Genomic DNA, 115,343 nt, shown 5'->3' with positions numbered 1-115,343 from the left:
CGGCCGCTTCGGCGCCGACGCGGTGACGCTCAACCCGTACATGGGCCGCGACTCGATCGCGCCGTTCCTGGAGCGCGCCGACAAGGGCGTGATCCTGCTCTGTCGCACCTCCAACCCGGGCGGCGCGGATTTCCAGGCGCTGGACTGCGGCGGTGCGCCGCTCTACCTGCGCGTGGCCGAGACGGTCGCGCGCGACTGGAACGGCAACGGCAACTGCGCCCTGGTCTGCGGCGCCACGTGGCCGGAGGAACTGGGCCAGGTCCGCGCCCGCGTCGGTGACATGCCGCTGCTGGTGCCCGGCATCGGCGCCCAGGGCGGCGACGTGGCCGCTGTGCTCCGCCACGGCCTCACCGCCGATCGCACCGGCCTGATGATCAACTCCTCGCGCGGCATCCTCTATGCCGGCAGCGGCGAGGATTTCGCCACCACCGCCCGCACCGCGGCATTGGAACTGCACGACACGATCAACCAGCTGCGCCGCTGATCCGGTCGTATCGCTCGGCAGCTCAAGCAAATCTCACAGCGGTACTGGATCGCGACTGTTGCGTCGATCCGCAAATGCACCCATTCTTCGACGCCACCGCGCAATACATGGCCACTTTCTCGATGGGTGGAACAGCGCGCGGGCGAGGCGGACATGAAGCATGCGCCGCAGGAAGCCGGTGGAGGAAATGCGTCCGGCCCACTGCGACGGAGCGCACGCCCGCCGGTTCAGCGCACGTGGATCCAGTACACGCGGATGCCGTTGACGCGATCCTCCGCGCGGTTGCCCTCGCGCCCTTCCGCCACGGTGCCCCAGGTGGAGCGCAGCGTGCCGGCCCGCATGCGATCGATGCGCACCTGCTCACCCAGGGGAATGAGGAAACCCGCTTCCACCACCATCACGCCATCGCGCTCGAACACCAGCATCGCCGGCTTGCCGGTGCCGGCACCCCAGCCCACGTGCAGCTCGCACGGAACGGGCGAGAACACGCCGCGATTGTCCAGGCTCCAGCCCTCGGTCTTGCTCAGCAGCGACTGCAGCTTGGGATCGGTCCAATCCACGTTGTTGCCGGACGGTCTGCCGCGTGGTTTATCGAAATGACTCATGCCCGCCACGATCCTGCATCTCCCGTAAACTTGATGTGGTCGGGGGGCGTCGGGCATCAGCAGGATGATACGCCGGATATTCCACCACGCCGACCCCGCCGGGCAGGCGCAGCGGGACGGGACAACGATTTGGACGGATTGCCATGCCTGGCCTATCGGCCGGATGGCAGGTTCCTTTAATCGCCGCGCAATGCAGTGGCTTTCGCAAGAATTTCCGGTGCATCGAGCCGTCTGACCCACGCCAGCGATGGCGCACCGACTCGTGCCGGCGGGTCAAGGCGGCGTCTGCGATAGGGCGCCGGACAGATGCACCCCCGGCCTTGCGCCCCGCAGCCAGCGCTCGCACGGCTGCGAAAAGCCGCGCGCGAGAAGCCAGCCCAACGCCCATGACACGACCAGCGTCGGCAGATACCACCAGAGCCCCGCCTGCGGGTCGCCACCGTGTGCGCACCACAGGCGCACCGCGCCGAACACCACGAACATGTGGGTGAGGTAGATCTCGTAGCTCAGGCGCCCCCAGCTTTCGAGCCAGCCGAAGCCGCGGACGTGCCGCGAGGTGGACGACGGCGCCGCCATGCCCACCAGCAGGCAAAGCGTGGCGAGCGTGAGCATCAGCATCACCCCATCGTGCAGGGCGCGCCACAGCCACGGCGCCGTGAACAGCATCATGGCAAGCATGGCCGCTGCGCCGAAACCGCGCAGTACCCGCGCGTCACGCGCCGACGGCGGCCACGCGCGCAACCACAGCGCACCGAGCACGCCAGTGGCGATCGATCACGTAGTCCGGCACCGCCAGCGCATGCAGCAGGGCCAGCACACCCACCAGCGCCAGCAGGCACGGCAGGATGCGCGCGGCGCGGCGCCGGTAGAACGTCCCCAGATCGATGCGCGACAGGTCGCCCCAGCGATCCAGCGCGTTGCCTGCAATGAGGAAGCCGCTGATAACGAAGAACACGAATACGGCCTCGTAGCCGTTGTAGTTCAACGCATTCAACAACCGCCGCGGCAACCACTCGCCCAGCACGGTGTCACGCAGTGGCATGCGCAGGCCGATGTGGTGCAGCACCACCAGCACGATGGCCAGGCCACGCAGCCGGTCGATGCCGGGATGGCGCATGGAGCGCGGGGCAGCCGAATTCATTGGACGGGCCGCAATTCGCCTTCGTCCTTCAGGCTGAAGGGGTTGAAGTGCGTGCCCTCGTCGAAGGTGTCCACGCCTTCATGGCGCTTGAGGAAGCCCACCACGGCGTAGGTCAGCGGCGTAAACACCACCTCCACCGTCACCTTCATCAGCCAGTTGAAGGCGATCACCTTGAGGATGGTCTGGCCTTCCCAGATGCCGATGAAGGCGATCGGGTAGAAGGTGAGGCTGTCCACGCCCTGCCCGACGACCGTGGAGCCGACGGTGCGCGTCCACAGCCAGCGGCCGCGGGTGAGCAGCTTCATCCTGGCCATCACGAAGGAGTTGGCGAAGTCGCCGATCCAGTAGGCCACCAGCGAGGCCAGCGCGATCCGCCAGGTGCCGCCGAACACCACCTCCAGCGCCGGCTGCAACTGCGCGTTGAACGGCTCGGACGGGCTCGCCGGCATGCGCAGGATCACCTGGGTCATGAAGGTGGCGAACAGCATCGCGCCGAAGCCCGCCCAGATCGCGCGGCGCGCCCGCGCGTAGCCGTACACCTCGGTCAGCACGTCGCCGAAGATGTAGCTGATCGGGAAGAACAGGTTGCCCGCGCCGAAGGTGAGTGCGCCCAGCAGCGGCAGATCGAGCGTGCAGACCTTGGCCGGGCCGATCAGGTTGGAGCACAGCAGCACGGCGACCATGCCGCCGACCAGCAGGTCGTAGTAACGAAACCCGCGCAGCGGCACGGTGGGCGGTGCGGAGGCGGCCATCGGATCCCCTTGAGCTTGGCGACGGCGCAGCATACCCGGGCATCGCCTCCGCGGGGACGCCCCGCGGGCACTCGCCACGGCGGCCTCAGGGGATAACCCGCACGCCCTTCCAGAACGCGACACGGCCGGCGATCTGCTTGGCGGCGTCCTTCGGCGCAGGGTAGAACCACGCTGCGCCGGGATTCACCTTCTCGCCCACCACCACGTCGTAGTAGCTCGCGGTGCCCTTCCACGGACACACGGTATGGGCGTCGCTGTCGCGAAAGTGCTCGCGTCGCAACGCCTCGGCAGGGAAGTAGTGGTTGCCCTCGACCACCACGGTGTCGTCGCTTTCGGCGAGCACGGTGTCGTTCCAGATCGCACGCATGTCAGTCGTCTCCAAGGTCTTGTCCGGGAAACAGCACGTCGGTGAAGCCGAAGCGGCTGAAGTCGGTGATGCGCGAGGGGTACAGCCGACCGATCAGGTGATCGCACTCGTGCTGCACCACGCGGGCGTGGAAGCCCTCGGCGCGGCGGTCGATCGGCGCGCCCTGCGGGTCCACGCCCCGGTAGCGGATCAGGCTGTAGCGACTGACCGCGCCGCGCAGGCCGGGTACCGAAAGGCAACCTTCCCAGCCTTCTTCCATATCCTGGGAGAGGGGGGTGATCACCGGGTTGAGCAGGATGGTGCGCGGTACCTCCGGCGCCTCCGGATAGCGCTCGGAGTGTTCGAAGCCGAAGATCACCAGCTGCAGGTCCACGCCGATCTGTGGCGCGGCCAGGCCGACGCCGCCGGCGTCGCGCATGGTCTCGAACATGTCGGCGATCAGCGTGTCCAGCTCGGTGCTGCCGATCATCGTGTCGGGCACGGGAGGCGCCACGCGCAGCAGGCGCGGATCGCCCATCTTCAGGATCTCGTGGATCATGCTCATTCTCGGAGAGGGGGAATACGATTGGACTGCGGGTCACCCCGATGAATGCAAGGGGGCCGGGCGACCCAGCCGTTCGGCCGCCGAACACCATCTTCCGCAACAGCCATTCGACCAATGGCTAATGGGACAAAGCCCCTGCGGCCATTGACCGCTCCGGTCGCGAGGGTGACCCTTGGGCATCTTCGCCAGAGGGGGTCCGTCCATGCAAGCTACAGCCTCACCCACCACCGGGCCTGCAGGAAAATTCCTGTGGGCTCTGATTGCCGTGATCGGCGCCAGTTGCCTCGGTGTCGTGGCGCTGCGGCGCGGCGAGCCGATCAACGCGATCTGGCTGGTCGCCGCGGCGATCTCGGTCTTTGTGATCGGCTACCGCTTCTACGGCACGTTCATCAACAACAAGGTGCTCCAGCTCGATCCCAGTCGCGCCACGCCGTCGGTGCTGCGCAACGACGGCCTGGATTACGTGCCGACCGACAAATGGGTGGTGTTCGGCCATCACTTCGCCGCGATCGCCGGCGCCGGCCCGCTGGTGGGACCGGTGCTCGCCGCGCAGATGGGCTACCTGCCCGGCACGCTGTGGATCCTGTTCGGCGTGGTGTTCGCCGGCGCGGTGCAGGATTTCATGGTGCTGGGCCTGTCGCTGCGCCGCGATGGTCGCTCGCTCGGCAACATGCTGCGTGACGAGCTGGGCCCATTGCCCGGCATCGTGGCGATGATTGGCGTGCTGGTGCTGATGATGATCGTGCTGGCGGTGCTGGCGCTGGTGGTAGTCAAGGCGCTCACGCACAGCCCATGGGGTACCTTCACGGTGGCCTGCACGATCCCGATCGCGCTGCTGATGGGCGCCTACCTGCGCTGGTTTCGCCCGGGGCGCATCCTGGAAGTGTCGGTGATCGGCCTGGTGCTGCTGCTCGTGTCGATCTGGCTGGGCAAGGCGATATTCGACTCGCCGACCTGGGGTCCGATGTTCGACTTCGACGCCAGGCATCTGGCCTGGATGCTGATCGGCTACGGCTTCTTCGCCTCGGTATTGCCGGTGTGGCTGCTGCTGGCGCCGCGCGATTACCTGTCCACCTTCCTCAAGATCGGCACCATCGCGCTGCTGGCGATCGCCATCTTCATCGCCGCGCCCACGCTGCAGCTGCCGGCGGTGACCAAGTTCATCGACGGCACCGGCCCGGTATTCGCCGGCAACCTGTTCCCGTTCCTGTTCATCACTATTGCCTGCGGCGCGGTGTCGGGCTGGCACTCGATTATTGCCTCGGGCACCACGCCCAAGCTGCTGGCCAATGAAGGCCAAGCGCAGATGGTCGGCTACGGCGGCATGCTGATGGAGGCCTTCGTGGCGATCATGGCGCTGGTGGCCGCCGCCTCGCTGCACCCGGGCGTGTACTTCGCCATGAACTCGCCGGCCGCCCTGCTGGGCACCACCGCGGAAAGCGCGGCGCAGGCGGTGAGCCAGATGGGCTTCGTGGTAACGCCTGACCAGCTGCTGCAGACGGCCAAGGATATCGGCGAGAACTCGATCCTCAGCCGCGCCGGCGGCGCGCCCACACTGGCCGTAGGCATGGCCCAGCTGCTGCACGGGATCATGCCGGGCGAGAGCATGATGGCGTTCTGGTACCACTACGCGATCCTGTTCGAAGCGCTGTTCATTCTGACCACGGTCGATGCCGGCACCCGCGTGGGCCGCTTCATGATCCAGGAGATCGCCGGCCTCATTCATAAGCCGCTGCAGCACACCGAATCGTGGACCGGCAACTTGCTGGCGACGGTCCTGTGCGTGGCCTTGTGGGGCTACTTCCTCTACCAGGGCGCGGTCGACCCGCTGGGCGGCATCAACACGCTGTGGCCGCTGTTCGGCATCGCCAACCAGATGCTCGCCGCGATCGCCCTGATGCTGTGCACCGTGGTGGTGGTGAAGCTCAAGCGCGAGCGCTACATGTGGGCGCCAGGCATTCCGGCGCTGTGGCTGATCGTGTGCACGCTGACCGCGGGTTACGAGAAGCTGGTCGGCCCGATCAGCTTCACCGCGGCGGCCAACAAGTACGCCCAGGGCATTGCCGACGGCAAGCTGATGGCCCCGGCCAAGTCCGCCGCGGAGATGCAGCGCATCGTCACCAACAACTACGTGGACATGGTGCTCACCGGGCTGTTCATGGCACTGGTGGTGGCCATGGCGCTGTTTGTGCTCAATGCCATCAGCAAGGCGCTCAAGGCCAACCGCCCCACTGCCCACGAGGAGCCTTACGTGGCATTGAGCAGCGTGGCGCAATCGTGAGCATGACCAACGCCCCACGCCAGGTACGCGCTCCGTTGCCGGCCGCGGCGCGGGCGGTGTGGAAGTGGGCGGTGCAGACGGCGCGGCTATGCTGCGGTGTGCCGGACTACGACGTCTATGTGGCGCATCTGAAGCGTGCTCACCCCAACCGCCGGATTCCCTCCTACGAGGAGTTCTTCCGTGAGCGACAGGAGGCGCGCTACAAAGGCACCGGCGGCCGCTGCTGCTGAAGGCGCTTGATTCTCCACTGGGCCACGCCGGCAACGGCGTGGCCTTTTTCTTGGCGCACGTACCGGGCGCTGCGACCATTCGCGGATGGCACCGTCACACGCGGTCCGCGACAATGCTTGATTACCCGGCCACTCCCCGACATGACCGATCACCCGCGTCACCGACAAGCCGACGACGACACGCCCGAAGCACAACACCGCTTCGGGCTGCGCCTGATCGCGCTGTACAAGATGGTGCAGGCGCTTGGATTGCTGCTTGCCGCCGCGGCCGCTTTCCATCTCGAGCGCCAGCGCAACGTCGATCGGCTGATCGACTGGCTGGAACACCTCTCGCTCAGTGGCACCGGCGCCCTGCGCCGGCATGTGGTCGATGCGCTGGCCGGGCTGGGGCCGCAGCGCTTCGTGGTGATCGGCCTGATCGCCATCGCCTACATGGCGCTGTTCATCACCGAAGGAGTCGGCCTGTGGCTGCGCAGGCACTGGGCCGAATGGTTCACCGTCATCGCCACCGGCTCGCTGATTCCGCTGGAAGCCTACGAGCTGATCGAGCACGCCAGCTGGCTCAAGCTCGGCATCCTGGTCGGCAACGTGGTGATCGTGGTCTACCTGGCGCGCATTGCGATGCAGCCGCATCGCAGACGCTGAGCCGCAGGCCGCACCCGCTCACGAGCCGCGGGCCGCTCGCCACGCGCGGGCGAAAAAAAAACCGCCGGGGGAAACAACCCGGCAGTTCGTCGATGGTGGGCCGTCCGAGACTCGAACTCGGGACCAATAGATTAAAAGTCTACTGCTCTACCAACTGAGCTAACGGCCCGCGTGACGCGGCTGCGTTTGCAAACGCAAGCCGGCAATTTTAGGGAGCTTGCGCCACCGGCACAAGCAAGAACGCTCAGGCGTAGCGGGTGGGGTCGGGCAGGCCGGCCTCGCGGAACCCCTGCGCGCGCAGGCGACAGGCATCGCAATGACCGCAGGCACGTCCCTGCGCATCGGCCTGGTAGCAGCTGACGGTGGCGGAGAAATCGACCCCCAGCCGCCCGCCCTCGCGGACAATGTCGGCCTTGCTCATGCGCATCAGCGGCGCATGGATGCGCAGCCCCTGCCCTTCCACGCCGGCCCTGGTCGCTACGTTGGCCAACTGCTTGAAGGCGTCGATGAAGGCGGGACGGCAATCGGGGTAGCCGGAGTAATCCACCGCGTTGACGCCGCACCAGATGTCGCGGCTGCCGAGCACCTCGGCCCAGCCGAGCGCGATCGACAACATGATGGTGTTGCGGGCGGGCACATAGGTGACCGGAATGCCGGCGCTCTCGGTGTCCAGCGGCACGTCGATGTCGGCGGTGAGCGCCGAGCCGCCGATGCTGCGCAGGTCCACCTGCACGATCTTGTGCTCCACCGCACCGAGCATGCGCGCCACGTGTGCCGACGCCTCCAGCTCGGAGCCGTGGCGCTGGCCGTAGGCGACGCTCAGCGCGTGCACCCGGAAGCCCTGCTCGCGCGCGATCGCGATGGTGACGGCGGAATCCATGCCGCCGGAGACGAGCACGACAGCCCTGGGGGGAGAGGTTTCGGACATGGGTCTTCATCCATAACGATGCGGCCGGTCACCGGCCGGGAAGCGCACGCGGCGACACAGGCCGGCACGCACAAACAGGGGTGACACGCACCTCGTCTTACCTTCCGGGGGCGTCGTTCCACAGCAGCTTGTGCAGTTGCAGCTGGAAGCGCACCGGCAGCCGGTCGGCGATGATCCATTCGGCCAGGTCGCGCGGCTGCACCGCGCCATGCACGGGCGAAAACAGCACCATGCAGCGGCGGTCGATAGCGTGCTCGACCAGCGTACTGCGCGCCCACTCGTAGTCGGCCCGGCTGGCGATGACGATCTTCACCTGGTCGTGCGGCAACAGGTGGTCGAGGTTGGTCCACAGGTTGCGGGCGCTCTCGCCGGAATCGGGCGCCTTGAGGTCCACCACCTTGCGCACGCGCGGGTCGACCGGGGCCACGTCGAGCGCGCCGGAGGTTTCCAGCGACACGTCATAGCCAGCGTCGCACAGGCGCGTCAGCAGGGTCAGGCAGCGCTTCTGCGCCAGCGGCTCGCCGCCGGTGACGCAGACATGGCGCACCTCGTGCCGGGCGACCTCGGCGAGGATGTCGTCGACCGCCCGCCAGCCGCCGCCGTGGAAGGAATACTCGGTATCGCACCACACGCAGCGCAGCGGGCAGCCGGTAAGCCGGATGAACACGGTGCGCCAGCCGATCGCATCGGCCTCGCCCTGGATGGAGTGGAAGATCTCGGTGATGCGCAGCCGCTCGGCTGCCACCCCGGCCGGGTGGATCCCGGCCACGCCGGTGTCGATGCCACTCACCGCGGCGGCCTCAGTTGGTCGACTGCAGCTGGATCCGGTTCAGGCGCTCCTGCGCCAGGCTGGCCGCCTTGGAGCCGGGATACTTGCGGATCACGTCCTGCAGCGTGGCCCGCGCCTGGTCGATCTGCTTCAGCTCGAACTGGGTGTAACCCACCTTGAGCAGCGCATCGGGGGCCTTGTCGCTCTGCGGAAACTGGCTGAGCAGGCGCTGGAACGCCTCCAGCGCAACCGCGTAATTGGTGGTCACGTAGTACGACTCGCCCAGCCAGTACCAGGCATTGGGCGCGAGCGAGCTGTCCGGATGCTGCTGGATGAAATCGCGAAAGCCGCGCGAGGCATTGGCGTAATCGCCGGCGCGCAACGCCTTGAATGCGGTGTCGTAGGCTGCCTGCTCGTCCGCGCCGGCGGGGGCGGGGCTACCCTGGGGCGCGCTGGCGCTGCTGGCGGATGACGCCGGCGTGGAAGCCGCCGGACTGCCGGTGGCGTTGGCAGCCGGCGCGCCGGTGGACGCCGCCGCTGCCGGGGTTCCCGCAGCAGATGCGCCCTCGAGGCGACCGATGCGTGAATCCAGATCGATGTATTGGGCCTTGTTCTTGTCGTCGAGCTGCTGCAGCTGGTGCTGCAGTTCCTCGATCTGGCCCTGCAGTTGCTGCACCTGCGACTGCAGCTGCTGCATCTGGTTGACCATGCCGATGCCGCCCTTGTCCTGGTTCTGCGCCTGCTGTTCGAGGCGCGCGACGCGCTCGGCCAGGCTGAGGCGCGAATCCTGCGCGGACGCGGGAAAGGCCACCAGCATGGCGGACGCGATCGCGCCCGCCATGCGGATGCTGGCTGCATGACGAGTAGCCAGACGGATCATCATTACTTCGCCGTGTAGACGATCTCGACGCGGCGGTTCTTGCTCCAGCAATCCTCGTTGTGCTCACGGCACACCGGCTTTTCCTTGCCGTAGGAGATCACTTCGAGCTGGCCAGCCGAACCACCGGCCGCCTGCAGGGCGTCGGAGACGGCATTGCCACGACGCTCGCCCAGGCCGAGGTTGTACTCACGCGTGCCGCGCTCGTCGGTGTTGCCCTCGAGACGGACGTGGGCTTCCGGTCGATCCTGCAGGTACTTGGCGTGGCACGCCACGATCTGCTGGAACTCCGGCTTGATCTCGGTCTTGTCGAAATCGAAATACACGACGCGCTGGCGCAGGCAGGCATCGGTGTCCAGATCGGCCGGCGTGTACTTGCCGTCGTTCTGGGCCGGCTGGGTGACGGGGGCCGGCTCCGGCTGCGGGGCAGGCGGCTGTTTCACTTCCTGCTTCTTGGAGCAGGCGGCCGCGCCAACGCAAAGCAGGGCGACCAGGGCGACGCGAACGGTCTTATTCATGGTGACGTTCCTTCAAACGGGTTTGAGTTCCGACAGTCAATGACGATTGCGGTTACGGGACAGCATGCGCCGGTGGTCCGGCTGTTCTTTTGACTTCAAGAAGTCGGCATGGCGGGTTGCCTCGCCATCGACTGACGAGCCGCGGTCGACCACCCCGCGACTCTTGACCGAAAGGACGCCCGAAGGCGCCTCGCGGACCCACTCCGTGGGATGCCGGGCCGGCGATGAGTTGCCGCCCCGGGGAATTTCAACGCTGTCGGAACGGTCCCCAGCTGGGCTCGCGGACATCGCCATCGGAAAGCACGAGGCGCTGCCGGACCAAGCCATCGGCCGACACGGCGTAAAGCACGCCGCGACGACCTTCGGTAGCGGCGTACATGAGCATGCTGGCATTCGGGGCAAAGCTGGGCGATTCGTCGATGGGACCCGGAGACAGAAACCGCACCTGTCCGCCCAGACTGTTGTCCATGACAGCAATACGATACACGTTACCGTTGCCCTGCACCATGGCGATCTGCTTGCCGTCGTAGCTCACGTCAGCCTCGGCATTGTTCTGCCCCTGGAAGCTCACGCGCTCCGGGACGCCACCGGTGGATGGCATCTTGTAGATCTGCGGCCGACCGGAGCGGTCGGAGGTGAAATAGATGCTCTGCCCGTCCGGCGACCAGTCCGGCTCGGTGTCGATCGACAGGTTGTTGGTCAGCCGGGTTTCCTTCCGCGTGGCCAGGTCGAGCACGAAGATTTCCGGATTGCCCACGTAGGACAGGGACACGGCCAGCTTGCTGCCGTCCGGCGACCAGGCCGGGGCACCGTTGATGCCACGGCTGTGCGCCTCCACCAGTTGCCGCGCGCCGGTGGTGATGTCCTGCACGTAGATGTTGGAATTGCCGCTTTCGAAGGAGACGTAGGCGATCTTGCGGCCGTCCGGCGACCAGGCCGGCGACAGCAGCGACTCGCGCGAGCGCGCGACCACCTGCGGGTTGTAGCCGTCCGAATCGGCCACGATCAGCGAATAGGTGGTGTTGTTGCCCAGGCCGACCGCCGTGATGTACGCGATGCGGGTCCAGAAGGCACCGCGCACGCCGGTGATCTTTTCGTAGATCTGGTCGGCGATCTGGTGTGCCACCCCGCGCAGGTCGCCGGCCGGAGCGGTAAGCGACTGCGCCAGCAGGCTCTGCTGCTTGTTCACGTCCCACAGCTCGTAGTCGACCTTGAGCATGCCGCCGCCAGCGTCGCTGATGCGGCCCACGGTGATGTAGTCCTGCTTGAGCAGACGCCAGGTCGGGAACTTGATCTCCGAGCCCCTGGACGGAAACTCGACGATCTCGCTCTTGGCCAGCGAGCGGAACTTGCCGGAGCGGTTGAAATCGTTGCGCATCACGTCGGCGATATCGGTCGGCAGCGGCGCACCGCCGTCCTGGGCGAAGGTCACCACGGCGATCGGGATCGCCGTCTTGACGCCACCGACGATGTCGACATTGAGCGACTGTGCCCCGACGGGCGAGGCGCGGAACGTGCCGAACAGCAGGAAGGCCAGGACCAGCAGCAGATGGGGTTTACGCATGGGCTTGATCATTGCGGCCTGAAGGTGAAGGTGAGATCGCGCCGGAACACGCTTTCGAAACCCTTGTAGGGCAACGGCTGCGCCCGCAGCACCGCATTTTCGACCGAGCGGCGCCCGGCATCGTCATACGGACAGCTGCTGTCGACCCGCGCGCTCATCACCTCGCCGCCGGGCAACTGGGTGATGTGCACGACGCACGGCAAAGCCGGCATGTTATCCGGGCGCAGCCAGTTCTGTGTGACCGCGTTCTGAATCGCCGCCTGATACTTGGCCAGCAGGCTGTCGTCCTGGCCGTTGGTGCCGGTCTGGCGCTGGTCGGCCGCAGGAAGATCGGCAGAGCCGTCGTTCCTGGCGTTCTTGAGGTCCGCCAGCTGCTTTTCCGCCTCCCGCTTCTTGCGGTCGGCGTTGCGGGTGGCCGCGGAGGCCTGGTCCAGCTTGGCAAACAGCTGGTCGATCTTCTTCTTTTCCTCTTCCTTTTTCCTGGCCGCCTGGGCGTCCAGTTCGGCCTGGCGCTGGCGCTGCTTCTCTTCCTGCTCGCGCTTGGCGTCCTCGGCCTTCTGCAGCGCCTCGGCGACCACCTTCTCCTGGTCGACCACGTCCGGGTGCTCCGGCGGCGGTGGCAGCGTCTTGACCTGTGGCGCCTGTACCGTCGGGGTGGGCGGCGGCACGGCTGGGGGGGGTGGCTGCGAATCAGGTACCGGACGCGCCTTGGTGGGCTTGGGTGGCGGCGCGCCGGTGGGGCCGATCAGCACCGCCTCGATCGGCTGGCCCGGGAGCTCCAGCGGTTTGGCACAGGCGATCGGGTTCCACCCGGCCGGCAGGTGCAGCAGCTCGAACCACTTCTCGTAGGCCGAGCACGGCAGGATCGCCAGGTAGAGAAATGCCAGGATGCCCAGGTGCAGGACGGCCGCCAGCACCACGGCCATGGGCGTGCGCTTACTTTCGTCCATCGGACGCGCTCGTCCCCTGTGACGGCTGGCTCATCAGGCCGACCTTGGCCACGCCGGCCTGCTGCAGGTCGGCCAGCACTCGATAGACGCCGTCGTACTTGCCGTCACGGTCGCCGGCCACCAGCACGCTGATGTCCGGATTGGCCTTCACGAAGGCGCCGACCTTGACCTTGAGCCCCTCCTCGTCGATCGGTTCCTTCCTGGCGTTGCCGAGGGTGAGGAACAGGCTGCCGTCGGAGCCCACCGACACGATCACCGGATCCTTCTTGTCCTTCAGCGCGCGGGCGTTGGCCTGGGGCAGGTTCACGTCGACGTTCGCATTGAGCATCGGCGTGGTGACCATGAAGATGATCAGCAGCACGAGCATCACGTCGATGTAGGGCACGACGTTGATCTCGGACTTGAGCTTGTGCCGCTTGCGGTGACTGGGACGCATGGTGGCAGGCCTCAGCGGACGTCGTCGGACTGGATCTGCCGCTGCAGCACCGAGGAGAACTCCTCCTGGAACACCTCGTAGCGCGAGGCGATGCGCTCGACCCGGTTGGCGTAGCGGTTGTAGGCCCACACCGCCGGGATCGCGGCGAACAGGCCCATGGCGGTGGCGATCAGCGCCTCGGAAATGTGCGGCGCCACCGCGGCGATGGTCACGTCCTTCATCTCGCCCAGGCCCTGGAACGCGCCCATGATGCCCCACACCGTGCCAAACAGGCCGACGTAGGGGCTGATCGAACCGACGTTGGCGAGGAACTCCAGGTTGCGCTCCAGCAGCCCGATCTCGCGGGTGCCGGCCACGCGCATGGCGCGCTCGGAGCTCTCCATCACCACGCGCATGTCGCTGAGCTTGCGTTGGCGCTGGCGGGCGAACTCGCGGAAGCCGGACGCGAAGATGGTTTCCATGCCGCTGTTCTCGGCGCCCCCGTTGCTCACCTCGCGGAACAACTGGGCCAGATCGCCGCCGGACCAGAAGCGCTCCTCGAACGCCTCGACGCTCTCCATCGCCGCCTTCATCTGCGAGTACTTGCGGATGATGATGACCCACGACATGAAGGAGAACACCAGCAGCACGAGCATCACCAGCTGCACGGGCAGGCTCGCTTCCGCGATCAGCTTGAAAACGTTCAGTCCACCATTCATGGCTTGGGAATTCTCCGCGGGAATAAGGTCAGGGGGTGAGACCGGGAATGGCGTCGTCGGGTATCCGCACCGGCACCATGCGCTCGACGTCGACGCACGCCACGCGCACCTGGGCCTGGATGAGCCCGGTACCGTCGCGGCGCTGGATGGTCTGGCCGAAAAGGATACTGGCAGCGCGACGTTCTTTGACTTCGACCGTCACGAGCAGTTCATCGTCCAGCAGGGCGGCCTTGAGGAAATCGATGTGCATCGAGCGCACCAGGAAGGCCAGCCCGGTACGCGCCTTGAACGCCGACTGCTCCACGCCCAGGCTGCGCAGCCACTCGCTGCGGGCACGCTCCATGAAACGCAGGTAGCTGGCGTGGTAGACCACGCCGCCGGCATCGGTGTCTTCCCAGTAGACGCGCACGGGCCAGTGGAACGGTGGCATGGTCGTGATCTCCTGCGACGGATGAGGTGGCGCAGCCGCCGGGCAATGCCGGTTCCGCTGGCCGATCAGGGCTCGCCCGGCCCGGCGGCGAACAGGTCCGGCGCCAGCGCCTGGCGCGGCGGCGGGCTGAGTCCGAGGTGGCGCCAGCCCTTGGCGCTGACCATGCGGCCACGCGCCGTGCGCACCAGGTAGCCCTGCTGGATCAGGTACGGCTCGACCACGTCCTCCAGCGTGCCGCGGTCCTCGCTGAGCGCGGCGGCCAGCGACTCCACACCCACCGGGCCGCCGTCGAAGTTCTCCACGATCAGCGCGAGCAGGCGGCGATCCAGTTCGTCGAAGCCCTGCGGGTCGACCTTCAGCATGCCCAGCGCGGCCTGTGCCGCCGCCAGCGTGATGGCGCCCTCGGCGCGCACCTCGGCGTAGTCGCGCACGCGGCGCAGCAAGCGGTTGGCGATGCGCGGGGTACCGCGGGCGCGCCGTGCAATTTCCTGCGCCCCCTCCAGCTCGCAGGCGATGCCGAGGATCTTCGCCGCGCGACGGACGATCTCGGTCAGTTCGTCGGCAGAGTAGAACTCCAGCCGCTGCACGATGCCGAAGCGGTCGCGCAAGGGGGCCGTAAGCATCCCGGCCCGTGTGGTGGCGCCGATCAGGGTGAACGGCGGCAGGTCCAGCTTGATCGAACGGGCGGCCGGTCCCTCGCCGATCATGATGTCGATCTGGAAGTCCTCCATCGCCGGATACAGCACCTCCTCGACCACCGGCGACAGGCGATGGATCTCGTCGACGAAGAGCACGTCGTGCGGTTCGAGGTTGGTCAGCAGCGCGGCCAGGTCGCCGGCGCGCTCCAGCACCGGGCCGGAGGTGGAGCGCACGTTGACGCCCAGCTCGTTGGCGATGACATGGCTGAGCGTGGTCTTGCCCAGCCCGGGCGGCCCGAAGATCAGCACGTGGTCCAGCGCCCCGCCGCGCTTCCTGGCCGCCTCGATGTAGATCGACAGCTGCTCGCGCACCGCCTGCTGGCCGAGGTATTCAGCCAGCCGCCGGGGCCGGATGGTGGCTTCCAGCGCGTTGTCGTCGAGCTGGGCGGCGGCGGTGATGATGCGGTCGGTCATGCCGGCATTATGGCAGGCCGCGGCACACCCGTAGGAGCGCACCCTGTGCGCGAATGCTCTTGGCTTTGCTGTCGATCAGGAGCAAGAGCATTCGCGCACAGGGTGCGCCCCTACCACCGCGATCGCGCCGGCCCAGGCCGGCCTCTCAGATCTCCACCTGCGCGCCCAGCTCAATCAGCCGGTTGCCGGGGATCTGGAAGAACGCGGTGGCCGGCAGCGCGTTGCGCGCCATGAAGACGAACAGCTTGTCGCGCCACAGCGCCATGCCCGGCCGATGCACATCGGCCACGATGTTCTCGCGCGACAGGAAGAACGTGGTGTCCATCAGGTCGAACGGCAGGCCGCTGCGCGAGCACTGCGCCAGCGCCAGCGGGATGTTCGGGTCCTCGGCGAAACCGAAGCGCAGGGTGAGGCTGTAGAAGCCACCGCCCAGTTCTTCCAGCTGGATGCGTTCCTCCGCCTCGGCCACCGGGGTCTCCAGCGTCTCGGCAGTGAGCAGCACGTTGCGCTCGTGCAGCACCTTGTTGTGCTTGAGGTTGTGCAGCAGCGCGTGCGGCACCGCCTCCTGATTGGCGGTGAGGAACACCGCCGTGCCCGGCACGCGCAGCGGCGGATGCTCGGCGATGTTGGCGATGAACGGCTTCAGCGCCAGGCCGCCCTGCTTGATCTCGCGCACCACCAGGTCGCGGCCACGGCGCCAGGTGGTCATCACCACGAACATGATCAGGCCGAGCACCAGCGGGAACCAGCCGCCCTGCAGGATCTTCAGCGTGTTCGCGCCGAAGTAGCTCAGGTCGATCACCAGCAGCATGACGGCGACAACGATCACCGCGGCGCGGCTCCACTTCCACATGCGCCGCGCCACGATCATCACCAGCACGGTATCGATCGCCATGGTGCCGGTCACCGCGATGCCGTAGGCGCCGGCCAGCGCGTTGGACGAGCCGAAGCTCACCACCGTGGCGATCACCGCCACCATTAGCGCGCGGTTCACCCACGGCAGGAAGATCTGTCCGATCGCCTCGCGCGAGGTGTGCACCACCTGCATGCGCGGCACGAAGCCGAGCTGGATCGCCTGCCGCGTCACGGTGAACGCGCCGGAGATCACCGCCTGCGAGGCGATCACCGTGGAGGCCGTCGCCAGCGCGATCATCGGATAGAGCGCCCAGTCCGGCACGGAGTGATAGAACGGGTTGTCGATCGCGGTCGGGTCGACCAGCAGCAGGCCGCCCTGGCCGTAATAGTTGAGCAGCAGCGCCGGCATCACGAAGAAGAACCAGGCCGCCCGGATCGGAAAGCGGCCGAAGTGGCCCATGTCGGTGTACAGCGCCTCGGCGCCGGTCACACACAGCACCACCGAGCCCAGCGCCAGCGCCGAGGCCGCGCCGTGAGTCATGAAGAACTGCACCGCGTACCAGGGATTGAGCGCATACAGCACGCCCGGCGCCTGAATGATGTTCCACACGCCGATCACGCCCAGGCTGAGGAACCACAGCACCATGATCGGGCCGAATACCGCGCCGACCCTGGCCGTGCCGTGGCGCTGCAGCCAGAACAGGCCCAGCAGCACCGCCACAGTGATCGGCACCACCCAGTGCGCCAGCGCCGGCGCCGCCACCTCCAGGCCCTCCACCGCCGACAGCACCGAAATCGACGGCGTGATCACGCCGTCGCCGAAGAACAGCGCCGCACCGAGCAGCGCCATCAGCACCACCAGCTTGCGCATGCGGGTGGACTGGCCCACCGCGCGCTGGGCCAGCGTCATCAAGGCCATGATGCCGCCCTCGCCCTTGTTGTCGGCGCGCATCACCAGGCTCACGTACTTCACCGCCACCACCATGATCAGCGACCAGGTGATCAGCGAGAGGATGCCCAGCACCGTTGCCGGGCGCGGATGCAGGCCGTGCTCGGGCAGGAAGGTCTCGTGCATGGTGTACAGCGGGCTGGTGCCGATGTCGCCGAACACCACGCCGATGGCGCCGAGGATCAGCGTCGAGCGGCTGCCGTGGGTGGCGTCGGTGTCGCCGCCGGCGGTCGATGGCGAAGTTTGCGTCGGTTGGTTCATGGCGTTCCCCACTGCCCTAGCCGCCGAGCGCGGCGCGCAGTGCCTTGCGAATGATGGCCTCGGCGCTGTCGCCGTCGGCGGCGACCTTCTGCACCAGGCGCGTGACTTCGGCCGGCTTGTAGCCGAGCTGCTGCAGTGCCACCGTCGCCTCGCCGGGCGCGTCGAGCGGCCCGGCCGCGCTCGCCGGCATGCCGGGCAGGCTCACCGTGAGCCCGCCCACGCGGTCGCGCAGCTCCACCACGATGCGCTCCGCGGTCTTCTTGCCGATGCCGGGAATCCTGGTGAGCGCCACCACGTCGCCGGCATGCACCAGCCGCGCGAAGTCGCTGGTGGACACGCCCGACAGTACCGCCAGCGCGATCTTCGCGCCGATGCCGCTGACCTTGAGCAGGTTGCGGAACAGCGTGCGCTCGGCGTCGTGCATGAAGCCGTACAGCGCCACGCTGTCTTCCTTCACCGCGTGGTGAGTGAGCAGGATCACCTCCTTGCCGATGGCCGGCAGGTCGTAGATGGTCGACATCGGCGCTTCCAGCTCGTAGCCCACGCCACCGACGTCGATCAGCAGCCACGGCGGCTGCCTGGAAACGAGCGTGCCGCGCAGGCGACCGATCATCGCCCGCGCCTCCACGCCGTGCGCGGAATGCCGACGCGGGCCAGGCTGGCGCGCGTGTGCGCGTGGGTGACGGCGACCGCCAGCGCGTCGGCCGCATCGGCCTGCAGCGGCCCCTTCAGGCCGAGCAGGATGCCGATCATGTGCTGTACCTGGGTCTTGTCGCCGCGGCCGCTGCCGACCACCGACTGCTTCACTTCGGTTGCTGCGTACTCGTGCACCGCGATCCCCTGACTGACCACCGCACAGATCGCGGCGCCCCTGGCCTGCCCCAGCTTCAGCGCGGAATCGGGATTGCGCGCCATGAACACGCGCTCGATCGCGCACTCGGCCGGTTGATGGGCGGCGATGATGTCACACAGGCCGTCGAAGATGCATTTCAGCCGCAGCGGGAAGGTGGCCTCGCCGGCCACGGCCAGCGCGCCGTGGAACACATGCGACAACCGGCCCTGCCCGTCGACATCGATGATGCCCACGCCGGTGCGCTGGCTGCCGGGGTCGATGCCGAGGATGCGGGTGGCACGGGACTCGGAACCCGGGACTCGGGACACGGCAGAGCCGCCCTTTGAGAAAGCGGGAGCGCATGAGGCCAGTGGAACCGATGACTTCGGTGCTGCCGAGGGAACGCCTTTCCGAGTCCCGAGTCCCGAGTCCCGCGTCCCGGCCTTCACGGCAACACAGCGTTGTGGTAGACCTCGCTGACGTCGTCGAGTGCGTCGAGACGCTCGAGCAGATCCTGCAGCGTTTCCTGCGCCTCCTCGGGCACCGCCACGCGGTTGTTCGGGCGCATCACCACGCCGGCATGCGACGACTCCAGCCCCGCGGCGATCAGCGCCTGCTGCACGGCCTCGAAATGCTCCGGCGCGCACAGCACGATGCTCTCGCCGTGCTCGTTGAGCACGTCGTCGGCACCGGCCTCGAGCGCGGCCTCCAGCACTTTTTCCTCGGCCGCTTCGTCACCGCCGGTGGCGAACACGATCTCGCCGCAGCGGGTGAACTGGAACACCACCGAGCCGCTGGTGCCGAGGTTGCCGCCATGGCGGGTGAGCGCATGGCGCACGTCGGCCACGGTGCGGGTGGGGTTGTCGGTGAAGCACTCGATGATCAGTGCGATGCCGGCCGGGCCATAGCCCTCGTAGCGCAGATCTTCCATGTTGGCGCCGCCGTCGGCGCCGGAGCCGCGCTTGATCGCGCGCTCGATGGTGTCCTTGGACATGTTGGCCGCCAGCGCCTTGTCCACCGCCGCGCGCAGGCGCGGATTGCCGGCCGGATCGGCCACGCCGGCGCGGGTGGCCACGGTGATCTCGCGGATGAGCTTGGTGAACACCTTGGCGCGCCTGGCGTCTTCGGCGTTCTTGCGACCTTCGATGGACGGGCCTCTACCCATGGCGCTGCACAACTCGATCTGGTGATGAAGCGCGGAATTTTACTCCATACGCCACGCAGCGGTGGCCCCTGTTCTCAGCCTGCGGCGGGTGGCTCGCCGGCCACGGCATCGGCAAAGCGGCCCTCGCGCAGGAAGCGCGCGGTGAGCCGCGCCACCTCGGCGGAAAACAGCAATCCCGTGTGGCTGGCATCGACCACGCAATGGTCGGCCAGCCCGGGCAGCCGCGTCTCGGACACTGCCACGGTGCCGTCGTGCTCGCCCTCGATGTGGGCCAGCACGGCGCCCAGGCCGATCGGCGAGCGGCCGGCGATCACGCCGACCTGACGCGGGCCGTCCCAGCGCTCGAAGCCCTTTTCGAGCAGGTCGCGGTTGTGGCCGAGCAGCGCCTCGCCGCTGCGGCCGAGCCCGGAAAACTCGCGCGCCGCGGCGCTGCCGCGCAGGGGCGCGCCCAGACACACCACGCGACCGGGCGGCAGGTCCACGGCGCCGTGGCATACCTGCAGTGCCAGCAGCCCCCCCAGGCTATGCCCCACCAGATGCACCGCGCTGCCGGACTCGGCCAGCTCGACCATCCGCCCGTGCAGCCGCTCCAGGATGCGCTCCTGCGTGTTGGCCACGCTGAGGTAGTCGAACCGATGGACGCGGAACCCGGCCTCCATCATCCGCCGGTGCAGCATAGCCAGCGCGAAACCGCGCATCCACAGGCCATGCAGCAGGATGACGTGCTCGATCATCGCGCCGACATCTGCGGCTCAACATGGCGACGCATCCGCGCATGGCGCGCCAACCATGACGTCGACCGCATCGGCGACATCAACCGTGCCCGGCCGGCTCCGGCGCCGCCACGGCCACGTGCAGTTCCTTGAGCTGGCTCGCGGCCACCGGCGAGGGCGCGTCGGTCATCAGGTCCTGCGCACTGGTGGTCTTGGGGAAGGCGATCACGTCGCGGATCGACTCGGTACCGGCCATCAGCGCGGCGATGCGGTCGATGCCGAACGCCAGGCCGCCGTGCGGCGGCGCTCCGAACTTCAGCGCCTTGAGCAGGAAGCCGAACTTGGCCTCGGCCTCGTCCGCGCCGATGCCGAGCAGCTCGAACACCGCGCTCTGCATCTCCGGGCGGTGGATGCGGATCGAGCCGCCGCCGATCTCGTTGCCGTTGAGCACCATGTCGTAGCCGCGGCTCACCGCGATCGCCGCATTCGCCTTGAGGTCGGCGATGTCGTCGACCTTGGGCGCGGTGAACGGGTGATGCAGCGCGACGAAGCGCTTTTCTTCCTCGTCGTATTCGAACATCGGGAAGTCGGTGACCCACAGCGGCTTCCAGCTGTTCTCGACCAGGCCGCGGTCCTTGCCGACCTTCAGGCGCAGCGCACCCATGAAGTCGGTGACCGTCTTCCACTTGCCGGCGCCGACGAACACGATGTCGCCGGTCTGCGCGCCGGTGGCCTGCAGCACGCCGTCCAGCGCCGCGTCGTCGAGGAACTTCGCCACCGGCGAATTGATACCCTCGCGCCCCTTGGCCAGGTCTTCGACCTTGAGCCAGGCCAGTCCCTTGGCGCCGTAGCGTCCGACATACTCGGTCAGCGTGTCGATCTCCTTGCGCGACAACGTGGCGGCCCCGGGCACGCGCAGCGCGGCGACGCGACCGGCCACGTCATTGGCCGGTTCGGCAAACACCTTGAACTCGACGTGCTTGAGCACGTCGGCCACGTCGACCAGTTCCAGCGCGATGCGCAGGTCCGGCTTGTCCGAGCCGAAGCGGCGCATCGCATCGATCCAGGTCATGCGCGGGAAGGCGGCGTCCAGCTCCACGCCCTGCACCTCGCGGAACACGTGGCGGACGAGTTCCTCCACGAAGTCCTGCACGTCCCGCTCTTCGACGAAGGCGAACTCCAGGTCGAGCTGGGTGAATTCCGGCTGCCGGTCGGCGCGCAGGTCCTCGTCGCGGAAGCAGCGGGCGATCTGGTAGTAGCGGTCGAAGCCGGCCATCATCAGGATCTGCTTGAACAGCTGCGGCGACTGCGGCAACGCATAGAACTGGCCCGGATGCACGCGGCTGGGCACCAGGTAGTCGCGCGCGCCCTCCGGTGTGGCCTTGGTCAGGATCGGCGTCTCGATGTCCTGGAAGCCGCGCTCGTCGAGGTAGCGGCGCAGCGCCTGCACCAGCTTGATGCGCTTGCGCATCATCGCCTGCATCTCGGGCCGGCGCAGGTCGAGGTAGCGGTAGGTCATCCGCAGGTCCTCGTTCGGGTTCTCGTGCAGCGCGAAGGGCAGGTCCTTCGCCGCGTTGAGGATCTCGACCTTCTCGGCCAGCAGCTCGACCGTGCCGGTCTTGAGCTTGTCGTTCACCGAGAGCCGCGCGCGGATCGTGCCGGTCACGCGCAGGCAGTACTCATAACCGACATCGCCAGCCACGGCGAAGGCATCGGCGTTCTCGCGCTCCGCCACCACCTGGGCCAGCCCCTCGTGATCGCGCAGGTCGATGAAGGCGACGTGGGACTGGAGGCGGGCCTTGTTGACCCAGCCGCACAGGGTGACGGTCTGGCCGACCAGGGACTCGTCGATGAGTCCGCAGTAATGCGTGCGCATGCGCTTGGAACTCCGGGCCGCGGCGGCGGCGTGGGGCGGGGAAAAGGCCGCCGATGGTATCACCGCAGGCGCTGGCGGGAGGCCTTGCGCATGGATGTTTTACGCATGGATGGCATCGGCGCAGTTCTCTGCGTGGTTCGTTCAGCCGGCGCTGGCGGCGGACGCCGCGGCAGGGGCGGGTGCCGGCGCTGCCGCGGGGGTGGCCGGTGCCGGCGCAGCCGCGGTGTCGCCGGCCAGATTGCGCTTCTTCTCGCCGTCCTTCTTGAAGTCGGTCTCATACCAGCCGCTGCCGGCAAGCCGGAATGACGGTGCGGTCACCTGCCGCTGCACCTGCTCGGCGTTGCAGACCGGGCAGAGGGTGGGGTCGGCGTCGGACAGCTTCTGCAAACGATCGAAGCGGTGGCCGCAGGCCTGACAGGCGAAGGCGTAGATGGGCATGGGCAAACTCCGGGAGAAATCGGGCAGGCGCCGACTATGGCGCCTGCCCGAAACATTTCAAGCATCCGGCCGATGGCCGGCATACGTTCGTATCACATTTTACTAACGTCTGGTTGACACAGGCCCGTCGCCTGCCTAGTTTGCGATTCAAGGGAACCATGTCGCATCGCAACAAATCACGATCGGCACTGCCTTGCTGCAGGAATTTTCATCGCGCACAGACGCGATTCGCCATTTGGGAGAACCATCCATGCCCGCACGACCGCTACTGACCCGCACCGCCCTGGCCGCCGCCACCCTGCTTGCGCTCTCGCAGGTGGCCAGCGCCCAGGACGCCGCCCCCAAGCAGGGTGGCAAGAAGACCACCGAACTGCAGACCGTGGTGGTTACCGGCACGCGTGCATTCGACCGCACCGAGTCCACTTCGCTGGCGCCGATCGACGTACTCACCCCGCAGGATCTGCAGAACACCGGCGCGCCGAACCTCGCCTCCGCACTGCGCACCCTGCTGCCGTCGTTCAACTTCCCGCAGCCCTCGGTCACCGACGCCACCGATGCCATCCAGCCCGCGCAGCTGCGCGGGCTGTCGCCGGACCAAACGCTGGTGCTGATCAACGGCAAGCGCCAGCACCCGACCGCCATCGTCAACGTCAACGGCTCGCTGGGCCGCGGCTCGTCGCCGGTGGACATCAATGCGATCCCGGTCAACGCGATCGACCACGTGGAAGTGCTGCGTGACGGCGCCGCTGCCCAGTACGGCTCCGACGCCATCGCCGGCGTGATCAACATCATCCTCAAGGGCGGCGCCGAGCACGGCTCGGCCAGCCTGACCGGCGGCCGCTATGACACCGGTGACGGCAAGACCTGGCAGGGCGGCGCCGACGGCGGCTTCAAGCTGGGCGACAAGGGCTGGGTGCACCTGAGCGCCAACGTCACCCACCAGGATCCGACCAACCGCGCCGGCCCCGACCAGCGCTACCCGGCCGACCCGACCTACAACACGGTCACCTTCCACTACGGCCTGCCGCTGACCCGCTCCAAGCAGGCGGCGATCAACGCGCAGTACGACCTGACGCCGAACGCGCAGCTGTACGCCTTCACCCTGTTCAACAAGCGCAACGTGAGTGCCGGCGGCTTCTTCCGCTCGCTGTCGCAGTACGCCAGCAATGGCTCCGGCGCGGTCGACGTGTATCCCAGCGGCTATCTGCCGATCGAGAACAGCGCGATCCGCGACGACTCCGAGGTGCTCGGCGTGCGCGGCAAGGTGGCCGGCTGGAACTACGACCTCAGCGCCAACACCGGCGGCAACCACTGGAAGCTCAACACCGCCGACACCTACAACTACTCGCTCGGCGCTGATTCGCCGACCGGCTTCTACATCGGCACGCTGACCAACCGGCAGGACGCGTTCAACAGCGACTTCAGCCGCGACTTCGACGTCAGCGGCCTGCAGAGCCCGCTGACCGTGGCCTGGGGTCTGGAATACCGCCACGAGAAGTTCACCATCAAGGAAGGTGACGGCGCCTCGTATGCCGGCGCTGGCGCCCAGGTGTTCCCGGGCTACCAGCCGGGTGATGCAGGCACGCACGGCCGCAACAGCCACGCGGTTTACGTCGATCTGGAAGGCGACGTGACCTACAAGTTCTCCGCGGGCCTGGCGGCGCGCTACGAGCACTACAGCGACTTCGGCAGCACCACCTCGGTGAAGGCCTCGGGCCGCTATGCGTTCAACGACACCGTGGCGTTGCGTGGCACGGTGTCCAATGGCTTCCGCGCGCCGTCGCTGCAGCAGGAGTACTACTCCTCGACCGCGATCAATTTCGTCAATACCGGCAACGGCACGCTGACTCCGTACACGATCCGCACCTTCCCGGTCAGCGATCCGGCGGCCCAGGCGCTGGGTGCACAGAATCTCAAGCCGGAGAAGTCGCGCAACTACAGCCTCGGCCTCGTGCTGACGCCGGTCAGCGGCCTGTACACCACGCTGGACCTGTACCAAATCGACATCGACCACCGCATCATCCTCAGCGGCAACCTGGTCGGCGGCGCGGTGCAGAACTATCTCACCTCGGTCGGCATCCCGTTCGTCAGCGGCGGCCGCTTCTTCACCAACGCCGTCGACACGCGCACCCGCGGCGTGGATCTGGTGTCCACCTACCCGATCGAGTTGCAGAACTCCTCGCTCAAGCTCACCGGCGGCATCAACTGGAACAAGACCACCATCCGCAACATCGCAGCGAACCCGCCGCAGTTGGGGCTGGCCGGGCTGACCCTGCCGATCATCGACCGCGCCGAGGAGGGTCGCATCACCAAGGGCACGCCCAAGACCAAGGCTTTCGTCGCCGCCGACTGGTCAGTGAGCAACTGGAGCTTCCATGGCCAGCTCACGCACTACGGCCAATGGACCACGTTCGCCACCGTGCCCAGCGGCGACCAGACCTTCGGCTCCTCGGTGCTGCTGGATCTCTCGGCCAGCTACAACTGGAATGACTGGAGCTTCACCGTCGGTGGTAACAACGTCACCAACCAATACCCCGACAAAAACCAGCCGCGCACCAGCGCCTTCAACATCATCCTGCCGTACCCGAACTCCTCGCCGTACGGCTTCAGCGGCTCCTACTACTACGCCACGGTGGCGTATCACTGGTAAGCCGCCCCGCTTGATGCAACAAGAAGAAGCCCGCCAATCGGCGGGCTTCTTCGTTCCGAAGCCGGCTGGTTCAAGCCCTGCGGAACACCAGGTGGCCGCCCTCGGCATCCACCGCCACGGTGGCACCGGCCGGGAAACGTCCCTCCAGGATTTCCCGCGACAGCGGGTTCTCCACCTGCTGCTGGATCGCACGCTTCAGCGGCCTGGCGCCATACACCGGATCGAAGCCGACGTTGCCCAGCAGGTCCAGCGCCTTCTCGCTGATGGTCAGCCCCAGTTGCCGCTCGGCCAGCCGCTTCTCCAGGCTGCGCAGCTGGATGCGCGCGATCTGCCGGATCTGCGGCTTGGTCAGCGGGTGGAAGACGACGATGTCGTCCAGCCGGTTGATGAACTCGGGCCGGAAGTGCGCCTGCACCACGCCCATCACCGCGGCCTTCATCTGCGTGTACGCCTCGGGCGAATCGTCGCCCGCAAGCTCCTGGATCTGGTGCGAACCGAGGTTCGAGGTCATCACGATGACCGTGTTGCGGAAGTCCACCGTGCGACCCTGGCCGTCGGTGAGGCGGCCGTCGTCGAGCACCTGCAGCAGGATGTTGAACACGTCCGGATGCGCCTTCTCCACCTCGTCCAGCAGGATCACGCTGTACGGCCGGCGGCGCACCGCCTCGGTAAGGTAGCCGCCCTCCTCGTAGCCGACGTAGCCCGGCGGCGCGCCGACCAGCCGCGACACCGCGTGCTTCTCCATGAACTCGCTCATGTCGATGCGCACCATCGCATCGGCCGAGTCGAACAGGAATTCGGCCAGTGCCTTGCACAGCTCGGTCTTGCCCACCCCGGTGGGGCCGAGGAACAGGAACGAGCCGCTGGGCCGGTTCGGATCGGACAGCCCGGCGCGCGAGCGGCGCACCGCATCGGCAACCACCTTGATCGCCTCGTCCTGGCCGACCACCCGCGCGTGCAGCGCGTCCTCCATCTTCAGCAGTTTCTCGCGCTCGCCCTCGAGCATCTTGCTGACCGGGATGCCGGTCCAGCGCGAGACCACCTCGGCGATCTCCTCGGCGGTGACGCGGTCCTGCACCAGCTTGAAGTCGCCCTGCTGCTCGGCGGCCTGCGCCGCGGCGAGCTGCTTTTCCAGTTCCGGCAGGCGGCCGTACTGGATCTCGCTCATCTTGGCGTAGTCCTGCCGGCGCTGCGCCGCCTCCAGCTCGACGCGCGCGGCCTCGATCTGCTCCTTCACCCTGGTCGCGCCCTGCAGCGCGGCCTTTTCGGATTTCCAGATCTCGTTGAGGTCGGAGAACTCGCGCTCCAGCTTGTCGATGTCGGCCTCCAGATCCGCGAGGCGCTTCTTCGATTCCTCGTCTTTCTCCTTCTTCAGCATCTCGCGCTGGATCTTCAGCTGGATCAGCCGGCGCTCCAGGCGGTCCAGTTCCTCCGGCTTGGAGTCGATCTCCATGCGGATGCGCGAGGCGGCCTCGTCCATCAGGTCGATCGCCTTGTCCGGCAGCTGGCGATCGGGGATGTAGCGGTTGGACAGCGTGGCCGCGGCGACGATCGCCGGGTCGGTGATCTCCACGCCGTGATGCACCGCATAGCGCTCCTTCAGGCCGCGCAGGATGGCGATGGTGTCCTCCACCGTGGGCTCGCCCACGAACACCTTCTGGAAGCGCCGCTCCAGCGCGGCGTCCTTCTCGATGTACTTGCGGTACTCGTCCAGCGTGGTGGCGCCGATGCAGTGCAGCTCGCCGCGCGCCAGCGCCGGCTTGAGCATGTTGCCGGCGTCCATCGAACCCTCGGCCTTGCCCGCGCCGACCATGGTGTGCAGTTCGTCGATGAACAGGATGATCTGGCCCTCGTTCTTCGCCAGGTCGTTGAGCACGGCCTTGAGGCGCTCCTCGAACTCGCCGCGGAACTTGGCGCCGGCGATCAGCGCGCCCATGTCCAGCGACAGCACGCGGCGATCGCGCAGGCCCTCGGGCACCTCGCCCTTGACGATGCGCTGGGCCAGGCCCTCGACGATCGCGGTCTTGCCCACGCCCGGTTCGCCGATCAGCACCGGGTTGTTCTTGGTGCGCCGCTGCAGCACCTGGATGGTGCGGCGGATCTCCTCGTCGCGGCCGATCACCGGATCGAGCTTGCCGCTCTCGGCGCGCGCGGTGAGATCGATGCAGTATTTCTCCAGCGCCTGGCGCTGTTCCTCGGCGTTCTCGCTCTGCACCTTCTCGCCGCCGCGCAGCTTCTCGATCGCCGCCTCCAGATTGGCCCGAGTGGCACCGGCTTCCTTGAGGGCGGCGCCGAGCTCACCCTTGTCCTCCAGCGCCGCGAGCACGAACAGTTCGCTGGCGATGAACTGGTCGCCGCGCTGCTGCGCCAGCTTATCGGTCAGGTTGAGCAGGCGATTGAGGTCGTTGCCGAGGTTGATGTTGCCTTCCTGCCCGCGCACCTGCGGCAGACGCCCGAGCAGTTCGCCCACGCGCTGGCGCAGCGCCGGCACGTTGACCTGCGCCTGGGTCAGCAGCGGACCGGTGGAACCGCCCTGCTGGTCGAGCAGCGCGGCCATCACGTGCACCGGTTCGAGCATGTTGTGGTCGCGGCCCACGGCCAGCGATTGCGCGTCGGCCAGCGCCTGCTGGAAACGCGAGGTGAGTTTGTCCATCCGCATGGGGGATTCCCTCTGGAGAAGTATGGGCAGCGCCGCTGCCACTGAGCCGCAAGATGCGGACGGGCGTGGACGATTCAAGCCGATGCGCCCGGCCTTCACATGCGCCTTACTAGTGTGCTGCGTCGATGACCGCCTCCGATGACACTGCCCCCTCCGACCTGCCCGCGCCGCCGCTGCCTGCGCCGGGCGCGCGCTGGGCGCTATTCCTGGACGTCGACGGCACCCTGCTGGATTTCCACGACGATCCCGCCGCCGTCGCCGTCCCGCCCGCCCGGCTTGCCCTGCTCCACGATCTGCACGCATTGCTGGACGGCGCGCTGGCGCTGGTGAGCGGTCGCGCGCTGGCCGACCTCGACCGGCTGTTCGGCCCGCCCTGGGCGATGGCCGGCCTTCACGGCCTGCAGCTTCGCCACGCGGACGGCTGCCGCCGCGAGCATCGGCTCGACAGCTCCGCACACGCACAACTCAAGCAACGTGCCGAAGCCCTGCTCGGGACGCTCGGCGGCATCGACCTGGAAGACAAGGGCATCGCCATCGCCCTGCACTGCCGCCGTGCGCCCGAGCGCTTCGAGGCCATGCGCGCCGCCGCGAACGCTCTTGCCGATGCGATGCCAGGCTACGAGCTTCAGGCCGGCAACCTCGTGATGGAGATCAAGCCGGCCGGCATGGACAAGGGGCGGGCCGTGCGTGAGCTGCTGCGGCGACCACCGTTCGCCGGCCGCCAGCCGGTCTACATCGGCGACGATCTCACCGATGAGCACGCCTTCGACACGGTAGCCCGCGCTGGCGGCTGCGGCATCCGCGTGGGCTATCGACGCCCCACGGCAGCGCAATTCACGCTGTCTAGTCCGGCTGCCGTGCAGCATTGGCTGTTCCGCGTGCAACGCGCGCTGATGCAAGGAGCCTCGCCGCATGACACCAGAGCGCACGGAGACCCTGCCGAACGATCTTGAGCTGGGCGTGGTCGGCAACGGCAGCGTGGCCGCGCTGATCGACCGGCGCGCACGCATCGTGTGGGCCTGCCTGCCCACCTTCGACAGCGATGCCAGCTTCTGCGTCCTGCTCTCGCCCCGGCACGAGGGCGGCGACTGGAGCATCGAGCTGCAGGATCTGGAGCGCAGCGAGCAGTGGTACGAGACCAACACCGCCGTGCTCGTCACGCGGCTGCACGACCGCCACGGCGGCGCCGTCGAGATCACCGACTTCGCGCCGCGCTACCGCGCGCGTGGTCGCCTGTTTCACCCGGTGATGCTCACCCGACGCGTGCGCCCGCTGGCCGGCTCGCCGCGCATCCGCGTGCTGATGCGGCCGCTGTGCGGCTACGGCGCGGCGCCGGCCGCCACCACCTCCGGCAGCAATCATCTGCGCTTCCGGCTGGGCGACGCCACGCTGCGGCTGACCGGCGACGTGCCCGTGCCGATGATCGAGCGCGCGCTGCCGTTCGGGCTGGATCGGCCGGCGCACTTCGTGTTCGGCCCCGACGAGACCCTCGATGAAAGCCTGGCCGACTTCATCGCACTGGCACTGCACCGCACGCAGGAATACTGGCGCGACTGGGTGCGCTACCTGTCGATCCCGTACGAGTGGCAGGACGCGGTGATCCGCGCCGCCATCACGCTCAAGCTGTGCCAGTACGAGGCCACCGGCGCGATCGTCGCGGCGCTCACCACCTCGATCCCCGAGGCGGCCGACACCGGGCGCAACTGGGATTACCGCTATTGCTGGCTGCGCGACGCCGCCTTCACCGTGCGCGCGCTCAACCGGCTCGGCGCCACCCGCACCATGGAGAACTACATCCGCTACGTGTTCAACCTCGTCGCCGAGGACGACGACGCGGAGATCGGCCCGGTGTTCGGCATCACCTTCGAGCGCGAACTGCACGAGCGCACTGCCGATGCACTCGCCGGCTATCGCGGCATGGGTCCGGTGCGGATGGGCAACGACGCCTGGCGGCAGCGGCAGAACGACGTCTACGGCTCGGTAGTGCTGGCCTCGGCGCAGCTGTTCTTCGACCATCGCCTCGAGCATCGCGGCGACGCGCGCATGTTCGAGCGGCTGGAGCGGATGGGGCGGCTGGCCGTGCGCACGGCCGAGCAGCCCGATGCCGGTCTGTGGGAATTCCGCGGCCGCGCCGCCGTACACACCTATTCGGCCGCGATGTGCTGGGCCGCCTGCGACCGCCTGGCGCACATCGCCACCGAGCTGGGCCTGGACGAGCGCGCGCGGCACTGGCACGACGAGGCCACCGCGCTGCACGCACGCATCCTGGCGCGGAGCTGGAACGCGGAGCTTGGCCACTTCGTCGATGCCTACGGCGGCGAACGCCTGGACGCCAGCCTGCTGCTGCTGGCCGACATCGGCTTCATCGAGGCGATGGATCCGCGCTTCGTCGCCACGGTCGACGCTGTCGGCAAGGCCCTCGGCCGCGGCGATCATCTGTTCCGCTACATCGCACCGGACGATTTCGGCGCGCCGGAGACCAGCTTCACCATCTGCACCTTCTGGTACATCGAGGCGCTGGCCGCCACCGGAAGGCGCGAGCGGGCGCGAGCGATGTTTGAGCGCATGTTGGAGCAGCGCAACGCGCTGGGCCTGCTGTCCGAGGACATCGCGCCGACGACCGGCGAGCACTGGGGCAACTTCCCGCAGACCTACTCGATGGTGGGGCTGATCCAGGCGGCCATGCGGCTCTCGCGCCGCTGGGAGGACGCACTATGAGCGGCACGAAGGAGCAAGGCAGGCTGGTGGTGGTGTCCAACCGCGTGGCACTGCCGCAGCAGACCGCCACCGGTGGACTGGCCTCGGCGATGCGGGCGGCGATGCGCGAACGCGGCGGCCTGTGGTTCGGCTGGAGCGGCAAGGTCGGGGCGGACAGCGCCCAGGTCCACTGCACGCGGGACGGATCGATCGACTACGCCACCATCGACCTCACCCGCACCGACCACGACGAGTTCTACGCCGGCTTTGCCAACCGCGCGCTGTGGCCGCTGCTGCATTACCGCCCGGATCTGGTCGACTACCAGCGCGACCATCTGGACGGCTATCTGCGGGTCAACGCGCTGTTCGCCGATCGCCTGGTCGAGCTGCTCAAGCCCGACGACGTGATCTGGGTGCACGACTACCACCTGATTCCGCTGGCCGCGCGCCTGCGCGAGCGCGGCGTGAAGAGCCGCATCGGCTTCTTCCTGCACACGCCGCTGCCGGCCGCCGGTCTGCTGATCGGGTTGCCGCGGCACCGCGCGCTGTTCGAGACGCTGGCCTCCTACGACCTGATCGGCGTGCACACCGCACGAGACCTGCGCGCGCTGGAGGAATATTTTCTGCACGAGATCGGCGGGGCGATGCGCCCCGGCGGGCGTATCCGCGCGGCTGACGGGCGCAGCTTCCGCGCCGGCGTGTTTCCGATCAGCATCGAGACCGCGCTGGTCGCGCAGACCGCCCGCGAAGCGGCCGGGCTGGAGGAAACCGCCCGGCTGCGCGACAGCCTGCAGGGCCGCGCGCTGATCATCGGCGTGGACCGGCTGGACTATTCCAAGGGATTGCCGGAGCGCTTCCGCGCCTACGACCACCTGCTGGAGCGCGCCCCGGCGCTGCATCGGAAGATCACCTTCCTGCAGATCGCGCCGCCCTCGCGCGGATCGGTACCGGAATACCGCCAGATCCGCCGCGAGCTGGAGCGCTTGGCCGGACATATCAACGGCAAATATGCCGCGCCGGACTGGGTGCCGATCCGCTACGTCAACCAGTCCTTTCCGCACCGCCTGCTGTCCGGCTACTACCGCACCGCCCGCGTAGCGCTGATCACCCCGCTGCGCGATGGCATGAACCTGGTGGCGAAGGAATACGTGGCCTGCCAGGACCCGAAGAATCCCGGCGTGCTGGTGCTCTCGCGGTTTGCCGGCGCCGCCGCCGAGCTTGCCGAGGCCCTGCTGGTGAATCCCGCCGACCCGGCCGAGGTGGCCAACGCGCTGGAGCGCGCCCTGCAGATGCCGCTGCGCGAACGCCGCCAGCGCTGGCGCGCGATGATGGACGTGCTGGAGAAGCAGGACATCACCGTGTGGTGCCAGTCGTTCCTGCAGCGACTGACCGGCTGACGGACGCGGCGGCCTCTCCCGCATTGCACGGCACGCACCGACCGGCGTGCCCATCGCTCAGCGCGCGTGCGCCGCATCCTCCAGCCAGATCAGGCTGGCGAAGCGGCCGCTGCGCACACCGTCACGGCGGTAGGAATAAAAGCGCGCATCGGTGAAGGTGTCGAAACCGCCGCCGGCCACCTGCGTCACGCCGATCGTCGCCAGCCGGCGACGCGCCAGGGCCGCCAGATCGCAACGCCAGTGCCCCGGACGCGTCGGCACGAGGCGCGATGCCGCGCCAGGGTCGGTATCCACGAACGCCGCGCGCACCTCCTCGCCCACCTCGTAGCTGGGCAGGCCAATGCACGGACCCAACCAGGCCCGCACCCGCGCGGGATCGACCGCCATCGCCGCCACCGTGCGCTCGATCACGCCCGCCGCCAGCCCGCGCCACCCGGCGTGGGCGGCGCCGACGACGGAACCGGCGGCATCACACAGCAGCACCGGCAGGCAATCGGCGGTGAGGATCGCCAGCGGCTGGCTGCATTCGCGGGTGATGGCCGCATCGGCGATCGGCTCCTCCCGCCCGGCGGCATCGCGCACCACGCAGACTCCGGTGCCGTGTACCTGCTGCAGCCAGTGCGGCGGGTGAGGCAGGTCCAGTGCCGCCTGCAGCGCCGCGCGATTGGCCGCGACCGCTGCCGGATCGTCGCCGCTGCGCATGCCGAGATTGAAGCGGTCGAACGGCGCCACGGACACCCCCGGGCCCTGCCGCGTGCTCACCGCCGCGCAAACGCCCGGTGGCGCCGGCCATCCCGGCACGACCCAGGCCGGATCATCGCGGCAAAGAGGCATGCGCTAATCCTGCACCGGCCCGCGTTCGGCAAGATCCGTGCGCAGCGCGGCGATCAGCGATTCCATGTCCGCCGGGCGCGGCGAGCTGAACGCGAGTGCCTCGCCGGTCGCGGGATGGACGAAGGCCAGTCGTTCGGCGTGCAGCGCCTGGCGGCGGAAGGCGCGCAAGGTGGCCGCGAGCGCCTCGCTGGCGCCCCTGGGCAGGCGCAGGCCGCCGCCGTACAGCGGATCGCCGACCAGCGCGTGGTGGATGTGCGCCAGGTGCACGCGGATCTGGTGGGTGCGGCCGGTTTCCAGGTTGCACTGGATCACGGTGTGCGCGCGCAAGCGCTCGCGCAGGCGGTAATGGGTGACGGCGCGCTTGCCGTCCTCCTCATCGCGCACGGCCTGGCGCAGGCGGTCGCCCATGTGTCGGCCGATCGGCGCATCGACGGTGCCGCCGGCGACCAGGGTGCCCAGCACCACCGCCTCGTACTGCCGCTCCACGTCGTGGCGCGAGAGCATGTCCACCAGCGCGGTGTGGGTGGCCAGCGTCCTGGCCACCACCATCAGGCCCGAGGTGTCCTTGTCGAGCCGGTGCACGATGCCGCCGCGCGGCAGTTCGGCCAGCCGCGGATCGTGGTGCAGCAGGGCGTTGAGCACGGTACCGCCGGGGTTGCCCGCACCCGGATGCACCACCAGCCCGGCCGGCTTGTCGAGCACCAGCAGATGCTCGTCCTCGTACACGATGTCCAGCGCGATCGGCTCGGCGGTGCTGGTCACCTCGGTGGCCAGTTCGGTTTCCAGCCTTACCTGCTCGCCGCCGCGCAGCAGCTGCCGCGGCGGCGCCTGCGCACCGTCCAGGGTGATCGCCCCGGCCTTGATCCAGCCGGCCAGCCGGGAGCGCGAATAATCCGGGAACATCTCGGCCACGGTCTGGTCGAACCTGCGACCCGCGGCAGCCAGCGGCACCACGGCCTCGTGGCGAATGGTGGTCATGCCCCGCTCCGCGGAGTCCGGCCGGTTTCGGCTATCATGCCTTTTCGATCAAACATCTGAATTCCTTGCCCATGCGTATTTCCAAACTGCTCGTCGTGCTCGGCCTGGCCCTGACGATGAGCGCGTGCTCGATGTTCAAAGGCAAACGCGACACCATCGACACGATGCCGGTGGCCCAGCTTTACAGCAAGGCCCACAACGACCTGGAAAACGGCGACTACGCCGCCGCCGCAAAAGCTTATCAGCGTCTGATCGCGCGCTTTCCCTCCGGGGACTACAACCAGCAGGCGCAGCTGGAACTGGCCTACGCGCAGTACAAGGACAACCAGCCGGACGACGCGTATTCCACGATCAACCGCTTCATCAAGACGTATCCGACCAACCGCCACGTCGACTACGCCTACTACCTGCGCGGCCTGATCAACTTCGGTCGCACCTCGGGCATCATCGAGCGCTACATCTCCCGCTCCGGTGCGGAGAGCCGCCGCGACCAGGGCTACAACCTGAAGTCGTTCGACGACTTCACCGTGTTGACCCGCCGCTTCCCGGACAGCGCCTACGCGGCGGACGCACGCCAGCGCATGATCTACCTGCGCAACGTGCTGGCGCAGTACGAGATCAACGTGGCCGAGTTCTACCTGCGCAACAAGGCCTTCGTCGCTTCGGCGGACCGCGCGCAGTACGTGATCGAACACTACCAGCAGTCGCCGCAGACGGCCGATGCGCTGGCCATCCTCGCCCGCAGCTACGCCGCGCTGGACCGCAAGAATCAGGCCGAGCAGGTGCGCAAAGTGCTGGCGCTGAACTATCCCGACCACCCGTACCTGACCGATCCGAAGTGGCCGCACCCGCCCTCCACGCTGCGCAAGCTGGTGCCGTTCTCCGGCCATCACTGATCCTGGCGGGGTGATTCGGGAGTCGGCATTCGGGATTCGATGATGAGCAGCCGACCCGACGGCAACGCCGCAGCGAATCCCGAATCCCGCACATCGAATCCCGGACAAAACAAAAGGCCGCGCATTGCGCGGCCTTTTGTTTTGCGTGGTGCCCTGAGGCACCACCACCGGCTTACTTCATCAGCCTGGCCAGCGTCCGGCCGAGATCGGCCGGCGACTTCACCGTGGTGACGCCGGCCTTCTCCAGCGCGGCGAACTTGGCCGCCGCGGTGCCCTTGCCGCCGGAGATGATCGCGCCGGCATGGCCCATGCGCTTGCCCGGAGGGGCCGAGGCGCCGGCGATGAACGACACCACCGGCTTGGTCACGTATTCGCCGATGAACTCGGCGGCGTCTTCCTCGGCGCTGCCGCCGATCTCGCCGACCATGATGATGCCCTCGGTGGCGGGATCGTCCTGGAACAGCTTCAGGCAGTCGATGAAGCTCAGGCCGTTGATCGGGTCGCCGCCGATGCCGATGCAGGTGGACTGGCCCAGGCCTTCGTTGGTGGTCTGGAACACCGCCTCATAGGTGAGCGTGCCCGAGCGCGACACGATGCCGACCTTGCCCGGCTGGTGGATGTGACCCGGCATGATGCCGATCTTGCACTCGCCCGGGGTGATGATGCCGGGGCAGTTCGGGCCGATCAGCACGGTTTCCGGATGCTGCGCCAGCACGTTCTTCACGCGCAGCATGTCGAGTACCGGAATGCCTTCGGTAATCGCCACGATCACGCGGATGCCCGCGTCGATCGCTTCGAGGATCGAGTCGGCCGCAAACGGCGGTGGCACGAAGATCACCGACGCGTCGGCGCCGGTCTCGGCGACGGCTTCGTCCATCGAGTTGAACACGGGCAGGCCGATGTGCTCGCTGCCGCCCTTGCCCGGGGTCACGCCGCCGACGATCTGGGTGCCGTAGTCCAGCGCCTGCTGCGCGTGGAAAGTGCCCTGCTGGCCGGTGAAGCCCTGCACCAGCACCTTGGTGTTCTTGTTGACGAGAACGCTCATGAATTATGTCCTGTGCTCGTGTAGGAGCGCACCCTGTGCGCGAATGCTCTTCGCTACGTGACGAAGATCATTCGCGCACAGGGTGCGCTCCTACGGGTTATTTGGCGGCGGCCACGGCTTTCTGCGCCGCGTCGTTGAGGTCGTCGGCCGGCGTTACGCCCACGCCGGAGTTGGCCAGCAGTTCGCGCCCCTGCTCCACGTTGGTGCCCTGCAGGCGCACCACCACCGGAATGGTCAGGCCCACTTCCTTCACCGCGGCGATGATGCCCTCGGCGATCAGGTCGCAGCGCACGATGCCGCCGAAGATGTTGACCAGGATCGCCTTCACCTTGTCCGAGGAGAGGATCAGCTTGAACGCCTCGGTGACGCGCTCCTTGGTGGCGCCGCCGCCGACGTCGAGGAAGTTGGCCGGCTCGCCGCCGGCCAGCTTGATCACGTCCATGGTGGCCATCGCCAGGCCAGCGCCGTTGACCATGCAGCCGATGGTGCCGTCCATCGTCACGTAGTTGAGGTTGTGCTGCACGGCCGCCGCCTCGGCGGCGTCCTCCTGGGTCAGGTCGCGCATGGCGGCCAGATCGGGATGACGGAACTCGGCGTTGTCGTCGGAGTTGACCTTGCCGTCCAGCGCGGCGAGGTTGCCATCGGCGAGGACCGCCAGCGGGTTCAGTTCGACCAGCGCCAGATCCTTCTCGTTGAACAGCTTGTACAGGCCCAGCATGATCCTGGTCAGCTGGTTGACCTGCTTGGCAGTCAGGTCCATCGCGAAACCGAGCTGGCGGCACTGGTACGGCTGCAGCCCCTCGACGAAGTCCACCACGATGGTGTGGATGTCCTCGGGCGTCTCACGCGCCACCTGCTCGATGTCCACGCCGCCGTGCCTGGAGGCGATGAACGAGACGGCCTTGGAGTCGCGGTCGACCAGCACCGACAGGTACAGCTCCCTGGCGATGTCGGTGGCGTCGGTGACCAGCACCAGGTTCACCGGCAGCGCGCGGCCGGCCGACTGGTAGGTTTCCATGCGGGTGCCCAGCATCCCCTTGGCGGCGGCGCGGACCTCGTCGAGGCTCTTGCAGAACTTGACACCGCCGGCCTTGCCGCGGCCGCCGGCGTGGATCTGCGCCTTGACCATCCACTGCGAGCCGCCCAGGTGCTTGGCGGCATCGACGGCGGCGTCGGGGGAATTGGCAATCTTGCCCGGCGGAACGGCGATGCCGTACTGCGCGAACAGCTCTTTGGCCTGGTACTCGTGGAAATTCATTCGATACCTCGAGTGAATGGGGACGTGTCGAACGCCCGCACCGTGGCCGGGGCAGGTGTTCGGGAGGGACGGACGGCGGTGAGAAACGCTGCCGGCGTGCAAAGCGCTGTCTCGATGGCGTCGGCCGGGCGCGCCGGCGGCGCGGGGGGACGAGCACCGGAAAACGGCGCAGTACGGCCGCGCATTTTCGCAGCAGCGAGGCCGGATGGAAAGGGCGGCACCCGCCGGCAGCCCGCCGCACCATCCTGCGCGAGGCGCCACGGCGCGTCTATACTCGCCCGCAAGCCGTCCCGATTCCTGCCGCGGAGTGCGCATCGACGTGTCCAGCCCCGCCCTGCCGCCCGCCCCGGGCATCCGTCGGGCCACCACGGCCATCCGCCACGAGCTGTTCTTCCTGAACTACTTCCGGTTGGCGCAGGCGGCGGTATACGTCGTACTGGCCTACAGCCCGCTGGGCGTGCACTGGCTGAATCTGACCCACCCGGATTTCGCCCAGAGCGTGGTGGTGGCCTACCTGCTGGCGGCGCTGGCGATCCTGCTGCTGACGCGACGACTCACCGTGATCGCCCCGGCCACGGTGTCGATCACCCTGATCGTGGACATCGGCGTGGCGGTGATGGCGGTGATCGCCATGCACGACGCGCGCATCGGCATCGCCATGATGCTGGCGGTCAACCTCAGCGCCGCCGCGCTGGTGCTGCCGCTGCGGCTGTCGCTGTTCTTCGCCTCGCTGGCCACGCTGGGCATGCTCGGCCACACCGTCATCGAGACGCCAGCCGACGGCGCCATCAACAGCCACGAGCTGGTGGAAGCGGGCCTGTTCGGCCTGGCCTACTTCGCCAGCACCACACTGTGCAACGTGCTCGGCCGCCAGCTGCGCGCCACCGAGGCGCTGGCCGAGCAGCGCAGCATCGACCTGGCCAACCTGGCCCAGGTCAACGAGCTGATCATCCGCCGCATGAAGACCGGCGTGCTGCTGGTGGACGACGCCAACCATATCCACCAGCTCAACGAATCGGCCTGGATGCTGCTGGGCAATCCGCCGGCCGACCAGCGCGACCTGGGCAAGCTGGCGCCGGAGCTGTCGCGCCGGCTGTACCACTGGATGACCTCCGGCAAGCTGGACGAAACGGCCACCCAGCTGGCCGACGGCGTGCCCGAGGTGGTGCCGCGCTTCACCCGGCTGGCGCCGAACGACGACTCGCACGTGTTGATCTTCCTCGACGACACCTCGCTGGTGTCGCGCCGCGCCGAGGAGCTCACGCTCAGCTCGCTGGGCCGGCTGTCGGCCTCGATCGCCCACGAGATCCGCAACCCGCTGGCGGCGATCCGCTACTCCGCCCAGCTGCTGGCCGAGTCGCGCAACATGCCGCCGGCCGACCAGCGCATGGTGGAGATCATCAACAACCACTGCGTGCGGCTGAACGAGATCATCGAGAACATCCTGCAGTTGTCGCGGCGCGAGCGCTCGCGCCCGGAGACGCTGGACCTGGGCCACTGGGCCAACGCCTTCGTCGAGGAATACCGCCAGGGCAACGACCTGGGCGAGGACTCGCTGCGGGTGATCAACTCCAGTGCGCCGGTGGCCGCCGTGGCCGATCCGCAGCAACTGCAGCAGGTGGTGTGGAACCTGGTGCAGAACGCGCTGCGCTACGGCCGCCTGCCCGGCGAACCGGCCCGGGTGATGGTGGTCACGCGGCCGGGCGAGCACGGCGTGCCGATCCTGGAAGTGATCGACCGCGGCCCCGGCATCGCGCCCAAGGTGGCCGCGCAGATCTTCGAGCCGTTCTACACCACGCACGAATACGGCACGGGCCTGGGCCTGTACCTGGCCCGGCAGATGACCGAGGCCAACCAGGCTTCGCTGGAGTACGTGCGCGTGGCCGGCGGCGGCAGTTGCTTCCGCATCACGCTCACCCCCGCCCATGCACGCCAGACCGGCAGCGACGCCGCGACGGCGGACGAAAGCCTCAGAGGCTGAGAAAAATTCGACCGCCGTAGCGAGAGCGCCGCCAGGCGTTCGTGACAAGGTGCGCTGGGCGCAAATCCGGGGAGTTTGGTGAGCCAAATGACCCGGATTTGCGCCCAGCGCGCCGCCGGCACGGGCGTTTGGCGGCGGTCGCAGTAGGCGGTCGATTTTTTCTCAGCCGCTCAGGTAGCGCGCACCACCAGGGCAACCGGCAGCACCTGCGAGGCGACCTCCTCGCCGCGGATCATCGCCAGCATCTTCTGCGCGAGCAGGCTGCCGCCCTCCTGCCAGTCCTGCCGCACCGAGCTCAGTGCAGGCTGGAACGCGGCGGCCATCGGCATGTCGTCGTAGCCCACCACCGAGACGTCGTCGGGCACCTTGCGGCCAAGCTCCTGCACGGCGCGGATCGCGCCCATGGCGAGCAGGTCGCTGCAGGCGAACAGCGCGTCGAACGCCACCTTGCGCGTGGCCAGCGAATGCACCGCGTCGATGCCCGAGGCGAGCGTGAACTCGTCGCGGCGCAGCAGCAGGGGCTTCACCCCGTGCGTGGTGAGCGTGTCGACGAAGCCGTTCAGGCGCTCGAAGATCTCCGGGTGGCTGGGGTTGCCCACGAAGACCGGATGGCGGCGCCCCTGGCGCAGGAAGTGCTCGGCCACCAGCCGGCCGCCCATGCGGTTGTCCGAACCGACCACGGCATGTGCGTCATCCTCGCCGCGCGCACCCCACACCACCATCGGCAGGCCGAGCTTGTCGAATCGACGCACCGCGTCCTGGCGCACACCCTGGCCGAGCAGGATAAGGCCATCGGCCGCCTGCACCGCCGCGGCCGCCGCCCCCTGGCGAGTGGTCAGCAGCACGCTGTACCCAGCCGCGGTGAGCCCCTGTGCGATACCGCCGAGCAGGGTCAGCGGGTACGGGTCGAGCATGGTGCGGTCGCTGGAGGGCTTCATCTCCACAATCACCGCCACCGTGTGGCTGCGGCGCAGGCGCAGGTTGCGTGCGCTCACGTTGAGCTTGTAGCCGTGCTCGTGCGCCAGCTGCTGGATGCGTTCGCGGGTTTCCGGCGTCACCAGCGGACTGTCGGCGAGCGCGCGCGATACGGTGATCTTGGAAACGCCGGCGAGCTCCGCCAGGTCCGCCATGGTCAGGCTGCCGGCGGCGGACGGGTCTTTGCGGGAACGACTCAATGCATGGCCTCCGTACCTGGATAACGCCGGTGCAGCGGCGTCAGCATGCCCGGCATTCCTTCAGTGTGTCGATTTGTTCGCCTTTCGTCCAACCCATCGCAGCGCCGCAAAAACATCATCTGCAGCGAGACGTGGAGGCGACCCGGCAAGGCCTGCGCCGCCGTCCGCCGGAGTCCACCCACGCCCGGTTCGTTTGCTGCACCGCATCAATGATATCGATAACTTGATATCGATATCATTTCCTGCCATCTTCACGCCCCGTTGACCGGACACGCCTGACGGCGCGGACCCGATGACCGACCATGCAGGGGGATTCTTGGACAAGCTCGACGCCGCACCGACGCTTTCGCCGGCACCGGCCGCACACCCCACCGCTTCGACGCCGCCGGTGGTCGATGTCGATCCGTGGCGGATCGTGCGCCACGGCACCGACCCGGCCGACTTCGCCCAGGACGAGAGCCTGTTCGCGCTGGCCAACGGCGCGCTGGGCGTGCGCGGCGGCCTGGAGGAAGCGCCCGGCGGCTCGCACGGCAGTTTCCTGGCCGGCGCCTGGGAGCGCACCCCGATCGAATACCACGAGCGCTTCCCGGGCTTCGCCGCGCACACCGACACGCGCATCCCGGTAGCCGACGCCATCGGCATCCACCTGCGCCTGGGCGACATCCCGGTGCGCCTGGCCGAAGGCGAGTGGCTGGACTTCACCCGCGAGCTGGACCTGCGCAGCGGCTGCTATCGCCGCCGGCTGCGCTGGCGCTCGCCGGCGGGCCAGACCATCGAGATTCGCGCCGAGCGACTGGTCTCGCTGGACGAGTCGGGCCTGCTGGCGATCCGCTACAGCGTGCACTCGCACGACTACGCCGGCGCGATCACGCTGGAATCGTCGATCGATACCGCGCGCGACGCCATTGAACAGGGCCTTGACCCGCGGATCGGTGCACGCGTCGACGGCGGCTTCCACACCGGCTCGTCCGATGCCGACGAGACCCGCGCCTGGCTGATCCAGCGCACCACCCACAGCGACGTGCGCGTGGCCTGCATCCAGCAGCACCGGCTGGATGCCGCGCTGCACTGCCGCTACGGCGGCCATGCGCCCAATGGCGTGGCGCAGATCCACGAAGGCACGCTGGCGCCCGGCGAGACGGTGACGCTGGAGAAATATGTCGGCTACGCGTGGACGGCGCCGGGCGGCGCGGACACCGATGCCATGCTGCTGGCGCGTGCCGAACGGACCCTGCTGCACGCCCGTACCCAGGGCTTCGATGGCCTGCTGGAGATGCAGCAGCGCGTGCTGGCGCCGCTGTGGGAGCGGGTGGATCTGGTCATCGAGGGCGAACCGCGCATCGAGCAGTCGCTGCGCTTCAACCTGTTCCACGTGTTCCAGTCCAGCGGACGTGACGGCAACAGTTCCACCGCGGCCAAGGGCCTCACCGGCGAAGGCTACGAGGGCCACTACTTCTGGGACGCCGAGGCCTTCATGCTGCCGGCGCTGGTCAACGCGGCGCCGGAGCTGGCGCGCGGCATGCTGAGCTACCGTTACCGCACGCTGGACCGCGCGCGGGCGCATGCCCGCGAGATGAACCACGACCGCGGCGCGCTGTATGCCTGGCGCACCATCAGCGGCGACGAATGCTCGGCGTACTTCCCCAGTGGCTCGGCGCAGTACCACATCAACGCGGCGGTGGCCTGGGCGGTGCGCCTGTACGTCGACGCCAGCGGCGACCACGATTTCCTGCGCGGGCAGGGCGCGGAAATGCTGATCGAGACGGCGCGCCTGTGGCTGGACATCGGCCACTTCAACCCCCGCCGCGGCGGCGCGTTCTGCATCCACTCGGTCACCGGACCGGACGAATACTCGGCGCTGGTGGACAACAACCACTACACCAACCGCATGGCGCAGCGGCACCTGCGCGACGCTGCCGCCACCGCGCGCTGGCTGGCGGCCGAGCACCCGCAGGACTACGCCGTGCTGGCCACGCGGCTGGCCCTGGACGAGGACGAGATCGCCCGCTGGACGCTGGCCGCCGATGCGATGTACCTGCCGGTCGATGCCGCGCTGGGCATCTTTCCACAGGACGACGCCTTCCTCGACAAGCCGCGCCTGCGCGCGCGCCGCGGCGGCGACGGCAAACGCCCGCTGCTGCTGGAACTGCATCCGCTGACCATCTACCGCCACCAGGTGTGCAAGCAGGCCGACACCCTGCTCGCCCTGATGCTGGCCGGCAACGACGTGGACCGGGCCGCCAAGCGGCGCAACTTCGACTACTACGAAGGGGTCACCGTGCACGACTCCACCTTGTCGGCCTCCACCTTCAGCGTGCTCGCCGCCGAAGTGGGCTACCACGACAAGGCATACGCCTATTTCCTGGACACCCTGCGTGTCGACCTCGACGACCTGCACGGCAACGCCGCGCACGGCGTGCACATGGCGGCGATGGCCGGCAGCTGGCTCGCGCTTACCTGGGGTTTCGGCGGCTTGCGCGTGGTCGAGGGCCTGCCCAGCCTGGCGCCCACGCTGCCGGACGGCTGGACGCGCTACCGCTTCGGCCTGCACTGGCAGGCGGCGCAGTTGCGGGTGGAGGTCGAGCCGGGCGGCGTGCGCTACACCCTGGCCGGCGACGCGCCACTGCGCTTTCGCCACCACGGCACCATCCACACGCTGGCGCCGGGCGCAAGCATCGAGCTGCCGCTGCGTCCGGCGCGCCTGCCGCGTCCGCTCAAGGCGGTGATCTTCGACCTCGACGGCGTGATCGCCGACACCGCGGTGGTGCACCACGCGGCCTGGCAGCAACTGGCGGCGGAGATCGGCGTGCCGTTCGACGACGCCACCGGCGAGCGCATGAAGGGCGTCGATCGCCGCGGCTCGCTCGACATCCTGCTCGAGCGCGCCGCGCGCCCGTTCAGCGAGGAGGAAAAGCACACCCTCGCCGAGCGCAAGAACGCGTACTATCGTGAGCAGATCGCGCGGTTCGGCCCACAGCACCTGCTGCCCGGCGCGCGCGAGGCGATCGCCTCGGCCCGCTCCGCCGGCCTGAAGATCGCGCTCGCCTCGGCCAGTCGCAATGCGCCGCTGCTGCTCGATAGACTCGGCATCGCCGGCCTGTTCGACTACGTCGTCGACGCCGGACGTATCGCGCGCTCCAAGCCCGATCCGGAGATTTTCCTGGACGCCGCACGCGGACTTGGCCTGGCCCCGCACGACTGTCTCGGTGTGGAAGACGCGGCGGCCGGCGTGGACAGCATTCTCGCGGCCGGGATGGCCGCGGTGGCGGTGGGCGATTCGCCCGCCCTTGCACATGCGGATGTGCGTTTACCGAACGTCGCCGCGTTCGACATTGCTCAGTACACGACATAACGGCGAACCGGCGCGGCGCCGCGGGCGCTTCGCCATCATAAACAAGACTGGTGGGGAGTACACGTTGATGAAAACCAAGCATCTGACCCGATTGGCACTGTCCGCGGCGATCGCCGCCACTTTGTTGCCCGCGTTCGCGCTGGCGCAGGACGCCGGCGCGCCCGGCGGCAGCACGACGAGCAAGGCCAAGGCCAAGCCCGACGCAAGCAAGGCCCAGACCCTCGACCAGGTGGTCGTCACCGGCAACGCCGCCACCGGCGGCCTGCGCAAGATCGATACCAGTTATTCGGTGACCACGGCCACGGCCGAACAGATCAAGATGGCCAACCCGAAGAGCACCGCCGACCTGCTGAAGATCGCCCCGGGCCTGTGGCCGGAATCCACCGGCGGCCAGACCGGCGCCAACATCGAGATCGCCGGCTTCCCGGGCGGCGGCGACGCGCCGTTCAACACCGTGCAGCTGATGGGTTCGCCGCTGTACGGCATGCCCACGCTGTCGTTCTTCGAGCAGACCTCGATCTTCCGCCTCGACGACACCATCGATCGCGCCGAAATCGTGCTCGGCGGACCGTCGGTGGTGTTCGCCGACGGCCAGATCGGCGCCACCGAGAACTTCATCCTCAAAACCGGCACCGACACCCCCAGCGGCAGCATCGGGGTGACCTACGGCAACGAGAACCTGCGCCGCCTCGACGGCTTCTACAGTTTCCCGATCGCCAACAGCTGGTACGGCACCGTCGGTGGCTTCTACCGTGATTCGGATGGCGTGCGCGATCCGAAGTTCGCGTCGGACAAGGGCGGCCAGTTCACCGCCACGCTCACTCACGACAGCGACAACGGCACCATGACGCTGTACGCGCGCCGGCTCGACGACAAGAACCAGTTCATCACGCCGATCCCGCTGATCCAGAGCGGCACCGACCACTTCAGCGCCTATCCCGGCTTCGACCCGCTCACCGACACCTACAACGGGCCGGAAATCCAGCACGTGTACCTCCCGGGCTATCCGGGTGGCGGCACCCATGCCGACCTGGCCAACGGCCGCGGTGCGAAGTTCAACTTCTTCGGCGGCAACTTCGACTACGACCTGGGCAACGGCTGGAACGTGTCGGACAAGTTCCTGATCGACGGCGGCGACGCCGACACCAACGCGCTGTTCTCCGGCACCAACCCGGGCTCGCTCAACGACATGCTCTACACCGCCGGTTCGAGCATCGGCGCGTTCAACCTGCCGGCCGGCTCGGCCACCGCCACCTACGTCAACGGCGGCGGCGCGGTCAATCCAAACCAGAGCGTGATCCACCAGGGCTGGTGGTACATCCACAAGCACCTGAAGAACATGAGCAACGATTTCCGCCTGAGCAAGGAAATCTTCGAGGGCAACACCCTCACCGGCGGCCTCTACCTCGCCCACTACACGATGAACGACAAGTGGGCGCTGGGTAACCAGATGCTGATGACCAACACGCCGAACGCCCGGCCGATCCAGGTCAGCTACGTCGACGGCGGCGTCACCAAGCAACTTACCGACGGCCAGGGCTTCCTCGACTACGGCGGCTATAACATCGCCCAGCACGGCAGCGCCACCAACAAGGCGTTCTACCTGTCCGACGTGTGGCGCATCGGCAAGTGGCTGTTCGACCTGTCCGGTCGCATCGAGAACCAGAACGCGACGAACAACGTCTGCAACCTGACCAACCAGAACCTCGACGGCAACCTCAACACGCTGTACGACAACAGCGTCCCGGTGTGCAACGGCAGCTACGCGCGCACCAGCTACAACAAGACCCACCCGTCGTGGACCTTCGGCGTGAACTACGAGCTCACCGACAACATGAGCGTGTACTTCCGCGCCAACCGCGGTGCACACTTCGACGACTTCGACAACGGCATCCGTGGCAACACCACGGGCAACACCGCGCCGATGCAGAAGATCCAGAACTTCGAAGGCGGCTTCAAGTACCAGAGCGCACAGTGGTTCCTGGATCTGAGCGCCTACCATCGACAGTTCATCGGCCTGCTGTACCAGCCGACCGACTCCGGCGGCGTGCCGAACGGCCCGCAGAGCACCTACGGCTCCGATTCTAAGGGCGTCAACGTCAACGCGGCCTGGAGCCCGACCGAGGCGCTGAAGCTGCAGCTGGTCGGCAACTATCTGGACGGCCACTACTCGCACAACAACTCGTGCCTGCCGTACACCAACCCCGTCACCGGCAACGGGTGCGCCCTGATCAACGGGGTGCAGCTGCAGCGCCAGCCGAAGGTGCGCTATATGTTCACCCCCAGCTACAAGATCCCGTTCAGCTGGGGCGACGTGCTCGCCTTCGTGACCTATACCCACGTGGGTTCGCACACGCAGGACATCTCCGGACTGCAGCAGCTCGGCAGTTATCACACCTGGGATTTCGGCGTGGTGGCGAACATCGAGAAGAACTGGCAGCTGCGCCTGCAGGGCACCAACATGACCAACGAACTTGGACTGACCGAGAGCAACTCGCGTATCTTCGGCGCCGCCAGTGGCACCAATGGCGTGATCCTGGCCCGTCCGCTGGAAGGCCGCGAGGTCAACTTCCAGGTGAAGTACCTGTTCTGATGCTCTGAGCTGCCCGCAACAGTCCGGATCGCGGCAACCTCGCGATCCGGACCTTCTCTCGGCGCCACCAGGGAACCCCATGAACCGAATCCGCATGATCGTCGCGCTGGCGCTGATCTACATGGTCTTCGCGATCCTGCTCAACAGCGTCGGCACGGTGATCCTGCAGTCGATGGCCAGCTTCGGCATCGACAAGCCGCAGGCCAGTCTGCTGGAGCTGTTCAAGGATCTGCCGATCGCGGTCACCTCGTTCGTGGTGGCCTCGTTCCTGCCGCTGCTCGGCTACCGCCGGGCAATGATGGGCGCGCTCGCCATCGTCGGCGGCGCCTGCCTGCTGATGCCGATGTTTCCCGGCTTCCACACCACCGAATTCCTGTTCGCCTGCGTCGGCGTGTCGTTCGCGCTGGCGAAGGTCGCCGTGTACTCCTCGATCGGCCTGCTCACCGTCGATCGCGCCGAACACTCGCGCCTGACCAACACCATCGAGGGCCTGTTCATGGTCGGCGTGCTCGCCGGCGGCTGGCTGTTCAGCGCCTTCGTCGACCCCGCCGATCCTGGCGACACTGGCTGGCTGCGGGTGTACTGGCTGCTCGCGCTGATCTGCGCGGCGGTGATCGCGCTGCTGGCCGTTTCGCCGCTGGACGAATCCGCCGCGCGCGACGATACCCCGCGCTCGGCCGCCGCCTCGGTCGGACAGATGATCCAGCTGATGGCGCGTCCGCTGGTGTACGTGTTCCTGCTGTCGGCGTTCCTGTACGTGCTGATCGAGCAGAGCTTCAGCACCTGGCTGCCGACCTTCAACAACGAGATCCTCAAGCTGCCCAACGCGATGAGCATCCAGATGGCCAGCATCCTGGCCGGCGCCACCGCACTGGGCCGCATCACGGCCGGCCAGGCGCTGCGCCGGATCAGCTGGCATCGCCTGCTCAACGGCTGCGTGCTGGCGATGGCCGCGCTGGTGCTGCTGGTGCTGCCGCTGGCACGCGGCGTGACCGTGTCCCCGGACGTCGGCTGGTTCAGCGCACCGGCGGCGGCCTATCTGATTCCGCTGATCGGCCTGCTGATGGCGCCGATCTACCCGGTGATCAATTCGGTGGCGCTGAGCTCGCTGCCCAAGCCGCTGCACGCGTCGATGACCGGACTGATCGTGATCTTCTCCGCGCTGGGCGGCACGCTGGGCTCGCGCATCACCGCGATGGTGTTCGCCCGCTTCGGCGGTATCCATGCGTTCTATTTTTCGCTGGTCCCGATGACCCTGGTGCTGGTGACGCTGTTCTTCTTCCGCCGCGAGACCGAGCGCGCCGGCGTGCTGACGCCAGTGGCCGCGGGGCTGGGCGGCAAGTAGTTTTCCCGATGTCGGCGGGCGCCCCGCCCGCGATGGAGTTCCGCATGCGACGCCGCGTGTCTGCCTGCCTGCTCCTCCTGCTCGCCGCGGCCGGTGGCGCCCGGGCCGCGAGTGAAGACCGCGCCGGTTTCCGCCTCACCGCCACCGCCGCCGACTGGCCGACGTACTTCCCCGGCCTGCTCGCCAACGGTTACCTGTCCACCCTCACCGCGCCACGCGGTACGGAAGGCAATGCGGCCGAACTGGTTGCGCTGATGGACTATGCCAAGGACGACATCGCCCGCCCCGCCGGCGTGCCTGGCTGGACCGGGGTCGACTACAGCGCGGGCCCTTCGGTGGCCGGGCAGTTCTGGATGAACCAGGTGCCGCTGGATGCCGCGCACTTCCGCGACTACACGCAGACGCTGGACCTGCGCGAAGCGACCCTCAACACCCGCTATCGCTATGTGGACGGCGACGGCCAGCGCGCCACCGGCGTCGACGTCACCACCCTGGTCAGCCAGGCCGCACCGCATCTGGCCGCCACCCGCGTGGTGCTGACACCGGCGTTCGACGGCGAGGTGCAGCTTTCGCTCGCCTTCGATCTGTGGGCGCCGACCCAGCCGCGCCTGCCGCTGGCCCGGCTGACCGGCGAGCAGATGCAGGAGGCGGTGGCCGCACAGCGGCGCAGCCTGACGCCGGTACCGCCGGCCACGCCGGATCGCGCCGCATTGTGGTATCCGGGCGACGTGCAGGTGCGCCGTGCCGGAGGCGATGCCGGCGACGCCACGCTGTGGCTGGACGGTCGCGCCGAACAGGGCCTGGCGATGGCGATGGCCGCCGCGATCGCCCTGCCGCCGCAAGTGCAGGCGCAGGACGTGCACGTCTATCGCAGTGCCTATCGCCTTGCACTGAACGTGCGGCTGACGGTGCAGCGCGGTAGCTCCTACGCGTTCACCAAATACGTGGCGGCCTCGCGCGAAGGCTGGGGTGGCGACGGCCAGGCCGATCTCGCATTGGCCAAGGCCGCGCGCACGGCCGGCTTCGACGCCCTGCGACGCGCGCACGTCGCCGCCTGGAACCACCTGTGGCAGGCCGACATAAGCATCGATGGCGACGAGGCGGCGCAACGGCTGGTGCATGCCGATCTCTACTACCTGCTGTCGAACGTGGCACCGGGCACCGCCTGGCCGGTCGGCGCCTGCGCGATGACCACCGGCTACGCCGGTCACGCGTTCTGGGACAGTGACTCGTGGGTGTTCCCGGCGTTGCTGCTGCAGCATCCGGCGCGGGCGCATTCGCTGGTGAGCTTCCGCAGCCGCACCCTGCCCGCCGCGCAGGCGCGGGCGCGCGCCCACGGCCTGCCCGGCGCGATGTACCCGTGGGAGGCCGATCCGGAATACGGCACCGAGCAGGTGCCCTACTTCGCCCATGTCCTCGGCGACCGCGAGATCCACGTCACCGCCGACGTGGCGATCGCGCAATGGCAGTACTACCTGGCCACCGGCGACCGCGACTGGCTGCGCGCGCACGGCTGGCCGGTGCTGCGCGAGGTGGCGCGTTTCTGGGCCGCGCGAGCCGGCCGCGGCGCGGACGGGCGCTGGCACATCCGCCACGTCACCTCGGTCAGCGAGCCGTACACCGACGTGGACGACGATACCTACACCAACGCCTCGGCCAGCCGCGCACTGGAGTTCGCCGACGCCGCCGCGCGCGTACTGGGCCAGGCGCCCGACCCGCGCTGGAAAGAGGTTGCCGACCGCCTGGTGCTGCCGATGGCCGCCGATGGCCGCCATCACGTGGACTTCGACCCCGCCACGCCGCACCGCCCCGGTGACCGCGAGGCCGGCACGGTGCCGCTGCTGGCCTACCCCTCGCTCGACTGGCCGATGGACCCAGCGCTGCGCCGTGCCGACTTCGCCGCCGCCGTGCCGCCGCTGACCGATCCCGACCACGTGCCCAACAGCATGGGCCTGGCACCCACCTCGATCGCCGCCGCCGCCGCGGGCGAACCCGACGTGGCGGTGGCCTGGTTCCGCGCCAACCTCTCCGCCGACGTGATCAAGCCGCCGTTCAACGTGCGCACCGAGACCGCCACCAACAACACCGGTTATTTCCTCACCGCCGGCGGCGGATTGCTGCAGAACATCATCTTCGGCTTCACCGGGCTGCGGCTGCGCGATGACGGTCTGGTTGCGGCCTATGCGCCGGTGCTGCCATCGCACTGGCGCGCGTTCACCCTGCATCGGGTGCAGGTGCGCGGCCGGCTGCTCGACATCACCGTTCGCCGCGACGCGCAGGGCCGACCGACGCTCGACCGCCGCGATCTCGGCCCCGCGCCCCCATCTGCTGCCGCTGGAGAAGTCCCATGATCCGCATCGCCGCATCCCTCGCCGCGCTCGTCGGCCTGCTCGCGCTGCATCCCGCTTCGGCCCAGGAAGCACGCGCCGGCGTGCAGCCCGACGGCACCGTTACCGCGCCAGTGTCCCGCGTGCCGTACTCGGACCTGGCCTCGCCCGAAGCGCACGCATTCTTCCCCAGGATGCTCGCCGAAGGCGCCAAGGCGCCGCCGATCACCGCGCCCATCGCTGAGAGCCGCGCGTTCTACGACCGCATGAACAGCGACCGCGCGGCCCGCATGGAGAAGCTCTATCCGGTGACGATCCATGCCGAGACCATCGCCGGCGTTGGCACCGACGTGGTGCTGCCGGCCAACGGCGTCGCACCGGCCAATCGCCATCGCGTGCTGATCAACCTGCATGGCGGCGCATTCCTGTGGGGCGCGCACAGCGGCGGCCTGGTGGAGTCCATCCCGATCGCCAGCCTCGGCCGCGTCAAGGTGATCAGCGTGGACTACCGGCAGGGGCCGGAGCACACCTTCCCTGCGGCCAGCGACGACGTCGAAGCGGTCTACCGCGCCCTGCTCAAGCAGTACCGGCCGGCCGACATCGGCATCTACGGCTGCTCGGCCGGCGGCATCCTCACCGCCGAGGCGGTCGCGCGCTTCATCCACGACGGCGTACCGGTACCCGGGGCGATCGGCACGTTCTGCGGTTCGCTGCTGGACCTCTCCGGCGACTCGGCCTGGGTGGCGCCGCTGTTGAACGGCCAGGGGGTGCCAACGCATCACCTTGGCATGGGCGATCTGCCGTACTTCCGTGGGGCCGATCCGAACGATCCGCTAGTGCAGCCGGGCCGGTCACCCGCGCTGCTGGCGAGGTTCCCGCCGACCCTGCTGATCACCGGCACCCGCGACATGGCGCTGAGTTCGGAAGTGCGCAGCCAGGCGCTGCTGCAGGCGGCCGGCGTCGAGGCCGAGCTGCACGTGTGGGAAGGCATGTGGCACTCGTTCTTTTCCGATCCGGAGTTGCCCGAATCGCGCCAGGCCTATCGCACCATCGTGGAATTCTTCGATCGGCACCTCGGACACGTCACCCGCCCACGTCGCCTTCACGCAGACGCCGACGGCGGGCGCTGAGCGACCCGATCAGCTTTGCCGGCACGGGATGCGGCGAGTATCCTGTCCTGCATCCCACTGACGCCATCACCCATGAGCCTACAGACCGTCCTGGTCGTCGACGACGAACGCGACATCCGCGAACTGCTCACCATCACCCTCGGTCGCATGGACCTGCAGGTGGAAGCCGTGGGCACCGTTGCCGAGGCCCGACGCGCGCTGGGCGAACGCAGCTACGACCTGTGCTTCACCGACATGCGCCTGCCCGACGGCACCGGCCACGAGGTGATCGAGCTGATCGCCGACCGGCATCCGGACACTCCGGTGGCGATGATCACCGCCTACGGCAATGTCGACGCCGCGGTGAGCGCGCTCAAGGCCGGCGCGTTCGACTTCGTCTCCAAGCCGGTGGACATCCAGATGCTGCGCCGGCTGGTGCGCACCGCGCTGAAACTGGCCGAGGAAAAGCGCAGCGAGGCCGGCAACGGCGAGGCGGCCAGCTTCAGCGAACGGCTGATCGGCGACTCGCCCGCCATGCAGCAGGTGCGCGCCACCATCGGCAAGCTCGCGCGCAACCAGGCGCCGGTGTACATCGCCGGCGAGTCCGGCGTGGGCAAGGAACTGGTGGCGCGACTGATCCACGAGCAGGGGCCGCGCGCCGGCGGCCCGTTCATCCCGGTCAATTGCGGCGCGATTCCCACCGAGCTGATGGAGAGCGAGTTCTTCGGCCACCGCAAGGGCAGCTTCACCGGCGCCGGCAGCGACAAGGAAGGCCTGTTCCAGGCCGCCAACGGCGGCACGCTGTTCCTCGACGAGGTGGCCGAGCTGCCGCTGCACATGCAGGTGAAGCTGCTGCGCGCGATCCAGGAAAAGGCCGTGCGCCCGATCGGCGCGCGCGAGGAAGTGCTGGTGGACGTGCGCATCCTCTCGGCCACCCACAAGAATCTCGCCGCGCTGGTCGAACAGGGCCAGTTCCGCCAGGACCTGTTCTACCGCATCAACGTGATCGAGCTGCGCGTGCCGCCGCTGCGCGAGCGCCGCGGCGACGTGCCGCTGCTGGCCGCGCACATCCTGCGCCAGCTCGCCGGCAAGAGCGGCGGCGCCCCCGGCAGGCTGCTGCCCGCGGCGCAGCAGGCGCTGGACGACTACGACTTCCCCGGCAACGTGCGCGAGCTGGAGAACGTGCTGGAGCGCGCGATGGCGATGAGCGACGGCGAGTCGATCGACGCCTCCGACCTGATGCTGCCCCAGCGTGCGCCGCGACCGGCCTTTGATGCCGGCATCGCCTCGCCGCCCGCGGCGGCGGCCGCCGCGATGGCCGTGCCGCCGGGAGCACCGGGCAGCGGCGTGGCGCTGGAGGATTACATCAGCAACCTCGAGCGCACCGCGATCATGAAGGCGCTGGAGGAGTCGCGCTACAACAAGACCGCCGCGGCGAAGAAGCTCGGCATCACCTTCCGCGCGCTGCGCTACAAGCTGAAGAAACTCGGCATCGACTGAGAGGCTGAGAAAAAATCGCCCGCCTACTGCGACCGTCGATGCCGCTCCGGGAGAGGCCGTCACTCAGGCGGCCTAGTCGTCTCCGAGCGCCTTGCGCAGGGTGCGCAGCAGCGACCGGGTCGTCACCGGCTTGTCGACCACATGCAGGTGGTCCAACGCCGGCAGCTCGTCCAGGTTGGGCGGCGACTCGGGACGGGCCAGCAGCAGCACGGGCCCCTGATAGCCGTGGTCGACCAGCGCGGCCAGCGTGCGCACGCCGGTGAACAGGTTCATCTCCGCGTCCATCACCACCACGTCAGGCACGCCCTGGGCCTCGATCCACTGCAGCGCGGCCGTGCCGCTCTGGCTGGCATGCGCCTGGTAGCCGTAGGCGTCGAGCATGTCCGACAGCAGCGAGAGCTGGGCGGCCTCTTCCACCACCACCAGCACGCGTTCGGCATTGCCCTCGAGGCTGCCCTGGTCGCCCTCCGCCGCGCCCCCTTCCTCGCGCAACCCCGTCAGCGGGACGTACAGCCTGAATGTGGTCCCCTCGCCCGGCGCGCTGTCCACCCGCATTACGCCGCCGTGGCTGGCCACGATGCGCTTGCACGAGAGCAGGCCCAGACCGGTCCCCGACTCCTTGGTGGTGAAGAATGGTTCGAACAGACGATCCAGCGTGTCCTGCTCCATACCCACGCCGGTATCAACCACGGTCAGGCACAGGTACTCGCCGGTCCGGGGCTTTTCGCCCTCGTTGAAAAAACTCTCGGGAAGCGTCACGCGCGACGACTCGATGCGCAGGCGGCCACCGTCGGGCATCGCCTGGATCGCATTGAGGCACAGGTTGAGCAGGCACTGCTGCAGCTCGGTGTGGTTGCCCTCGAAGGACAGGTCGGGGTCGTCCAGCGCCACTTCCATCGTGATCGAGCGGGGCAGCGAACCCTGCAGCAGCAGGTCCAGCGCCTCCATCAGCCCGCCCAGCCGCACCTGCTCGGCGCGACGGGCGCCGCGGGCGAAGGACAGCATCGACTGCACCATGTCCAGCCCGCGCTTGCCGCAGTCGCGCACCAGCGCACCGAGCCGTGCCAGGCGGGGATCGTCGGCGTAGTCCTGCAGACTGTCGCCGGCCAGCAGCAGCGGCTGCAGCAGATTGCGCAGATCGTGGCTGAGGCCGCCGGCCAGCATCGCCAGCGCCTCGAAGCGCTGCGCACGGATCAGCTCCGATTCGGCCCGACGAGCGGCGCGCTGCGCCTCGGCCTCGCTCAGCGCGCGACGCACCGCACTGGCCAGCCGCGCGGGATTCTGCTTGAGGATATAGTCGGTGGCGCCGTTGCGCAGCGCCTCGATCGCCGCCTCCTCGCCCAGCTTGGCCGAGACGAAGATGAACGGCGTGTCCGCGTCCCGCACGCGCAACAGCTCCAGCGCGCGTTGGCCGGAGAAGCCCGGCATGCTCAGGTCGGACAGCACGATGTGGGGCCGGAAGGTTTCCAGCGCCTCGACATACAGCCGTTCGTCGTCGACCAGCCGCGCCTCGTAATCGATGCCGTCGGCGTCGAGCTCGCCCAGCACCAGTTCGGCATCGAGCGTGCTGTCCTCGACCTGCAGGATGCGGATGGTGGGCATCGCGCGATTCAGACTGTTCGGCATGGAGGCTTCCCAGGTATCCCGTTCCTGATTGCCGCACGTTAGCGCGCAGCGGTTTTCGTGTCCTGGACCGGCTCAATCCAGCCCGGGCGCCTGGTTGAGCACCGCCCAGAACTGACCCAGCGTGCGCACCGCCTCGAAGAACTGGTCCACGTCCACCGGCTTGATCACGTAGGCGTTCACGCCCAGGTCCCAGCTGCGCGCCAGGTCGCTCTCCTCGCGCGAGGAGGACAGGATCACCACCGGGATGCGGCGCATGCGCTCGTCCGCGCGCATCCGGGTGAGCACGTCCAGGCCGTTCATGCGCGGCATCTTGATGTCCAGCAGCACCACCGCCGGATCGATCCGTTCGCGATCGGCCCAGGCGCCACGGGCATAGAGGTAGTCCAGGCACTCGACGCCGTCTTCCAGGTGGACCACCGGGTTGGCGAGATGGGCCTCGCGCAGGGCGTCCATCGCCATCTCGGCGTCGGCCTGGCTGTCTTCCACCAGGAGAATGGTGCGGATGCATCGGTCGTTCATGAACGGTCCTGTCTGCGCGTGTCGCCGGCGTCGGAGGCTGGCAGGGTGAAATGGAAGCGCGCGCCCCGGCCCGGCTCGCCCTCGGCCCACACGCGCCCGCCGTGGCGGGCCACGATGCGCCTCACGTTGGCCAGGCCGATGCCGTTGCCCGGGAATTCGGACGCGCGGTGCAACCGCTGGAACACGCCGAACAGCTTGCCGGCGTATTCCATATCGAAGCCGGCGCCGTTGTCGGCGACGGTGAACTGGTAGTCGCCGCCGGGGGTGCGCGACATGTCGACGGTGATCTTCGCCAGCTCGCGCTGGCCGGTGTACTTCACGGCGTTGCCGATCAGGTTCTGCCACACGGTGCGCAGCATGTTTTCGTCGCCCACCACCACCGGCAGCGGAGCGATCTTCCACTCGATGCGGCGACCGGCGGTGTCCGACTCGGTGAGCGCGCGCGCCTCTTCCGCCAGCGACTGCATGTCCACCGGCTGCATGCGCATGGCGCCGCGACCTAGCCGCGAGAACACCAGCAGGTCGTCGATCAGCTGGGCCATTCGCTGGGCGGAGCCGGAGATCACATCCAGGTAGTGGTGGCCCTTCTCGTCGAGCTGTTCGCCGAGATGGCGCTCCAGCTTGCCGGCAAAGCCGGCGATGTGCCGCAGCGGCGCGCGCAGATCGTGCGAGACCGAATAACTGAAAGCCTCCAGTTCACGGTTGACATCGGAGATCTGCTCCACCTTGCCCTCGAGCTGGCGGTTGAGCTCCTTCACCTGCTTCTCGACCAGCGCGCGCACGGTGATGTCGCTCACTGTCATCAGCAGCGCCGGCGCGTCGGATTCCTGCTGCAGGCGGCGGGCGTTGATCACCACGCGGCGGTCGGTGCCGTCGGCGGTGCGCTGGTTGAGCTCGTAATCCCACAGCTCGCGGTCGCGCAGCATCACGTCGGCGAGGCGCTGCAGCAGCGGGCCATCGTTCCACGCGCCACCGCCCAGCTCGGCCAGCGGCCGCGAGCGTTGCTCCTCCGGATCGATGCCGTACAACTCGGCGAAGGCGGTGTTCACCAGCAGGGTGTTGAGCTCGGCATCCAGCAGCACGATGGGCTCGCGCACGGCCTGCACGATCTGCCGCGAGCGCCGCACGGCCAGGCTCTCGCGCTCCTCGGCGCGCAGGCGCTGGCCGATCTGCCGCTCGGACACCACCACGATGATCCCCAGCAGCAGCAGCTGCGCCAGCGCGCCGATGCCCAGCACCAGCTTGTATTTGAACGACCGCGCCGCCGCGGCCTGGCGCCGCCGGGCCAGCAACTGGTCTTCGGTGCTCACGACCCTGTCGAGCACGTCGCCGATCGCGAACAGCTTGCCGGCATCGGCCAACGCCTTTTCCGCGCCGGCACGATCGTCGTGCCGCGCCCGCCACAGCGCCTGCCACATCAGGGTGGCACGACCGTTGACGATGGTTTCCAGCGAGCCCACCAGGGCCTGCTGATCGGCGTTGTCGTGGGTGTAGCCGCGCAGTTGCCAGATCAGCCTGGAGATTGGCTTGGTCGCATCGTCCAGGCGCTGCTGCGCGTCCTTGCTCTCGCCGCTCATCACGATCTGATACGTCGCCGCCTCGGCATCCCGGCTGAGGAAGGCGATGCGGTAGGTGATCGACTTCACCTCGGACGAATGCGTCACCCATTCGGAGGCCTGCAGGGCCTCGGTGGAGGTGTTGCGGGTGATCGTGTACGGCAACGCCACGATCACCACGACCGACAACAGCAGGCCGGCCACGCGCCAGCGCATGAAGTTGATGCTTCTCATGGGCATGACGGGGCGGATCCTGGACAGACGCATGGAAGCATTCTGGCATGCCGCGGGGCCGTGTCCGGCGCCCGCCGATCCGCGCCTAACCGGCTGCAGCCGTCGGCGCCGTTGCCGACGGTCATCGGGCCGGCGCGCCCCGGGTGGCCGCGCCCGGGGGCACCGCGACCATGCGGAAATGCAGCTCGCCGCCGGCGACCAGGTCGCGGTGGTGCACAAAGGGCTGCTCGAGTGGCTGGCCGTTCAACGTGATCTCGCCGACGTAGGGATGCAAGGCGTCGAAAGGTGCCGCGGTGATGGTGAAAGTTTTGTTGCCGGCCAGGTGCAGCACCGCCTTCGCCACGAACGGACGGCCGATCGCGTAGACATCGCTGGCCGGCGGGGAAGGTGCAGCGGTGCCAGCCGCCGCGGCGGCCAGCGGTGAGCTCGGCACGCCACACCCGAGTCCGCCAGCGTCACCGCGTAGTAGCCGGCCTGCACCACTTCGCTGGCGTGACTGAAGCACGAGCGGTAGCCGCTGCCCGGCACGGCCGCGTCGCCGGGATCGAGCTTCACCGCGCCGGCCAGCGGCATCACCCGCAGCCAGAAGATGCGCCCAGGGCAGCACCGCGCAACGATGTTGCAGCGCGCGATGGTCGATCCCGTGAAAACGGTTACATTCGCCCGGCTGCTGGCCTTGGCCCGGCTCCGGCCGGAGCGTTCGGGGCTTGTGGCACGCTTGCACCTTCGCCACTCCGGAAACCACGCCATGGCCTTTGCCGCTCCGCCCGCCGCCGCCGCCGCCGCCGCATCGACCGCGCCCGGCAACACCCGCTACACCACCTACCCGCTCGCGCTGGGCGTGCTCACCACGATCTTCTTCATGTGGGGCTTCCTCACCTGCCTGAACGACATCCTGGTGCCGCACCTGAAGTCGACCTTCCAGCTCAACTACACCCAGGCGATCCTGGTGCAGTTCACCTTTTTCGGCGCGTATTTCGTGATGGCGATGCCGGCCGGCAAGCTGATCGCCGCGCTGGGCTACAAGAAGGGCATCGTGGCCGGCCTGGCGATCGCCGGCGTGGGCGCACTGGGCTTCTGGCCGGCGGCCGCACTGCATCTGTACCCGGCCTTCCTCGGCGCTCTGTTCGTGCTGGCCACCGGCATCACCGTGCTGCAGGTGGCGGCCAACCCGTACGTGGCACTGCTCGGGCCGGAGGCCACCAGTTCCAGCCGGCTCACCCTGGCGCAGGCGCTCAATTCGTTCGGCACCACCATCGCGCCGTACTTCGGCAGCGTGCTGATCCTCGCCAACGCGGTGAAGTCGCCCACCGAACTGGCCGCGCTGGCGCCGGCCGACCAGCTCGCCTACCAGGCGCAGCAGGCGCAGTCGGTGCAGTACCCGTACATCGGCCTGGCGGTGGTGCTGTTTCTGCTGGCGCTGTTCGTGTGGGCGTTCCGCCTGCCGGCGCTGACCGAGGCCACCGACAGGGGCGACCACGAGCGCCACGGCTTCGCCGAGGTGCTGCGCCATCGCCACGTGCTGTTCGGGGTGATCGGCATCTTCTGCTACGTGGGCGCCGAGGTGTCGCTGGGCAGCTACATGGTCAACTACCTGTCGATGCCCGAGATCGGCCACTTGAGCGAGGCCGACGCCGCCAAGTACGTCTCGCTGTACTGGGGCGGCGCGATGGTCGGCCGCTTCGCCGGCTCGTGGATCATGGCGTGGTTCTCGCCGCGCAAATTGCTGGCGCTGTTCGCCGCGATCAACGTGGTGCTGGTGGCCACCACCATGACGACCACGGGCAACCTGGCGATGGTCAGCGTGATCGCCGTGGGCCTGTTCAACTCGATCATGTTCCCGACCATCTTCGCGCTGGGCATCGAGCGGCTCGGGCCGATGACCAGCAAGGCGTCGAGCCTGCTGATCATGGCGATCGTCGGCGGCGCGCTGATCCCGCAGCTGCAGGGCATGCTGGCCGATCGCTTCGGCCTGCAGCACGCCTTCGTGCTGCCGCTGGCGTGCTATCTGTACATCGTGTTCTACGGCCTCAGCGGCTCGAAGGTGCGCAGCGTCGCCTGAGCCTGATCGCCCCTGTGCCATCCCCGCCCCGGCGGCGGGGATGTGCCGTTTTTTCCGCCCTGCCCCGTGGACCGCACGCGCATGACCCTCGCCGCTCCCATCCCCGCTCTGCCCGACGTGCGCAGCGAAGCGTTCCTGCGCAAGCACATCGCGCAGACGATGGCGTTCTACGACGCCCATGCGCACGACCCGGCCGGCGGCTTCTTCCACTACTTCCGCGACGACGGCACGGTGTACGAGCGCAGCCATCGCCACCTGGTGAGCAGCACGCGCTTCGTCTTCAATTACGCGATGGCGGCGATCGAATTCGATCGCGCCGATTATCTTGAGGAAGCCCGCCACGGCCTGCGCTACCTGCGCGAGGTGCATCGCGACGCCAGCGACGGCAGCTATGCCTGGACGGTGCGCGACGGCCGGCCCGAGGATGTCACCCGCCACGCCTACGGCATGGCCTTCGTGCTGCTGGCCTACGCCACCGCGGTGAAGGCCGGCATCGACGAAGCCCGCGCCTGGATGGACGAAGCCTGGCAACTGCTGGAACAGCGCTTCTGGGATGCCGACGCCGGCCTGTACCGCGACGAGGCCGACGCGCAGTGGCGTTTCAGCCCCTATCGCGGCCAGAACGCCAACATGCACCTGTGCGAGGCGATGATCGCTGCCCACCAGGCCACCGGCGACGTGCGCTACCTCGATCGCGCAACCACCCTCGCCGACCACATCACCCGCCGCCAGGCCCGGCTCGCCGGCGGCCTGGTGTGGGAGCACCACGACGCGCAGTGGAACGTGGACTGGGACTACCACCGCGACGACCCCAGGCACCTGTTCCGCCCGTGGGGTTTCCAGAGCGGCCACCTCACCGAGTGGGCCAAGCTGCTGCTCACGCTGGAGCCGCTGCTCGCCGCGCAAGGACATGCGCCCGACTGGCTGCTGCCCACCGCGCGCCACCTGTTCGACACCGCGCTGGCTCGCACCTGGGACGACGTCTACGGCGGCCTCGCCTACGGCTTCGCGCCGGACGGCCACGTGTGCGACGACGACAAGTATTTCTGGGTGCAGGCCGAGAGCCTGGCCGCCGCCGCAAGACTTCACGCGCGCACCGGCGAAGCGGTCTACGACCAATGGTACGGTCGACTGTGGGCGTACGCGTGGCACACTTTCGTCGATCACCGCCACGGCGCCTGGTACCGCATCCTCACCCGCGACAACCGCGCGATGAGCGACGAGAAGAGCCCCGCCGGCAAGACCGACTACCACACCATGGGCGCCTGCCACGACGTGCTCGCCGTGATCCGCGCGGGAGGCACGCCCTGACCCTCACGAGGTACGCATGACCGCACCGCTGCTCCGCCCGCTCGCCGCCGCCCTCCTGTTCGCCGGCGCGCTCGCCGCCGACGCCGCGCCGGCCACGCGCTTCGATCCGCTGGAAACCTTCGCGCCATTCGCCTTGCCGCAGCCGGTCAACGCCACGCGCGACGCCAGCGGCCATCCGGGTCCGGCGTTCTGGCAGAACCGCGCCGACTACGCGATCCGGGCCACGCTCGATCCGGCCACGCGCCAGCTCAGCGGCTCGGAAACCATCACCTACACCAACCACAGCCCCGACGCGCTGGACGTGATCTGGCTGCAGGTGGAGCAGAACCGCTACCGCAAGGACGCCCGCGGCGCGTTCGGCGCCGGCAGGTTCCCTACCCGGTTCACCGACGGCGAGCACATCCGCTCGGTCGAGGTGGAGGACGCCTCCGGTCACCGCCGGAAGGCCGCGTGGGTGATCAGCGACACGCGCATGCAGGTGACCCTGCCCACCGCGCTGAAGGCACGCGACGGCCGGCTCAAGCTGCACATCGTCTGGGACTACACCGTGCCCGGCGAATTCGGCGGCCGCACCGACTGGAACGCCAACCGGCAGGGCGACATCTTCGAGATGGCGCAGTGGTACCCGCGGGTGTGCGTCTACGACGACCTGCGTGGCTGGGACACCCAGCCCTTCCTCAACAGCGAGTTCTATCTCGAGTACGGCGACTTCGATTACCGCGTCACCGTGCCGTCGGACATGATCGTGGTCGGCTCGGGCGAGCTGCTCAATCCGCAGGACGTGCTGACCAGGACCGAGATCAAGCGCCTGGACCATGCCCGCCACAGCGACGCCACGGTGATGATCCGCAGTGCGGCGGAAGTCTCCGACCCGGCCTCGCGCCCCAGGCAGGGCGGCACGCTGACCTGGCACTTCGCCATGAAAAACACCCGCGACGTCGCCTTCGGCGCCTCCAGGGCGTACCTCTGGGACGCCGCGCGGATCAACCTGCCCGGCGGCAAGACCGCGCTGGCGATGTCGGCCTATCCGGTGGAAAGCGCCGGCGACACCGCCTGGGGCGTGGCCACGCAGAACCTGAAGAAATCGGTGGAGTTCTTCTCCAGGACCTATTTCCCGTATCCGTACCCGGTCGCCATCAACGAAGCGGGTACCGCCGGCGGCATGGAGTACCCGGGCATCACCTTCGATCACAAGAAGGCCGCCGGCGCGAACCTGCGCATGCTGATCGCGCACGAGATCGGCCACACCTGGTTCCCGATGATCGTGGGCTCCAACGAGCGCCGCGACGCGTGGATGGACGAGGGCTTCAACACCTTCGTCGACGTGTACGAAGCGGAGGCCTTCGATGGCGGCAGGTTCGCGCCCAAGCGCGACGCCGAATACGCGCCGGGCAAGGGCACGCCGGCCGAGCAGATCGCCGCGCTGCTGAAGGACCCGGACGCCCCGCCGCCGATGACCTACGCCGACGCGGTCCCGGAGAAGTACCGCCACCCGATCACCTACTTCAAGACCGCCTTCGGCCTGGTGCTGCTGCGCGAGCAGATCATCGGCCCGCAACGCTTCGACCCGGCCTTCCGCCGCTACATCGCCACCTGGGCGTACAAGCACCCGAGCCCGTCGGACTTCTTCCGCTTCATGGCCAGCGACACCGGCGAGGATCTCGACTGGTTCTGGCGCGGCTGGTTCGAGCACAACTGGCAATTCGACATGAGCGTGGACAAGGTCGCGCCAGCCGACGGCGGCTGGAAGCACGGCGCGGACGTCACCGTGGCCAACCACGACAAGCTGGTGCTGCCGAACACGCTGCAGGTGACCTACGCCGACGGCAGCACCCGCGACGTGCGGGTGCCGGTGGAGACCTGGATGCAGCACACCCGCTACGTGGTGCACGTGGACGGCGACCAGCCGGTGACCTCGGCGGTGCTCGACCCGAAGCACGATCTGCCCGATGCCGACCGCGGCAACGACCGCGCATCCGCTCTGTAGGAGCGCACCCTGTGCGCGACCGCCACCCGCTGCACAGCGCCACATCCCGTCGCCCACAGGGTGGGCTCCTACATAGGCGCGCCGCCCGTAGGAGCGCACCCTGTGCGCGATCGCCCCTCGCCCCTGGCGAGCCCGGGTCGCCCACAGAGCCTGCCCTCGACTCGATCGAGGGGTGGGCTCCTACAGCGAGAATCTCGACATGACCGCCCTGCATTCTCCCCTCCGCCTCGGCCTGATCGGCTACGGCTACGCCGGCAGGACCTTCCACGCGCCGCTGATCCGCGCCACGCCCGGCCTCGAGTTCGCCGCGGTCGCCTCGCGTGACGCCCGCAAGGTGCACGCCGACCTGCCCGGCATGTGCGTGCACGAAACACCCGCCGCGCTGATCGCCGACGACCGCCTCGACGTGGTGGTGATCGCCACGCCCAACGACATCCACGCGCCGCTGGCCGCCGATGCCCTGCGCGCCGGCCGGCACGTGGTGATCGACAAGCCGATGGCGCTGGACCTGGCCGAGGCGCGCATGCTGATCGCCATCGCCGACGCCTCACCCGGCCAGCTCTCGGTGTTCCACAACCGTCGCTGGGACAGCGACTACCTCGCGGTGAAGCGGGCGATCGAGGAGGGGGTGGTCGGCGAAGTGATGCACTTCGAATCGCACATCGACCGCTACCGCCCCGCCGTGCGCGACCGCTGGCGCGAGTCGGCCGGCCCCGGCGCCGGCATCTGGTACGACCTCGGCCCGCACCTGGTCGATCAGGCGCTGCAGCTGTTCGGCCTGCCCGCGCGCGTGCAGGCGGCGCTGGCGATCCAGCGCGCGGGCGGCCTGAGCGACGACTGGGCGCACGTGCGGCTGGACTACGGCGCGCAGCAGGTGATCGTGCACGCCAGCATGCTGGTCGCCGGCGGTGCGCGACGCTTCGTCGTCCACGGTACCCGCGGCAGCCTGGTCAAGACCGGCGCCGATCGCCAGGAAGCCCAACTGCTGGCCGGGCTCGCACCCGGCGCTGCCGGCTGGGGCGAAGATGCCGATCCGCTCAGCGTGATCGACGCGCACGGCGATGCGCACACGCGGCCGGCGGCAGCCGGCGACCAGCGCCGCTATTACGCCGCCCTGCGCGACGCCATTGTCGGCAAGTCAGCCTGGCCGGTGACGCCGATCGAGGCCTTGGCGGTGATGGCCGTGATCGACGCCGGCTTTGCTTCGCAGCGCGCCGGATGCGCGATGCCGCTGCCGCTGACCGGAGCCGAGCAGGCCGCGTTCGCCGCCGCGCGCCGTTGAGCCGCGTCGATCCGGCACCCTCGCGCCCGCGTACGCTGCCTCCCACGTAAGCGGAACGAAAGCCGCGGCACCTAGCGTCGCCGGTGCACCGGGCCCACGCCGCCCGTCGCACGGGGAGCCCGATCATGCGCCGTCTATTCGTCGTCCTGTTTTCTCTCGCCACCCTCGCCGACACAGGCGCTGCGTCCGCCTCCGGCGGCCCGTTCGGCATCGACCATCGCCTGCACTACGACAACAGCGGCATCTGGAACCGCAACAACCAGAAGGCGCTGATGGTCGGCAGCATCCTCACCGTGGGCGTGGGTGCGCTCGCGCTGGGCGACGACAGCAAGCTGGGCGACACGTTCTGGCGCTCGGTCGACTCGATGGCGATCACCGCCATCGCCACCACCGGCATGAAGTACGGCTTCCGCCGCGAGCGCCCCTCGCAGACCGCCAGCCCCAACCAATGGTTCAAGAGCTCCGGCGCGCAGAGCTTTCCCAGCGGCGAGGTGGCGGCGATCTCCGCCGCGGTGACGCCGTTCATCGCCAACTACGGCGACGATCACCCTGCGGTCTACGCGCTGGCGCTGCTGCCGGCCTACGACGCGGTGGCGCGCATGAAGGTGCGCGGCCACTGGCAGAGCGACGTGCTGGTGGGCGCCGCGCTGGGCACCGGCATCGGCATCTGGTCGGCGCGGCGGCACTCGCCGCTGATCCTCGGCTGGCTGCCCGGCGGCTTCCGGGTGGGTTTCGTGCACCGCTTCAAGTAGGCCGCCGCACGATGCCGGGGCTGCCGCCGGGACGCGGCCCTGCCGGCATGCACGTAAGTCATGCCTAAGCTGCACAGGGGATGCTTGCCGCCTGTTTCTGCGGGGTGTAACTCATGCGCAGCGGTCACGTTCATCGAATCAGCCTGCGCGGGCATGTCTTCCGCTGGGTCGCCGGCCCGATGGCGCTGCTGGTGCTGCTCGATCTGCTGGCCAGTGCCACATTGGCCGTACGCTATGCAAGCCAGCGCTACGATGCCGACCTGCTGAACACTGCACGGGCACTGGCGCAGCTGGTTTCGCGGCAGGACGATCCATCGCGCCTGCCGGCCGCGGCGCGTTATCTGCTCACGCACGAAGGGCATCGCCCGCTCTATTTCGAGGTGCTTGACCGCAGCGGACGCCGGATGGCCGGCAACGCCTCGCTCGTGCCGGACCCCGTGGCGGGACGTCCGCCCACCGCGCCTCTGTATGACGTGCATCTGCCCGCGGGCGCCGCGCGGGTCGCGCGACTGCCTGTATCTCACCCGAGCGCGGCTGTCGTGGCAGTGGGTGAACCGCTGGCGCCGCGCCGGCGACAGGCGATGCGGCTGGTGTGGCTGGCAACGATCGTGCAGCTTCCGCTGTTGCTGGCAACGGCCATGCTGGCGTGGCTTGCCGTGGGAAGGGCGCTTGGCGCAGTGACCGCGCTGACCGCTTCGCTCGATCCGGTCGCCGCCCGGCCCCGCCTGATCGACGACCGGACCGTGCCGACCGAGCTGGCCGCGCTGACCCATGCCTTCCACCGGCTGCTGGCCCGCATGGATGCGGCCAAGCGGTCGCAGGAACGCTTCGTGATGAACGCCAGTCGCCGCCTGCGCGCGCCGCTGGATCGGCTGCACGCTGCGGTCGCGCAGGCCCGTGGATGCGACGATGCGGCCGGCAGGAGGGCCGCCCTGGAGGAGGTGATGCGGCACAACGAGCAGGCTACCCGCATCACGGGGCAATTGCTGGCGCTGGCGCGGGTGCGACCGGGCCATGAGCGCATCGACCGGCGCGCAGACACCGACCTGGATGCGTTGCTGCAGTCGCTGGTGGCACGCTGGGCGATCGAACACCGCGGCGGACGCGCGGATATCGGCTACGAGGGTCCGGGCGGTCCGTTGATGGCGCATGTGGACGCATCCTCCATCGACGACGTGCTGCATGCCTGGATCGACGACAGTCTGCAGCACGTCTCCCACGAACGGCGTATCACGGTGAGACTGCAGCGCGGCGACGATGACAGCACGCAGATCACTTTCACCGATCTTGCCGGCACCGGTCGCGACGGGCGCAGCTTTGCGCTGATGCTGGCCCGGCGCGTGGCCGGGCTGCATGGCGGGCAACTGGCGATCGGGCGCGAAGGCGGCGCACGCAGCCTCACGCTCGTCTTTCCCTCGCGGACGCACGCGTTGTCCTGACTCCCGCCGGCATGTTGCGGCTGCTTGCCGGTGACGCCGATCCCGCCCGTGCCCCGGGTGGCGGTGACGTCGAAGGCAGCACAGCTCGCCGCCGCCGGACGGGGGATTTCCACGGCGGCCGCGGTGAACCCCGCGGATTCCGGCACGAGAGGATCACGCTGCGCGCCCGGGCAGTTACGCCGATGCGTCCGCCGTCGCACCGGCGTTGGTCCGCCCGACCGGCATGCGCACGCGCACGCACAGGCCCTGCCCGCCCGGCGCATCGTCCAGCTCGATCTGCGCGCGGTGCATCTGCGCCACCCGCTGCACGATGGAGAGGCCCAGGCCGTAGCCGTCGCCGCGGCCGCCGGGCTCGCGGTGGAAGCGGGCGAACACCTCGGCGCGGCGCTCCGGCGGAATGCCCGGACCGTTGTCGATCACTTCGATCACGGCCACGTCCGCCTGCTGTTGCATGCGCAGTTCCACCGCACCGCCCCGCGGCACGTGCCGCAGGGCGTTCTCCACCAGATTGCGCAACAGCGCGGCCAGCCCCGCCGCAAAACCCTCCACCACCAGCGGCTGTGCCGGCAGGGTCAGGGACAGCTCCACGTTCCAGTCGGCGATCGGCAGCGCGAGCTCGTCGATCACCTCCATCGCGATGTCGCGCAGGTCGTGCGAGGCAGGCACCGTGGCGGCGCCCGCCTCGATGCGGGCCAGCGCCAGCAACTGCTCCACGCGCCGCGCCAGCATGGTCAGCGCCTGCTGGGTCTGCGTCAGCGCGATGTCGATGCCGGCCGCGTCCTGGCTGCCGAGCGCCGTCTCCACGCTGATCAGACTGGTGGTGATGGGCGTGCGCAGCTCATGGGCGACATCGGCGCTGAAGCGGCGCTCGCGTTCGAGCGCGTTCTCCAGCCGGGCCAACTGGTCGTTCAGCGCGGTGATCACGGTGTGCAATTCGAGCGGCACCTGCGCCAGGTCGATCGGCTCGCGGCTGCCCGGCGCGCGGCGGCGCAGGGCTTCGGCCAGGCGATCGAGCGGACGCAGGCCGCGGCGCACCGCCCAGCCGACCAGCGCCGCCACCAGGGGCAGCCCCAGCAACAGCGGCAAGGCGTGATCGAGCCACAGCATGCGGGTGATGTCGTCGCGGCTGTCGAAGCGTTCGCCGGCCAGGATGGTGATGCCAAGTGCCGGATCGTGCAGCGTGTAGGTCCGCCACTGCATGCCGCCCAGCCACAGCTGGCCGAACCCTTCGCGCATGGCCGCGTCCTGCGGCATGGAAGCGAAGTTCGCCGATTCCATCCGCACCGCCCCGGTGGCATCGACGACGCGAAAACCCACTTCCGCCTCCACTTCATGGCCGCCGATCGGGATGACGGTGCGCTCGGGCAGCGTTTCGTCGTCGGTGCGGTTCGGGTCGTCGTGAAGCGCCTCGATGCCGGCCTCGCGTATCAGCAGTTCGATCGTGCGTGCCGATTGCGCAAGCCGCGCGTCCGACAGTTCGTTCACCTCCACCAGCGTGCCGCGGAAACTGATGATGCCCAGCGGCACCAGCACCGCCACGAGCGCGGCGATGACCAGCCACAGCAGCCGCCAGCGCAGGCTGCCGCGACTCACATCGGCTCCCGCGGCAGCATGTAGCCGAATCCGCGCACGGTGCGCACGGTATCCGCGCCCAGCTTGCGTCGCAGCGAGTGCACGAGCACCTCCAGCGCTCCGCGACCGACCACGTTGTCGAGCCCGTAGATGGAGTTCTCCAGCGCTTCGCGCCGGACGATGCGGCCGGCGCGCTCGATCAACTGCTGCAGCAGCGCAAACTCGCGTCGGGTCAGCTCCACCCGCTCGCCGCGAAAACTCACCTCGGCGCTGGCCAGGTCCATGCTGATCGCGCCGACTTCGATCCGGTTCACCGCGCGCCCGCTCCGGCGACGCATCAGCGAACGGATGCGCGCGGCCAGTTCGTCCAGATGGAACGGCTTGACCAGGTAATCGTCGGCGCCGGCATCGAGGCCATTGATCCGCGCATCGAGGCCATCGCGGGCCGTCATCACGATCACCGGCGTATCCACCTGCGCACGGCGCGCCTCGATCAGCACGTCCAGACCGTCGCGGCCGGGCAGGCCCAAATCCAGCAGCACCAGGTCGGCGGTACAGTCGCCCAGTGCGATCAGCGCCTCGCGGCCGTCGCGCAACCACGTGACGGTATAAGTCAGCCGCTGCAGCGCGCGCCGGATCGCCTCACCCAACTGCGCGTCGTCTTCAACCAGGATGATGTGCATGTCTCGCTGTCCAGATTCCGCAACCGCTGCGACAGGCTGCCGCCACGATGCCTGTCTACTATGCCGCCAGCGGCTTAGGCCACCCTTAAGGATGCCCTGATCAAGGACGCCGTCGCGGCGGATAAGCTCAACAAAAGCTCGCTGTCCGAAGCTTGCTACAGTCGCGCCGACCCCAGCGGTTCGCCGCGACTGCATCGACCCGTCCACCCGGCTACCCACCGGGGTGGTCATGAATCTCGCCTTGCGGCCGCCGTGCCGCGAGAGTTCTGCATCTGTCGGGAGATACGCGTCATCGCCATGCTGCCACATGCCCCACGGCTGTCGTCACGGGCCCTCCGCACCGTTTGCCCGCGTCTTGCCACCGTGCTGACCCTCGCACTGGCCGGCTGCGCCACCTACCATCCGCGACCGCTCGGCGAAGGCCGGGGGGCGGCCAGCGTGGCGCAACTCGCCGCGCCGGTGAAAGACTTCGCGGGAATTCCGCGCAACCACCGCTTCGACCCCTCCGACGGGCTGGACGTGACCGAGGTGGCGACGCTGGCCGTGGCCAACAGTCCGGCCCTGAAGGTGCAGCGCGATGCGCTCGGCATCGCGCGGGCGCAGGCGTTTGCCGCCGGCCTGCTGCCGGACCCGCAACTGAGCCTGGGGCAGGATTTCCCCACCCCAGCGGGTCCGGGGCTGACCAGCGCCTTCACGCTGGGACTGAGTACCGACCTCACCGCCCTGCTCACGCGCTCCTCCCGTGTCGCGGCGGCGCGCGGCCAGGCGCGGCAGGTCAACCTCGACCTGCTGTGGGCCGAATGGCAAACGGTGGCGCAGGCCCGGCTGCTGTTCGACCAGGTCGCCACCCTGCGGGCGCAGAGCACCCGGCTGGATGCCGAACTGGCGGCGCTGACGCCGGTGGCCGTCCACATCCGCACCGCGCTCGACCAGGGCAACCTCACCTACGACGCGGCCAGCATCGGACTCAATGCGCAGGCGGATGTGCGCAAACGGCTGGCCGACACCGAGGTTGCGCTGCATCAGGCCGACGCGGATCTCCATCGGCTACTGGGACTGGCGCCGGACGCGCCGCTGACGCTGGTCGGCCCCGCATACACGACCGCGCCGACCGCGGCGCAGGTGCAGCGCGCGCTGGCCGAACTGCCGCGCCGGCGCCCCGACCTGCTCGCCCTGCAGGCCGGCTATGCCTCGCAGGAGGCCAGCCTGCGTGCGGCCGTGCTGGCGCAGTTCCCCGCGCTGAACATCGGCTTCAACCGCGCCCGCGACACCGGCGGCATCTACACCAAGGGCTACAGCCTGGGCATCAGCCTGCCGCTGTTCGACCGCAATCGCGGCAACATCGCCATCGCCCGGGCCACCCGCCAGCAGTTGCGGGACGATTACGCCGCGCGCGTGCTCGCCACCCGTACCGACATCGAACGCCTGCGCTCGGACCTGATCACGCTGGACCGGCAGCGCGCCAGCCTGGCCGCCCATGCCAGACGCCTCGCACGCGCCAGCCTGGCCGCCCGGCACGCATGGCAGGCACGCGAGCTGGACTGGCCGACCTACCTGGCGATCCGCAACAACACGCTCACGGCCGAGCTGGATCTGCTGGCCGTCAGGCAGCAGCAGGCCACCGAGGCGATCGCGCTCCAGGCGCTGCTCGGCAACACCGATCTGGCCATCCCCCCTTCCGCCTCCGCCAAAGCATCCACACCATGACCTGCTCCTCCTCACTGCGATACCTGCGCGTGTCCCTGCTCGCCGGCCTGGGCGCCGCCCTGCTCGCCGGTTGCAGCGCGTCGACCGCGGACAGCAACGCCCACGGTCCGGACAGCCGGATCGCGGTCACCACGACCACGCCGAAGCGGCAGACCTTCCACGACGCGGTCAAGGCCTGGGGCAGCGCGGCGGGCGATCCGCGCCATGCGCGCTCGATCAGCCTCGCCCACGGCGGTCTGGTGGCCGCACTCAAAGTGACTGCCGGACAGACCGTGGTACGCGGGCAGGCGTTGTTGACGGTGACCCCCGATCCGACGGCGCGCAGCGCATTCGCACAGGCGCAAAGCGCGTTCAGGCTGGCCACCAGCGAGCTGCGGCGCGTCGAACAGCTTGCCGCACAACGCCTGGCCACCCAGTCGCAACTGGCCAGCGCACGCAAGAATCTCGCCGACGCGCGCGCCGCGCTCGATGCGCAGCGGGCGCTCGGCGGCGGCTCGGCACAGGAATCGCTCACCGCGCCGGCCGACGGGGTGGTGACCGCCCTGAAGGTGGGGCTGGGCGAGCGTTTCGCCGCCGGCGCGCCGTTGCTGACGTTCACCCCCGCGCATGCACTGGTGGCGCAACTGGGGGTACAGCCGCCGGACGGAGCCAGGCTGCACGTGGGCATGACCGTGCAACTGCACAGCGTCTACGGCGAGCAGACCCCGTTCGCAGGCAAGCTGGACATGATCGGACAGGCGATCGATCCGCAGACCCGGCTGCTGCCGGCGCAGGTCGAACTGCCGGCCGAAGCCAGCGCCAGCCTGGTGGCCGGCGCGCCGCTGGTCGCCGACATCCACACCGCCGCATTCACCGCCTGGGCGGTGCCGCGCGCCGCGGTGCTGCATGACCGGCGCGGCGACTACCTGTTCCAGATCGAGCACGGCCACGCCAAGCGCATCGACGTGACCCTGCGCAGTCCGCACGGCGATCCGGTCGGCGTGCTGGGGGCGCTGGATGCCAAGGCGCCGGTGATCGTACTGGGCGTCTACGAGCTCAAGGACGGCGATGCGGTCAAGGAGTCCGCCCAGTGAATGTCACGATATGGATGCAGCGGCACCGCCGCTCGCTGCTGTTCCTGGCATTGATGCTCACCCTCGGCGGTATCGCCAGTGCACTGGTGATGCCGGTGGCGCTGTTCCCCAACGTGGCGTTTCCACGTGTGCAGGTGACCCTGGATGCGGGCGACCGCCCGGCCGACCAGATGGCGATCGAGGTGACCACGCCGGTGGAAGAGGCGGTGCGCCGCGTGCGTGGCGTGCGTGGCGTGCGCTCGACCACCAGCCGGGGCAGCGCCGATATTGCGGTCACCTTCGACTGGGGCGCGAACATGGCCTCCGCGTTGCAGCAGGTCAACGCGGCGGCCGGCCAGGTGTTGCCGCAGTTGCCCAGGGGCACCCGGTTGAGCACGCGGCGGATGGATCCGACCACGTTTCCGATGCTGGCCTACAGCCTGCGCTCGCACACCGTCTCGCCCAGTGCGCTGCACGACCTGGCCGAATACCAGCTGCGTCCGCTGCTCAGCGGCATCAACGGGGTCGGTCAGGTCAAGGTGCAGGGCGGCGAGGTGGCCGAATTCCACGCCGACGTCGATCCGGACAAGCTGCGCGCACTCAACCTCAGCCTGACCGAGGTGACGGCCGCGGTGACCCGCGCGGCGACCATCCAGGCGATGGGACGGGTATCGGACCACTACAAGCTGTACCTGCTGCTGGCCAACAACCAGCCCACCACCCTGGCCGCGCTGCGCGACATCGTGCTGCGCGCCGACGCCCGGGGCGTCGTGCGCCTGGGCGACGTGGCACGGGTGAGCCTGGACCACGTGCCACAGTGGATCCGGGTCAACGCCGACGGCCAGAACGCGGTGCTGCTGCAGGTATACCAACAGCCCAACGGCAACAGCGTGCAGATCGCCAAGGATGTGCGCAAGCGGCTGGCCGACTTCGCCCCGCAGATGCCCGACGGCGTGCGGATCGCCAGCTGGTACGACCAGACCCAGCTGGTCACCGGCGCGGCCGGCAGCGTGCGCGACGCGATCCTGATCGGCATCGTGCTGGCAGGGCTGGTGCTGTTCGTGTTCCTGCGCAACACGCGGGTGATCCTGATCGCGATGATCGTGGTGCCGGCGGTGCTGGCGATCACCGTGCTGCTGCTGTACGTGCTCGGGATGAGCTTCAACATGATGACGCTGGGCGGCATGGCCGCGGCGGTGGGGCTGATCATCGACGACGTCATCGTCATGCTCGAGCACATCATGCGCCGGCTTGGCGGCGACGACGAGAGCCGCATCCACGAGCGCATCGCCGGCGCCGCGTGGGAGTTCACCCGCCCGTTGACCGGCTCCAGCGCAGCCACGGTGATCATCTTCCTGCCGCTGGCGTTCCTTTCCGGGGTCACCGGCGCGTTCTTTAAGGCGCTGTCGCTGACCATGGCCAGCGCGCTGATCATTTCCTACCTGCTGACCTGGATCGCGGTGCCGCTGCTGGCCGAACGCTTCCTCGACAAGCGCCACCGCACCGAGCATCCGCCCGGCCGCTTCACCCAGCGCATGATGGCCGGCTATCAGCGCACCCTGCAGGCCTGGCTGAAGCGCCCGCTGCTGGTGCTGCTGCTGGTGCTGCCGCTGCTGGCGCTGGGTGGTTTTGCCTATACCCGGGTGGGCACCGGCTTCATGCCGAAGATGGACGAGGGCGGCTTCATCCTCGATTACCTGTCCCGTCCCGGCACCTCGCTGGAAGAGACCGACCGCCTGCTGCGCCAGGCGGAAGTGATCATCCGCGCCAACCCCTACGTGGACACCTATTCCCGCCGCACCGGCCTGCAGCTGGGCGGCGGCCTCACCGAGGCCAACCAGGGCGACTTCTTCGTGCGCCTGAAGAACGGTTCCCGCCCCTCAACCGAGCAGGTGATGGAGCAGATTCGCACCCAGGTCGAACAGAAGGTGCCGGGGCTGGATATCGAACTGTCGCAGTTGATGGAGGATCTGATCGGCGATCTGGTGGCCGTGCCGCAGCCGATCGAGGTGAAGCTGTTCAGCGACAACGCCAAACAACTCGATGCCACTGCTGCCAAGGTGGCCAGCGCGGTCGGCAAGATCCACGGGGTGGTCGGGGTGCGCAACGGCATCAACCCGGCCGGCGATGCACTGACCGTGCAGGTGGATTCGGCCAAGGCGGCGCTGCAGGGGCTCGATCCGGTCAGCGTGACCGACCAGGTGGCGGCCGCCATCGACGGCACCGTGGCGGCACGCCTGCCCGAGGGCAGCAAGGTGGTGGGCGTGCGCGTACGCCTGCCGGAAGGTTCGCACCAGCAGCTGGAGCAGGTCGCGGCACTGCCGATCCGCGCGGCCGATGGCCACCTGCTGCCACTGTCGCAGGTGGCCACGCTCAGGCAGGTGCAGGGCCAGCCCGAGATCAACCGCGAAAATCTCAAGCGCATGGTCGCGGTGACCGGGCGCATCAGCGGGCGCAGCCTGGGCTCGGCGATTGCCGACGTGAAAAAGGTGATGTCCCGCAAGGGCCTGCTGCCCAAGGGCATGTATTACGAGCTTGGCGGCGTGTACAAGCAGCAGCAGCAGGCGTTCCGCGACCTCACCATCGTGATGCTGGCGGCGATCGCGCTGGTATTCACCCTGCTGCTGTTCCTGTACGAAAGCTTCCGCGTGGCGCTGGCGATCATGGCGATGCCGCTGCTGGCGTTGCCGGCGGTGTTCATCGGGCTGTGGGTCACCGGCATCGAGCTCAACATTTCCTCGATGATGGGCATGACGATGATCGTGGGCATCGTCACCGAAGTGGCGGTGTTCTACTTCTCCGAACTGCAGCAGGCAGAGACCGGGCAGGCCGCCGACATGACCCTGCACGATGCCCTGCACGAAGCCGGCCGCCATCGCACCCGGCCCATCCTGATGTCGACGATCGCCGCCATGCTCACCCTGCTGCCGCTGGCGCTGGCCATCGGCCAGGGCTCGCAGATGCAGCAGCCGCTGGCAGTGGCGATCATCGCCGGCCTGCTGGTGCAGGTGCCGCTGGTACTGCTGGTGATGCCGGTGCTGTACGCGCGCCTGCGCCGGCGCGACCACGACAAGGCGGCACAAGCATGAACGGTTCCCCAGCAGGCCGCCGCATCGCGCACGAGCATAAGGGCCAACTAAGCGCCTGCGCACACGCTGGCGTTGCCGAACGCCGACCGGCGCCCGGTCTACCGTCATCAAATGTCTGGAGACACTCATGCGTAAATTGCTGTTAGTTGCCTCGTCGCTTGCCCTGTCCGTCGCCGCGTTTTCGGCCATGGCCGGCAACACCGAAAAGCTTGCCGCGCAGGCCCACGTCAGCATGGCCCAGGCGCGCGCCATCGCCCTCAAGACCTCGCCCGGCAAGATCGTCAAGGAAGAGCTGGAGAAGGAGTCCGGCGGCAGCGGCCTGCGCTATTCGTTCGACATCAGCGCCGGCGGCGTGGTGCACGAGATCGGCGTGGATGCCAGGGACGGCAAGGTGCTGGAGAACTCGATCGACGACGGCAAGGACTGATCCGGCGCGGTGATCCGGCGCGGGCCGACCGGCCCACTGCGGATCGACCCGGTGCGGATCGATCCGCCCCGCTTGCCCGCCGCCGTGGCCCAGCCACGGCGGCGTGTTTCATCCGGCCCCACGGGGTCCACCGAAGGCGCTTGCCCATGAAGCCATCCCTGCGTTACCTGCTGACGATTTCCCTGGTCAACCTGACATCATTCGCCCCGGTGGCCCGCGCCGCTGTACCGGCCGCCGACATGCGTGTGCTGGCACGCCTGCCGCTGGGCGGCCCCGGCGGCTGGGACTACCTGTCCGTGGACGCCGCGCACCGGCATCTGTTCGTCAGCCGCGGCGACCGCGTGGCGGTGGTCGATCTGGCCAGCGGCAAGCCGATCGGCACCATCGCCGGCACCGCCGGCGTGCACGGCGTGGCCGTCGCCGACGACCTGGGCCAGGGCTTCACCAGCAACGGTGCGAGCGCCTCGGTGACGGTGTTCGACCTGGCCACGCTCACGCCGCTGGGCCGCATTGCCGGCACCGGCCGGAACCCCGACGCGATCCTATACGACCCCGCCTCGCACCATGTCTTCACCTTCAACGGCGGCGGCGCCTCGGCCAGCGTGATCGACCCGGCCAAGCGTGCGGTGATCGCCACCATCGCCCTGCCCGGCACGCCGGAATTCGCCCAGGCCGACGGCGCCGGCCACGTCTACGTGAACATCGAGGACAAGGCCGAACTGGTTGAGTTCGACTCGCGCAGCAACGCCGTGCTGCACACCTGGTCGCTGGCGCCGTGCGAATCGCCCAGCGGGCTGGCGCTGGACAACGCGCACCATCGCCTGTTCTCGGTGTGCGAGAACCGCATCATGGCGGTGACCGATGCAGACACCGGCAGGCAGGTCGCCACGGTGGCGATCGGCGACGGCCCCGACGCGGCGGCCTTCGATCCGACCACCGCCACGGTCTACAGCTCCAACGGCCGCAGCGGCACGATCACCGCCGTGCACGAAGACGACGCCGACCACTACACCGTCGCCGCCACCCTCCCCACGCAGAAGAGCGCGCGCACCATGGCGCTCGATCCGCAGACCCACCGCCTCTACCTCTCCGCCGCCACCCCGGGCACCAGGAAGAACGCACGCGGCTGGCCGGAGATGCTGCCCAACAGCTTCACCGTGCTGGTGGTCGGCCAGCGCTGATCGGCACTGATCCACGCCGCCTCCGCACCGGCAAAAAGCCCGCATCGCTGCGGGCTTTTTGTTGGGGGCTGGGCCGGTTCGATCAGAACGGTTCTTGATGCCGGGGAAAATGTCTGTGCGGCACGCACGGTCCTCCAGCGCGATACGGACGTACAGACGTCCGTAATCCAATACGGCCAGGGCGAGGTGGTCACGGAATCAGGAACGCGGAAAATGTCACGCAGTATTTTTTCGACCTTTTCAAAAAAAGATTTTTCTCTTCCGGAATAGCTGCGCTTTTTGCATCGTGAAAGTCTGCCGAATATGTTTATCCAGGCTCACCTGTCTGTTTTGCACCTGACCTTCCACAAAAAAAAAGCGGTTTCACGTCAGCTGCACGGACAGGTTAATAAAGTGTTTTTTGATGTTCCGGGGCGGCCGGCCGCGGCAGATTACGAGAAATACCCACTGGAGTAGCCGACCGATTGCGACAGGCGAATGGCGCAGGATCATCCGCATGGCGGCCGCGCCAGGCTGCATCAACTCGTCCGCGGTCGGGTGCCTGCGGCATCGACATTATTTCCTCCGACATGGGGCCGCAGGTCCCGGTATCCCCGGAATCGATATTGGCACTCCGACGCCGGGCACCTCAGACGCTGCGTTAATCGGGCATTTCGGGAAATTCATTTTGAAAATGACTTCACGGCTCCATGACGTGATGCGACGTAGCTGTGGATCAAATTTTAACCACTGCATTCAATGCACCAGTCGACGGTAAAAGTTCATCACCCCGAAAAAGCCCAAGAAAAACGCCCCGGAAACCGGTCAGCGTATTTGCCACATGACCCGCGCAAGCGGGTGCGCGAAAGCCGCGCCAGGAAGTACGACATGAAAAAGAACAGGTTATTGCCGCTGGTGCTGCTGGCGCTGAGCCATGGTGCGCTGGCCCAGCAGTTGTCGGGTGCCGGCAGTCAGCTGCGGCAGCTTCCGCCACCCCCGCTGCCGCAGCAGGCGGCGCCCGATATCCGCATAGAGGAGACAACTGCGCCGGCAGCAGCCGGCGCGGGGGCGGTCAGGGTGCTGGTGAAGGCTCTGCATGTGACAGGCGAGCACGCCTTTTCCGAGGCGCAACTGGTGACTGTCGCCGGTTTCCGCGCCGGCTCGCAGTTGTCGCTGGCGGATCTGCAGGTGATGGCTTCGCGCATCACCGAGTTCTATCGCAGCCACGGTTACTTCGTGGCCCGAGCGTTTCTTCCTGCGCAAAAGATCACCGGTAATGTGGTAACCCTCACTGTCAGTGAGGGCCGCTACGGCAAGGTGACACTGCGCAACAGTACCAACCTGTCCAACCGTCTTGCGCAGAGCAAGCTGGACGGGTTGAACAGCGGTGATCCGATCACGATCAAGCCGCTCGAAAGCCATCTGTTGCTGCTCTCCGATGTGCCTGGCGTGCGCGTGTCCTCGACGCTGACGCCGGGAGCGTCGCCGGGAAGCTCCGACCTGATCGTGGATGTGGCGCCCGGGCCGCGGGTGAGTGGAAGTGTGGATGCGGACAATGCCGGTAATCCCTATACCGGCGAGTACCGCATCGGAGCGACGGTGAACCTCAACAATCCGCTTGGGCGCGGTGACGTGGCCAGCCTGCGGGTGCTGACGTCGGGGCCCGGATTGCGCTACGGGCGCGCGTCGTACCAGATGGAGTTCGGGCGTGCCACGGTGGGCGTCGCCTACAGCAGGCTCGATTATGTGCTGGGCAAGCAGTTCAGGGCGCTTGGTGCGCATGGTTCGGCCGGGGTGGCCAGCATCTACGGCAGTTATCCGCTGCTGCGCTCTCGCGACAGCAACCTGGCCGTCGGGCTCGTCTACGAGGACAAGCATTTTCGGGACGTCATCGACCTGTTCCACTCGGTGAGTGACCGCAACGCACACGTCGCGACGGCGCAACTCTATGGCAGTCACCAGGACCGCTTCGGCGGTGGTGGCGTGAGCAGCTTCTTCGTGAGCCTTTCGGCCGGCTCGCTCGACATCCGCACGCCGGCCGCACGCCTGGCCGATGCAGCCGGTCCGCGCACCGCAGGGTCGTATGACAAGCTCTGGTTCAACGCAGCGCGACTGCAGCGTGTCACCGACCTGGTCTCGCTGTACGCCAGCTTCAGCGGGCAGCTGGCGTCGACCAATCTGGATCCCTCGGAAAAATTCGTGCTTGGCGGGATGGACGGCGTCCGCGCCTACCCACAGGGGGAGGGCTTCGGTGACGAAGGTTACCTGGCCAATCTCGAAGCACGCCTGCTGCTCTCCCGGTTGTCCGATCGCGTGGCCGGCCAGGTTCACCTGATCGGTTTCGTGGATACCGGACACATCACGATCAACAAGCATCCCTGGTATGCCGGATCCAACAGCCGGACGCTCAGCAGCGTCGGCGTGGGCGTCCGCTGGGAAGACCCGGGCGACTTCGCGGTGAGGGCGTACTACGCGCGCAAGCTCGGCGGCGCGAGCGCCATGTCGGCGCCTGACAGGTCGGGCCGCTTCTGGATCCAGGTGATCAAGTATTTCTGATCCCGCTTGGCCCTGGCACAGGGCTCTGAAAAAAGCATTCGAGAATTCATCATGAAGCACACTGATCGCCCGACTCAGCAACAACGTACCGATGCCACAGGCACGCCGTCCGCAAGCATTTTCCGCAGCAGGCCGGGTGCGGGCAGGTCGGTGGGGCCGGTACCGTTCAGCCTGCAGGCCCTTTCGGCATCGCTGATACTGGCGCTGGCCATGCCGGCCCACGCGAGTAGTCCCGCAAACGGCGTGATTGCCGCTGGCCAGGCCACCATCGTCAGCAGCGGCACCACCACCACGATCACCCAGTCCAGCGCGAACCTCATCATCAACTGGCAGAGTTTCAGCATCGGTGCCGGCGATACCGTGCAGTTCGTGCAGCCGGGTCGTACTTCAGTGGCATTGAACCGGGTGCTTGGCGGTGACCCCTCGATCATTCTGGGAAACCTCACGGCGAACGGCAACGTCTTTCTGCTCAACCCGAGCGGCGTGCTGTTCGGCCGCGGCGCGTCGGTCAGCGTGGGTGGCCTCGTGGCTTCCACCATGGGCATCACCGACGCTGATTTCATGGCCGGGCGCTATGTGTTTGCCAACGCGGGCACTGGTTCGATCCTTAACCAGGGGCGCATCAGTGCAGGCAATGGCGGTTATGTCGCCCTGATGGGACGCAGCGTCAGCAATCAGGGCGTCATTTCGGCGCGCCTTGGCAACGTGGTGCTGGCCGGTGGCGAAGCGGTCACGCTGGACGTGGCCGGTGACGGCCTGTTGAACCTATCAGTATCCAAGGGTGCAGTGAACGCGCTGGTGAGCAACGGCGGCATGATCCAGGCTGACGGCGGGCGCGTGCTGCTCTCGGCGCAGGCGGCAGGCAACCTGCTGGACACGGTGGTAAACAACACTGGCGTGATCCAGGCGCAGACGATACAAAACCGCAATGGCACGATCCTGCTGCTTGGCGACATGCAAGGCGGCAGTGTGAATGTCGGGGGCAGCCTGGACGCCAGTGCGCCGGCTGGTGGCGACGGTGGCTTCATCGACACCTCGGCCGCCCACGTCAATATTCGCGATGGTGCACGGGTCAACACCTCCGCAAGCCTGGGAAAGGCCGGTCAATGGCGGATCGATCCGCTGGATTTCACCGTTGGCAGCGCCCCCGGCGACAACATTTCCGGCGCCACGCTCTCGGCTGAGCTGGTTACCGGCAACATCTCCATCGACACCACCGGCACCGGTCCCGGCAACGGCGACATCTTCATCAACGACGCGGTCACCTGGACCGCCAGCGGCGGGCCCACCACGCTGACGCTGAACGCCAATCGCGACGTGAACATCAATGCCGCCGTAACTGCCACCAACGGCAATTTCTCGGTGTGCTGCGGACGCGATGTCAATCTCAATGGGGTCGTCGCCGCCACCAACGGCAGTGTCAAGCTCAGCGCAGGCAACGATATCAATCTGCGTGCGGCCACCACCGTGACGGATGGCAATCTGCTGCTGTGTGCCGGAAACAACGTCAATGTCTTCGCGGCGCTCACACTGACCCGTGGTACCGCCGACCCCACCCGCAGTCTGGGTCTGCCGGTAGGCATGACCCTGAGTGCCGACTCCGACGGCACCGGACCGGGGCCTGCCGGTGGCACGGTGGTGTTCGATTCACTGGCCCCGCTGGCGACGGTCACCGCGGCCCCGGTCAGTATCTATTACAACCCCGTTTCCTACGCAGCGCCGACGGATTACTCCAACAAATTCACCCTTACCCAGGGCGCCACCCTTACCCAATTCATGCTGGTGTTCGCCGCTGGTGGCGACAAAACCTTCGATGGAACCACCACAACCACGCTGAGCGGATTGAAGGGCAGTCCGACCGGGGTAACGCTCGTCAACGGCACCGGCAGCAGCGCGAACTTCGTTACGGCCGACGTGGGCGCGAACAAGGGCATCACCTATACCGGCTACACCCTTGCCGGACCCAATGCGGGCGCATATGCCCTGGCGTTGAATTGCTGCGGGCCGGTGGTTGCCCACACCACCGGGACGATCACGGCAGCCCCGGCCCCAGCTCCAGCCCCAGCTCCAGCTCCAGCTCCAGCTCCAGCTCCAGCTCCAGCCCCAGCTCCAGCTCCAGCTCCGGCTCCGGCCCCAGCTCCGGCTCCGGCCCCAGCTCCGGCCCCAGCTCCAGCTCCGGCTCCGGCTCCGGCTCCGGCTCCGGCTCCAGCCCCAGCCCCAGCCCCAGCCCCAGCCCCAGCCCCAGCCCCAGCCCCAGCTCCAGCTCCAGCTCCAGCTCCAGCTCCAGCTCCAGCTCCAGCTCCAGCTCCAGCTCCAGCCCCAGCTCCAGCTCCGGCTCCGGCGACAGCCCCACCCCCGCCCATGCTGGTCGAAGGGGCTCCTGTCCTGGGGATCCTGCCGCCGCCCGTCATGCCGTGGTCCGCTGTGCCGGCTACCCTGGTTGAACTGACGCCTGCGCCGCCGCTGGCCATGACCGTGGTGGAGGCACCACCACCGCCGCCGGTCCGCGAAGTCGCACCCTATGTGGCGCCTGTTTACAAACCCAAGCCGGAACGAAACTAGTGCGACGCGTGATCCCGGCTCCATGGCCGGTGGCTTTGAACGCAGCAGCGGGACACCATCGTTGGGCAATCGCCTGCCTGCTGGTGACGCTGACGACGATCGCCTGCCATGCCGCCAACGCGCGCCCGGAGGCGGTGGATGTGGCAGGGAGCCCGGTGTCAGGCGGCGTCACCGACCTCGCGCGGTGGGTAATTGCCACGCACAACAATGCAGGCATGCCCTACCTGATCATCGACAAGATCAATGCCGCGGTGTTCGCATTCGATGCGGCCGGTCACCTCCAGGGCACCACACCCGCCCTGCTCGGGTTGGCCCGGGGCGATCGCTCGGTCGAAGGGATTGGCGACCTGAAGATGTCGGCCATTCGACCGCAGGATCGGATCACGCCAGCGGGTCGCTTCGTGGCGTCGCTGGGTCACGATCCGCACGGCAAGGAAATCCTGTGGATCGACTACAAGGACGCCATCGCGCTGCATCCGGTGGTCAAGGGAACTCCACAGGAGCGCCGTGCCGAGCGTCTGCGCAGTGCCACCTCCGCGGACAACCGCATTTCGTACGGCTGCATCAATGTGCCACTGAAGTTCTATGAGCGGTTCGTCAGTCCTGCATTCGCGCACACCAGTGGGCTCGTCTACATCCTCCCGGAGTCCAGTTCGGCACAGGCGGTGTTCGGGTCGAGCGGGATCGAGAGCGACGCCAAATCCTCTGCTCCGGCGCAACCATAGTTGCATGGTGGTTGTCGCTGCCTGCTGCCCGCTTTCGGGCAGGAGACTTCATGGCTGGGGTAAGAGCGTGGCCAGAGATGGCAAAACGATCGCATCGGATCGAACGGTAAGCCTGGCGTGATTTGGGTCGAGATTCGTCTCGCCCAGCACAGCCATAGGGGCGCGTTCGATCTCAACCTCCGACGCGAGCATTTGAAAAAGGAAAAGCCCCGCAAGTGCGGGGCTTCAGGTAAATCTTTATCAACACTCCCAGTTAAGTGTTGTCTAGAACGGAATGTCGTCGTCGTCGAAACCGCCGGTGTCGGCCGGTGCGGGCGCCTGGCGCGGCATGTCGTTGCCGCCACCGCGGTTGCCACCACCGCCGCTGGAACGGCCGCCGGCCTGGCCGCGCTGCTGGAAGCCGCCACCGCCGCCCATGCCGCCGCCCTCGCCGCCGCCGCCGAGCATCTGCATCTCGTTGGCCACGATGTCGGTGCTGTAACGCTCCACGCCCTGCTTGTCGGTGTACTTGTCGGTGCGCAGCGAGCCTTCGATGTAGACCTGCCGGCCCTTCTTCAGGTATTCGCCGGCGATCTCGGCGAGGCGGCCGAACAGCTTCACGCGATGCCACTCGGTGCGTTCCTGCTTCTCGCCGCTCTGCTTGTCGGTCCAGCTCTCGGAGGTGGCCACGCTGAGCGAGGTGATCGCCGTGCCGCTGGCGGTGTAGCGCACTTCCGGGTCCGCGCCCAGATTGCCGACCAGGATGACCTTGTTGATACCACGTGCCATGGGACTACCTCGCTTTGCTGGGCCGGTGCGCGCATCGCCCGGCCGACGTGTGATGTGGCCGGGCGGCCGGCTGCGGCTGCGCCCGACAGGCTGCCTATCATAGCCGTCCGATCCGCTTTCGGCGTGGCCCGCGCCGCATCCGCGGCGGCTCGCCCTGCGTAGAAACCGTCAACCGCGTGCGCGCCCATGCGATGCGCCGGCCCGTTTCCCGATCCGGAGAAAGCGCTTGACGATCGCACCGTTGCCGGCCGCCCCTGCGGCCGCACTGACCCTGCTGCTCGCCTGCGCCGGCACCGCGCTGGCCGACGCGCCCACGCCGATCGGCGGCATCCGCCGGCTCGCGGGCAGCGCCCATGCCACCGACGACGGCCACCTGATGTACCGCGAGTCGCACTGGCTGTTCGGCGACGCCACCGTCGAGGGGCGCCCCGCGCGCCAGTACCGCCTGGGCCTGGCCAGTTGGATCGGCTTTGTGCTGCCGCACATCGACGTGGCCTACGACGCGCGCAGCCGGACGCTGTTGCGCTTCGTGGGCATCGCCAACATCCACGGCAGCGACGGCGACAACGTGCGCGCGCGGATCGTGTTCGATCCGGCGAAGGAGCGCATGGCGACGCCGGCCGAGCTGGCGCAGGCGCGGCAGGCGCCGCTGGACGGGCGCTGCCCAATTCCCTGAGTGTCAGGCCCCGGCCGCGGTGCACATGGGCAACGGTGCACCCACCGCCGGGCGCATCATCATCCGGCAAACGGGCCCGCTCGATGCTCGGCCCGCGGCGTACAGCGGCCACCCGAAACCGCCGGATCAAACCCGCAGCGAGGGCACCGGCGGCACTTCAGGGCGGACCGGCGCCTTTGCAATCGGCCGCCAGCGGCAGCTGCGACGCCGCCTCGGCGGCCGTGGCGATGCGCCGCGCGCCGAGCACCACCAGCGGCAGCCACAGCAGGGTGAGCGCCGCCGCACAGGCGAACACGCCGGAGGTGCCGAGCCGGCCCAGCGCGATGCCGCCGACCGCGCCGCCGACAAACGCACCCATGAACTGGCTGGTGGAATACGCGCCCATCGCCGCGCCGCGCAGCGCCGCCGGCGCGAGGCGCGAGACCAGGCTGGGCAGCGCCGCCTCCAGCAGGTTGAAGCCGGAGAAGAACATCGCCGCCGCCACGCCGAGCAGGGCGATGTGATCGCCGCCGAGCGCGAAACCCAGCAGCGCCACGCCGATCGCCACGATGCACACCATCACGACGCGCAGGCTCTGCGCGATCTCCTTCATGTGGTGCAGGCTGGCACCCATCACGAACGCGGCGATCGCCATCACCGGCAGGTACAGCTCCCAGTGGCGGCTCACCGGCAGGTGCAGGGTGTCCACCAGCAGCAACGGCAGGCCGACGAAGCTGGCGGTGAGCAGCAGGTGCAGGAAGAACACCGAGCCGTTGAGCACCAGCATGCGGCGGTCGCGCAGCATCGCCAGCACGCTGCCGAAGCCCGACGCCGCCGGCGCGCGCACGCGCTCGGGGGTGGGCACGATCAGCCACAGCAGGGCCAGCGCCAGCAGGGCGAGGATCGAGGTGGCGGCAAACAGGCCGGACAGCCCGTCGACCGCCTCCAGCGGCGGGCCCAGGATCAGCGCCAGCAGGAAGGCCATGCCGATCGACACGCCGATGATGCCCATCACCTTGCTGCGGTTCTCTTCGCGGGTGAGGTCGGCCGCCAGCGCGGTGCCGGCGCCGGCCACCGCGCCCATGCCCTGCAGCGCGCGGCCGATCGCGATGCCCATCAGCGTGTGCGACATCGCCGCCACCAGACCGCCCACGGCGAACACCGCCAGGCCCATGCTGATCGCCGGCTTGCGCCCGATGCGGTCGGACAGCAGGCCGAGCGGAATCTGCAGGCACATCTGGCCCAGCCCGTACACGCCCAGCGCCAGGCCGATCAGCAGCGGGGTGGAATCCGGCAGCGCCTTCGCGTACACCGAGAACACCGGCATGATCAGGAACAGGCCGAACAGGCGCAGGCTGATCACGCAGGCCAGGGTCAGCGCGCTGCGGCGTTCGAGAGGGGAAAGGGCGCTCACGGCACGATCGGGCAAGGACAAACCATCCGCACAGTATACGGAGCGCCCGCATGGCATCGTTGCGGCGGCGTGTCGCGCCGCCGGCCGGCGCCCGCCCAGCCGCAAACCCTATAATCGGCCGCTTGCCATTTCCCGCCATGAAAAACCCGATGCCCGCCGACGCCTCCCGTCCCGACGACTTCACCCGCGTACACGAACTGGCCGCCGGCGACATGCAGCACGTCGACGCGCTGATCCGCAGCCGGCTCGCCTCCGACGTGGTGCTGATCAACCAGATCGCCGAACACATCATCGCCGGCGGCGGCAAACGGCTGCGCCCGATGCTGCACGTGCTGGCCGCCGGCGCGGCCGGCTATGCTGGGGACAAGCACGTCAAGCTCGCCGCGATCGTCGAGTTCATCCACACCTCCACGTTGCTGCACGACGACGTGGTGGACGAGTCGGACCTGCGCCGCGGCCGCAAGACCGCCAACGCGCTGTGGGGCAATGCGGCCAGCGTGCTGGTCGGCGACTTCCTCTATTCGCGCTCGTTCCAGCTGATGGTGGAACTGGACGACATGCGCATCATGCGCATCCTCGCCGACACCACCAACACCATCGCCGAGGGCGAGGTGCTGCAGCTGCTCAACATCGGCAACGCCGACGTGGACGAGGCGGCGTACCTGGCGGTGATCGAGCGCAAGACCGCGGTGCTGTTCGCCGCCGCCACCGAGCTTGGCGGCCTGCTCGGCGGCCTGCCGGACGCGCAGGTGGCCGCGCTGCGCCGCTACGGCATGGAGCTGGGCTACGCCTTCCAGATCGCCGACGACCTGCTCGACTACGTCAGCGACGCCGACACGCTGGGCAAGAACATCGGCGACGACCTGGCCGAAGGCAAGCCGACCCTGCCGCTGATCTACGCGCTGCAGCGCGCCGACGAGGAGCAGCGGCGCTCGCTGCGCCACGCCATCGAGCACGGCGGGCTGGACTCGCTCGATCGCATCGTCGCCTCGATCCGCGACTCCGGCGCGCTGGAGCGCACCCGCGAGCGCGCCGAACAGCACGCCCGCGCCGCCCGCGCGGCGCTGGACAGCCTGCCCGCCTCGGCGCATCGCGACGCCCTGCTGGCGCTGGCCGACTACTCGGTCGCCCGCAAGCACTGAGGCCCACGCGCGCCCGCGCAGCATCGGCGCGCCGTGCCGGCAGCTCGACGAGCTGATCGTCACGCTCGCCGCGCAACGGCCGCACCTGCCGACCGCCTGGCCCATCCCGCGTCCCCGCGGTCGCGTGGCGGCCGCTTCCACGGAGAGAACCACCATGGTCACCCGCCGCCGCTTCCTGCAAGGCTCCGCCGCCGCCCTGCTGGGCGCGCGCCTGGCACCGGCCTCGCCGCTCGCCGCCGCGCAAATCCGGGGAGTTTGGTGAGCCAAATGACCCGGATTGCCCCCCAGCGCACTGCCGGCACGGGCGTTTGGCGGCGGTCGCAGCAGGCGGGCGATTTTTTCTCAGCCTCTCAGGCGGTACGCGTGGCGCCAAGCCGTGCGAAGCGGTCGGTCGCCTCGACCAGCTCGTGCAGGATGCCCGGCTCGAACGCCGAGTGGCCGGCGTCCTGCACGATGCGCAGATCGGCCTCCGGCCAGGCGCGATGCAGGTCCCACGCGCTGCGCAGCGGGCAGACCACGTCGTAGCGGCCCTGCACGATCACCGCGGGAATGTGGCGGATGCGCTCGACGTGGCGCAGCAATTGGTCGTCGTGCGCGAAGAAGCCGCCGTTGACAAAGTAGTGGCACTCGATGCGCGCGAACGCCAGCGCGAACTCGTCCTCGCCACTGGATTCGATGTGGCTCTGGTCCTGCCACAGGAAGCTGGTGGCGCCCTCCCACACCGACCACGCACGCGCCGCGGCGATGCGCGTGGCGGCATCCTCGCTGGTGAGGCGGCGGTGGTAGGCGCTCATCAGGTCGCCCCGCTCGGCCTCCGGGATCGCCGCCAGGTAAGTCTCCCAGGCATCCGGATAGAGCGCGTCGGCGCCCTTCTGGTAGAACCACTCCAGCTCCCGGCGGCGCAGCATGAAGATGCCGCGCAGCACCAGTTCGGTGACCCTATCCGGGTGCGTTTCGGCGTAGGCCAGCGCGAGGGTCGAGCCCCACGAGCCGCCGAACACCTGCCAGCGGTCGATCGCCAGATGCCCGCGCAGCCGCTCGATGTCGGCGACCAGATCCCAGGTGGTGTTGTCGGTGAGCTCGGCGTGCGGCGTGGACCGGCCGCAACCGCGCTGGTCGAACAGCACGATGCGGTACAGCGCCGGATCGAAGAAGCGCCGGCACTTCGCATTGGCTCCGCCGCCCGGCCCGCCATGCAGGAACACCACCGGCTTGCCGTGGGGGTTGCCGCTCTGCTCGTAGTACAGCGTGTGCAGCGGCGAGACCTTCAGCAAGCCGCTGTCGAACGGCTCGATTTCGGGGTACAGCGTACGGCGCTCCGGCGACATGCGTGCTCCTGGCAAGCGGGGTTGGCCGATCAGGCTAGCACGCGTGCAGGGGGGGGCTCACCTGGGCACGCGCAGGGCCGAGTCGCGCAATGCCTGATCGTGCAGAACCTCGTCGGATTCGGCCTGCTGCTCGGCCTCGTGGGCCTCGCCGGGAAGATGTGGGTGCGGGTGCACGTGGGCACCGTCGGCGGGATCGCTGCTGCTCGGGGTATCGGGTTTCACGTCTGCGCTTCGCGATGGTCAGTGGGCGCCGTCCGGCGACGGCAGCGGGATGAACAGCTTGCCAGGATTGAGGATCCCATGGGGATCGAACACCTGCCGCACGCCGCGCATCAGGGCGATTTCTGCCGCGCTGCGGGTGCTCTCCAGGTAGGCCCGCTTGACCAGGCCGATGCCGTGCTCGGCCGAGATGCTGCCGCCGAACTGCTGCAGCGTGGCGGCGAGGTGCCTGGTCACGTGCTCGCACTGGGCGATGAAGGCCGCGTCGTCCATGCCCGGCGGGGCCAGCACGTTGATGTGCAGGTTGCCGTCGCCGATGTGGCCGAACCACACCACCTCGAACTGCGGGTACTCGCGGGTGAGCAGGTCCTGCATGGCGTGCAGGAAGTCCGGCACCGCGCTGATGCGCACGGAGACGTCGTTCTTGTAGGGCCGGCGCGGCGCCACGGCCTCGGTGATGCCTTCGCGCAGGCGCCACAGCGCGCTGGCCTGCGCATCACTCTGGGCGATCACGCCGTCGCTGATCCAGCCCTGCTCCACGCCTTCCCCGAAGGCGGCCAGCGCGGCTTCCTGCGCGCGCTCGTCGGCCGCGTCGAACTCGGTGACCACGTAGTACGGGTGCTCGCCGTCGATCGCCCGCTGCGCGCCGTGCGCCAGCACGTGACGCAGCGCCACGTCGGTGAAGAACTCGAACGCCTGCAGCGCCAGTCGGGCGCGGAACAGGGCGAACACGCGCATCAGCGCGTCCATGTCCGGCAGCGCCAGCAGCATCACCTGCGAGGGCGGCGGTGGATCGGCGAGCCTGAGCGTGGCCTCGACCAAAATGCCGAGCGTGCCTTCGGAGGCGATCATCAGCTGGCGCAGGTCGTAGCCGCTGGAGTTCTTGATCAGGCCGCGGTTGAGTTGCAGCACCTCGCCGGTGCCGGTGACCACGGTGAGGCCGGCGATCCATTCGCGCGTGTTGCCGTAGCGGATCACCCGGATGCCGCCGGCGTTGGTGGCGATGTTGCCGCCGATCGAGCACGAGCCGCGCGCGGCGAAGTCCACCGGGTAGATCAGGCCGTGCGCCCGCGCCGCGTCCTGCACCGCCTGCAGCGGCATGCCGGCCTGCACGGTGAGCGTACGGTCGACCGCGTCGAAGGCGATCGGCTGGTTCATCCGCTCCAGGCTCAGCACCAGTTCGCCGTTCGCGGCCACCGCGCCGCCGGACAATCCGGTGCGCCCGCCGGAGGGCACGATCGCCACGCCGTGCCCGTTCGCCCAGCGCACCACCGCCTGCACCTCGGCCACGCTGGCCGGCAGGGCGATCGCCAGCGGGGCGGGGGTCCAGCGGCGCGTCCAGTCGCGGCCGTAGTGCTCCAGGTCGGACGGATCGGTCAGCAGGCGCAGTGCGGGCAGCACGGCAGCAAGTCGGGCAAGGCGGGGATCGGTCATGGGCGGGGCGTTGTCGGCGTGGCGCAAGTGCCTAGGTTGACATCGTGCCCCGAGGCGGTCCAGTGCTGCGCTGCCGCATTCCGCCTGCGGCTCTGGCATAGTGTCGGTCTGTCCCGCGACGTTGGATCGACATGAAGACCTCGTACCCCAGGCAAGACATCAAGGTGCTGCTGCTCGAAGGTGTCAGCCAGAGCGCCGTGGAAACCTTTCGCCAGGCCGGCTACACGCAGATCGAGTACCACCAGAAATCGCTGCCGGAAGCGGAGCTGAAGGCCCGCGTGGCCGAGGCGCACATCGTCGGCATCCGCTCGCGCAGCCACCTCACGGCCGAGATGCTGGCCGAGGCCAGGCGGCTGATCGCGATCGGTTGCTTCTGCATCGGCACCAACCAGGTCGATCTGGGCACGGCGAAGAAACTCGGCGTGCCGGTGTTCAACGCGCCGTACTCCAACACGCGCAGCGTGGCCGAGCTGGTGCTGGCCGAGGCGATCATGCTGCTGCGCGGCATCCCGCAGAAGAACGCGCTGTGCCACCGCGGCGGCTGGACCAAGTCGGCACTGGGGAGCTACGAGGCACGCGGCAAGACGCTGGGCGTGATCGGCTACGGCCACATCGGCACCCAGGTCGGCGTGCTGGCCGAGGGGCTGGGCATGCAGGTGATCTTCCACGACATCGAGACCAAGCTCTCGCTCGGCAATGCCCGCGCCGCGGCGAGCCTGGACGACCTGCTGGAACGCTCGGACGTGGTGAGCCTGCACGTGCCCGAGACGCCCGCCACGCAGATGATGATCGGTGCCGAACAGCTGGCGAAGATGCGCGCCGGCTCGCTGCTGATCAACGCTTCGCGCGGCACCGTGGTCGACATCGACGCACTGGCCAGCGCACTGCGGCGCGAGCATCTCGCCGGCGCGGCGATCGACGTGTTTCCGGCCGAGCCGAAGGGCAACGACGATCCGTTCGTCTCGCCGCTGGTCGGCATGGACAACGTGATCCTCACCCCGCACATCGGCGGCTCCACGCTGGAGGCGCAGGACAACATCGGCATCGAGGTGGCGGCCAAGCTGGTGCGCTACAGCGACAACGGCTCGACCCTGTCGGCGGTGAACTTCCCCGAGGTGTCGCTGCCGGAACATCCGAGGAGCCGTCGCCTGCTGCACATCCACCGCAACGTGCCGGGCGTGCTTTCGCGCATCAACGAGGTGTTTTCGGCGGGCAACGTCAACATCGACGCGCAGTTCCTGCAGACCGATGCCGAACTGGGCTACGTGGTGATCGACGTGGCCACCGAGGTGGCCCCGGTGCAGGCGCTGAAGGAACGGATGGCGGCCATTCCGGGCACGCTGAAGACGCGCGTGCTGTACTGACCGCCTCGGCGGCAAACCCGAGAGCCGAGCTCCCGACGGTAACGCAGCGCCCGCGCACCGATGACGGGCGGTCGAGGTGAGTCTCATCCGGCCGGTCTGATCAGAGTCCAGTTGATTTATTAGCTAACTAATAGCATCGTTATCACATGGACGACCGGCAACAGTTGCGTTTCCAGGTGACCAACGGCCTGCTGCCCAACGCCCGGCAGTGGCAGCGGATCGTGCAGGAGCGCTTGGGACACCACGGGATTTCCAGTGCCTGCATCGGCCCCTTCATGTTCATCGGCCGGTCCGACGGCGGCTTGCATCAGGTGATGCTGGCCCAGCAGTTGGGCATCGAAGGTCCGTCGCTGGTGCGCCTGCTCGACAAGTTGGCCGCTGCGGGTCTGGTGCGCCGCGAAAGCGATGCGAACGACCGGCGGGCCAACCAGTTGTGGTTGACCGAGGCGGGGCGGCGTCTGCATCGCAAGTTGGAGCAAGGGCTCACCCAACTGCGCGCGGACGTGCTGGCCGCCCTGTCCGACGCGGAATTGCGCGCCGTGTTGAAGCTTTACCGCCTCATCGACCAGGCAGCTACCCGGGTCGGCTGAGGCGTTTCCCCGGGGCCGTTCCCCGACCGGGCGGACTCCGCCGGGTTTGGGACGGTACGTATCCTTTTCCCATCGAACACCATCATTCGAGATTCCATGTACGGAGAATTCGGTCTCTACGGCGTGTTCATCCCGACCCTGCTGGGGCTCATGCTGCTCGCCTACCTGGTGCAGAACGGCTTGCGTCTGGTGCTGCTTCGGCTGGGCGTGTACCGCCATGTCTGGCATCCGCCGATGTTCAACCTCGCCCTGTACGTGTTGGTGCTGGGCGCACTGTTCGCTCTGCTGCGCAGGATTCAGGCATGAACGCCACGGTTCGCAAGGTCTTGTCGGTGGTCGCGCCTCTCGTGTTGGTCGTTGCCGCATTGCTGGTGCTGCGCCACCTGTGGCAGTACTACATGCGCGATCCGTGGACGCGTGACGCCCATATCGCCGCCGACGTCGTCCAGGTGGCGCCGGACGTGTCCGGGCTGGTGACCGAGGTGCGGGTTCGCGACAATGCGTCCGTACATCGCGGCGAGGCGCTGTTCGTCGTCGATCAGGCGCGCTACCGGATTGCCCTGGCGCAGGCACAGGGCGTGCTGGCGCAAAGCCGGGCGGCGCTGGCGCGCAGCCGGGCCGCACTGGTGCAGAGCCAGGCCACGGAACGCCAGTTGCAGCGCGAGGCGTCCCGCGACCGCGCCTTGCGGGACCTGGTCGCCACCGAGGAAATCGAAGCGCGGCGCGCCAATCTTGAGAAGGCGCATGCGGCCGTGGTGGCGGCGCAGGCCGGCATTGCCACTGCCGAGGCCGACATGGCCACGGCCCAGGCGGCGGTGGATCTGGCACGACTGAACCTCGAGCGCACCATCGTGCACAGCCCGGTCGAGGGCCGCGTCAACGACCGCATCGTGCGTGTCGGCGACTACGTGGCCGCCGGCAAGCCGGTACTGGCGGTGCTCGATACCGGTTCGTTGCGGGTCGACGGCTACTTCGAGGAAACCCGCCTGCACGGCGTCCACGAGGGCGACCGCGTGGACATCCACATCATGGGCGAGCCCGGCGTGCTGCATGGTCACGTGCGGAGCATCGCCGCCGGCATCGAGGATCGCTATCGCAGCGACGGTTCCAGAATGCTGCCGAACGTGACGCCGGTGTTCGAGTGGGTGCGGCTGGCGCAGCGGGTGCCGGTGCAGATCGCCATCGACGAGGTGCCTGCCGGTATGCACCTGATCGCCGGACGCACCGCCACGGTCAGCGTGGTCGCCGGCGAGACGGTGCGGGCGAAGGCACCGGCGCAGCTCAAGACGACGGCACAGGTCAAGACATCATGAACGGACCCGCATGGCGGGTCGCCAGCCTCGGCCTGCTGGCGGCCTTGGCTGCATGCACGACGGTCGGCCCGGACTACCAGTTGCCAAAGAAATCGGCGTTCGCGGCGGTGCAACGGTCGGCGCCGGCACTGGATGCCCGTGGCTCGAGGGCGGTCGCACCGGCGCACGCAGCCGTCGAGGGGCGCTGGTGGGCGCTGTATGACGATCCGCGGCTCGACGCACTGGTCGAGCAGGCGCTGCAGGCCAACACGGAGCTCAAGGTCGCCGCCGCGCGCCTGCACCAGGCCCAGGCGCGCTACGCCCAGGCGCGCGCGGCCGGCGGCTGGGAGGAGAACGTCCAGATGTCGGCTGCACGCGGCCGCGTCTCCGCCGAATCCCTGCTGCTGACCAAACCGCTGCCGGTGTTCAACTTTGCCGACGGCAGTCTCGCCGTGTCCTATCAATTCGACCTGTACGGCAAGATCAGGCGCGGGGTCGAGGCCGCACGCGCCGACGCCGAGGCCGTCCAGGCGGCCGGCGACCTGGCGCGCATCAGCGTGGCGGCGGCGGTAGTCGGCGCCTACGTCGAGATCTGCCACAGCAACCACGAGCTGGCCGTGGCACGCCGCTCGCTCGAGCTGCAGCAGCGCAGCCGCGACGTCGCCGCGAGGATGCAGGCCGCCGGCCGCGGCACGCCCACTGCGGTCGAGCGCGCGGCGGCACAGGTGGCGACGCTGCAGGCGGCACTGCCCCCCCTCGAGGCGCGCCGGCAGGCCGCCGGTTACGAACTGGCCGCGCTGCTCGGTCGCACGCCCGACCGGGTGCCGGCCGACGTGATGCAATGCGCGCAGCCACCGGAGCTGAAGCAGGCCATCCCGGTGGGCGACGGCGCTGCCTTGCTGCGCCGCCGTCCCGACGTGCGCCGTGCCGAACGCGAGCTGGCGGCCGCCACCGCCGGAATCGGCATTGCCACTGCCGAGCTATACCCCGACGTTCGCCTGGGCGCCTCGGTCGGCGCCAATGGGCTGCTGGAGGACTTCGGGAAACCGGCGACGCGGGAATGGTCGATCGGTCCGCTGATCTCCTGGTCGATCCCCGGCCGCGGTGCGCACGCGCGGATCGCCCTGGCGAAAGCGGGCGCCGAGGTGGCGCTGGCCGAGTTCGATCACGTCGTGCTGGAGGCGCTGCGGGAGACGCAGACGATTCTCGACGGCTATGCCCAGGATCTTCGCCGCGAAGCGGCGCTGCGGCAGGCGCGCGATCGGGCCCGCACCGCCGCCGCCGACCTGCACCGCCTCTACCGGGGCGGCCGCGAACCCTACCTGTCCAGCCTGGATGCCGAACGCACGCTCGCCACGGCCGAGGCCAGCCTCGCCGGCACTGAGGCGCAGGTGTCGCAGGACCAGATCCGCCTGTTCCTGGCCCTCGGCGGCGGCTGGCGCCGGCACGAGGCCAAACCCGGCAACGGCCGTGCGGCGGCCGGCATCGCCCAACGGCCCTAGCCAGGACGCATCATGCTGCTACTCGACCGGCAGGCCTGGCTGCATTCGGCCAAATCGTTTCTGGCCGCCATGATCGCGCTGTACATCGCGCTGGCGGCCGATCTGGAGCGACCCTACTGGGCGATGGCCACCGCCTACATCGTGTTGCAGCCGGTGCTGGGCGGCACGAATTCGCGCGGCATCTACCGCATCAGCGGCACGCTGATCGCCGCGGTTGCGGTCATTGCGATCGTGCCCAACCTGCTGCAGGCCCCGGTACTGCTGAGTCTGGCGATGTCGCTGTGGCTGTCGGCCTGCCTGTTCGCCGCGCTGCTGCACCGCGGGCCCTCGTCGTACGTCTTCATGCTGGCCGGATACACCGCCGCGTTCGTCGGTTTCCCCGTCGTGACCCAGCCCGATGCGATCTTCGATACGGTGCTGGCGCGCAGCGAGGAGATCGTGCTGGGCAGCCTGTGCGCGGTGGTCGTCGGGGCCGTGGTATTTCCCGTCTCGATCCAGCCGATGATCCGTCAGCGCGTCGACGCCCTGATGCGCGACGCCCGCGCGTGGTGCACGCAGACGCTGGCGCGTGCGGGCAGTCCGCGTGCATTGCGCCGGCAGTTGGCTGGGGATCTGTCGCAACTGGACCTGGTGATTCCGTTCGCCAAGCGCGATGACCCGCGCCATGGCAAGCTCGACGAATGGCTCGAGGAGCTGCGCGCGCGGCTGCTCGGCCTGCTGCCGGTGCTGGCCGCGGTGGAGGACCGCCTCGGCAACCTCGGCGAGGTCGCAGTGCCCGACGCCGAACTGCAGGCGCTGCTCGCCGACCTGCGCGCCTGGATCGGCGAGGACGTGGCGCCCACGCGCGAGGTGCTCGAGGGCCTGCGCGCCCGGATCGCCGCCTTGCGACCCGCGCTCGACGCAGACCCGGTCGGCCTGCTGCGCAGCAGCCTGCTGCTGCGTCTCAAGGAACTGGCCGAGTTGTGGTACGACAGTGGTCATCTGCGCCAGTCGATCGAGGCCGGCCGGCCGCCGCCGGCGCCCGCCTTCGGTATCGACCTGCGCCGGCTGGTGCGGGCCAGCAACCGCCACATCGACTGGGGCATGCTGTCGTTTTCGTCCCTGGCCGCCGGCGCCACGCTGTTCGCCTACTGCCTGCTCTGGATCGCGCTCGGCTGGTCCGACGGTGCCTCCGGCGCGATGATGGCGGCGGTCGCCGCGGCGTTCTTCGCCGCGCAGGACGACCCGGCGCCAAACATCGTCGTGTTCCTGAACTCGGCCGTGGTGGCGATGCTGGCTGCCGGTGTGTACCTGTTCGGCATCCTGCCGGCGATCCATGACTTCATGCCGCTGGTGGTGGTGATTGCGCCGGTCCTGTTGCTGGTCGGGCTGATGCTTTCGCGGCCGAAGTTGTTCATGCCCGGCATGATCCTGGCCACCAACTTCGCTTCGCTGCTGTCGATCCAGAACCATTACGTGCCGGACTTCGCCCGCTACGTCAACTCGGCGATCTCGACCGTCCTCGGGCTGCTGTTCGCCTTGCTGACGACCCGGCTGTTCCGCTCGGTCGGCGCGGAGTGGAGCGCCCGGCGCCTGGTCCGCCAGGGGTGGGCACTGCTCGCCGCGGCCGCCGAAGGCCGCGGCCGCCAGGATCGCGACCGCTTCATGGTCCGCATGCTCGACCTGCTCGGCCTGCTGGCGCCGCGTCTGGCCTCGCTGCCGGCCGGCAGCGACGTCAGCGGCGTGGACATGCTCGACGAGGTGCGCATCGGCCTCAACATCCTCAACCTGCGCCGCGCGCGCAACGCATTGCCCGCGGCGAACGCACAGGCGCTCAATCGCCTGCTGGCGGATGTCGCCGCACACTACCGGACGCGTCAGCGCGCCGGCCGCCCGGTGCCCGCGCCACAGGCACTGAAAGTGGCCCTGGATGCCGCACTGTCGGGTCTGCCCACGCTGGCGCCGGGCGATGCACGGGATGAAGCCCTGCTGGGGCTGATCGGCCTGCGCTTCGGGCTGTTCCCGCATCAGCCGCCGGCCGGCACCTCGTCCGCCTGACGGCATCCGTGGATGCAATGAAGACACTGGGCATTCCACGTACGGCGGTCTTCTTCTCGCTCAAGAATTTCCTGGCCGGCATGCTCGCGCTGTACATCGCGCTGCGCGCCGGACTGGACAACCCGGCCTGGTCTGTCATCACCGCCTACATCGTGGCCCAGCCGCACGCGGGAGCCACGGTGTCCAAGGGACATCTATCGCATGTGCGGCACCGTCGTGCACGCGGTCGTCTTTCCCGTATCCACCGCCAGGATCCTGCGCGCGCGGCTGGCGGCCGCGCTGCAGGATGCCCAGGCCGTCTGCATCGACGCGCTCGCCGCGGACGACGCCGGGCGGACCGCACCAGACCGTCGCAAACTCGCCACCGCGATCAACGAACTGCACGAGCTGCTGCTGCACGCGCGTTACGAGGGGACGTATCTGCGGGGACAGCTCGAAGCGATCCAGTGGACGTTGGCGCTGGTCGAGCGGATCATGCCGCTGTCGTTGGCAGTCGATGATCGCCTGAGCGAACTCGCCCGGCTGGATCCGCTGCAAGAGGGCATCGAGCCGTTCCTGAGGGAGACGCAGTCGTGGTTCGCTGCCGCCGCCGAGGAGCCGCGGCAGCAAATGGCGCAGATGCAGCGCCTGCAGCAGCACTGCGACGCATTGCGCCCGGCGATCGCCCCGGGGCTGACCTGGCGCGATGCGCTGACCTGCAACCTGCTCGACCGCGTCCGCGAACTGATCGCCCTGAAGGGAGCGATCCTGCGACTGCGCGATCGAGTCGAAGGAGCCCGCGGACCCGCCCACCCCACCGCCGAGCGGTCGGCCGCCCTGGTGGGGAGGCGCCGGTGGCGGCCGATGGAACGCGACTGGCGCGGTGCGGCCGGCGCCAGCCTGGCCGTCATGGCAACGGTGTTTGTCGGCAATGCGGCGTGGATCGCCTCCGGTTGGCTTACCGGCTACAGCGCCGTGATGATGGCCGGCGTGTATTTCTCGATCTATTCGGCCACACCCGATCCTTCGCAGATGCTGAAGAACAAGTTTGTCGGCGTGGTCCTGCGCCTGCTGCTGGGGATGGTCTACGTCGTGCTGATCCTGCCTGCAATCAGCGACTTCGGCGCCCTGGTGCTGGCGATGGCGCCTGCGCTGCTGCTCAGCGGCCTGATGATGGGGACACCGCGCTTCAGCGCGATGGGCTTCAATTTTGTCGTGGGCGTGTTCAGTCCGAACATCATCGACCGCAGCTTCCACGCCGATTTTCAGCTCTATCTCAACGCCGGCATCGCCACCCTGATCGGTATCTACTACGCCATGCTGATGGTGAGCCTGACGCGCTTCCTGTGGGTGGACGGCATGGTGCGGCGGACGCTGGCGGCCGGACGCCGCGACATCGCCTCGTTGCGCCACCTCTCGCCCGCGGCACAGCCGCTATGGCGCAGTCGAATGGCCCATCGCATCGGGCTGCTCACGCTGCGCATGGCGAGCTCGCCCACGGGCGGGCCACCGGAGGATGCGCTGCGCGACATGATGACGGGCGGCGCGCTGGCCCAGTTGCATGCCGTCAGCCAGACGGCTCCCGCGGCGCAGCAAAAGGCCTTGCAGGCGCTGGTCCACCGGATCGCCGAACACTACCGCGCGCTACAGCGCGCACCGCAGTTGCGCGCCCCGCCGGCCCTGCACGAGCAGATCGATCATTGTCTCACTCTTGTCCTGGCCACCGCGGAGATCGACCCCGGAGCGCTGTCCGCGCTGACCAGCCTGCGCCGCAACCTGTTCCCCGAAGATCACTCGGCACCGGCAGGCATGGGCGGTCCGGACCCGGCGCATCCCCGCGCCGGGCTTGCATGAACCCTCCTGATTTCCCACATCACACATCCCATCCGTCAAGGCCAACCCGTCAAAATGGTTCCGCCGGGCCGACTTGGTCGGCTGGTGAGAAATGCGGGTTAGCCCGACAAGATATTGACGAGGGTCAATGTGGCCGGGTCCTGTGCCGTTTTCAATGAACCGGTTTCCAAAGCAGAGGAAGCGGAGCATGAAAGCACTCGTCTATGAGGGGCCCGGGCGCAAATCCTTGCAGGAGCGCCCCAAGCCCGGCCTGACGGCGCCGACCGACGCCGTCGTCAGGGTCACCAAGACCACCATCTGCGGCACCGATCTGCACATCCTCAAGGGGGACGTGCCGACCTGCGAGCCCGGGCGCATCCTCGGGCACGAGGGCGTGGGCGTGGTGGAGGAGGTCGGCGCGGCGGTCACCGCCTTCAAGCCCGGCGACCCCGTGCTGATCTCCTGCATCACCGCCTGCGCGAAGTGCGACTACTGCCGGCGCGGCATGTATTCGCACTGCACCAGCGGCGGCTGGATCCTGGGCAACCGCATCGACGGCACCCAGGCCGAGTACGTGAGAATTCCGCACGCGGATACGAGCTTGTATCCGCTGCCACCGGACTGCGAGGAGGAAGCGCTGGTGATGCTCAGCGACATCCTGCCGACCGGTTTCGAGTGCGGCGTGCTCAACGGCAAGGTGGCGCCCGGCGGCACGGTGGCGATCGTCGGCGCCGGCCCGGTGGGCCTCGCGGCGCTGCTCACCGCGCAGTTCTACGCGCCGGCCCGGCTGATCATGATCGATCTGGACGACAACCGCCTGGAGGTGGCACGCCGCTTCGGCGCCACCGACACCATCAACAGCAGCGCCGGCAACGCGGCGGCGGCCGCCCAGGTTCAGCAGCTTACCGCAGGCATGGGCGTGGACACGGCGATCGAAGCGGTGGGGGTGCCCGCCACCTTCGAGCTGTGCGAGGACATCGTCGCGCCCGGCGGCATCATCGCCAACGTCGGCGTGCACGGCGCCAAGGTGGACCTGCACCTGGAGCGGCTGTGGGCGCAGAACATCACCATCACCACCCGGCTGGTGGATACCGTCACCACCGGCATGCTGCTCAAGGTGGTGCAATCGCGCAAGATCGATCCCAAGCTGCTGATCACCCATCGCTATGCCCTGGATGAGATCGATGCGGCCTACGAGACCTTCGCCCAGGCGGCACGCAACAAGGCGCTCAAGGTGATCATCAGCAACTGACCTCCTGACCCGACGGGCCGGGCCGGTTCGGTCGGCTTGGCCCTTGCCGAATTGGTCGGGGCGGCCGGATTCGAACCGACGACCCTCTGCCCCCCAGGCAGATGCGCTACCAGGCTGCGCTACGCCCCGACGATCGAACAAGTCGACAAGTCTAGCAGCTTGCCGGCAGCGGCCGGAAGCCTCGGGACGTACCGATCAACCCGGTCGGCGCAGCAGACCGAGGATTTCCTCCAGTTCCATGCGCACCTGGCGCACGATCTGGTGCGACATGCTCGCCTCCATCCGCGCCTGCGGGCCTTCCAGCCGGGCGCGGGCACCGGTGATGGTGAAACCCTCGTCGTACAGCAGCGAGCGGATCTGGCGGATCATCAACACGTCGTGGCGCTGGTAGTAGCGGCGGTTGCCGCGGCGCTTGACCGGGTTGAGCGCGGGAAATTCCTGCTCCCAGTAGCGCAGCACGTGCGGCTTCACCCCGCACAGCTCGCTCACCTCACCGATGGTGAAGTAGCGCTTGGCCGGGATGGCTGGAAGTTCGGTGTTATTCCCTTGGTCCAGCATAGCTCTCGACCCGCACCTTGAGTTTCTGACCCGGACGGAACGTCACCACCCGGCGGGCGGAGATCGGAATCTCCTCGCCCGTTTTCGGGTTGCGTCCCGGACGCTGGTTCTTCATGCGCAGGTCGAAATTGCCGAAACCGGACAATTTGACCTGCTCCCCCCTTTCCAACGCTTCGCGGACCACCTCGAAGTAGGCGTCCACGAACTCCTTCGCTTCACGCTTGTTGAGGCCCACCTCGAGGAACAGGCGCTCGGCCATCTCCGCCTTGGTCAGCGCCATCTCAACCTCGCAATCTTGCCTTGCATGCCTTCTCCAGCGCAGTGACCGCCTCGCGTACGCAACGGTCCGCGTCGTCGTCGGTAAGCGTGCGTGAAGCGTCCTGCAAAATCAAGCCCATAGCGAGGCTTTTTCGGCCTGCTTCGACCCCCTTGCCGCTGTAGCGGTCGAACAGTTTGAGCTGGGCGAGCACGCCACCGAGCGTGTCACGGACCACCTGCTCGATCTGTGACCAGCTCACCGCCTCGGGCAGGTCCAGCGCGAGATCGCGGCGGACCGAAGGGAAGCGCGGCACCGGCCGCGCGCGCGGCAGGCGTCGGGCCAGCAGGGGATCCAGCGCCACTTCCAGCACGTGCACGTCCGGCCCCAGGTCCAGTGCCTTGGCCAGCTGCGGGTGGAGCGCGCCGAGGTAGCCGACGGTGACGCCATCGCGCGCCACGCGCGCGCCACGACCCGGGTGCAGCCAGGCCGGCAACGCGTCGGCATGCACCGACCAGCGCAGCGGCTCGCCGCCCCAGGCGATGATGGCGTCCAGCTCGCCCTTGAGGTCGAAGAAGTCCAGCGCACGCGCGCGCTCGCCCCACTGTTCGGCCTTGGCGCTGCCGCAGGCGGCGATCGCCAGGCTCGGCGTCTCGGCCGGCGGGTCGCCGGCGGCAAACACCCGCGCCAGCTCGAACAGGCGCACCCGCTCCTGCTGGCGCGCGCGGTTGTGGCGCAGCGATTCGACCAGCCCCGGCAGCAGCGACGGCCGCATCACCGCCAGGTCCGCCGACAGCGGATTGGCCAGCGGCACCAGCCGGTCGGCGTAGCCCCAGCGTGCCAGCAGCTCGGCCGATACGAAGGACAGGTTCACCGCCTCGTAATGGCCGCGTGCCGCCAACTGCTCGCGCAGGGCGAGTTCGCCGATGCGCGCTTCCGGCTCGGCCGCCAGCGCCAGCGCGCCGGCCGGCGCGTGGGTGGGGATGTTGTCGTAGCCGAAGATGCGCGCGACCTCCTCGATGAGGTCCTCCTCGCGCTCGATGTCGAAGCGGCTGCTCGGCGCGGTGACGGTCCAGCCGTCGGCGGTGGCCGCCACCTGCATGCCCAGCGCGGTGAAGATGCGTGCCACGGTGGCGTCGTCCACCGTAACGCCGAGCACGCGCCGCAGCCGCTCGCGACGCAATGCGACCGGCGTCGGTGGCGGGAGGTCTTCCGGCCGTTCGGCCACCAGCACCGGACCGGCCTGCCCGCCGACGATCGTCAGCAGCAGTTCGGTGGCGCGCTCCAGCGCGCGCCGCGGCAGCACCGGATCGACGCCGCGCTCGAAGCGGTGCGAGGCGTCGGTATGCAGACCGAGCCTGCGCGCCTTGCCCATGATCGCGGCCGGTGCGAAGTGCGCCGACTCCAGGAACACGTTGGCGGTGGCGTCGGTGACGCGCGAGTCATACCCGCCCATCACGCCGGCCACGGCCAGCGCCTTGGTCTCGTCGGCGATCACCACGAAGGACGAATCGAGCGCGGCTTCGCTGCCATCCAGCAGTTTCAGCGCTTCGCCGGCCGTGGCGTGGCGCACCACGATGTCGCCCTCGAGCGCGTCGTTGTCGAACGCGTGCATCGGCTGGCCCAGCTCGAGCATCACGTAGTTGGTCACATCGACCACCGCGCTGATCGGTCGCAGGCCGGCGCGGCGCAGCCGCTCGGCCATCCACAGCGGCGTGCGCGCGGCGGCGTCGATGCCCTCGATGACGCGCCCGAGGTAGCGCGGCGCATCCTTGCCGGCTTCCAGCCGGATGTCGCGACGGGCGTCGCTGCTCACCGGGGCGGCAGCCTGCGCCGGCACCTTCACGTGGCTGCCGAACAGCGCGGCCACGTCATGCGCCAGGCCAACCAGGCCCAGGCAGTCCGGACGGTTCGGGGTGAGCTTGAGCTCGATGCTGGCATCGGGCAGGCCGAGGCAGGCCGCCAGCGGCTGGCCCACCGGCGCGTCGAGCGGCAGTTCCAGCAGGCCGGAGGCATCGGCGTCGACGCCGAGCTCCTTGGCCGAGCACAGCATGCCGAACGATTCCACGCCGCGCAGCCTGGCGGCCTTGATCGCGATGCCGCCGGGCAAGGACGCACCGACCATGGCCAGCGGCACCTTGATGCCGACCCGCGCGTTCGGCGCGCCGCAGACGATCTGCAGCGGCTGGCCCTGCCCGGCGTCGACGCGGCACACCTGCAGCCGATCGGCTTGCGGATGCCTCTCGGCGGCGACGATCTCGGCCACCACCACGCCGTCCAGGCCTTCGCCCAGCGCGGTCAGTTCCTCCACCTCCAGCCCCGCCATGGTCAACGCATGAGCCAGTTGGGCGCGGTCGGCGCGGATCTCGACCAGTTCGCGCAGCCAGTTCTCGGAGAATTTCATGGGTTGACGTCCGGGATTCGAAATTCGGGATGGGGGATTCGTAAAGGCGGGAAGCCGAGGCTCTTGCAAATCCCCCATCCCGTCTCCCAAATCCCGTTCATGCAAACTGCTTGAGAAACCGCAGGTCGTTCTCGAAGAACGCACGCAGGTCGGATACGCCGTAACGCAGCATCGCGAAGCGCTCCACGCCCAGGCCGAAGGCGAAGCCGGTGTAGCGCTCCGGGTCGATGCCGCAGTTGGCCAGCACGTTCGGATGCACCATGCCGCAGCCGAGCACTTCCAGCCAGCGGCCCTGGCCGTCCTCGCCGCCCTTGTCAGGATCGGCCCAGCGGATGTCCACCTCGGCCGAGGGTTCGGTGAAGGGGAAATAGCTGGGGCGGAAGCGCATCTCGAAGTCGCGCTCGAAGAACGCGCGCACGAACTCGGCCAGGGTGCCCTTGAGGTCGGCGAAGCTGGAGGTCTCGTCGACCAGCAGGCCCTCGATCTGGTGGAACATCGGTGAGTGGGTCTGGTCCGAGTCGCTGCGGTAGACCTTGCCCGGCGCGATGATGCGGATCGGCGGCTGCCGCCCCTGCATCGAACGCACCTGCACCGGCGAGGTGTGCGTGCGCAGCAGGCGCCCGTCGCCGAAGTAGAAGGTGTCGTGCATGGCGCGCGCCGGATGGTGCGGCGGGAAGTTCAGCGCCTCGAAGTTGTGCCAGTCGTCCTCGATCTCCGGACCGTCGGCGCGCTGGTAGCCCAGCCGCGCGAAGATCGCCGCGATGCGTTCCAGCGCGCGGGTGATCGGGTGGATGCCACCGCGCTCGCCATCGCGGCCGGGCAGGCTGATGTCGATGGTCTCGGAGCCGAGACGCCGGTCCAGTTCGGCCTGCTCCAGCGCGGCCTTGCGCATGGCCAGCGCGTCGGCGAGCCGCTCCTTGACCCGGTTGACCTCGGCGCCGCGCGCCTTGCGCTCGTCCGGTGCCAGCGCGCCCAGCGATTTCAGCGCGGCGGTGACGATGCCGCTCTTACCGAGCAGGCCCACGCGCAGGGTGTCGAGCGCGTCGAGCGAGGCGGCGGCGGCGATATCCGCCAGGGCCTGGTTTGCGCGATTGTCCAGATCGTCCATCGGTGTGTTTCCGGCCTTATCTTCAGGTTCAGCGAACTGCCACATCATCGCTGTCGTCATTCCCGCGAAAGCGGGAATCCATGGTGACCTTGGGCCATCCGGGTAAATGGATTCCCGCTTTCGCGGGAATGACGGCCATGGAGCGTCACGAGGCACCCGAGTCGACGTCATTAAACAAAAACGGGGAGGAGGCGTTGGCCTCCTCCCCGCTTGCTTTACATCATATCGTCGGCGCCGCGGCGCCCGACAATCAAGCAGCCAGACTGGCCTTTGCTTTTTCCGCGATCGCGCCGAACGCCTTGATGTCGTGCACGGCGATGTCCGCCAGCACCTTGCGGTCGACCGTGATGCCGGCCTTGGCCAGGCCATTGATCAGGCGGCTGTAGGACAGGCCGAACTGACGGGCGGCGGCGTTGATGCGCACGATCCACAGCGCGCGGAACTGGCGCTTGCGCTGCTTGCGTCCGATGTAGGCGTACTGGCCGGCCTTGATGACGGCCTGGTTGGCGACGCGGAAGACCTTGCGGCGGGCGTTGTAGTAACCCTTGGCGCGGCCGATGATTTTCTTGTGACGACGACGGGCGGTGACGCCACGCTTTACACGAGCCATGGTAGGTCTCCTGCCTTAGAGGTACGGCAACATGCGCGCCACACCCTTGGTGTCGCACGCCTTGACGTGGTTGGTGGCACGGAGACCGCGCTTACGCTTGGTCGACTTCTTGGTCAGGATGTGCGACTTGAACGCGTGGCCTGCCTTGAACTTGCCGGATGCGGTCTTGCGAAAACGCTTCGCCGCCGCCCGGTTGGTCTTGATCTTGGGCATGGGAATGCTCCATGAGTGGGTCCTGCGACCCGGTTTCTGACTGATTCGGCGGCGCCCTCGCGGACACGCTTTCCGTCCTGCCGACATCGGTTCACGACCCGTCCGTGTGGGTCGAACCGACAATGATACGGGTTTGCCAACCCCGATACCAGTAGGAGCGCACCCTGTGCGCGAATGCTTCTGGTCTTGATGTCGATCAGGAGCAAAAGCATTCGCGCACAGGGTGCGCTCCTACGGGAAGCGGCCGGCGCCCTGGGCGCCGACGTGCTTATTTCTTCCTGGGGCCGATCATCATGACCATCTGTCGGCCTTCCAGGCGGGGATAGGACTCGACCTGGCCGTTTTCGCCCACGTCTTCCTGGATCTTCCTGGCCAGGTTCTGGCCCAGATCCTGATGCGACATCTCGCGGCCGCGGAAGCGGATGGTGACCTTGACCTTGTCGCCTTCTTCCAGAAACGCAAGCATCTTGCGCAACTTGATCTGGTAGTCGCCCACATCCGTGACCGGGCGGAATTTCACTTCCTTGATCTCGACCTGCTTCTGCTTCTTCTTGGCGGCAGAGGCTTTTTTCTGGGCCTCGAACTTGAACTTGCCGTAATCCATGATGCGGCATACCGGCGGGTCGCCATTGGGCTGGATCTCGACCAGATCCATGCCCGCCTCCTGCGCCAGAGCCAGGGCCTCGTCACGGGTAAGAATGCCAAGCTGTTCGGAATCCACGCCGATCACCCGAACTCGCGGGACGCGAATCTCCAGGTTGCGGCGATTACCCTTGCTGTCGGTGGTTGCGATACCGCTATCCTCCAGAAAAATTGATTGATCGGGACGGGCGCGCTCTCAGAGCCGCGCCTCGGCCTGCAGACGTTCGACGAAACCACCCAGCGGCATGCTGCCGAGGTCTTCGCCTGAACGGGTACGCACGGAAACAGCGCCGGCCTCCTTCTCGCGATCTCCGACGACAAGCAGGTACGGCACTTTCTGCAGCGTATGCTCGCGGATTTTATAGCCGACTTTCTCATTGCGCAAATCGGCCTCGACCCGGAAACCTTTGTCGACAAGGGTTTGCGTCACTTCGCGGACATAATCGGCCTGCGCGTCGGTGATCGAGAACACCACCGCCTGCACCGGCGCCAGCCAGGGCGGCAGCAGGCCGGCGTGGTGCTCGATCAGGATGCCGATGAAGCGCTCCATCGAGCCGACGATGGCCCGGTGCAGCATCACCGGATGCCGTTTCTGCGAGTGTTCGTCCACGTATTCGGCGCCGAGGCGCTCGGGCATCATGAAGTCGACCTGCATGGTGCCGACCTGCCAGGCGCGGCCGATCGAGTCCTTCATGTGGTACTCGATCTTGGGGCCGTAGAAGGCACCCTCGCCCGGCAGTTCCTCCCACTGCACGCCGGCCGCCGACAGCGCGGCACGCAGCGCGGCCTCGGCGCGATCCCACACCGCGTCGGTGCCGATGCGCTTGTCCGGCCGCAGCGCGATCTTCAGCGCGATGTCCTGGAAGCCGAAGTCCGCGTAGACCTGCATCGCCTGCTGGTGGAAGGCGGTGACTTCCGACTCGATCTGCCCGGCCGTGCAGAAGATGTGGCCATCGTCCTGGGTGAATGCGCGCACGCGCATGATCCCGTGCAGCGCGCCGGACGGCTCGTTGCGATGGCAGCCGCCGAATTCGCCGTAGCGGATCGGCAGCTCGCGGTAGCTGTGCAGCGTGGTGTTGAAGATCTGCACATGACCGGGGCAGTTCATCGGCTTGAGCGCGTAGGTGTGCTTCTCCGACTCGGTGAAGAACATGTTCTCGGCGTAGTTGTCCCAATGGCCGGACTTCTTCCACAGCGACACGTCCAGCACCTGCGGGCAGCGCACCTCCTGGTAGCCGCTCTTGCGGTACACGCCGCGCATGTACTGCTCCACCTGCTGCCAGATCGCCCAGCCCCTGGGGTGCCAGAACACCATGCCGGGGCCCTCTTCCTGCTGGTGGAACAGGTCCAGCGCCTTGCCGATCCGGCGATGGTCGCGCTTCTCGGCTTCCTCCAGCTGGTGCAGGTAGGCCTTCAGATCCTTGTCGTTGAGCCAGGCGGTGCCGTAGATGCGGCTGAGCATCCGGTTGTTCGAATCGCCGCGCCAGTAGGCACCGGCCACCTTCATCAGCTTGAACGCGCGCAGCTTGCCGGTGTTGGGCACGTGCGGGCCGCGGCACAGGTCGGTGAACTCGCCCTGCGAGTACAGCGACAGTTCCTCGTTCGACGGGATCGACTCGATGATCTGCGCCTTGTACTCCTCGCCCAGGCCGCGGAAGAACGCGATCGCCTCGTCGCGCGACTTCACGCTGCGGGTCACCGCCAGCTGCTCGTCGACGATCCTGTGCATCTCCGCCTCGATCTTCGGCAGGTCCTCCGGGGTGAAGGGCCGCTCGTAGGCGAAGTCGTAGTAGAAGCCATTCTCGATCACCGGGCCGATCGTCACCTGCGCCCCGGGAAACAGGCGCTGCACGGCCTGGCCCATCAGGTGCGCGGTGGAGTGGCGCAGGATCTCCAGCGCCTCGGGGCTCTTGTCGGTGACGATCTGCAATCTGGCGTCGCGGTCGATGGTGAAGCTGGCATCCACCAGCCTGTCGTCGACCTTGCCGGCCAGGGTGGCCTTGGCCAGACCGGCGCCGATGGAGGCGGCCACGTCCTGCACGGTCACAGGGTGCTCGAACGGCCGCTTGCTGCCGTCGGGAAGGGTGATCTCGATCATGTCGGTAAACCAGTGACAATAAAAAAGGGCGCCGCGCGCCCTTTTCGTCGAACGGCCACGGTGGCGCGGAAGATCATCGGGAAGTCTGGATAGTCTCCATGTCGCACGCTCGACCCGCAGCCGCCTGCCGGCCACCTTGTCGCTGATGATATCGCCGCAAAACTAGCCGCCGCCCGGCGCGATGTCAACGCCGGTGGCCGGGAAACGCGGCATCGGGACCCACCGCGACCGCACCCCGGTCCGCACGGTCCCGCTCGTCAGAAATAGAAGCCGAAGTTGATGTTGAAGCGGTGCTCGACCCCACCGTCGCCCGCCATGCTGCCGCCGATGAACGGCTGGTTGCGACCGATCACATAGTCGAAATACGTGTAAAGGTCGCCTGCGGACACGCCCACACCGAGCACGTTCATGAAGGTGCTCGGCAGCATGCCGGACTTGTGGGTGACCAGTGAGTAGTCGTTGTAGAAATCCAGACTGTGGACCGGTCCCCACTGCACCGGCTGGTGGTATTTCACGTTGAACGTGTAGGAGTCCGCGCGCGCGGCGATGGTGTCGTAGAAGTGATAGGCGCCGACCGCCAGCCGGGTGGCGCCACTCCCGGTGCGATAGTCGTAGTGCGATGCCTGGGCCTGCACGTTCCACTGCAGGTAGTCGGCATTCAGGTGCAGGGCGTAGGCGTCGTAATGGCCGATCCGCGCGGACGCCCCTTCGAGTCCGCCATGCAGTGCCGAGCCCCCCAGTTCCAGCGACAGGTCGTCATCGGGATGGAAGGTGTAGGCCACGCGCGCGGCGGCGGTATCGGCGCTGCCCGCGGGCTGCTGCGGCGTGTCGTAGATGCCTTCGCCGGGTGCGCGCACGCCGAGCACGTTGTAGGAATAGCTGTCGGTGCGATTGCCGACGTAGCCGTCGACGCCGCCCATCGCGTCGTTCTTGAAGAAGGCCAGCTGCACGTTCCAGGGGCTGCCGGAGAACACGTACTCGACGCCCGCGTGGTAGGTGTCCTCCAGCCCCAGGTAGTAGTTGGAGCTGAAGAAGTAGTTGTGCGAGTTGTAGGGCTGGTTGCCGAACGGGATACGGGTGATGCCCGCCTGCACCTGCGAATGCCTGCCGAAGTCGTAGCCCAGCCAGGCGTACTTGATCGCGCTCATGTACTGGAACCAGCGCCACTCGGCCTGCAACTCGATATGGTCGACCTTGCCACGCATGTTGAGCCGGAAGATGTCGAAATCGGTGTCGCCGATACGGCGACGATTGCCGTGGTTGTAGTCCTCGTACGAGTACTGGAAGCGCATGGCACCACCGATGTGGATGCCGTCGTCGGATGCGGCAGCGGTCTTGGCCAGCTTGTCGAGCCTGGCCGCCTGCACCTGCTGGCTCTTCGTCGCCTGCGTCCGTTCGGTGGCCGCCCGGGCCTGCGCCTGCCTGAGCTGGAGCAGTTCCTTCTGCAACGCGTCGATGCGCGTCTGCATCTGCGCGATCTTCCGGTCCACCGCCGACGACGGCGAGGCGGATTCATCGGTGCCGGCCCGGGCCTGGAGTGGCAGCCACAGGCCGGCGCACAGCGTCGCGAGGATCGCTGTCCTGATTGGATGGATGGTCATGATCGTCCCCTGGTTGGGAAGGAAGTCCGCGCCGGCAGGCGCGTGGTCCGGCGCGCCGGCATGCGGGCGCCACGGGGCGGTGCCCCGCGGTGTCGCCTTCGGCCGCGGCCGAAGGCGCGGCGGCCCGGGCCGCGCCGGGCCCGGGCGAGGGCGCGCTCAGTGACTCCAGCCGGCCACCACGTCACCGTGCTGCCGGAACCACTGCTTCGCCACGTCGTAGGGCCTGGCGCCGGGCTCGCGGCCGGCGTCCATCACCTGCTGCATCTGTTCCGGCGTCCAGTGGAAGCCGTCCAGCAGGGCGTAGGCATCGGGCGAATCGCGCCTGAGCCCTTGCCTGACCAGCGTGTCGATGTTCTCGGCGTTGCCGTAGATGCCCTTAGGATCGGCCAGATACTTGAGCTTGAAGCGGGCCCACATCCAGTGCGGGGTCCAGCCGGTGACCACGATCCACTGATGGTTGTCGATGGCGCTCTTCAGCGCCGCGGTCATGGTCGCGCCGCTGCCGTTCATCAGTTTGAGCGGCAGCTTGTACTGCTCGATGACCTTTTGGGTGAGACCCATCTCGCCCGCGCCCGGATCGATGCCGACGATGCGGTCCTGGAACTGGTCGGCATGATCCGCCAGTTCGGGGATCGAATCGATGGTGACGTAATCCGGGACCACCAGACCGAGCCTGGTGCCCACCAGGTTCGGGCCAAGGTTGTCCAGCTTGTCCCGGGTGCGGGCGTAGTAATTCGCCTGCGTGCTCGGCAGCCAGGCGCAGACCGTGGCGTCGGCGTCGCCGTCGGCCACCGCCGCGTACATCGCCGCGGCGCTCACCGAGACGGTCTGCACGTCGTAGCCCTTCTGCTCCAGTGCGGCGCGCGCCACGTTGGTCGCCGCCACGCAGCTGGCCCACTCCACGTAGGCGAGCTTGATCTCCTTCGTGCCGATGCCTGAGGCGGCCGGCGCCGAGGCGGACGACGCCGGCGCGCTGGCGCCCGACGACGGGGAGCCGGACGGCGAGCAGCCGGCGACGGCGATGGCGAGGGCCAGCGCGGGGACCGGCGCGAACCGGCCGAAACGGGGTTTCATCTTCATGGCATGTCTCCTTTGACTACTTTCCGGCAGACGCCTGCGAACGACGCCCGATGTTTTGGGTGATGCGGTCCAGGATCATCGCGAGGATGACGATGGCGATGCCCGACTCGAAGCCCTTGCCCGGCTCCAGCCGCTGGATCGCCTTCCACACCTCGCCGCCCAGCCCGCCGGCGCCGATCATGGCGGCGATCACCACCATCGACAGCGCCAGCATGATGGTCTGGTTGATGCCGGCCATGATCGTGGGCACGGCCATCGGCAACTGCACCTTGAACAGCTTCTGGCGCGGCGAGGAACCGAAGGCGTCGGCGGCCTCGACCAGTTCCCCGGGTACCTGCCTGATGCCCAGTGCGGTGAGCCGGATCGCCGGCGGCATCGAGAAGATCACCGTGGCGACGCTGGCCGACACCGCGCCGAGCCCGAAGAATGGAATGGCCGGGATCAGGTAGACGAACGCCGGCATCGTCTGCATGAAATCGAGCACCGGCATCACCACCCGCGACGTTCGCCGGCTGAGCGCGGCAGCGATGCCCAGCGGCAGGCCGATGACCACGGCGATCAGCGTGGACATCAGCACCAGCGTGATGGTCTCGATGGTCGGCGACCACAGCCGCAGGTTCCACAGGAACAGCAGCCCGACGGCCGACAGGATGGCCACCCGGCGCCCGGCCATGCGCCATGCCAGCGCCGCCACCGCGAGTATCAGCAACCACGGCGGCAGCCACTCCAGCCCGGCGACCACGCCGTCGATCGCCGCCGCAGTGGCGTGGCTCAGCGCCTTGGTGATGAAGGAGAAATGGCTGGTCAGCCAGTCCAGCGCCACGTCGATGATGTGGGCCAGCGGAAACTTGGGAATCTCGGGAACCAGGATGCTCATGCGCTGGCACTCCCCTGTTCGGCGCCCTGGGGCAGTGCCGGCTCCCGGCCGCTCTCGGCCAGCGCCGCGAGCAGCCGTGAACGGGTCACCACGCCCAGCAGCTTGTTCTGTGCATCGACCACCGGCGTGATGTAGCGCCACCCGGCCATCACGTTGATGATGCTCATCAGCGGCTCGTCGGGGGACACCGACGGCGCCTCCTCGATCAGCCCCTCGATCGACGCGGCGCCTGCCTTCACCGCCTCGGACACCCGCTCCAGGCTGATCGCGCCGAGCAGGGTGTAGTCGCGCCGCACCACCAGGATGCTGGCGAAGTTCTCCTCGGTCATCTTGTGCAGCACGGTACGCGGTCCGTCCTGCGGAAACGCCACCACGCGGGCTCGCGACAGCACCGAGCGCGCAGTCAGCACCCGCGACATGTCCACGTTCTCGACGAAACGCTCGACGTAGGCGTTGGCCGGATTGCCGAGGATCTCCTCCGGCGTGCCGATCTGCACCACCCGGCCATCCTTCATCAGCACGATGCGGTCACCGATCTGCAGGGCCTCGTCCAGATCGTGGGTGATGAAGACGATGGTCTTCTTCATGCGCTCCTGCAGGGAAACCATTTCGTGCTGCATGTCGCGACGGATCAGCGGGTCGAGCGCACTGAAGGCCTCGTCCATCAACAGGATGTCGGGATCGACCGCCAGCGCCCGCGCCAGGCCCACGCGCTGCTGCATGCCGCCGCTGAGCTGGACCGGGAAGTTGTCGCCCCAGCCCTTCAGTCCGACCAGTTCCAGCGCCTCCTCCGCGCGACGGCGACGCTCGGCCGGCTCCACGCCCTGGATCTCCAGGCCGTAGGCCGCGTTGTCCGCCACCGTGCGATGCGGGAACAACGCGAAATGCTGAAACACCATGCTGATCCTGTGCTGGCGGAAAGCCAGCAATTGCGCGCGGTCGTAGCGGGTGATGTCCTCGCCATCGACGAAGATGCGCCCGCGGGTCGGTTCGTTGAGCCGGTTGAGGCAGCGGATCAGCGTCGACTTGCCGCTGCCGCTCAGGCCCATCACCACCAGCAATTCTCCCTCGTGCACATCGAAGGACACGTCGGCGATGCCGACCGCGTGACCGGTCTTCTTGCGCACGTCCGCGTTGCTGGCGCCCTGCTCGATCATCGTCAGCGCCTGCTCCGGGCGCGGTCCGAAAATCTTGGTGAGCCTGTCGACTTTGATCTTGATCATGGATGCGTCGCTCCCGCTCCGTTGAAGGCGGTGACCCCGCATGGCAACGGGATCCGGACGCAAGGCAGACAGACTGAACGGGCCGGGCGCTCATGCGAGCGGGCCTTGCGTCGAAGATGTGGATATCCTTTTTACCTTAGTCGCTCAAGCGCGATGGCTCAACCCGCGGGAGTCGTCAGACGTGTCGCCGCACGTCGCATCGCACCGACCGTCCGCGCCAGGGAACGCGATGGATGCGTCGACGGTGGTACCGCGGCAACGGTTAAACTGCGCGGCGTCCAGCAGCGGATTTCCCCATGCGCATCCTCGTCACCGGTTCGGCCGGCTTCGTTGGCGCCGCACTCGTCGAACGCCTGCTCGCGCGCGGCGACGAGGTCTGTGGCATCGACAATCACAACGACTACTACGACCCGGCCTTGAAGGAGGCTCGACTGGCTCGCTTCGCCGGGCACGCGCGGTACCGGCACGTGCGCGCGGACATCGCCGACCGCGACACGCTGCAGCGCGCCTTCGACGCATTCGCGCCCACACGGGTGGCCAACCTCGCCGCCCAGGCCGGCGTGCGCTATTCGCTGGAGAATCCGCAGGCCTACATCCAGAGCAACCTGGTCGGCTTCGGCCACATCCTGGAAGCCTGCCGGCATGCTGGCGTGGAGCATCTGGTGTACGCCTCGTCCAGCTCGGTGTACGGCGCCAACCGCAAGCTGCCGTTCGCGGTGGAGGACGCGGTGGACCACCCGGTGAGCCTGTACGCGGCAACCAAGAAGGCCAACGAGCTGATGGCGCACACCTACAGTCACCTGTACGGCCTGCCGACCACCGGGCTGCGCTTCTTCACCGTGTACGGGCCATGGGGCCGACCGGACATGTCGCCGATGCTGTTCGCCGAGCGGATCAGCCGCGGCGAGCCGATCGACGTGTTCAATTTCGGCAACCACAGCCGCGATTTCACCTACATCGACGACATCGTCGAGGGCGTGATCCGCACGCTGGATCACCCGGCGCAGCCCGATCCGGCCTACGACCCGATGCAGCCCAACCCGGGCACATCGAATGCGCCCTACCGCGTGTACAACATCGGCAGCGACCGGCCGGTGCAGCTGCTGCGCTTCATCGAGCTGATGGAGCAGGCGCTGGGCCGCACCGTGGAAAAGCGCCTGCTGCCGATGCAGCCGGGCGACGTGCCCGACACCTGGGCGGACGTCTCGGCGCTGCGGCGCGATGTCGGTTATGCGCCCGGCACCTCCATCGAAGACGGCGTGGCACGGTTCGCCGCGTGGTACCGCGACTATGCCTCCCGCTGACCACCGGCAGGAGCGCACCCTGTGCGCTGTGCGCGAATGCTCTTCGGCAAATACCCGACGCAGAGCATTCGTAGGAGCGCACCCTGTGCGCGAACGCCCTTTGGCAAATACCCGACGAAGAGCATTCGTAGGAGCGCACCCTGTGCGCGAACGCCCTTTGGCAAATACCCGACGAAGAGCATTCGCGCACAGGGTGCGCTCCTACCCGGCCATGGCTAGCAGCCTGTCGGGCTTTGCTGGTCGAGGCGAGAATTCGGCTGTGCGAGGACAGATTTTCGCCGCTTCGCCGGCCCATAGTGGTTCCATGGGTCAAGAAGCGGCGGAAATAGGGACCGCACAGACGGATTCGCCGCCCGGCCGAGCAAAGTCCGACAGGCTGCTAGAACGGCTTGGCGATCACCAGGAAGATCACGCCGAGCAGCAGCAGCACGGGCAGCTCGTTGAGCCAGCGCAGCGCCCTGGATGACGGCAGCGGCAGCCCCTTCTCGCTGCGCTTGAGCGCGCGTCCGGCCCAGATGTAGTACGCCAGCAGCAGCGCGACCAGCGTGAGCTTGGCGTCGATCCAGTGCATCGATCCCGCCACGTTGGGCAGCGCCTGCGCAAACACGTGCCAGCCCTGCCAGAGCACCAGCCCCAGCACGAACGCAATGCCGAACATGTTGTGGCCGAACTTGTACAGCCGGCGCCCCATCAGGTGCAGGCGCGCGCGCACCGCGGCGTCCTCACCGGCCTCGGCCAGGTTGACCAGGATGCGCGGCAGGTAGAACACCGTCGCCATCCAAGCGATGGCGAACAGCAGGTGCAGGGACTTGATCCACAGGTAGGTCATTTCGACAGCTCCGCAGGCCCGGCAGCGGGCGTGGAAACAAAAACGGCGCCACCCCGAGGGCGGCGCCGTTGTGCTGAATCGTGTTGCCTTGGCTGGCTTCGGACCCGAAGGGTCGACCCGTCGCCGGTGTCTTGGTGGGCGGTACAAGGATCGAACTTGTGACCCCTACCATGTCAAGGTAGTGCTCTACCGCTGAGCTAACCGCCCAAGAGCCGCGAAGTATAGCCAAATGCCGGAAATCGGCGCAACACGCCACGACGCCGCAACCGCTTCTGGGAGCGTGGGCCGTAGAAGCCATTCGGGCTGCAAAGCTCTTCGCCGCGAACGTTTCTACAGCCCACGCTCCTAGCGCAAGGCCTGCTCGCGCAGCTTGCCGATGCGGTCGCGCACCTGTGCGGCCTCCTCGAACTCCAGATTCTGGGCGTGCCTGTACATCTGCGACTCGAGCTTCCTGATCGCCGCGGACAGCTGTTGCGGATTGAGCGATTCGTAGCCGGCCTCCGGTTCGGCCACGGCCTTCTCGCGCTCGCGTCCGGCGCCGCGCTTGCCGCGCCCCTTGCCGGCGTGCGCCTCGCTGCGCGCTCCCTCCATGATGTCGGCGATGCGCCGCACCACGGTCTGCGGGGTGATGCCCTGCGAGGCGTTCCAGGCGATCTGCTTTTCGCGGCGGCGCGCCGTCTCGTCGATCGCCGCCTGCATCGAGCGGGTGACTTCGTCGGCATACAGGATCGCGCGGCCGCGCACATTGCGCGCGGCGCGGCCGATGGTCTGGATCAGCGAGCCGGTGGAGCGCAGGAAGCCCTCCTTGTCGGCATCCAGCACGGCCACCAGCGAGACCTCGGGCATGTCCAGGCCCTCGCGCAGCAGGTTGATGCCCACCAGCACGTCGAACTCGCCCAGGCGCAGGTCGCGGATGATCTCGCTGCGCTCCACCGTCTCGATGTCCGAGTGCAGGTAGCGCACCTTGATGTCGTGCTCGGCCAGGTATTCGGTGAGGTTCTCGGCCATCCGCTTGGTCAGCGTGGTGACCAGGGTGCGGTCGCCCAGCGCGATCTGCTTGCGCACCTCGCCGAGCAGGTCGTCGACCTGGGGGCGCACGGGGCGCACCTCCACTTCCGGATCGACCAGGCCGGTCGGGCGCACCACCAGCTCCACCACCGCGTCGCCGGACTTCTGCAGCTCGTAGGCGCGCGGCGTGGCCGATACATAGATCGCCCGCGGTACGCGCTGCTCCCATTCCTCGAAGCGCAGCGGGCGGTTGTCCATCGCCGACGGCAGGCGGAAGCCGAACTCCACCAGCGTCTCTTTGCGCGAGCGGTCGCCCTTGTACATGGCGCCGAGCTGCGGAATGGTGACATGCGACTCGTCGATCACCAGCAGGCCGTCGGCCGGCAGATAGTCGAACAGCGTCGGCGGCGGCTCGCCGGGCAGCCGGCGGGTGAGATGCCGCGAGTAGTTCTCGATGCCCTGGCAGTAGCCGACCTCGGCCATCATCTCGATGTCGAAGCGGGTGCGCTGGTCCAGCCGCTGCGCCTCGAGCAGCTTGTTGGCGGCGTATAGCTGGTCCAGCCGCTCCTTCAGCTCCACCTTGATCGTCTCGATCGCGTTCAGCACGCTCTCGCGGGTGGAGGCGTAGTGGGTGCGCGGGTAGACCGTGTAGCGCGGCACCTTGCGGATGACCTCGCCGGTGAGCGGATCGAACAAGGCGAGGTTCTCCACCTCGCCGTCGAACAGCTCGATGCGCAGCGCCTCGGTTTCCGATTCGGCCGGGAACACATCGATGATCTCGCCGCGCACGCGGTAGGTGCCGCGGCGCAGCTCCATCTCGTTGCGGGTGTACTGCAGCTCGGTGAGCTGGCGGATCAGCTGGCGCTGCTCGATACACTCGCCGCGGGCGAGGATCAGCCGCAGCGAGAGGTAGTCCTCCGGATTGCCCAGGCCGTAGATCGCCGACACGGTGGCCACGATGATCGAGTCCCGGCGCGACAGCAGCGCCTTGGTCGCCGCCAGCCGCATCTGCTCGATGTGCTCGTTGATCGAGGCGTCCTTCTCGATGAAGGTGTCCGAGGCGACCACGTAGGCCTCGGGCTGGTAGTAGTCGTAGTAGCTGACGAAGTACTCCACCGCGTTGTGCGGGAAGAACTCCCTGAACTCGCCGTACAGCTGCGCCGCCAGCGTCTTGTTCGGCGCCATCACGATGGTCGGCCGCTGCACGCGCTGGATCACGTTGGCGATGGTGTAGGTCTTGCCCGAGCCGGTCACGCCCAGCAGGGTCTGCGCGGCCAGGCCGGCCTCGAAGCCCTCGCTCAGGCGCTCGATCGCCTGCGGCTGATCGCCGGACGGCTGGTAGGGAGAGACAAGTTCGAATCGTTCGGTCATGGCCTGACAGCATGCGGGCGCCGACCCGCATTTTAAATCGCCCCTGCTGACACCGCCTGTCAGCAGTATCCGACGCCGGAAGGCCGCCTCGGGTGGCAGTCGGCGCGTTCCGCCCGACCTAGCATGATTACTGGCCCCGCAGGAGCGCAGGCATGCACGACCGGAACGGACACCACGACCGCACCCGCCGGGCGGGCTTCACCCTCATCGAACAGATCATGGCAGTGGCGATCCTGGCCGTGCTGGTCAGCATTGCCGCGCCCTCGCTGGGCAGCCTGGTTTCGCGCAACCGCCTGCAGACCGCGCAGATGGACTACATCGCCGGCCTGCAACATGCCCGCGCTACGGCCATCACCCACGGCTTGCCGGTAGTGTTCTGTCCCAGCCGCGATGGCCAGCATTGCGAGGCCACCCCCGTATGGGAGAACGGCTGGCTGCTCGGCGAGGACCGCAATGGAGACAACCAGCCCGATCACCGCGCACTGTTCACCGGACCTGCCGTCGCATCGCCGCTGCATGTGCGCAGCAGCGCTGGCCGATACCGCGTGCGCTTTCATCCGGACGGGAGTGCCGCGGGAACCAATCTCACACTCACGCTGTGCCTTGCCGGCAAGCCGGAGCAAAGCCTGAGCGTGGTTGTGTCCAACGCCGGCCGGATCCGCGGCGACACGCCCTCGGCAGCCCAGTCCACGGCCTGCGCCAGGGACGACTGAGAGGGTGTCGACAAAATAATCAGCTTGCGAGTCTGGTAGCAAGGATACGCGCCTCGACCAGCCAAACCCAAGCCACCGGTGCCCATGACGAACGGTCGTGGTGCGCCATCAGGCGGCGGGCG

96 protein-coding genes, 3 tRNA genes and 2 pseudogenes (1 of these 101 running past the window's edge) are annotated in these 115,343 nt (G+C 68.2%); 43 read left to right on the top strand and 58 right to left on the bottom strand.

Annotated elements, in window-relative coordinates; all coding sequences use genetic code 11:
* Nucleotides 1-484: the 3' portion of an orotidine-5'-phosphate decarboxylase gene (gene pyrF, locus ACO2Q2_RS03295; RefSeq protein WP_423254344.1), read on the top strand. It extends 332 nt beyond the left edge of the window; only the last 484 of its 816 coding nucleotides appear in the window; the start codon falls outside the window, past its left edge; the stop codon is at nt 482-484.
* Nucleotides 485-711: 227 nt separating this feature from the next.
* On the opposite strand, the gene ACO2Q2_RS03290 is transcribed toward pyrF, so the two are convergent.
* The 6 genes from ACO2Q2_RS03290 to def form a co-directional block, all read right to left on the bottom strand.
* The gene (locus tag ACO2Q2_RS03290) at nt 712-1,089 is read right to left on the bottom strand and encodes a hypothetical protein (RefSeq protein ID WP_423254343.1); all 378 of its coding nucleotides are present in this window, start codon (nt 1,087-1,089) and stop codon (nt 712-714) included.
* A 273-nt stretch (nt 1,090-1,362) separates the two neighbouring features.
* Nucleotides 1,363-1,848, bottom strand: a complete 486-nt coding sequence (locus ACO2Q2_RS03285; RefSeq protein ID WP_423254342.1) for an acyltransferase family protein — start codon at nt 1,846-1,848, stop codon at nt 1,363-1,365.
* A complete protein-coding gene (locus ACO2Q2_RS03280) occupies nt 1,802-2,230 on the bottom strand; it encodes an acyltransferase family protein (RefSeq protein ID WP_423254341.1) in 429 nt (142 codons plus the stop codon). Before ACO2Q2_RS03280 ends, ACO2Q2_RS03285 begins: the two co-directional genes overlap by 47 nt.
* Nucleotides 2,227-2,982: a queuosine precursor transporter gene (locus ACO2Q2_RS03275; RefSeq protein ID WP_423254340.1), complete on the bottom strand. Its 756-nt coding sequence runs from the start codon at nt 2,980-2,982 to the stop codon at nt 2,227-2,229. Before ACO2Q2_RS03275 ends, ACO2Q2_RS03280 begins: the two co-directional genes overlap by 4 nt.
* An 85-nt stretch (nt 2,983-3,067) precedes the next feature.
* The gene (locus tag ACO2Q2_RS03270) at nt 3,068-3,349 is read right to left on the bottom strand and encodes a DUF427 domain-containing protein (RefSeq protein ID WP_423254339.1); all 282 of its coding nucleotides are present in this window, start codon (nt 3,347-3,349) and stop codon (nt 3,068-3,070) included.
* Nucleotide 3,350: 1 nt separating this feature from the next.
* A complete protein-coding gene (gene def / locus ACO2Q2_RS03265; RefSeq protein WP_423254338.1) occupies nt 3,351-3,887 on the bottom strand; it encodes a peptide deformylase in 537 nt (178 codons plus the stop codon).
* A gap of 208 nt (nt 3,888-4,095) precedes the next feature.
* Here def and ACO2Q2_RS03260 point away from each other — a divergent pair, with 208 nt between their 5' ends.
* From ACO2Q2_RS03260 to ACO2Q2_RS03250, 3 genes are all read left to right on the top strand, one after another.
* Nucleotides 4,096-6,174, top strand: coding sequence for a carbon starvation CstA family protein (locus tag ACO2Q2_RS03260; protein ID WP_423254337.1), 2,079 nt, complete (start codon nt 4,096-4,098; stop codon nt 6,172-6,174).
* 2 nt (nt 6,175-6,176) lie between these two features.
* On the top strand, nt 6,177-6,404 hold the full coding sequence (locus ACO2Q2_RS03255) for a YbdD/YjiX family protein (protein WP_423254336.1): 228 nt from the start codon (nt 6,177-6,179) through the stop codon (nt 6,402-6,404).
* A gap of 141 nt (nt 6,405-6,545) precedes the next feature.
* Nucleotides 6,546-7,049 carry a DUF2127 domain-containing protein gene (locus ACO2Q2_RS03250; RefSeq protein WP_423254335.1) on the top strand — a complete coding sequence of 168 codons (504 nt, stop codon included), beginning with the start codon at nt 6,546-6,548 and terminating at the stop codon, nt 7,047-7,049.
* Between the two features lie 93 nt (nt 7,050-7,142).
* Here the strand turns inward: ACO2Q2_RS03250 and ACO2Q2_RS03245 are convergent.
* The 18 genes from ACO2Q2_RS03245 to ACO2Q2_RS03160 all read right to left on the bottom strand — a co-directional run bounded on the left by ACO2Q2_RS03245 (nt 7,143) and on the right by ACO2Q2_RS03160 (nt 22,420).
* Nucleotides 7,143-7,218, bottom strand: a tRNA-Lys gene (locus tag ACO2Q2_RS03245).
* Between the two features lie 75 nt (nt 7,219-7,293).
* Nucleotides 7,294-7,977: a 7-cyano-7-deazaguanine synthase QueC gene (queC, locus tag ACO2Q2_RS03240; RefSeq protein ID WP_423254334.1), complete on the bottom strand. Its 684-nt coding sequence runs from the start codon at nt 7,975-7,977 to the stop codon at nt 7,294-7,296.
* A gap of 97 nt (nt 7,978-8,074) precedes the next feature.
* On the bottom strand, nt 8,075-8,758 hold the full coding sequence (gene queE / locus ACO2Q2_RS03235; RefSeq protein WP_423254466.1) for a 7-carboxy-7-deazaguanine synthase QueE: 684 nt from the start codon (nt 8,756-8,758) through the stop codon (nt 8,075-8,077).
* A 19-nt stretch (nt 8,759-8,777) separates the two neighbouring features.
* Nucleotides 8,778-9,629 (bottom strand): tol-pal system protein YbgF, encoded by an 852-nt coding sequence (ybgF, locus tag ACO2Q2_RS03230; protein ID WP_423254333.1) that lies wholly within the window; start codon nt 9,627-9,629, stop codon nt 8,778-8,780.
* Complete coding sequence (gene pal / locus ACO2Q2_RS03225) at nt 9,629-10,141, bottom strand: peptidoglycan-associated lipoprotein Pal (protein ID WP_423254332.1); 513 nt, start codon at nt 10,139-10,141, stop codon at nt 9,629-9,631. Before pal ends, ybgF begins: the two co-directional genes overlap by 1 nt.
* 247 nt (nt 10,142-10,388) lie before the next feature.
* Complete coding sequence (gene tolB, locus ACO2Q2_RS03220; protein WP_423254331.1) at nt 10,389-11,717, bottom strand: Tol-Pal system beta propeller repeat protein TolB; 1,329 nt, start codon at nt 11,715-11,717, stop codon at nt 10,389-10,391.
* On the bottom strand, nt 11,714-12,655 hold the full coding sequence (tolA, locus tag ACO2Q2_RS03215) for a cell envelope integrity protein TolA (RefSeq protein ID WP_423254330.1): 942 nt from the start codon (nt 12,653-12,655) through the stop codon (nt 11,714-11,716). Before tolA ends, tolB begins: the two co-directional genes overlap by 4 nt.
* Entirely contained in the window at nt 12,642-13,091 is a 450-nt protein-coding gene (gene tolR / locus ACO2Q2_RS03210) for a protein TolR (protein ID WP_423254329.1), read from the bottom strand. Before tolR ends, tolA begins: the two co-directional genes overlap by 14 nt.
* A gap of 11 nt (nt 13,092-13,102) precedes the next feature.
* A complete protein-coding gene (gene tolQ / locus ACO2Q2_RS03205; RefSeq protein WP_423254328.1) occupies nt 13,103-13,789 on the bottom strand; it encodes a protein TolQ in 687 nt (228 codons plus the stop codon).
* A 28-nt stretch (nt 13,790-13,817) separates the two neighbouring features.
* Nucleotides 13,818-14,219, bottom strand: a complete 402-nt coding sequence (gene ybgC, locus ACO2Q2_RS03200; RefSeq protein ID WP_423254327.1) for a tol-pal system-associated acyl-CoA thioesterase — start codon at nt 14,217-14,219, stop codon at nt 13,818-13,820.
* A gap of 65 nt (nt 14,220-14,284) precedes the next feature.
* Nucleotides 14,285-15,331, bottom strand: coding sequence for a Holliday junction branch migration DNA helicase RuvB (ruvB, locus tag ACO2Q2_RS03195; RefSeq protein ID WP_423254326.1), 1,047 nt, complete (start codon nt 15,329-15,331; stop codon nt 14,285-14,287).
* Nucleotides 15,332-15,476: 145 nt separating this feature from the next.
* Complete coding sequence (locus ACO2Q2_RS03190; protein WP_423254325.1) at nt 15,477-17,396, bottom strand: potassium transporter Kup; 1,920 nt, start codon at nt 17,394-17,396, stop codon at nt 15,477-15,479.
* 16 nt (nt 17,397-17,412) lie between these two features.
* Nucleotides 17,413-18,009, bottom strand: a complete 597-nt coding sequence (gene ruvA / locus ACO2Q2_RS03185) for a Holliday junction branch migration protein RuvA (RefSeq protein WP_423254324.1) — start codon at nt 18,007-18,009, stop codon at nt 17,413-17,415.
* Nucleotides 18,006-18,557 (bottom strand): crossover junction endodeoxyribonuclease RuvC, encoded by a 552-nt coding sequence (ruvC, locus tag ACO2Q2_RS03180; RefSeq protein ID WP_423254323.1) that lies wholly within the window; start codon nt 18,555-18,557, stop codon nt 18,006-18,008. The genes ruvA and ruvC overlap by 4 nt, the downstream gene beginning before the upstream one ends.
* Nucleotides 18,558-18,673: 116 nt before the next feature.
* The gene (locus tag ACO2Q2_RS03175; RefSeq protein WP_423254322.1) at nt 18,674-19,393 is read right to left on the bottom strand and encodes a YebC/PmpR family DNA-binding transcriptional regulator; all 720 of its coding nucleotides are present in this window, start codon (nt 19,391-19,393) and stop codon (nt 18,674-18,676) included.
* Nucleotides 19,394-19,467: 74 nt separating this feature from the next.
* A complete protein-coding gene (locus ACO2Q2_RS03170; RefSeq protein ID WP_423254321.1) occupies nt 19,468-20,127 on the bottom strand; it encodes an esterase/lipase family protein in 660 nt (219 codons plus the stop codon).
* Between the two features lie 79 nt (nt 20,128-20,206).
* Nucleotides 20,207-21,982, bottom strand: coding sequence for an aspartate--tRNA ligase (gene aspS / locus ACO2Q2_RS03165; RefSeq protein ID WP_423254320.1), 1,776 nt, complete (start codon nt 21,980-21,982; stop codon nt 20,207-20,209).
* 141 nt (nt 21,983-22,123) lie between these two features.
* A complete protein-coding gene (locus tag ACO2Q2_RS03160; RefSeq protein WP_423254319.1) occupies nt 22,124-22,420 on the bottom strand; it encodes an FmdB family zinc ribbon protein in 297 nt (98 codons plus the stop codon).
* A gap of 250 nt (nt 22,421-22,670) precedes the next feature.
* Between ACO2Q2_RS03160 and ACO2Q2_RS03155 the strand changes: the two genes are divergently transcribed.
* Complete coding sequence (locus ACO2Q2_RS03155; protein WP_423254318.1) at nt 22,671-25,070, top strand: TonB-dependent receptor plug domain-containing protein; 2,400 nt, start codon at nt 22,671-22,673, stop codon at nt 25,068-25,070.
* Nucleotides 25,071-25,140: 70 nt separating this feature from the next.
* On the opposite strand, the gene clpB is transcribed toward ACO2Q2_RS03155, so the two are convergent.
* Nucleotides 25,141-27,729: an ATP-dependent chaperone ClpB gene (clpB, locus tag ACO2Q2_RS03150; RefSeq protein ID WP_423254317.1), complete on the bottom strand. Its 2,589-nt coding sequence runs from the start codon at nt 27,727-27,729 to the stop codon at nt 25,141-25,143.
* Between the two features lie 125 nt (nt 27,730-27,854).
* Here clpB and otsB point away from each other — a divergent pair, with 125 nt between their 5' ends.
* From otsB to otsA, 3 genes are read left to right on the top strand one after another with little or no spacing between them, the layout of a single operon-like run.
* Complete coding sequence (otsB, locus tag ACO2Q2_RS03145) at nt 27,855-28,682, top strand: trehalose-phosphatase (protein WP_423254316.1); 828 nt, start codon at nt 27,855-27,857, stop codon at nt 28,680-28,682.
* On the top strand, nt 28,642-30,447 hold the full coding sequence (locus ACO2Q2_RS03140; RefSeq protein WP_423254315.1) for a glycoside hydrolase family 15 protein: 1,806 nt from the start codon (nt 28,642-28,644) through the stop codon (nt 30,445-30,447). The genes otsB and ACO2Q2_RS03140 overlap by 41 nt, the downstream gene beginning before the upstream one ends.
* Nucleotides 30,444-31,823 carry an alpha,alpha-trehalose-phosphate synthase (UDP-forming) gene (gene otsA, locus ACO2Q2_RS03135; protein WP_423254314.1) on the top strand — a complete coding sequence of 460 codons (1,380 nt, stop codon included), beginning with the start codon at nt 30,444-30,446 and terminating at the stop codon, nt 31,821-31,823. The genes ACO2Q2_RS03140 and otsA overlap by 4 nt, the downstream gene beginning before the upstream one ends.
* A gap of 57 nt (nt 31,824-31,880) precedes the next feature.
* Here otsA and pgeF read toward each other — a convergent pair whose 3' ends face one another.
* Together pgeF and rluD are read right to left on the bottom strand one after the other, a co-directional pair.
* Nucleotides 31,881-32,657: a peptidoglycan editing factor PgeF gene (pgeF, locus tag ACO2Q2_RS03130; RefSeq protein ID WP_423254313.1), complete on the bottom strand. Its 777-nt coding sequence runs from the start codon at nt 32,655-32,657 to the stop codon at nt 31,881-31,883.
* A 3-nt stretch (nt 32,658-32,660) separates the two neighbouring features.
* Nucleotides 32,661-33,635 carry a 23S rRNA pseudouridine(1911/1915/1917) synthase RluD gene (rluD, locus tag ACO2Q2_RS03125; protein ID WP_423254312.1) on the bottom strand — a complete coding sequence of 325 codons (975 nt, stop codon included), beginning with the start codon at nt 33,633-33,635 and terminating at the stop codon, nt 32,661-32,663.
* Nucleotides 33,636-33,706: 71 nt separating this feature from the next.
* Between rluD and ACO2Q2_RS03120 the strand changes: the two genes are divergently transcribed.
* On the top strand, nt 33,707-34,531 hold the full coding sequence (locus ACO2Q2_RS03120; protein WP_423254311.1) for an outer membrane protein assembly factor BamD: 825 nt from the start codon (nt 33,707-33,709) through the stop codon (nt 34,529-34,531).
* A 172-nt stretch (nt 34,532-34,703) separates the two neighbouring features.
* On the opposite strand, the gene sucD is transcribed toward ACO2Q2_RS03120, so the two are convergent.
* Both sucD and sucC read right to left on the bottom strand, forming a co-directional pair.
* Complete coding sequence (gene sucD / locus ACO2Q2_RS03115; RefSeq protein ID WP_423254310.1) at nt 34,704-35,576, bottom strand: succinate--CoA ligase subunit alpha; 873 nt, start codon at nt 35,574-35,576, stop codon at nt 34,704-34,706.
* 97 nt (nt 35,577-35,673) lie between these two features.
* Nucleotides 35,674-36,834, bottom strand: coding sequence for an ADP-forming succinate--CoA ligase subunit beta (sucC, locus tag ACO2Q2_RS03110; RefSeq protein WP_423254309.1), 1,161 nt, complete (start codon nt 36,832-36,834; stop codon nt 35,674-35,676).
* Nucleotides 36,835-37,153: 319 nt separating this feature from the next.
* On the opposite strand from sucC, the gene ACO2Q2_RS03105 reads away from it, so the two are divergent.
* The gene (locus ACO2Q2_RS03105) at nt 37,154-38,815 is read left to right on the top strand and encodes a sensor histidine kinase (RefSeq protein ID WP_423254308.1); all 1,662 of its coding nucleotides are present in this window, start codon (nt 37,154-37,156) and stop codon (nt 38,813-38,815) included.
* A gap of 170 nt (nt 38,816-38,985) precedes the next feature.
* On the opposite strand, the gene ACO2Q2_RS03100 is transcribed toward ACO2Q2_RS03105, so the two are convergent.
* Entirely contained in the window at nt 38,986-39,945 is a 960-nt protein-coding gene (locus ACO2Q2_RS03100) for a LacI family DNA-binding transcriptional regulator (RefSeq protein WP_423254465.1), read from the bottom strand.
* Between the two features lie 361 nt (nt 39,946-40,306).
* Between ACO2Q2_RS03100 and pgmB the strand changes: the two genes are divergently transcribed.
* The 6 genes from pgmB to ACO2Q2_RS03070 all read left to right on the top strand — a co-directional run bounded on the left by pgmB (nt 40,307) and on the right by ACO2Q2_RS03070 (nt 52,216).
* Nucleotides 40,307-43,342: a beta-phosphoglucomutase gene (pgmB, locus tag ACO2Q2_RS03095; RefSeq protein WP_423254307.1), complete on the top strand. Its 3,036-nt coding sequence runs from the start codon at nt 40,307-40,309 to the stop codon at nt 43,340-43,342.
* Between the two features lie 67 nt (nt 43,343-43,409).
* A complete protein-coding gene (locus ACO2Q2_RS03090) occupies nt 43,410-45,935 on the top strand; it encodes a TonB-dependent receptor (RefSeq protein ID WP_423254306.1) in 2,526 nt (841 codons plus the stop codon).
* 79 nt (nt 45,936-46,014) lie between these two features.
* Nucleotides 46,015-47,280, top strand: a complete 1,266-nt coding sequence (locus ACO2Q2_RS03085) for an MFS transporter (protein WP_423254305.1) — start codon at nt 46,015-46,017, stop codon at nt 47,278-47,280.
* A 44-nt stretch (nt 47,281-47,324) separates the two neighbouring features.
* Nucleotides 47,325-49,631 (top strand): glycosyl hydrolase family 65 protein, encoded by a 2,307-nt coding sequence (locus ACO2Q2_RS03080; protein WP_423254304.1) that lies wholly within the window; start codon nt 47,325-47,327, stop codon nt 49,629-49,631.
* Nucleotides 49,628-50,737 (top strand): alpha/beta hydrolase, encoded by a 1,110-nt coding sequence (locus tag ACO2Q2_RS03075; RefSeq protein WP_423254303.1) that lies wholly within the window; start codon nt 49,628-49,630, stop codon nt 50,735-50,737. Before ACO2Q2_RS03080 ends, ACO2Q2_RS03075 begins: the two co-directional genes overlap by 4 nt.
* Nucleotides 50,738-50,809: 72 nt before the next feature.
* A complete protein-coding gene (locus ACO2Q2_RS03070; protein WP_423254302.1) occupies nt 50,810-52,216 on the top strand; it encodes a sigma-54-dependent transcriptional regulator in 1,407 nt (468 codons plus the stop codon).
* Nucleotides 52,217-52,288: 72 nt separating this feature from the next.
* Here the strand turns inward: ACO2Q2_RS03070 and ACO2Q2_RS03065 are convergent, their stop codons facing one another.
* The 5 genes and pseudogenes from ACO2Q2_RS03065 to ACO2Q2_RS03045 all read right to left on the bottom strand — a co-directional run.
* Nucleotides 52,289-53,842, bottom strand: coding sequence for a response regulator (locus ACO2Q2_RS03065; RefSeq protein WP_423254301.1), 1,554 nt, complete (start codon nt 53,840-53,842; stop codon nt 52,289-52,291).
* Nucleotides 53,843-53,914: 72 nt separating this feature from the next.
* Entirely contained in the window at nt 53,915-54,361 is a 447-nt protein-coding gene (locus ACO2Q2_RS03060; protein ID WP_423254300.1) for a response regulator, read from the bottom strand.
* The gene (locus tag ACO2Q2_RS03055; protein ID WP_423254299.1) at nt 54,358-56,157 is read right to left on the bottom strand and encodes a sensor histidine kinase; all 1,800 of its coding nucleotides are present in this window, start codon (nt 56,155-56,157) and stop codon (nt 54,358-54,360) included. Before ACO2Q2_RS03055 ends, ACO2Q2_RS03060 begins: the two co-directional genes overlap by 4 nt.
* Nucleotides 56,158-56,272: 115 nt before the next feature.
* On the bottom strand, nt 56,273-56,584 hold the full coding sequence (locus ACO2Q2_RS03050; RefSeq protein ID WP_423254298.1) for a glycoside hydrolase domain-containing protein: 312 nt from the start codon (nt 56,582-56,584) through the stop codon (nt 56,273-56,275).
* A gap of 59 nt (nt 56,585-56,643) precedes the next feature.
* Nucleotides 56,644-56,724: pseudogene (locus tag ACO2Q2_RS03045) on the bottom strand (hypothetical protein); the annotation flags it as partial.
* A gap of 175 nt (nt 56,725-56,899) precedes the next feature.
* Between ACO2Q2_RS03045 and fucP the strand changes: the two are divergent.
* The 6 genes from fucP to ACO2Q2_RS03015 all read left to right on the top strand — a co-directional run bounded on the left by fucP (nt 56,900) and on the right by ACO2Q2_RS03015 (nt 64,984).
* Entirely contained in the window at nt 56,900-58,213 is a 1,314-nt protein-coding gene (gene fucP / locus ACO2Q2_RS03040; RefSeq protein ID WP_423254297.1) for an L-fucose:H+ symporter permease, read from the top strand.
* A gap of 81 nt (nt 58,214-58,294) precedes the next feature.
* On the top strand, nt 58,295-59,524 hold the full coding sequence (locus tag ACO2Q2_RS03035; RefSeq protein WP_423254296.1) for an AGE family epimerase/isomerase: 1,230 nt from the start codon (nt 58,295-58,297) through the stop codon (nt 59,522-59,524).
* A gap of 16 nt (nt 59,525-59,540) precedes the next feature.
* Complete coding sequence (locus ACO2Q2_RS03030) at nt 59,541-61,511, top strand: M1 family metallopeptidase (protein WP_423254295.1); 1,971 nt, start codon at nt 59,541-59,543, stop codon at nt 61,509-61,511.
* 199 nt (nt 61,512-61,710) lie between these two features.
* Complete coding sequence (locus tag ACO2Q2_RS03025; RefSeq protein WP_423254294.1) at nt 61,711-62,793, top strand: oxidoreductase; 1,083 nt, start codon at nt 61,711-61,713, stop codon at nt 62,791-62,793.
* Between the two features lie 125 nt (nt 62,794-62,918).
* Nucleotides 62,919-63,545: a phosphatase PAP2 family protein gene (locus ACO2Q2_RS03020; protein ID WP_423254292.1), complete on the top strand. Its 627-nt coding sequence runs from the start codon at nt 62,919-62,921 to the stop codon at nt 63,543-63,545.
* Nucleotides 63,546-63,658: 113 nt separating this feature from the next.
* Entirely contained in the window at nt 63,659-64,984 is a 1,326-nt protein-coding gene (locus tag ACO2Q2_RS03015) for a sensor histidine kinase (protein ID WP_423254290.1), read from the top strand.
* 174 nt (nt 64,985-65,158) lie between these two features.
* Here ACO2Q2_RS03015 and ACO2Q2_RS03010 read toward each other — a convergent pair whose 3' ends face one another.
* Entirely contained in the window at nt 65,159-66,577 is a 1,419-nt protein-coding gene (locus ACO2Q2_RS03010; protein ID WP_423254288.1) for an ATP-binding protein, read from the bottom strand.
* On the bottom strand, nt 66,574-67,239 hold the full coding sequence (locus ACO2Q2_RS03005) for a response regulator (RefSeq protein ID WP_423254464.1): 666 nt from the start codon (nt 67,237-67,239) through the stop codon (nt 66,574-66,576). Before ACO2Q2_RS03005 ends, ACO2Q2_RS03010 begins: the two co-directional genes overlap by 4 nt.
* A gap of 297 nt (nt 67,240-67,536) precedes the next feature.
* On the opposite strand from ACO2Q2_RS03005, the gene ACO2Q2_RS03000 reads away from it, so the two are divergent.
* The 8 genes from ACO2Q2_RS03000 (at nt 67,537) to ACO2Q2_RS02965 (ending at nt 80,517) form a co-directional block, all read left to right on the top strand.
* Nucleotides 67,537-68,946: a TolC family protein gene (locus ACO2Q2_RS03000; RefSeq protein WP_423254287.1), complete on the top strand. Its 1,410-nt coding sequence runs from the start codon at nt 67,537-67,539 to the stop codon at nt 68,944-68,946.
* Nucleotides 68,943-70,019 carry an efflux RND transporter periplasmic adaptor subunit gene (locus tag ACO2Q2_RS02995; RefSeq protein WP_423254285.1) on the top strand — a complete coding sequence of 359 codons (1,077 nt, stop codon included), beginning with the start codon at nt 68,943-68,945 and terminating at the stop codon, nt 70,017-70,019. The genes ACO2Q2_RS03000 and ACO2Q2_RS02995 overlap by 4 nt, the downstream gene beginning before the upstream one ends.
* Nucleotides 70,016-73,087: an efflux RND transporter permease subunit gene (locus ACO2Q2_RS02990; RefSeq protein ID WP_423254284.1), complete on the top strand. Its 3,072-nt coding sequence runs from the start codon at nt 70,016-70,018 to the stop codon at nt 73,085-73,087. The genes ACO2Q2_RS02995 and ACO2Q2_RS02990 overlap by 4 nt, the downstream gene beginning before the upstream one ends.
* Before the next feature lie 127 nt (nt 73,088-73,214).
* Entirely contained in the window at nt 73,215-73,514 is a 300-nt protein-coding gene (locus ACO2Q2_RS02985) for a PepSY domain-containing protein (protein ID WP_423254282.1), read from the top strand.
* A gap of 146 nt (nt 73,515-73,660) precedes the next feature.
* Nucleotides 73,661-74,695 carry a YncE family protein gene (locus ACO2Q2_RS02980; RefSeq protein WP_423254280.1) on the top strand — a complete coding sequence of 345 codons (1,035 nt, stop codon included), beginning with the start codon at nt 73,661-73,663 and terminating at the stop codon, nt 74,693-74,695.
* A gap of 867 nt (nt 74,696-75,562) precedes the next feature.
* Nucleotides 75,563-77,230, top strand: a complete 1,668-nt coding sequence (locus ACO2Q2_RS02975) for a ShlB/FhaC/HecB family hemolysin secretion/activation protein (protein WP_423254278.1) — start codon at nt 75,563-75,565, stop codon at nt 77,228-77,230.
* A 243-nt stretch (nt 77,231-77,473) separates the two neighbouring features.
* Nucleotides 77,474-79,792, top strand: coding sequence for a filamentous hemagglutinin N-terminal domain-containing protein (locus ACO2Q2_RS02970; RefSeq protein WP_423254276.1), 2,319 nt, complete (start codon nt 77,474-77,476; stop codon nt 79,790-79,792).
* A complete protein-coding gene (locus tag ACO2Q2_RS02965; RefSeq protein ID WP_423254275.1) occupies nt 79,792-80,517 on the top strand; it encodes a L,D-transpeptidase in 726 nt (241 codons plus the stop codon). Before ACO2Q2_RS02970 ends, ACO2Q2_RS02965 begins: the two co-directional genes overlap by 1 nt.
* Before the next feature lie 264 nt (nt 80,518-80,781).
* Here the strand turns inward: ACO2Q2_RS02965 and ssb are convergent, their stop codons facing one another.
* Complete coding sequence (ssb, locus tag ACO2Q2_RS02960) at nt 80,782-81,285, bottom strand: single-stranded DNA-binding protein (RefSeq protein ID WP_423254274.1); 504 nt, start codon at nt 81,283-81,285, stop codon at nt 80,782-80,784.
* A gap of 226 nt (nt 81,286-81,511) precedes the next feature.
* On the opposite strand from ssb, the gene ACO2Q2_RS02955 reads away from it, so the two are divergent.
* Entirely contained in the window at nt 81,512-81,961 is a 450-nt protein-coding gene (locus ACO2Q2_RS02955) for a hypothetical protein (protein WP_423254273.1), read from the top strand.
* 157 nt (nt 81,962-82,118) lie between these two features.
* Here the strand turns inward: ACO2Q2_RS02955 and ACO2Q2_RS02950 are convergent, their stop codons facing one another.
* A complete protein-coding gene (locus tag ACO2Q2_RS02950; RefSeq protein ID WP_423254271.1) occupies nt 82,119-83,354 on the bottom strand; it encodes an MFS transporter in 1,236 nt (411 codons plus the stop codon).
* Between the two features lie 149 nt (nt 83,355-83,503).
* Between ACO2Q2_RS02950 and ACO2Q2_RS02945 the strand changes: the two genes are divergently transcribed.
* Entirely contained in the window at nt 83,504-84,496 is a 993-nt protein-coding gene (locus tag ACO2Q2_RS02945) for a polyprenyl synthetase family protein (protein WP_423254270.1), read from the top strand.
* Between the two features lie 350 nt (nt 84,497-84,846).
* Here the strand turns inward: ACO2Q2_RS02945 and pip are convergent, their stop codons facing one another.
* The 3 genes from pip to ACO2Q2_RS02930 are packed head-to-tail and all read right to left on the bottom strand — an operon-like array spanning nt 84,847 to nt 87,477.
* Entirely contained in the window at nt 84,847-85,824 is a 978-nt protein-coding gene (gene pip / locus ACO2Q2_RS02940) for a prolyl aminopeptidase (protein WP_423254269.1), read from the bottom strand.
* A 57-nt stretch (nt 85,825-85,881) separates the two neighbouring features.
* On the bottom strand, nt 85,882-86,046 hold the full coding sequence (locus ACO2Q2_RS02935; RefSeq protein WP_423254267.1) for a hypothetical protein: 165 nt from the start codon (nt 86,044-86,046) through the stop codon (nt 85,882-85,884).
* An 18-nt stretch (nt 86,047-86,064) separates the two neighbouring features.
* On the bottom strand, nt 86,065-87,477 hold the full coding sequence (locus ACO2Q2_RS02930) for an FAD-binding oxidoreductase (RefSeq protein ID WP_423254265.1): 1,413 nt from the start codon (nt 87,475-87,477) through the stop codon (nt 86,065-86,067).
* A gap of 131 nt (nt 87,478-87,608) precedes the next feature.
* Here ACO2Q2_RS02930 and serA point away from each other — a divergent pair, with 131 nt between their 5' ends.
* From serA to ACO2Q2_RS02885, 9 genes and pseudogenes are all read left to right on the top strand, one after another.
* The gene (serA, locus tag ACO2Q2_RS02925; protein WP_423254264.1) at nt 87,609-88,841 is read left to right on the top strand and encodes a phosphoglycerate dehydrogenase; all 1,233 of its coding nucleotides are present in this window, start codon (nt 87,609-87,611) and stop codon (nt 88,839-88,841) included.
* Between the two features lie 146 nt (nt 88,842-88,987).
* Nucleotides 88,988-89,431: a MarR family winged helix-turn-helix transcriptional regulator gene (locus ACO2Q2_RS02920; RefSeq protein WP_423254263.1), complete on the top strand. Its 444-nt coding sequence runs from the start codon at nt 88,988-88,990 to the stop codon at nt 89,429-89,431.
* Between the two features lie 96 nt (nt 89,432-89,527).
* Nucleotides 89,528-89,737, top strand: coding sequence for a DUF1656 domain-containing protein (locus ACO2Q2_RS02915; protein WP_423254262.1), 210 nt, complete (start codon nt 89,528-89,530; stop codon nt 89,735-89,737).
* On the top strand, nt 89,734-90,744 hold the full coding sequence (locus ACO2Q2_RS02910; protein ID WP_423254261.1) for a biotin/lipoyl-binding protein: 1,011 nt from the start codon (nt 89,734-89,736) through the stop codon (nt 90,742-90,744). The genes ACO2Q2_RS02915 and ACO2Q2_RS02910 overlap by 4 nt, the downstream gene beginning before the upstream one ends.
* Complete coding sequence (locus ACO2Q2_RS02905; RefSeq protein WP_423254260.1) at nt 90,741-92,225, top strand: efflux transporter outer membrane subunit; 1,485 nt, start codon at nt 90,741-90,743, stop codon at nt 92,223-92,225. The genes ACO2Q2_RS02910 and ACO2Q2_RS02905 overlap by 4 nt, the downstream gene beginning before the upstream one ends.
* Before the next feature lie 12 nt (nt 92,226-92,237).
* A complete protein-coding gene (locus tag ACO2Q2_RS02900) occupies nt 92,238-94,262 on the top strand; it encodes an FUSC family protein (protein WP_423254259.1) in 2,025 nt (674 codons plus the stop codon).
* A gap of 17 nt (nt 94,263-94,279) precedes the next feature.
* Nucleotides 94,280-94,441: pseudogene (locus tag ACO2Q2_RS02895) on the top strand (FUSC family protein); the annotation flags it as partial.
* Nucleotides 94,442-94,463: 22 nt separating this feature from the next.
* A complete protein-coding gene (locus ACO2Q2_RS02890) occupies nt 94,464-96,095 on the top strand; it encodes an FUSC family protein (RefSeq protein WP_423254258.1) in 1,632 nt (543 codons plus the stop codon).
* Between the two features lie 187 nt (nt 96,096-96,282).
* Nucleotides 96,283-97,326: a zinc-dependent alcohol dehydrogenase family protein gene (locus tag ACO2Q2_RS02885; protein ID WP_423254257.1), complete on the top strand. Its 1,044-nt coding sequence runs from the start codon at nt 96,283-96,285 to the stop codon at nt 97,324-97,326.
* Nucleotides 97,327-97,378: 52 nt separating this feature from the next.
* Here ACO2Q2_RS02885 and ACO2Q2_RS02880 read toward each other — a convergent pair.
* From ACO2Q2_RS02880 to ACO2Q2_RS02820, 13 genes are all read right to left on the bottom strand, one after another.
* Nucleotides 97,379-97,455: transfer RNA gene (locus tag ACO2Q2_RS02880), tRNA-Pro, on the bottom strand.
* A gap of 66 nt (nt 97,456-97,521) precedes the next feature.
* On the bottom strand, nt 97,522-97,884 hold the full coding sequence (locus tag ACO2Q2_RS02875) for a MerR family transcriptional regulator (RefSeq protein WP_423254256.1): 363 nt from the start codon (nt 97,882-97,884) through the stop codon (nt 97,522-97,524).
* Entirely contained in the window at nt 97,865-98,164 is a 300-nt protein-coding gene (ihfA, locus tag ACO2Q2_RS02870; RefSeq protein WP_423254255.1) for an integration host factor subunit alpha, read from the bottom strand. The genes ACO2Q2_RS02875 and ihfA overlap by 20 nt, the downstream gene beginning before the upstream one ends.
* A gap of 1 nt (nt 98,165) precedes the next feature.
* A complete protein-coding gene (pheT, locus tag ACO2Q2_RS02865; RefSeq protein ID WP_423254254.1) occupies nt 98,166-100,544 on the bottom strand; it encodes a phenylalanine--tRNA ligase subunit beta in 2,379 nt (792 codons plus the stop codon).
* A gap of 97 nt (nt 100,545-100,641) precedes the next feature.
* Nucleotides 100,642-101,652 (bottom strand): phenylalanine--tRNA ligase subunit alpha, encoded by a 1,011-nt coding sequence (pheS, locus tag ACO2Q2_RS02860; RefSeq protein ID WP_423254253.1) that lies wholly within the window; start codon nt 101,650-101,652, stop codon nt 100,642-100,644.
* A gap of 250 nt (nt 101,653-101,902) precedes the next feature.
* A complete protein-coding gene (gene rplT / locus ACO2Q2_RS02855; RefSeq protein WP_017463630.1) occupies nt 101,903-102,262 on the bottom strand; it encodes a 50S ribosomal protein L20 in 360 nt (119 codons plus the stop codon).
* 15 nt (nt 102,263-102,277) lie between these two features.
* Entirely contained in the window at nt 102,278-102,475 is a 198-nt protein-coding gene (gene rpmI, locus ACO2Q2_RS02850) for a 50S ribosomal protein L35 (protein ID WP_038615747.1), read from the bottom strand.
* Nucleotides 102,476-102,743: 268 nt separating this feature from the next.
* The gene (gene infC / locus ACO2Q2_RS02845) at nt 102,744-103,283 is read right to left on the bottom strand and encodes a translation initiation factor IF-3 (protein WP_423254463.1); all 540 of its coding nucleotides are present in this window, start codon (nt 103,281-103,283) and stop codon (nt 102,744-102,746) included.
* A gap of 30 nt (nt 103,284-103,313) precedes the next feature.
* Nucleotides 103,314-105,215, bottom strand: a complete 1,902-nt coding sequence (thrS, locus tag ACO2Q2_RS02840; protein ID WP_423254252.1) for a threonine--tRNA ligase — start codon at nt 105,213-105,215, stop codon at nt 103,314-103,316.
* Nucleotides 105,216-105,472: 257 nt separating this feature from the next.
* Nucleotides 105,473-106,816 carry a carbohydrate porin gene (locus tag ACO2Q2_RS02835; RefSeq protein ID WP_423254251.1) on the bottom strand — a complete coding sequence of 448 codons (1,344 nt, stop codon included), beginning with the start codon at nt 106,814-106,816 and terminating at the stop codon, nt 105,473-105,475.
* Between the two features lie 156 nt (nt 106,817-106,972).
* Nucleotides 106,973-107,896 (bottom strand): glycine betaine ABC transporter substrate-binding protein, encoded by a 924-nt coding sequence (locus tag ACO2Q2_RS02830; protein ID WP_423254250.1) that lies wholly within the window; start codon nt 107,894-107,896, stop codon nt 106,973-106,975.
* Nucleotides 107,897-107,912: 16 nt separating this feature from the next.
* Nucleotides 107,913-108,773, bottom strand: a complete 861-nt coding sequence (locus ACO2Q2_RS02825; protein WP_423254249.1) for an ABC transporter permease — start codon at nt 108,771-108,773, stop codon at nt 107,913-107,915.
* On the bottom strand, nt 108,770-109,996 hold the full coding sequence (locus tag ACO2Q2_RS02820; protein ID WP_423254248.1) for a quaternary amine ABC transporter ATP-binding protein: 1,227 nt from the start codon (nt 109,994-109,996) through the stop codon (nt 108,770-108,772). Before ACO2Q2_RS02820 ends, ACO2Q2_RS02825 begins: the two co-directional genes overlap by 4 nt.
* A 296-nt stretch (nt 109,997-110,292) precedes the next feature.
* On the opposite strand from ACO2Q2_RS02820, the gene ACO2Q2_RS02815 reads away from it, so the two are divergent.
* Nucleotides 110,293-111,300: an NAD-dependent epimerase gene (locus ACO2Q2_RS02815; RefSeq protein ID WP_423254247.1), complete on the top strand. Its 1,008-nt coding sequence runs from the start codon at nt 110,293-110,295 to the stop codon at nt 111,298-111,300.
* Nucleotides 111,301-111,679: 379 nt separating this feature from the next.
* Here ACO2Q2_RS02815 and ACO2Q2_RS02810 read toward each other — a convergent pair whose 3' ends face one another.
* The 3 genes from ACO2Q2_RS02810 to uvrB all read right to left on the bottom strand — a co-directional run bounded on the left by ACO2Q2_RS02810 (nt 111,680) and on the right by uvrB (nt 114,508).
* Nucleotides 111,680-112,129 carry a CopD family protein gene (locus ACO2Q2_RS02810; RefSeq protein WP_423254246.1) on the bottom strand — a complete coding sequence of 150 codons (450 nt, stop codon included), beginning with the start codon at nt 112,127-112,129 and terminating at the stop codon, nt 111,680-111,682.
* Nucleotides 112,130-112,261: 132 nt separating this feature from the next.
* Nucleotides 112,262-112,336 (bottom strand) — tRNA-Val (locus tag ACO2Q2_RS02805).
* 138 nt (nt 112,337-112,474) lie between these two features.
* Nucleotides 112,475-114,508: an excinuclease ABC subunit UvrB gene (gene uvrB, locus ACO2Q2_RS02800; RefSeq protein ID WP_423254245.1), complete on the bottom strand. Its 2,034-nt coding sequence runs from the start codon at nt 114,506-114,508 to the stop codon at nt 112,475-112,477.
* A 152-nt stretch (nt 114,509-114,660) separates the two neighbouring features.
* Between uvrB and ACO2Q2_RS02795 the strand changes: the two genes are divergently transcribed.
* On the top strand, nt 114,661-115,221 hold the full coding sequence (locus ACO2Q2_RS02795; protein WP_423254244.1) for a GspH/FimT family pseudopilin: 561 nt from the start codon (nt 114,661-114,663) through the stop codon (nt 115,219-115,221).
* Nucleotides 115,222-115,343 lie beyond the last annotated feature (122 nt).

The organism is Dyella sp. KRB-257 (assembly GCF_049445995.1).
Lineage (GTDB): Bacteria > Pseudomonadota > Gammaproteobacteria > Xanthomonadales > Rhodanobacteraceae > Dyella_A.
The sequence above is the reverse complement of the archived record's forward strand: the minus strand, read 5'-3'. Positions and strand labels throughout refer to the sequence as shown.

Bases quoted from the DNA above. Each gene is read 5' to 3' on its own strand.
- ACO2Q2_RS03290 (WP_423254343.1), bottom strand. From the start codon at position 1,089: ATGAGTCATTTCGATAAACCACGCGGCAGACCGTCCGGCAACAACGTG.
- ACO2Q2_RS03280 (WP_423254341.1), bottom strand. From the start codon at position 2,230: ATGAATTCGGCTGCCCCGCGCTCCATGCGCCATCCCGGCATCGACCGG.
- ACO2Q2_RS03275 (WP_423254340.1), bottom strand. From the start codon at position 2,982: ATGGCCGCCTCCGCACCGCCCACCGTGCCGCTGCGCGGGTTTCGTTAC.
- ACO2Q2_RS03270 (WP_423254339.1), bottom strand. From the start codon at position 3,349: ATGCGTGCGATCTGGAACGACACCGTGCTCGCCGAAAGCGACGACACC.
- def (WP_423254338.1), bottom strand. From the start codon at position 3,887: ATGATCCACGAGATCCTGAAGATGGGCGATCCGCGCCTGCTGCGCGTG.
- ACO2Q2_RS03260 (WP_423254337.1), top strand. From the start codon at position 4,096: ATGCAAGCTACAGCCTCACCCACCACCGGGCCTGCAGGAAAATTCCTG.
- ACO2Q2_RS03255 (WP_423254336.1), top strand. From the start codon at position 6,177: ATGACCAACGCCCCACGCCAGGTACGCGCTCCGTTGCCGGCCGCGGCG.
- ACO2Q2_RS03250 (WP_423254335.1), top strand. From the start codon at position 6,546: ATGACCGATCACCCGCGTCACCGACAAGCCGACGACGACACGCCCGAA.
- queC (WP_423254334.1), bottom strand. From the start codon at position 7,977: ATGTCCGAAACCTCTCCCCCCAGGGCTGTCGTGCTCGTCTCCGGCGGC.
- ybgF (WP_423254333.1), bottom strand. From the start codon at position 9,629: ATGATGATCCGTCTGGCTACTCGTCATGCAGCCAGCATCCGCATGGCG.
- pal (WP_423254332.1), bottom strand. From the start codon at position 10,141: ATGAATAAGACCGTTCGCGTCGCCCTGGTCGCCCTGCTTTGCGTTGGC.
- tolB (WP_423254331.1), bottom strand. From the start codon at position 11,717: ATGATCAAGCCCATGCGTAAACCCCATCTGCTGCTGGTCCTGGCCTTC.
- tolA (WP_423254330.1), bottom strand. From the start codon at position 12,655: ATGGACGAAAGTAAGCGCACGCCCATGGCCGTGGTGCTGGCGGCCGTC.
- tolR (WP_423254329.1), bottom strand. From the start codon at position 13,091: ATGCGTCCCAGTCACCGCAAGCGGCACAAGCTCAAGTCCGAGATCAAC.
- tolQ (WP_423254328.1), bottom strand. From the start codon at position 13,789: ATGAATGGTGGACTGAACGTTTTCAAGCTGATCGCGGAAGCGAGCCTG.
- ybgC (WP_423254327.1), bottom strand. From the start codon at position 14,219: ATGCCACCGTTCCACTGGCCCGTGCGCGTCTACTGGGAAGACACCGAT.
- ruvB (WP_423254326.1), bottom strand. From the start codon at position 15,331: ATGACCGACCGCATCATCACCGCCGCCGCCCAGCTCGACGACAACGCG.
- ACO2Q2_RS03190 (WP_423254325.1), bottom strand. From the start codon at position 17,396: ATGAACCAACCGACGCAAACTTCGCCATCGACCGCCGGCGGCGACACC.
- ruvA (WP_423254324.1), bottom strand. From the start codon at position 18,009: ATGATCGGTCGCCTGCGCGGCACGCTCGTTTCCAGGCAGCCGCCGTGG.
- ACO2Q2_RS03175 (WP_423254322.1), bottom strand. From the start codon at position 19,393: ATGGGTAGAGGCCCGTCCATCGAAGGTCGCAAGAACGCCGAAGACGCC.
- ACO2Q2_RS03170 (WP_423254321.1), bottom strand. From the start codon at position 20,127: ATGATCGAGCACGTCATCCTGCTGCATGGCCTGTGGATGCGCGGTTTC.
- aspS (WP_423254320.1), bottom strand. From the start codon at position 21,982: ATGCGCACGCATTACTGCGGACTCATCGACGAGTCCCTGGTCGGCCAG.
- ACO2Q2_RS03160 (WP_423254319.1), bottom strand. From the start codon at position 22,420: ATGCCCATCTACGCCTTCGCCTGTCAGGCCTGCGGCCACCGCTTCGAT.
- ACO2Q2_RS03155 (WP_423254318.1), top strand. From the start codon at position 22,671: ATGCCCGCACGACCGCTACTGACCCGCACCGCCCTGGCCGCCGCCACC.
- clpB (WP_423254317.1), bottom strand. From the start codon at position 27,729: ATGCGGATGGACAAACTCACCTCGCGTTTCCAGCAGGCGCTGGCCGAC.
- otsB (WP_423254316.1), top strand. From the start codon at position 27,855: ATGACCGCCTCCGATGACACTGCCCCCTCCGACCTGCCCGCGCCGCCG.
- ACO2Q2_RS03140 (WP_423254315.1), top strand. From the start codon at position 28,642: ATGACACCAGAGCGCACGGAGACCCTGCCGAACGATCTTGAGCTGGGC.
- otsA (WP_423254314.1), top strand. From the start codon at position 30,444: ATGAGCGGCACGAAGGAGCAAGGCAGGCTGGTGGTGGTGTCCAACCGC.
- pgeF (WP_423254313.1), bottom strand. From the start codon at position 32,657: ATGCCTCTTTGCCGCGATGATCCGGCCTGGGTCGTGCCGGGATGGCCG.
- rluD (WP_423254312.1), bottom strand. From the start codon at position 33,635: ATGACCACCATTCGCCACGAGGCCGTGGTGCCGCTGGCTGCCGCGGGT.
- ACO2Q2_RS03120 (WP_423254311.1), top strand. From the start codon at position 33,707: ATGCGTATTTCCAAACTGCTCGTCGTGCTCGGCCTGGCCCTGACGATG.
- sucD (WP_423254310.1), bottom strand. From the start codon at position 35,576: ATGAGCGTTCTCGTCAACAAGAACACCAAGGTGCTGGTGCAGGGCTTC.
- sucC (WP_423254309.1), bottom strand. From the start codon at position 36,834: ATGAATTTCCACGAGTACCAGGCCAAAGAGCTGTTCGCGCAGTACGGC.
- ACO2Q2_RS03100 (WP_423254465.1), bottom strand. From the start codon at position 39,945: ATGGCGGACCTGGCGGAGCTCGCCGGCGTTTCCAAGATCACCGTATCG.
- ACO2Q2_RS03090 (WP_423254306.1), top strand. From the start codon at position 43,410: ATGAAAACCAAGCATCTGACCCGATTGGCACTGTCCGCGGCGATCGCC.
- ACO2Q2_RS03085 (WP_423254305.1), top strand. From the start codon at position 46,015: ATGAACCGAATCCGCATGATCGTCGCGCTGGCGCTGATCTACATGGTC.
- ACO2Q2_RS03080 (WP_423254304.1), top strand. From the start codon at position 47,325: ATGCGACGCCGCGTGTCTGCCTGCCTGCTCCTCCTGCTCGCCGCGGCC.
- ACO2Q2_RS03075 (WP_423254303.1), top strand. From the start codon at position 49,628: ATGATCCGCATCGCCGCATCCCTCGCCGCGCTCGTCGGCCTGCTCGCG.
- ACO2Q2_RS03070 (WP_423254302.1), top strand. From the start codon at position 50,810: ATGAGCCTACAGACCGTCCTGGTCGTCGACGACGAACGCGACATCCGC.
- ACO2Q2_RS03065 (WP_423254301.1), bottom strand. From the start codon at position 53,842: ATGCCGAACAGTCTGAATCGCGCGATGCCCACCATCCGCATCCTGCAG.
- ACO2Q2_RS03060 (WP_423254300.1), bottom strand. From the start codon at position 54,361: ATGAACGACCGATGCATCCGCACCATTCTCCTGGTGGAAGACAGCCAG.
- ACO2Q2_RS03055 (WP_423254299.1), bottom strand. From the start codon at position 56,157: ATGCCCATGAGAAGCATCAACTTCATGCGCTGGCGCGTGGCCGGCCTG.
- fucP (WP_423254297.1), top strand. From the start codon at position 56,900: ATGGCCTTTGCCGCTCCGCCCGCCGCCGCCGCCGCCGCCGCATCGACC.
- ACO2Q2_RS03035 (WP_423254296.1), top strand. From the start codon at position 58,295: ATGACCCTCGCCGCTCCCATCCCCGCTCTGCCCGACGTGCGCAGCGAA.
- ACO2Q2_RS03030 (WP_423254295.1), top strand. From the start codon at position 59,541: ATGACCGCACCGCTGCTCCGCCCGCTCGCCGCCGCCCTCCTGTTCGCC.
- ACO2Q2_RS03025 (WP_423254294.1), top strand. From the start codon at position 61,711: ATGACCGCCCTGCATTCTCCCCTCCGCCTCGGCCTGATCGGCTACGGC.
- ACO2Q2_RS03020 (WP_423254292.1), top strand. From the start codon at position 62,919: ATGCGCCGTCTATTCGTCGTCCTGTTTTCTCTCGCCACCCTCGCCGAC.
- ACO2Q2_RS03015 (WP_423254290.1), top strand. From the start codon at position 63,659: ATGCGCAGCGGTCACGTTCATCGAATCAGCCTGCGCGGGCATGTCTTC.
- ACO2Q2_RS03005 (WP_423254464.1), bottom strand. From the start codon at position 67,239: ATGCACATCATCCTGGTTGAAGACGACGCGCAGTTGGGTGAGGCGATC.
- ACO2Q2_RS03000 (WP_423254287.1), top strand. From the start codon at position 67,537: ATGCTGCCACATGCCCCACGGCTGTCGTCACGGGCCCTCCGCACCGTT.
- ACO2Q2_RS02995 (WP_423254285.1), top strand. From the start codon at position 68,943: ATGACCTGCTCCTCCTCACTGCGATACCTGCGCGTGTCCCTGCTCGCC.
- ACO2Q2_RS02985 (WP_423254282.1), top strand. From the start codon at position 73,215: ATGCGTAAATTGCTGTTAGTTGCCTCGTCGCTTGCCCTGTCCGTCGCC.
- ACO2Q2_RS02980 (WP_423254280.1), top strand. From the start codon at position 73,661: ATGAAGCCATCCCTGCGTTACCTGCTGACGATTTCCCTGGTCAACCTG.
- ACO2Q2_RS02975 (WP_423254278.1), top strand. From the start codon at position 75,563: ATGAAAAAGAACAGGTTATTGCCGCTGGTGCTGCTGGCGCTGAGCCAT.
- ssb (WP_423254274.1), bottom strand. From the start codon at position 81,285: ATGGCACGTGGTATCAACAAGGTCATCCTGGTCGGCAATCTGGGCGCG.
- ACO2Q2_RS02945 (WP_423254270.1), top strand. From the start codon at position 83,504: ATGCCCGCCGACGCCTCCCGTCCCGACGACTTCACCCGCGTACACGAA.
- pip (WP_423254269.1), bottom strand. From the start codon at position 85,824: ATGTCGCCGGAGCGCCGTACGCTGTACCCCGAAATCGAGCCGTTCGAC.
- ACO2Q2_RS02930 (WP_423254265.1), bottom strand. From the start codon at position 87,477: ATGACCGATCCCCGCCTTGCCCGACTTGCTGCCGTGCTGCCCGCACTG.
- serA (WP_423254264.1), top strand. From the start codon at position 87,609: ATGAAGACCTCGTACCCCAGGCAAGACATCAAGGTGCTGCTGCTCGAA.
- ACO2Q2_RS02920 (WP_423254263.1), top strand. From the start codon at position 88,988: ATGGACGACCGGCAACAGTTGCGTTTCCAGGTGACCAACGGCCTGCTG.
- ACO2Q2_RS02915 (WP_423254262.1), top strand. From the start codon at position 89,528: ATGTACGGAGAATTCGGTCTCTACGGCGTGTTCATCCCGACCCTGCTG.
- ACO2Q2_RS02910 (WP_423254261.1), top strand. From the start codon at position 89,734: ATGAACGCCACGGTTCGCAAGGTCTTGTCGGTGGTCGCGCCTCTCGTG.
- ACO2Q2_RS02905 (WP_423254260.1), top strand. From the start codon at position 90,741: ATGAACGGACCCGCATGGCGGGTCGCCAGCCTCGGCCTGCTGGCGGCC.
- ACO2Q2_RS02900 (WP_423254259.1), top strand. From the start codon at position 92,238: ATGCTGCTACTCGACCGGCAGGCCTGGCTGCATTCGGCCAAATCGTTT.
- ACO2Q2_RS02890 (WP_423254258.1), top strand. From the start codon at position 94,464: ATGTGCGGCACCGTCGTGCACGCGGTCGTCTTTCCCGTATCCACCGCC.
- ACO2Q2_RS02885 (WP_423254257.1), top strand. From the start codon at position 96,283: ATGAAAGCACTCGTCTATGAGGGGCCCGGGCGCAAATCCTTGCAGGAG.
- ACO2Q2_RS02875 (WP_423254256.1), bottom strand. From the start codon at position 97,884: ATGCTGGACCAAGGGAATAACACCGAACTTCCAGCCATCCCGGCCAAG.
- ihfA (WP_423254255.1), bottom strand. From the start codon at position 98,164: ATGGCGCTGACCAAGGCGGAGATGGCCGAGCGCCTGTTCCTCGAGGTG.
- pheT (WP_423254254.1), bottom strand. From the start codon at position 100,544: ATGAAATTCTCCGAGAACTGGCTGCGCGAACTGGTCGAGATCCGCGCC.
- pheS (WP_423254253.1), bottom strand. From the start codon at position 101,652: ATGGACGATCTGGACAATCGCGCAAACCAGGCCCTGGCGGATATCGCC.
- rplT (WP_017463630.1), bottom strand. From the start codon at position 102,262: ATGGCTCGTGTAAAGCGTGGCGTCACCGCCCGTCGTCGTCACAAGAAA.
- rpmI (WP_038615747.1), bottom strand. From the start codon at position 102,475: ATGCCCAAGATCAAGACCAACCGGGCGGCGGCGAAGCGTTTTCGCAAG.
- thrS (WP_423254252.1), bottom strand. From the start codon at position 105,215: ATGATCGAGATCACCCTTCCCGACGGCAGCAAGCGGCCGTTCGAGCAC.
- ACO2Q2_RS02835 (WP_423254251.1), bottom strand. From the start codon at position 106,816: ATGACCATCCATCCAATCAGGACAGCGATCCTCGCGACGCTGTGCGCC.
- ACO2Q2_RS02830 (WP_423254250.1), bottom strand. From the start codon at position 107,896: ATGAAGATGAAACCCCGTTTCGGCCGGTTCGCGCCGGTCCCCGCGCTG.
- ACO2Q2_RS02825 (WP_423254249.1), bottom strand. From the start codon at position 108,773: ATGAGCATCCTGGTTCCCGAGATTCCCAAGTTTCCGCTGGCCCACATC.
- ACO2Q2_RS02820 (WP_423254248.1), bottom strand. From the start codon at position 109,996: ATGATCAAGATCAAAGTCGACAGGCTCACCAAGATTTTCGGACCGCGC.
- ACO2Q2_RS02815 (WP_423254247.1), top strand. From the start codon at position 110,293: ATGCGCATCCTCGTCACCGGTTCGGCCGGCTTCGTTGGCGCCGCACTC.
- ACO2Q2_RS02810 (WP_423254246.1), bottom strand. From the start codon at position 112,129: ATGACCTACCTGTGGATCAAGTCCCTGCACCTGCTGTTCGCCATCGCT.
- uvrB (WP_423254245.1), bottom strand. From the start codon at position 114,508: ATGACCGAACGATTCGAACTTGTCTCTCCCTACCAGCCGTCCGGCGAT.
- ACO2Q2_RS02795 (WP_423254244.1), top strand. From the start codon at position 114,661: ATGCACGACCGGAACGGACACCACGACCGCACCCGCCGGGCGGGCTTC.